The organism is Streptomyces sp. NPDC021356 (assembly GCF_040641015.1).
Taxonomy (GTDB): domain Bacteria; phylum Actinomycetota; class Actinomycetes; order Streptomycetales; family Streptomycetaceae; genus Streptomyces.
The window spans coordinates 1-115,065 of record NZ_JBFACU010000019.1 but is presented as its reverse complement, the minus strand read 5'-3'; the positions used below and the strand labels follow the sequence as shown (position 1 = coordinate 115,065).

Sequence of the window (115,065 nt, the reverse complement as noted above, 5' to 3'; positions counted from 1 at the left end):
CAGGCGGCGCTTCCCTACTGGGAGCTGCGCGGTGAGGCCGACCACCTGGCCACCGGCATCGAGGAGACCTTCCTGACCGCCTACCGCAACGGCAGCTTCCAGTACCTGCTCATCGTGGCCGACCGGGTGTGAGGTGACCGCCGAGGGCCTTCGATCGCCGAGGGCCTTCAGCGGCGTGCCAGCGCCAGCAGGCTCAGCCCGAACATCAGGACGCCCAGCGGGAGATGGACCGCCGGTATGTGAGCGATGCCGAGCACGACCTGGACCGAGGCGAGGACGAGGAAGCCGGACGCGTGCCAGACGGGCCGGGGCGAGCCGCCGCCCGGCTTCCACGCCAGCACCGCCGCGAGCACGTACAGCATCGACGCCCCGTACATGACGCGGGCGCCGACGCTGTGCAGCGTCTCCCCGTAGGACGAGGTGAGCAGCAGTCCCGCGGAGACCGCTTGCAGGAAGATGGTCAGGGTCTGCAGGGTGATCGCCATGCGCAGGAACGGGAAGCGCTGCTGTGCCGTCGCCCGGGTCGCCATGCCATGTCCTCTTTTCCGCCCGTGGGCAGTGGATCGGTAGGGTCTCACCAGCCCGACGACGCGGGCCTGCGAAAGGTAAGGCGAGGGGGCGGTCGGCAGCATGGTGGCGGCGGGGGCGGGCGTCGACGGGACGGCCGGTGAGCGGCGGCAACTGATCAATGTCGCTTACCGGTTGCTCGGTTCACTGGCCGAGTCCGAGGACGCGGTGCAGGAGGCGTACGCGCGCTGGTACGCGCTGCCGCGCAGCCGGCGGGAGGAGATCGTGTCCCCCGGCGCCTGGCTGACGAAGGTGACCGGCCGGGTCTGCCTGGACGTGCTCGGCTCGGCGCGGGCCAGGCGGGAGCGCTATGTCGGCGCCTGGTTGCCCGAGCCGCTGCCGGACCGCGCGGAGTGGGGCCGCGGCCACGGCAGCGACCCGGCCGACCAGATGGTCCTGGACGAATCGGTGAGCATGGCGTTCCTCGTCGTCCTGGAGTCGATGACACCCGCAGAGCGGGTGGCGTTCGTCCTGCACGACGTCTTCCGCTACCCCTTCGCCGAGATCGCCGACGTCCTCGGCCGGACCCCCGCGGCCTGCAAGCAGCTCGCGGCCTCCGCCCGGCGGCGCGCGCGTCTCGCGCGGGACCCGGGGGCGGCGGCCGGGCAGGCCGGCACCGTACGGCACGTCAAGGAGGCATGGCAGGCGAAGGACATCGCGGCCCTCGTCGACCTCCTCGACCCGGCCGCCGTGATGACCGCCGACGGCGGCGGCACGGCCGGCGCCGCCCTGCGCCCGATCGAGGGCGGGGCGCGCATCGCCCAGTACATGGTCGCCATCGCCGACAGGGCTGCGGGACTCGAACTCCTGGAGCGCACGGTCAACGGCACGCCGGGTCTGGTGGCCCGGCGCGCCGGCACCGTCATGACGGTGGCCTCGTTCGAGGTGACCGACGGCCGCGTCACCCGGATCTGGGCGGTCCGCAACCCGGAGAAACTGCGCCCGTGGGGCCAGGCCGAGCAGACCCGAGTCCGGCGCTGAGCACGGCCCCTACACGACCCGGTGACCGTAGCGTGCGGCCAGTGACGTGACGTCAGGCTCGCCGAACTCCGCGCGCAGGGCGTCGAAGGCGTGGACCTTCTCCGTCCCGAAGCGGGCGACGTAGCGGGCGTAGGACGGCGCCGTCAGGAACTTCGGCGGGGTGCTCTTGCTGTGGAACTTGTCGGCGTACATGACCACTCTCTCCTCGGCACTCTCCGCGAGATAGTCCCCGGGCGGCAGCGGGAGCCGTTGGGAGCGGATGTCGTGCTCGGTGAGGCCGACGCCCGTGTGGTGGGAGCAGAAACGGCCGAGCCGCTCGGGAAGCCCTTCGCCGCGCAGGATCTCGTGCCCGAGCACGCCGTGGCGGATGTAGTTGCCGCCGTCGAGGTTCCCGTCGGCGTCGTAGAGGTGATAGACGCCGATGTCGTGGAGCAGGGCGCCGGCCCGGACCAGCTCGCCGTCCCATTCCAGCGGTGCCGCCGCGAGGAGTTGGGCGCTGAGGTGCCACACGATCTCGCAGTGCGTGTACACGAGGTCGAACGCTTCCTGGGTGGGCGCGTACTTCTCGTGGAGCGCACGGATCTCTTCGATGCCGGGAAGGGTCATGCCGCGAGCCTGGTCTCCTGAGTCGGGTATGCGCCGGTGGGCGCGCGCAAGTGTGGCACAGGGGGCGTCACCGGGCTCCGGCGGCGGGGGCTCCCCCGGCCACGGAACCCCCCACGCTTTGGTCGATTTTTCACCCTGAAAATCCCAAGGGCGTGCCAAGGCTTTGAATTCAAGATCAAGCTTTTCGTATCCTCGGAGGTCACGCCGACCTCGCTCATCAGCGGTGATGCCGTTGCGTGACCCGCTGGTCACATGAGGCTGGTGAGCCTTTCCGGCCAGGGCCAGGCGTAGCCTTCAACAAGTTGTTGATCACGCAGCATCTCGCCGTGCATCAGCGGTAGTCGGTGCCTTGAGGTGTTCCCGGACAAGGAGAAGGCATGCCTGCAGAAGGGCGGGTGGTACAGCCCAGCTGGGTTCCCGCCGATCTGGGACGTATACCGCTGCGCGGCATCGCACAGGTCGCCCTCAGCCCGAGCCCCTGGACCGGACTGCTGTTCGCCGTGGCCCTGTTCGCGGGGAGCTGGCGGGTCGGGGTCTACGGAGTGCTCGGCGCGGCGGCCTCCACCGGCGCCGCGGCCGTCCTCGGCGCCGACCGCGACGGTCTGACCAAAGGGCTCGAGGGGTACTGCGGCTGCCTGACCGCCATCGCCGTCGTCGTCCGGCTCGGCGCCTCGTGGCGGACCGCGGTGCTCGCGGTCCTGGCCGCCGCGGTGTGCGCGGTGGCGTCCGCGGCGGCCGTCCGCCTGCTGGGCCGCCTCCAACTCCCGGCGCTGACCGCCCCCTTCTGCCTGGTCGCCGGAGTGCTGGCCATCGCCCTGCCCACCGCTCCCGCGGCCCCCGCGCCGCCGATCGCCGCGGACGGGTTCACCACCCTGTCGGCCGCGGAACTCGGCCGGGCCTTCTGCAACGACTTCGCCCAGGTCTTCCTCCTGGACAAGTGGTACGCCGGCCTGATCCTCCTCGCCGGCCTGCTCGTCGCGTCCCGCGCCGCCGCGCTCGCGGCGGCCTGCGGCAGCGTCGTCGCGGTCCTGGCGGCCTGCGCCATGGGGCTGCCCGCCGACCGGATCAGCGACGGACTCTACGGCTACAACGCGGTGCTCGTCGCGATCGCGCTGGGTGCCACCTTCCTGGCCCCCACCGCCTGGACCGCCGGGTACGCCACGCTCGCCGCCGTGGCCTCGGTCCCGTTCACCGCCGCCTGGCAGGCCTTCGCCCAGCCGTCCGGCGGGCCCCCCTTCACCTGGCCGTTCGTCGTGACGACCTGGCTCTTCCTCGCGGCCGTTCCAGCCCTGGACCGGCCCGGCATCTCGTTCGAGAAAGCGAAGTGACGCCATGAACCTCGCACCGCGCGAAATCGACAAGCTCCACGTCTACGTGGTGGCGGACCTGGCCCGCCGCCGCAGGGCCCGGGGCACCAAGCTCAACTACAGCGAAGCGGCGGCGCTGATCACCGAGGCGGTCCTGGAGGCGGCCCGTGACGGGCACACCGTCGCCGAGTGCATGGAGCTGGGCCGCAAGGTCGTCACCGCCGACGACGTCATGCCCGGCGTGCGCGACATGCTCACGGTCCTCCAGGTCGAGACGGCCTTCGTGGACGGGACCAAGCTGGTCACCTGCCACGACCCCATCAGCGCCTGACGCCCGCCTGATTCACCGCCTGGAAAGAGGAGACAACGATGTCGGGTGGAGCCCACTACCTCTACGGGGACGATCCCGTGGAGATCAACGCCGGCCGGGCGACGGTCGCGCTGACCGTCGCCAACACCGGTGACCGTGCCGTCCAGATCGGCTCCCACTACCACTTCTTCGAGGTCAACCGCGCGCTGCTGTTCGACCGCGAGACGGCGTACGGCATGCACCTGGACATCCCGTCCGGCACCGCCGTGCGCTTCGAGCCCGGTGACACCCGCGAGGTGGAGCTGGTCGCCTTCGGCGGCACCCGCCGTCTCGTCGGCTTCGCCGGACTCGTCAACGGCGGTCTGAACACCGACGACACCCGGCGCTCCGCCGTGCGCCGCGCCGGAGAGCTGGGATTCGCCACCACCTCGGCCACCGCCGGGGCCACCACCGCCGCCGCCGGCGACGCCGACACCGAGAACGAGGGGGCCGACCGCTGATGGCGATCATCCCGCGCAAGCAGTACACGGACCTGTTCGGCCCCACCGTGGGCGACCGGTTCCACCTCGCCGACACCAACCTGGTGGTCGAGGTCGAGTACGACCACAACGCCGGTTCGTACGGCGACGAGGCCGTCTACGGCGGCGGCAAGGCCATCCGCGACGGCATGGCCCAGGACCCGGCCGCGCTCAACCGCGAGGGCGCACTCGACCTGGTGATCACCAACGTCGTGGTCCTCGACCCGGTGCTGGGTGTCGTCAAGGGCGACATCGGGGTCCGCGACGGTCTGATCGTCGGCGTCGGCAAGGCCGGCAACCCGCACGTGCAGAACGGCGTCGACCCCAAGCTGGTCATCGGCCCGGGCACCGAGGTGATCTCCGGTGAGCACCTGATCGCCACCGCCGGCGGCGTCGACACGCACATCCACTTCATCTCGCCGCAGCAGGCCCAGGAGGGCCTGTCCAACGGCATCACCACCTTCTTCGGCGGCGGCACCGGGCCCACCGACGGCAGCAACGGCACCACCTGCACCCCCGGCCCGTGGAACATCCACCGCATGCTGGAGGCCGTCGAGGACCTGCCGGTCAACGTAGGTCTGCTCGGCAAGGGCAACGGCAGCCTGCCCGAGGCGCTGCGCGAGCAGGTCGAGGCGGGCGTGGCCGGTCTGAAGGTGCACGAGGACTGGGGCGCCACCCCCGCCACCATCGACAACGCGCTGAGCGTCGCCGACGAGTACGACGTGCAGATGGCCATCCACACCGACACCCTCAACGAGGGCGGGTTCTTCGAGGACACCCTGTCCGCGATCGACGGCCGGACGATCCACACCTTCCACACCGAGGGCGCGGGCGGCGGTCACGCCCCCGACATCATGCGGGTCGCGGGCGAGCCGAACGTGCTGCCCTCCTCCACCAACCCCACCCTGCCGTACACCATCAACTCGGTGGACGAGCTGCTGGACATGGTGATGGTCTGCCACCACCTGTCCCGCGACATCCCCGAGGACGTCTCGTTCGCCGACAGCCGGGTGCGCGCGGAGACCATCGCGGCCGAGACGGTGATGCACGACCTGGGCGTCATCAGCATCTTCTCCTCCGACTCCCAGGCCATGGGCCGGGTCGGCGAGTCCTTCTCGCGTGCCTTCCAGACCGCGCACCACTGCAAGGAGGTGCGGGGCGCGCTGGCCGAGGACAGCTCCCGCAACGACAACGCGCGCGTGCTGCGGTACCTGGCCAAGCTCACCATCAACCCGGCGATCGCGGTGGGCGCCTCCGACGTGATCGGCTCGCTGGAGCCCGGCAAGCTCGCCGACATCGTGCTCTGGCCGATCAACTCCTTCGCCGCGAAGCCCAAGCTGATCATCAAGGGCGGCATGGTGAACTGGGCGCTGATGGGCGACCCCAACGCCTCCCTGCCGACGCCCCAGCCGGTCTACTACCGGCCGATGTTCGGCAGCATGGGCCGGGCCCGGCAGCGTACCTCGGTCACCTTCATGTCGCAGGCGTCCATCGCCGCCGGCGTCCCGGGCGAGCTGGGCCTCGGCCGGCGCATCGAGCCGGTGCAGCGCTGCCGGACCGTCGGCAAGCAGCACATGGTCCGCAACGACGCGCTGCCGCGCATCGAGGTGGACCCGGAGACCTACAAGGTCACCGTCGACGGCGAGCCCGCCACCATCGAGCCGGCCGAACGCCTGCCGCTCAACCAGCTCTTCTACATCGTCTGACCCACCCCCACGACGGGCCGCAGGGCACCCCGCGTGCCCTGCGGCCCCCACGGCCGGCCCGAGGGGCGGCCATCCGGCAGGAACGGAAACCCGGCGTGAACGACCCGATGCCGATCCCGGCGCTGCTGACCGGGCTCCAGCTCACCGACTCGGCCTTCCCCAGCGGCTACTACACCCTCTCCCACGGCCTGGAGGGCTTCCAGCAGGCCCGTGCCGTCACCCCGCGCACCCTCCCCGCCCTCCTGGACGACCTGCTCCGCCACAGCGCGGGACCGGCCGACGCCACCGCCCTCGCCCTCACCCACCGCGCGGTGAGCGCTGACGACTGGGACGAGGTGGTGGCCGTGGAACGGCGGCTGCACGCGACCAAGCTGGGCCGTGAGGCACGGCAGGCCGCCGTGCGCACCGGACGGCAGCTGCTCGACCTGGCCGACGAGGTCTACGGCACGAAGCCGATCGAGCGGTACCGGACGCTGTACCGGGACGGCGCGGTGCGCGGCTGCCAGCCGGTCGTCGCCGGCGTCGTCCACGCCGGCAACGGCCTCACCGCACGGCAGGCCGTCACCTGTGAGCTGTTCGCCTTCGCCGCCAGCTTCGTCGGCGCCGCCCTGCGACTGCGGCTCACCGACCACCGGCGGGCCCAGGTCGTCCTGCACGGCGCCGCCCCGGTGATCGAGGAGACCGTCGAGGCGGCGCTGCACAGGGACCTGGCCGACATCGGCGGATGCGTGCCCGTGGCCGACGTCATGGCAGGCCGCCACGAACGCGCCGAGGCCCGGCTGTTCGCCAGCTGAGCCACGGCACCCACCCCCCACCGAGAACCACCACGTCTGACAAGGAGCACGGATCACCATGCACGACCCCACACAGGTCAAGGGCTCCCACCACCACGACCACGACGAGTTCGTCCGGCGCCCCAAGGACGGCGTGCTGCGCGTGGGCGTCGCCGGGCCGGTCGGCTCGGGCAAGACCGCGCTGATCGAGGCGCTCGTCCCGGTGCTCATCGAGCGCGGCCGGACCCCCGCCGTGATCACCAACGACATCTACACCTCCGAGGACGCCGCGCACGTGCGGCGCACCCTGGACGGGATCCTCGCCGCCGACCGCATCGTCGGCGTGGAGACGGGGGCCTGCCCGCACACGGCGGTCCGGGACGACCCGACGATGAACCAGGCCGCGGCCGACGAGATCCTGGAGCGTTTCCCCGAGGTGGACACGCTGCTCTTCGAGAGCGGCGGCGACAACCTGACGCTCACCTTCAGCCCCGCACTCGTCGACCTGTTCCTGTTCGTCCTGGACACCGCCGAGGGCGACAAGATGCCCCGCAAGCGCGGCCCGGGCATCACCGAGTGCGAGCTGCTCGTCATCAACAAGGTCGACATCGCCCAGTACGTACGGTGCGACCTGGCGCAGATGGAGTCGGACGCCCACACCGTCCGGGAGGGCCGGCCGGTGGTACTCACCAACTCCCTCACCGGTCAGGGCCTGGACACCATCGCCGACTTCGTGCTGGCCCACGAGGCCGCCCAGCCGGCCGGTACTCCGGCGGCGTCCGCATGACGCAGGCGCCCGCGCGGCTGGACCCCGCACACTACGAACCCCGGCGGGTGCCGGCCCGGATGCTCGACCTGACCGGCATCCCGGACACCCTGGCCGCCGGGCGCCCCGGCAAGGTCGGCCTGCTCGAACTGCGCTACGCCCGTGTCGGCGAGCGCACCGAGCTCGTCGACCGCTACCAGAAGTCGCCGCTGCAGATCATGCGGCCGCTGTACGTGGACCCTCAGCGGCCGGACATGCCGTTCACCTACCTGATGTCCACCGGCGGCGGCATCGTCCAGGCCGACCGCAACCGCATCGACATCGACTGCGGTCCCGGCACTGCCGTGCACCTGACGACCCAGGCGGCCACGAAGCTGCACCGGGTGGAGTTCGACCACGCCACGCAGGTCGTCCACCTCACCGCCGGAGCCGACAGCTACGTCGAGTACCTGCCCGACCCGCTGATCCCCTACCGGGACGCCCGCTTCTACCAGCAGACCCGCGTGAGTGCCGACCCCACGGCCACCGTGCTGCTGGGCGAGACGATCGCCGCCGGCCGGCTGGCCCGCGGTGAACGGCACGCCTACCGCCTGCTGTTCAGCGATCTGGAGATCACGCGCCCCGACGGCGACCTGCTGGTGCTGGACACCGTACGCCTGGACCCGCACGAGTCCGGTTCGGTCACCGGCCCGGCGGTCTTCGGCGGCCACGACCTGATGGCGACGCTGTTCGCGCTCACGCCGCTCGCCCCCGCCGCCGCGGTCGCCGACACGCTGCACGAGGCGTTGCGCACGTCCGGCGTGGTCTTCGGCGTGAGTGTGCTGCCCGACGACTGCGGGGCGTGGGTGCGCATCATGGGCAGCGACTCGCCGAAGGTGGCCCGCGCCCTGCGCACCGCCTGGGACGCGGTGCGCCGCCTGCTCATCGGCGTCCCCGCCCCCGACCTGCGCAAGACCTGATGCGCAGGACCTGACGGGCAGGACCTGACGGGCCCGCTCCGCCTCCCCGCGGCGCGCCGCCCGGGTCTGCGGGAGTCCCGTCGCCGATGGTCGGTGCGGCCCGAAGAGGTCCGTCAGGGGCTGAGCGAGCGCGACGCGGGAGCGCGCGATCCGTTGCGGCCGCGCATCGCGGTGCACGGCGGCCTCGTCGGCCACGACGGTCGGCGGCGGCGCGGACGACGGGACGGACGGCGCGGCCGTGGACGGTCGCGGACAGCCCGCGCGGCAGGGGCCTTCCGGATGCGGGAGGGCCCCGGGCGGTGGAGCCTGGGGATCATGAGGCGCGAGGACCGGCGCGGCGGCACGGGGCACGAGGTGGACTCGGCCCTCGACGGCCTCTACACCGTGCCGCCGGCCGACTTCGTCGCCCGCCGTGAGGAGCTGGCGGGTGCGGCCAGGGCCGACGGACGCGCCGAGGACGCCCGACGGATCCATGCCGCGCGGCGCCCCACCCTGGCGGCCTGGGCGGCCAACCTGCTGCTGCGCTCCCGCCCGGCGGAGAGCGAGCAGTTCCTGGAGCTGGGGCAGGCGCTGCGCGAGGCCTACCGCAGCCTGGACGCCGACGGGCTGCGGGAGTTGTCCGCCCGGCGCCGACGCGTCGTCGCCGCCCTGTCCCGGCAGGGGGCGCGGCTCGCCCGGGACGCGGGGCACCCGCTGTCCGACGCGGTGCGCCAGGAGCTGGAGTCCACCCTGCGCGCCGTGCTCAGCGACACTGAGGCCGCCGGTCAGTGGGCCGCCGGCCGGCTGCACAGCGCGCTCACCCCGCCCTCGGTGTTCCCCGGCGACAGCGGTCCGGCGTCCGGGGCGGCCCCGACGGCGCGTCGGCCGGCCGCCACGGCCGCACCGGCCGGCCCTCAGGAGAAGGACGAGCCGGCCGAGCGGCGCCGGGAACGGGAGGCGCGGCTCGCGGCGGCCAGGAAGGCGGCCGAGGAGGCCGGACAGCGGCTGAACGCCCTGCGGGCAGAACACGCCGAGGCCGACGCACGGGCCCGGCGGGCGGGCGATTCGTGCGGCCAGGCCCGGAAGCGGTTGTCTGCGGCCGAGGAGGAGGTGCGCCGGGCCGGGGAAGGGCTGCGGCGGGCCGAGCGGGAGCGGGAGGAGGCCGAGCGGCGGCTGCGGGCAGCCGCCGACGCGGTCGGCGTGGCGGAGCGGGAGGCGCGCAGGGCCGAGCGGGAGGCGGACCGGTCGGCGGCGGGCGGCCGGTAGCGGCCCCCGTCGCGGTGTGCTGCGCCGTCCCGGCCGGCCGACGGGTTCGGTCAGTCCTGGTGGCCGTCCTGTCCGCCATCCTGTCCGTGGGCCTGGTTGCGGTGGCCCAGGGCCGCGCTGCGGCCGGTCGCCAGGTGTTTCAGGACGAGCGCTTCGACCCGCTGGACGTCGCGTTCCGCGATGGCCTGGTAGAGGGCCTCGTGTTCCAGTGCCACGCCCAGCAGGTCGTCGTGCTGGCCCCGGAACCACCGCATGCGGCTGCTGAGGACGCGGTCGAGTTCGTTGAGCAGTTCGTTGGCGGCCAGGGTGGTGACGGTCTGGTGGAAGTCGGCCGCGGCCCGGCGGGCCCGTACGGCGTCGCCGGCGCGGGCCGCTTCCAGTTCGGCGTCCAGGTCCGCGCGCAGTCGCTGGAGCCCGGCGCGTGTGTGCCGGTGCGCGGCGAGCCGGAAGGACAGGGTCTCCAGGGCCGAACGGACCTCGTCGAGATCGGCGACGTCGCTCGCGGTGAACTCGCGCACCACCGCCCAGGTCCTCGGCCGTGGTGTCACCAGCCCTTCGGACACCAGTGTCTTCAGCGCCTCGCGCACCGGGAGCCGGCTCACGCCCAGCGCCTCGGCCAGTTCGCGCTCGACCAGACGGCTGCCGGGTTTCCGTACGCCGTCGAGGATCTCGTCGCGCAGTTGCCGCGTCACGCGCTCGGACTCGGGCACGTAGTCCTCTGCCACCGCCATCGTCGTCCTTCGTCTCCCGTCCCGTTCCGGCACCGTCCGTGCCGGCTCCCCTCCCGTTCCGGCACCGTCCGCGTCCGTGCTGCTCAGCGGCCGGGCGGCCCGTCAGGATACCCCGTGGCCAGGACGGGTCCCCCGGCGGGCGGGGCGGGTCAGGCGGTTCGCGGGGGCCAGTTGGCGATGTGCTTGGGCCGCGGCGGCGCGTAGGTGCGCACCTTGGAGGTGGACAGGCCGAGGCGGACCAGGGACTCGGCGATCGTCACGGCGGCGCTCACTCCGTCGACGACCGGGACCCCGGTGCGTTCCGCGACCTGTCCGGCCAGGCCGGCCATGCCGCCGCAGCCCAGGCAGATGACCTCGGCACGGTCGTCGGCCACCGCGCGCACGGCTTGTTCGGCGATGGCGTCCGCGGCGGCCCGCTCGTCCTGTTCCAGGGCGAGTACGGGGAGCCCGGTGGCGCGGACGGAGGCGCATCTGGCACTCAGCCCGGCCACCTCCAGCCGCTCCTCGATCAAGGGGACCGTACGGTCGAGGGTCGTGACGACGGAGTAGCTGCGGCCCAGGAACCGGGCCGTGCTCGCCGCCGCCTCGGTGATGTCGACGACGGGGACGTCGAGCAGTTCCTGGAGTCCTTCGCGTCCGTGTTCGCCGTACCCGGCCTGGATCACGGCGTCGTACGGGCCGGGGTGGGCGCGGACCGTCTCCATGACGGCGACGGCGGCGAGGTAGCTCTCGTAGTTGCCCTCGACGGACTCCGCGCCGAAGGAGGGGGTCAGCGGGACGATCTCCGTACCCGGTGAGGCGGCGCCGGCCGCCTGCTTGCCGATCGCGTCGGTGATGGACCGGGTGGTGTTGACGTTGACGATGAGGATGCGCATGGGAGCGGGCCTTCTGCCTTCTGCTCGGGCGGGCTATTCCGCGGCGACGGCGATGGCCTCGCCGTCCAGGTCACGGACGGGCGTGGCACGGTCGGCGAGGGCCGTGTACAGCACGGCGCCGAGGGCGGCACCGACGAACCAGGAGAATCCGGCCGCGGAGTGGAAGAGCGGCACCAGGGCGACGGTGACGGCGACCGCGGCGCTCGGGACGAAGGCGGCGATGGCGCGCGGGTTGTAGCCGCGGCGGTAGTGGTAGTCGGCGTGCGGGTCCTCGGTGTACAGGGCGGGCACGTTCACGCGGGACTTCCGCAGCATCCAGTAGTCCGCCATGATCACGCCGAAGAGGGGGCCGAGCAGGGCACCGAGGCCGCCGAGGAAGTAGTTCACGGCGACCGGGTTGTTGTACAGGTTCCAGGGTGTGATGACCAGGCCCAGGCCCGCGCTCACCAGGCCGGCCCTGCGGAAGTCGAGCCGCCGGGGGAACAGGTTGACCAGGGCGTAGATCGGCGCCACGAAGTTGGCCAGCAGGTTCACGGCGACGGTCAGCGCGATCAGCGCCAGTGAGGCGACGGCCAGCAGGAACATGTTCGGGATGGTCCTGACGATGTCCGTGGGGCTGGTGATGACGCGTCCGTCGAGCTTGAACTGGGCTCCGCTGAGAACCGCCACGATGCAGGCGAAGAAGAGCATGTTCACCGGGATACCGACGACGTTGCCGCGGACGATCGAGCCGCGGCTGCGCGCGGAGCGGGTGAAGTCGCAGAAGTTGAGCACGAACGTCCCGTAGATCACCACCCACAGGGCGGCGGCCTGCAGCACCTGGAGCCACATCGCGCCGCCGGTGAGCGGCCGTCCGTCGTCGAGGGAGACGGAGCCGCCCGCGCGGACGAACATCCACACCGCCAGGGCGCACATGGTGAGCAGGGTGGTGGGCGCGGCGAAGGCCATGTAGCGGCGGATCATCTGCATGCCGTAGCTCACGATGAGCACTTGCAGGCCCCACAGCGCCAGGAACGTGATCCAGCCCAGACTCGACTGGCCCAGCAGGGAGTTGGTGTCCAGGCGGCTCAGTCCCGGGAACATGGCGACCAGGAGGGTACTCAGGACGGCCGAGGCGAGGTAGGTCTGGATACCAAACCAGGCGACGGCCACGAGGCCGCGGACGGCGGCCGGTATCTTCGCGCCCTTGACGCCGAAGGCGATCCGGCTCATGACGGGGAAGGGGACGCCCGTCTTGTGTCCCATGAAGCCGGAGAGGGTCAGCAGGAGGAAAAGCAGGACGGAGGCGAGCGCGAAGGCGGCCAGGATGCCCCACACGTTGAGCCCGAGGGCGAACAGGCCGATGGCGAAGGCGTAGTTGCCGAGACTGTGCACGTCGTTGGCCCAGAGCGTGAAGACGTTGTAGGCGCCCCAGCGGCGCCCTTCCCGTTTCGTCGGGGCGAGGTCGTAGGTGTAGAGGGCGGAGCTGGTGGCGGTGACGTCGATCTCCACGGACGACCGGTCTTCCAGGGCAGTCATGCAGGACTCCTGGGTTTCAGGGGGGAGGGAGTACGGGATTTCCACAAACCGGAAGAGCGCTTCCGTTGGCCCAGAACGTAATGAGCACGGAAGAGCACCGTCAAGAGTTGTGCGGCAAAATGGAATACCATTTTTCGGATCGCTCGGGACCTGCCGCCCTCCGGCCGGAACTCCTCGCCGACCGCAACTGCGCCCTGCACGTCGGCCGGCTGCTGACGGCACCGGCCCGCCTCCCCCGGTGAGGGGGAGACGGGCCGGTGCGGTGCCGTGTCCGTCCCCGCGGGCATGCGGGGTGCCGTCAGGGCGGACCGGTGAAGGGCCGTGTCCGGTGTGCGGTGGCCGGTGTCCTCACGCCCGCCCGGCCGCCGAGAGCAGGCCCGAGGTGTCGACGACCTGGCGCACCGCGCGGCCCGAGGCGAGTTCCTCCAGGGCCGTGTTGATGTCGTCGAGGGCGAGGGTGTGGGTGTGCAGTTCCTCCACCGGCATCAGGCCGGCGCGCCACAGGCCGAGGAAGCGCGGGATGTCGCGGCGTGGCACCGCGTCGCCCATGTAGGAGCCGACGATGCTCTTGCCCTCGCCGGCGAACGCCAGCGCGGGGACTTCGAGGGGCCGGCCGGGTGCCGGGAGGCCGACCGGGACGACCGTGCCGCCGCGGCCCACCGTGTCCAGCCACGCGGCCATCACCCGCGGGCTGCCGACCGCCTCGATCGCCACCTCCGCTCCCCCGCCGGTCAGGTCGCGCACGGCCTCCACCGCCTCGTCCGGGGCGAAGGCGTGGGTGGCACCGAGCCTCAGGGCCAGTTCGCGCTTGGCGGGCACCGGGTCGACGGCGACGATCGGGCTCGCGCCCGCGGCGCGGGCCCCGAGCACGGCGGACAGGCCGACCCCGCCGAGGCCGTACACGACGGCGGACCGGCCGGGCCCCAGGCGTGCGGTGTTGATGGCGGCGCCGGCGCCCGTGAGCACGGCGCAGCCGAACAGGGAGGCGACGGCGAACGGCACGTCGGAGGCGATCGGCACCACCGACTCCTGGGCCACGACGGCGTGTTCGGCGAAGGCCGAGATGCCCAGGTGGTGGTGGACCGGGCCGCCTGAGGCGTCCGTGAGCAGGGACGGGCCGTGCAGCAGGGCGCCGGAGCCGTTGGCGGCGGCGGCCCGGTCGCACAGCGCGGGCCGGCCCTCGTTGCAGCGCGGGCAGTAGCCGCAGCCCGGTACGAAGACGAGCGCGACGTGGTCGCCGGGGGCGAGGCGGTCGACGCCGGGGCCCGCCTCCTCGACCACCCCGACCGCCTCGTGGCCCAGCGCCATCGGCAGCGGCCGTACCCGGTCGCCGTTGACGACGGACAGGTCGGAATGGCAGAGCGAGGCGGCGGCCGTGCGCACCCTCACCTCGCCCTCGCGCGGGGTGCCGAGGCGCAGTTCCTCGATCTCCACGGGGCGCGTGCGGTCGTAGGGGCGGCTGCGGGAGATCTCGCGGAGGACGGCGGCGCGGGTCTTCACGCGGTCACCTCCGCGCGGGGTGCGCAGCGCAGGACGTCGCGGCTCTCCAGGAGCGGGACGACCTGGGCCAGGACGATGTCCTGGAAGTGGGCGGTGCGGCAGTGGGCGGCGAAGTCCGCCTCGGCGGCGTACTCCTCGTACAGGGCGAGGACGCGGGGGTTCCTCGCTGCCCTGGTGGACGCGGTAGCCGAGGCAGCCCGCTTCCTCGCGGGAGGCGGCGGCCACCTGGTCCAGGAGGCTCAGCACGGTGTCCTGGCGGCCGGGCAGGCAGCGGTAGCGGGCGATGACGGTGAAGCTCACGGTGGGACTACTCCGGGGGTTCGGGAGGGAGGTGGTCGCGGCGCAGGTGCCACAGGCGGGGGTCGGAGGTGGCGGCGGCGACCGAGCCGAGGGAGAGGGCCAGAGCCACGTCCTCGGCTGTCTCGACGAAGCCGTGGCGACGGACGGCGACAGCGCACGCCGGGCCTCCTGGCTCATCCGGCCGGTGATCGGCGCGGGCATGATCTCGACGAGGTAGGAGTAGGCGTCGAGGAAGAGTCCGCCGAAGACCAGGTACCAGATGACCCTCGCCCGACCGGAGATCCTTCCCAGCCCGTCGATGAGAGCCACGACGTCGGCGACGCCGTAGACGCCCGGACGTTGTGCCATGAGTCCGCCTTAGGGGAAGACCCGCCGGCAGCACGCGGCACACGAAAAGCAGGCACGACGACGCCACCGACAGGTGGTCTTTGTCTGTGCCTGCCCAAGCTCCGCGGAAAGTCCGGCGGAAGCAGAGATGACGTTAAGGACCAGCGGGGGCGGCGTCAAGGGTGCGCGACGTACGGGTCCTGCAGCTGAGGCACCGCATTTTGCATGCTCTGCACTTTTGCATAACATGCACATTGTGACGGAGGAAGAGACCGCTCGGGGCGGGCTGCGGGAACGGAAGAAGCGGGCGACGCGCGCCGCTCTCACCGAGGCCGCGGTGCGCCTGGCCGCCGAGCACGGGGTGGACAAGGTCACCGTGGAGGCCATCAGCGCCGCGGCGGGCGTCTCGGTGCGTACGTTCTTCAACTACTTCGAGTCCCGGGACGACGCCTTCCTGCTCCTCGACGCGGACGCCGCCGCCCGGGTCCGGCACGCCGTGCTCGCCGCGCCGGCCGGCCTCTCCCCGCTGGAGGCCGTCCGCGACGGCGTGGCGGCCGAACTGGTGGGGGTCGAGCAGCAGCACGAGCTGTGGACCCTGCAGGCCGACGTGCTGCACGCCGCACCGCACCTCCTCGTCCGCAGCCTCGGCGCCCACATGGCGGACGAGACCCGGCTGGCCGAGGCCATCGCCGAACGGCTGACCGCCGACCCCGGCTCCCCCGGCCGCCCCTCCCCGGACACCGGGGAGCCGCCCCGGACGGTCGGCCTCTATCCGCGTCTGGTGGCCGCCATCGCGAGCACCGCCGTGCGGGTCAGCGTCGAGCACTGGTGCTCACGCCAGGAGGAGGCCGCCTTCGCGGACGTCTTCCGCGAGGTCTTCGAACTGCTCGCCGCGGGACTGCCGACGCCACCCGGGCCCGGGACCCTGTCGTAGCCGACTCCGCGGCCCGGGTCCCGCTCCGCCCCCTCACCCCTGCCGCACTGCCGCCCCACCACCGCCTCACTCCCCCCACCACTTTCTCCGTGCCGCCGCGCGGATCACCCGTCCACCACGTTCACCTGTGTCGAAAGAGCTGTCGTGACCTCACTGCAGGCGCCTGAAGAGGCGTCTCCCACCGCCATGACCAACCGTCAGATACTCCAGGCCATGTCCGGCCTGATGGCCGGCATGTTCGTGGCGATCCTGGCGGGCACCGTGGTGTCCAACGCCCTGCCCACGATCATCGCCGACCTCGGCGCCAGCCAGTCCGCGTACACCTGGGTCGTCACCGCCGAGCTGCTGTCCATGACGGCGACGGTGCCGCTGTGGGGCAAGCTGTCGGACCTGTACAACAAGAAGCTGCTGCTCCAGCTGTCGCTGAGCATGTTCGTCGTGGGGTCGCTGCTGGCCGGCTTCTCCCACGGCGTGGGACTGCTGATCTTCAGCCGGGTGGTCCAGGGCATCGGCGCGGGCGGCCTGACCGCACTGGCCCAGGTCGTCATGGCCTCCGTCATCCCGCCGCGCAGGCTGGGCAAGTACGCCGGCATGTTCGGCGCCGTCTTCGCGGTCGGCACGGTGGCCGGACCGCTGGTCGGCGGTGTCCTGGTCGACACGTCCTGGCTGGGCTGGCGCTGGTGCTTCTTCATCGGGGTGCCGTTCGCGCTGCTGGCCATCGCGCTGCTCCAGCGCACACTGAGCCTGCCCACCGTCCGGCGCGAGGTGAAGATCGACTTCCTGGGCGCCTTCCTCATCGTGGGCGGCGTCTGCGCCCTGCTCATCTGGGTCTCCCTCGCGGGCAACCAGTTCGACTGGGCCTCCTGGCAGACGGCCGCGCTCACGGGCGGCGGACTGCTGCTGCTCGTCGCCGCCGTCCTCGTCGAGGCGCGCACCGCCGAGCCGGTGATCCCGCTGAGCATCTTCCGCAACAGGACGGTGACGCTCACGACGGTCGCGAGCCTCTTCGTCGGTGTCGCCATGTTCGGCGGTACGGTCTTCCTCTCGCAGTACTTCCAGGTGTCGCTCGGCAAGTCCCCGACCGTCGCCGGCCTGATGAGCCTGCCCATGATCCTCGGCCTGCTGGTCTCCTCGACCGTGGCGGGCCAGGTCATCAGCAAGACCGGCAAGTGGAAGCGGTACCTGGTGGCGGGCGCGGTCACGATGACCGTCGGCCTGGCCCTGCTGTCCACGATCGACGCCGACACCTCCTTCGCCCTGCTCAGCCTCTACATGGCGGTGCTGGGGGTCGGCGTCGGCATGCTGATGCAGAACCTGGTGCTGGCCGCGCAGAACGACGTGCCGGCCGCCGAGCTGGGCGCCGCCACCTCCGTGCTGTCCTTCTTCCGCAGCATGGGCGGCACGGTCGGTACCAGCGTCCTCGGCGCGATCCTCGCGCACCGGGTCACCACGGAGCTGGCCAAGGGCCTGAAGGCGGCCGGTGTCACGCCCGCCGCCGGCCGGCAGCAGGGCGGCACGAGCGGGGTGCCCGACATGAAGTCCCTGCCGGGCCCGATGCGGTCCATCGTCGAGCACGCCTACGGCGTCGCCACCGCCGACCTGTTCCTCGTCGCCGCGCCCTGCGCGCTGCTGGCGCTGATCACCGTCGTCTTCCTCAAGGAGAAGCCGCTGAAGACCACCAGCGGCATGGAGCGCCTCGCCGAGGAGTCCGACACCGCCGCCGCGCCGGTCGCCTGATCCGCAGACCGCGGCCACGCAGGGGGCAGTGCGCCTGGCACTGCCCCCTGCGTCATGCGGTCCCCGTCGTGCGGTCCGCGGCATGCGGTCCGCGGCATGCGGTCCGCGGCATGCGGTCCGCGGCGGGGGCCTGCGTCATCCGGTCCGCGTCATCCGGTCCGCGGCGGGGGCCTGCGTCATGCGGTCCTGGTGGTGCGAGCCGCACGCTCCGGAGCACGGGCCGCGGCCGCTCCTCAGCACGGGACGCGGAACCCGCGCCCCGCGTTCCCCGCGCGGGCGAGTTGCGCGGCCTCGGTGCGCGAGCCGGCCGCCGCCCCCTGGGCGCCGAGGGCCGCGCGAGGCGTGCTGATCTCACCGAGGCGGGCCGCGGGAGCGGCGGCGTTGCGGACCGTCACCCGGTCACGGGCGGCCGGAGCGATCACCTTGTGCCGCCGGACGAACGCCACGAAGCTCTCGAAGTCGCGCACGTGCCGGACCGGCTCCCGGAATCCCGCGAACGCGGTGAACCCGTCGGCGCCCAGCAGCGTGTACGCGGTCGCCGCCAGCCGGTAACGGCGGGAGAGGTCCAGGCGGCGGCCGTCGACGAGGACGTCGGCCGGGTCGACGCGGTCCCCGGCGGGGCCGGTGGCGTCGAAGGCGTAGCGGACGTTGCGCGACACGGCCAGCGGCGCGAACCGCAGGCTGCCGTCGGCCGCGTGGGTCCACTGCTGCTCCAGGGCGTCGTGGAGCTGGCGGCCGGTGACGGTCACCGTCAGGACCGGGTCGCCGTAGCCGAGGGCGTTCCAGGCCTGCCCGAAGGTGACGGTCCCGCCTGATGCGGTGTCGTGCGGGAGGTCGTGGTTGATGACGCTCTGGCCGACCTGCGGTGCCGTGACGATCAGGGCGAGTTCGGCGGGGGTGTTCGGTTGGTCGTTGCCGTCGTTCATCGGGCCGAGCGGTTGCCGGCCGGCCCACAGCGCCCAGTCGGCCGCCAGGTCGCCCATGGTGCTCTCGCCGCTGTCGTCGCGCACCCGGGTGAAGGAGGCGGTCTGCCTGCCGATGGGGGTGCGGGCGCGCCGGGCGGCGTAGCCCTCCCAGTAGTCGGCCACCTGCTGCAGCTCGCGGTCCGGGGCGATGTCGCGGGTGTTGGGGTGGTTGGTGGTGGTCGTCAGGGCGCGGACGACCTTGCCGGTGCGCGGGTCGAGGCGGAGGTTGATCTCGTTCACCAACTGGCCGTGGCAGCCCGCCTCGACGAACGGCCGGGGCACCCCTTCCGGGTCCGGGACCATCATCGCGAAACGGCAGTGCCAGTGGCCGGTGACGATGGCGTCGATGTCCGGGGAGACCTTGAGCGCCAGGTCGTAGGCGGGGCCCGAGGGGTTGCTGCCGGTGGTGAAGTCGCTGCCGGCGACCGCTCCGTCGTGCATGCTCAGCACGATCGCGTTGACGCCGCGCGCCTTGAGTTCGGCGGCACGGCGGTTGGCGGTGGTGATCTCGTCGAGCGAGGAGAGTGCGGGTTGGTAGGAGGTGGACCCGGTGTCGGTGCCCACGGCGGTCAGGTGGATGAAGCCGATCGGCAGTCTGCGCCCCTTCCCGGCGTCCACCCACTCGATGTTGTACGGCGGCAGTACGGTGCGGCCGGTGCGCGACCACACCATGTTGGCGCTGTAGTAGCGGAAGTCGGCGCCGCGGAACCTCCGGCCGGTGGAGTCGGGGAAGGCGTCGTCCTCGCCGACGCGCGGGAAGGGCACGCCGTTCTCCATGTGCGCGGTCAGGAAGGCCGGGGACTTGTCGAACTCGTGGTTGCCCGCGGTCGCGAAGTCCAGGCCGAGCCGGTTGAGTGCTTCGACGGTCGGCTCGTCGGCCAGGCTCTCGGCATCGAACTCCCAGCCGGAGAAGAGGTCTCCGGGCGCGAAGAAGAGGGAGTTGCGGCGGCCGTCCCGCAACCGCTTCAGGTGCGCGGCGAGGTAGCCGACCCCGCCCACGGTGTACGTCCTGCCACCGGCTCCGGTGATGACGGCGGTGCTGCCCGGCGCCGCCTGCAAGTAGCCGTGCAGATCGGTGATGTTGAGCAGTTGTACGTCCACCAGTTCGTGCGCGGTGCCCGCGTCCCGGGCGTCGTCACTGGCGTGGGCGGGCGTCCCGACCGCGGCGGCGGTGACGGCTCCGCCGGCCGCGGTGAGGAACGTGCGCCGTGCGAACTCTCGTGCCATCTCGCCCTCCGGTTCGTGTGAACGACCCAGGAGTCAAGCGGCCGTTCGGGGCGGCAGGGCCACGGCGGGACGGATCCCGCGTGAACAGTCGGGGGACGCCGCCGCTACGTCCGTGTCCTGGTCCCTGCCCACCTGCGCACCTGGACGCCCCAGACCACGGCCGCGGCGAGGGCGATCGCCACGACGGCGGTGGACATCCCGGCCTGGACGCCGACGCGGACGGTGAGCGTCCCGGCCACCAGCGCGCCGAGCGGGACGCCCAGGCCGGAGGAGAGCATCCGGCGGGTGGTGTTGACACGGCCCTGCAGTTCGGCCGGTGTCACTTCCTGGGAGTAGGTCATCGTGTTCACCAGGACCACGAGGTACGCCGATCCCCACGCGGCCAGCGCGAGGAGGGCGATCCGCCAGTCGGAGGTGCGGACGAGGACCAGGCCGAGCACGGCCCCGACCGGCAGGACCCCGAGCAGCAGGGGGAAGGCCGCGAAGCGGCGCCGCAGCCGGGGCAGCAGCACGGACCCGCCGATGCCTCCGGCGCTCCACGCCGTGTACAGCAGCCCGATCCGCCCGTCGGAACCGTGGACGCCCAGCACCCGGTCGGCGAAGACGGCGAGCTGTCCGACGATCGCCCCGCCGGAGAACGACTGGAGGGTGCCGACCAGGGCCATCACGCGCAGTGTGGGGTGCCGGAGCAGGAAGCGGAGCCCCTCGCGGACGGACTCACCGAACGCCGGGCGGTGCCCCGCCGGTGCGCCGGGGCGTTGGGCGGTGCGCGCGACGGCCTTGATGAGCAGCGCGGACACGGCGAAGGACAGGGCGTCCAGGGCCAGGGTGCGGGCGGGCTGGAAGAGCAGGATCAGGCCGCCCGCCAGCGCGTTGCCCGCGATCCGTACGACGGTCTCGGCGCCGTAGAGGGCGCTGTTGGCCCCGGCCAGGTTGTCCTTGCCTACGATGTCGGGGACGAATCCGTACACGCCCGCGTCGAAGAAGAGCCCGAGCGCCGCCGAGGCGAGGGCGACGGCGACGAGGTGCCCGCCCGTCAGCACGCCCAGGGCCGCGGCGAGCGGGACGGAGGCGAGGCAGGCCGCGTTGAGCCAGTCGGTGGCGATCATCAGGCGCCGCCGGTCGGTCCGGTCGGCGACGGCCCCGGCGATCAGCCCGAAGACCACGTAGGGCAGGGTGCCGGCCGCCGCGACCAGGGAGACCATCAGGGGCGAGCGGGTCTCCTGGAAGGTCAGGACGGGCAGCGCCACCGCGGTCACGGCGGAGCCGAGTCCGGACGCCGCGCGCGACATCCAGAACCAGCGGAAGCCGGGAAGGCGGCGCAACGGGATGGGCGGGTCCTTCGGTTCGCTGTCGCAGATCTCCTTGTCGGTGCCGGGGGCCGGAGTTCCGTCCGGGACGGGTGCTCCGGGTGGTCGCTGCGGTGAGGTGGACGTCATGCGGGCTCCCAACAGGGGTGGGCCGCGGCCAGGCGCGGCGCAGGGGTGGTCGGCCGGGGGCGCTGTGGAGGGCGGCACCGGCTGGAGAAACAGCGAAACCCCACCGGGCTGTCGCCGGTGGGGTGTTGTGCGGGTGTCCGATCGTGGCCGCCCGCCCGTGCGGGGGGGGGGCGGTCGCTGTCGCGGATGCCGGAGGGCCGAGGAACACGCTCAGGAGGGCGGTGGTTCGTCGGACGCGAGGGGCGGAGAAGTCCGCGGCGGCTCGGTCGGGCCGAGACCGGGGGCCGTCGAGTGCGGCCCCGGGAATCGGATGGACCATATCAGGGCGTGCCGGTGGCGGGTCAAGGGGCGGTGCGGGAAGGGGGCCGCGGGAGCGGTCAGGGGTGCCTGTAGTACTTGCAGGCCAGATCCTCGATGCCCTTGTGGTCGAGGCAGACCTTGACGCGGGTGGCGCCGCCGGAGGCGTCCGCCACGACGGAGAAGGCGAACTTCGCGGACGCGTTGCACACGGACGGGCGGTAGCCGTCGGCCGCGAGGGGCTTCGTGCCGCTGTACGTCGTCAGCCAGGTCGTCCGACAGGACGTCGGGCTCACGGACTTGTGTTCGCCGGAGATGCTGACCGACCGGTTGTGCCAGGTCAGCGTGCCTTTGGTGTAGGTGTTGCCGTAGGGGACGTCGAAATGGCTGGTGGGGTCCGCGGCGGTCTGGGCTCCGGCGGCTCCGGCCTGGCCGAGAAGCGTGGCGGCGGTGAGCACCAGCGTGCCGAGACCTGCCGCGAGCTGCTTGCGCATCATGTGCTCCACAGGGGTGTCGGAGGCCATCGCACCGGATCGGATGCGGCGCGGCCTTGGCCTCGTGGGGGCTGACGCGTCGAGTATGGCGGAGGGCCCGGGTGGTCCGTGGCGATATGCCGTATTACGTCAACTGGCCGGAGGAGCCTGCCGACCGGGAGGGAGCGCTGTTCGCCCTGGCGTCCGGACGGCAGTCCGGGACACCGCGCGCACGAAGGCGCGGCGGTGTCCCGGACGGTCCGGACAGCCGGTGGCCGCGCCCGGTCAGGTGGCGGCGCGCAGCCGTTGGTCCCTCCGGCGCGGCGTGAGCATCGGCCGGGGCAGGCCGACGAGGACGGGGCCGACGTGGTTGCCGGGCGGGGCCGCGAGGCAGTGGGCCGTGTACAGGCGTACGGCGTCGTGCAGGCGGTAGCGGGCCCGTCCCTTACCGTCGGTTCCGCTGACGTGGGTGACCTGCCGGTGCAGCAGTTCGTCGAGGAGGTCCGCCGCGTGTACTTCCGACGGCGTGACGCGGGCCGTCACCTCCTCGGTGCCGAAGTCGCCCCGCAGCGCCGCGAGTCGGTTCAGGGCGGTCGTGATCTGCGGCGGGAGCCCTTGGTGGTGGGCGGCGACGCTGTCCTGCAAGGACAGGTCGCCGACACGCAGGACGCGCAGGCGTTGTTCCTCGTCGGCCAGGCGGTGCGCCAGGTCGCGCAGGGACCGGTGGGGGCGGGTGGTGAGCCACAGCCCGGCGATGTGCAGGGCCAGCGGCAGCCGCGCGCAGGCTTCCACGACGTCGGTGGCCGCCGAGCGTTCCGCCCGGATGCGCGCGGCGCCGACGAGGTCGTCCAGCAGCCGGTGGGCGTCGGGCCGGTCGAGCGCGCCGATCCGGTAGGGCAACTGACCGGGCAGCGCGAGCAGTTCGCGCCGGGCGGCGACGAGCACCGCGCTGCGCACGTCGTCGACGAGCAGGGGACGCACCTGTGCTTCGGTGTCGGCGTTGTCGAGGACGACGAGGACACGTCGTCTGCTGAGCAGGTCGCGCAGCCGGGCACCGGCTTCTTCGGGCCCGTCCGGGTCGGGGGCGGCGCCGAGGGAGCGCAGGATGCGGCGGACCAGCCGGTCGGGGGTGAGCGGGGCTGAGGCCGTGGGGTGCAGGTCCACGAAGATCTGGCCGTCGGGGAAGCGTTCGCGCACGGTGTGGGCGGCACGCAGGATCAGCGAGGTCTTCCCGGCGCCGGGTGGGCCCACCACCACCGCGAGCCGTTGGTGGCCGGGGCGGTGTTCCTGCGCGCGGAGGTGGGCGCCCATCTGGTCCAGGAGCGTCTGACGGCCGGCGAGGCGGGGGCGGGGGGCCGCTGGGAGTTCGGCCGAGGCGGAGACGGAGACGGCGGCCGAGGCGGGAAGGGCCGTGGGCCGTGGGCCCGGGCGGTGCCCGCTGCGGGGGGTGCGCAACAGGCGCCCGATGTCGCCGGGTTGCAGGCCGAGGGCCTGGGCGAGCAGCCGCAGTGACTGGGTGCGGGGCCGGGCGGTGTGGCCGGTCTCCAGGTTGCGGATGGCCCGTACGCTCAGTCCGGACCGGCGGGCCAGGTCCTCCTGGGTGAGGCAGGCGGCTTCCCGTGCGTCGACCAGGGTCTGCGCGAGGGCCTCCAGTGCGGTGGTGTCGGTCACGTCATGCCCATCTCGTCGTGCTTGTCATGACATCCCTGGATCGATGTGGTGGGGCTGTGGGGCGGGGACGGTGGCGGGAGTGGGGGGACGTGGTTCCGGCGCGCCGGGTGGTTCACCGCCGGGGACGTGTCAGGGGCACCGTGAAGGTGTGGCGGGAGCCGGGGTGGACGGAGCGGGTCCACTCCAGCGGGAGTCCGTCGTCGTCGCGGGAGTGGCGGGTGAGCAGCAGCATGGGGAGCCCCACGTCGGTGGCGAGGAGTGCGGCCTCGCGCGGGGTGGCGACGGCGGTCTCGATGGTCTCCTCGGCCTCGGCGGGGCGCACGCCGTGGTCCTCGGCGAGCGCGGTGTACAGGGAGCCGTGGGCGGCCAGGGAGCGGTGCAGGTCCGGGAAGCGGTGGGCCGGCAGATGGGTCGTCTCGATCGCCGTGGGCACGCCGTCGGCCAGCCGCAGCCGTTCCAGGCGCAGCACGCGCTCGCCGGGGCCGAGCCCGAGCAGGCGGGTGAGCCGGGCGTCCGGGTCCCTTTCGCCGATGTCCAGGATCCGCGTGGCGGGTCTGAGGCCCTGGGCGCGCAACTCCTCGGTGTAGGAGGTGAGTCGGAGAGTACGTCGGAGTTTGGGGCGGGCCACGAACGTGCCTTTCCCGTGTACGCGGTCGAGCCGGCCCTCACTGGCGAGTTCCTGGAGGGCCAGCCGGACGGTGGTACGCGAGGTGTCGAACCGGAGGGCGAGTAATCGCTCGGCGGGCATGCGGGAGCCGGGCACCAGCGCCTCCGTCAGTTCCAGAACGTGCTGCTTGACGCGGTAGTACTTGGGCACCCGCGCGCCGCGGCCCGTGGCGGGCCGCTCGTGTCGGGCGCTGCTGACAACGATGGTCAAGGCCTGCCTTCCCGGCCGTCTCACCGGCCTCCCGTTATAGCCCTCAACTCGCCATTGGTCCAGTCCAGATGAGACGGCGGCGCTCCCGCGACGTGCCCGTGGCACACCCGCGCGGGGCTTCGGCCGCGAGGGCGCGCGCCGCGGCGCGGACTGCCGCGAGGGACAGCGCCGGAAGGCAGCCGGGGCGGACGGCCGCACCGGTCGCACCGGACGGTGCGGCCGCCTTGACGTCGGACAAAAGTCTAGGCCAAGCTCCCCGGTGAAGGTCTACACCAATCGGTGCCGGATCCCGGGTTCGCGGCGCGCGGCGAGCCGGCGGGCCGGCACCGGGGGGCGTATGCCGGCGCATCACCTGAAGGAGGGGGACTGCCGCGCGTCCGCGACGAAGCCGTGCGCGCACGGCCCCCGGTGGACACCGGGCGGCTGCCGACGCCCGGGCCGCGTCCCGTCCGGGGCTCTGTTCCCGGCCCTTCATCTCACCCCGCAAGGCAAGGCTGTGCGCGCGGTCCGAGCGACGGCGCCGCGAAAGGATGACGCCCCCGATGACCATGAGTGCCACCGGCAACGAGTCCCTCGCCCGCGACGCCCTCGCGGTGCTGCAGCCGGGATTCGCCGGCACCACCGCGCCCGAGTGGGTGCACCGCCGAATCGGCGAAGGGCTGGCCGCCGTCGCCCTGTTCGGCCGCAACGTCGCCTCTTTCGAGCAGGTCGCCGAGCTGACGGCCCGGTTGCGCGCGGAGCAGGACGACCTCCTGGTCGCGATCGACGAGGAGAGCGGGGACGTGACCCGGCTGGACGTCCGCACGGGTTCCGCCTTCCCCGGCAGCCACGCGCTCGGGGCCGTCGACGACCCGGACCTCACCCGGCGCGTCGCCCGCGAGCTGGGCCGCCGCCTCGCCGAGTGCGGCGTCAACCTCAACTGGGCGCCGTCCGCCGACGTCAACGCCGACCCCGGGAACCCGGTCATCGGCGTGCGGGCCTTCGGCGCGGACACCGACCTCGTGGCCCGGCACACGGCCGCCTACGTCGAGGGCATGCAGGCCGCCGGTGTCGCCGCCTGCACCAAGCACTTCCCCGGCCACGGCGACACCAACGTCGACTCGCACCACGCGATACCGCGCATCGACGTCGACGAGGACACGCTGTACAAGCGGGAACTGGTACCGTTCCGGGCGGCCATCGAGGCCGGTACGCGTGCTGTGATGAGCGCCCACATCCTGGTCCCCGCACTGGACCCGGAGCGGCCGGGAACCCTCTCGCGGCGCATCCTCACCGAGCTGCTGCGCGGCGAACTGGGCTACGACGGCCTGATCGTGACCGACGGCATCGAGATGCAGGCGATCTCGCGGACGTACGGTCTGGAGCACGGGGTCGTGCTGGCCATCGAGGCGGGCGCCGACGCCATCTGCGTCGGCGGCGGGCTGTGCGACGAGGGCACGGTGCTGAAGATGCGCGACGCCCTGGTGGCCGCCGTCCGCTCCGGCGAACTCCCCGAGGAGCGGCTGGCGGACGCCGCCGCCCGGGTGCGGAGCCTGGCCCGGTGGACGGCCCGGGCGCGCCGGGACGCGGACGTCCCGGCCGACCCGGAGGTGGGCCTCGTCGCCGCCCGCCGCGCCCTGGCCGTCATTGGCACGGGGGCGGCACGCCCCGTCGACGCGCCCGTCTACGTCGCCACGTTCAACCCGGCGCCGAACATCGCCGTCGGGCACGAGACGCCGTGGGGCGTCGGCGCCGCACTGGAGCGGCTGCTGCCGGGCACCACGACCGGCACCTTCACCGGCCCGGACGCGGGTAGCGCGGCCCTGGCGGCGGCGGACGGGCGCCGGATCGTCGCGGTGGTGCGCGACGAGCACCGCCACGCGTGGATGGGCGCGGGCCTGGACGTACTGCTCGCCGCCCGGCCGGACACGATCGTGGTCGAGATGGGCGTGCCCCAGTCCCCCGCCCGCGGCGCCGTGCACATCGCCACGCACGGAGCGGCCCGCGTGTGCGGGGTGGCCGCCGCGGAGCGCATCGTCGCGGGCTGACGACGGAGCCGGGCGCCACGGGCACGCGGGCCGCGGACGACGGCCCAGGGTCGGTCATCGGGCGCGCCGGGAGCCCGGCGCGAAGGGCGGTACGGACTTCCGTGCCGCCCTTCGCCATGCCCGCCGACTCGGACCGTACACACGCAACGACCGGCATTTCAGCGGCACTTGCGGGCAGCTTCGGCAGACTCGCGTTGACAGCACAAGTGGTCTAGTCCAACTTGAGAGGGCCTCAGTTCGATCACCGCGCAGAGCTGAGCCCCGGCCGCTCGGCCCCTGAAGAACCACACGCCCTGGAGAGATTCCATGCCGGCATCCACCCCCTATCTGCACCGCGCTCCCTCGGCCCGCCCCTACTTCAGCTCGGACGGCGAGACGTACCTCGCCTCCACGCCGCTTCGGGACATCGAGAAGTCCCGGCCGCTGCGGGTGCTCTCCGAGGAGGACTTCGCCTTCTGGCAGACCTACGGGTACGTCGTCGTGCGCGACGCCGTCTCACCGGGCGCGGCGAAGAGCCTGCTGGAGTTCGCCTGGGAGTTCCAGGGCCTGGACCCCGACCGTCCCGACACCTGGTACCAGGAGCGCGAGTTCCGTTCGGACCTGGACCGCGACCTGCACGTGTACGGCTTCGTCGAGGCGTACCACCACCAGCTCCTGTGGGACAACCGGCAGACGCAGCGCGTCTACGACGCCTTCGTCGACGTCTGGGACTGCGAGGAGCTGTGGGTCACCCTCGACCGGCTCAACCTCAACCCGCCCAACCGGGGCAACCGTTCGCGTTCCCTGATCGCGCCCACCGACGAGGGCTTCGACATCGAGCTGCACTGGGACGTCGACACCACGCTCGGTGTGCTGCCGCAGCGGGTGCAGGGCATCCTCGCGCTCAACGACACCGACCCCGCCCTCGGCGGCTTCCAGTGCGCGCCCGAACTGTTCAAGCGGTTCGAGGAGTGGCGGATCGGCCAGCCGCGCGACCGGGACCCGATCCGGCCGGCGGTCGACCGCACCGAGTTCCCGGTGGTGCGGCCCGACCTCCGCGCCGGTGACCTGCTCATCTTCAACGGTCTGCTCGCCCATGGCGTGGCGCCCAACGTCTCCGAGCAGGGGGTGCGTGCCGCGCAGTACCTGTCCATGATGCCCGCGCTGGAGGAGCACGAGGAACTGCGGCGCTCGCGCGTGGAGTCGTGGCGCACCCTGAGCACGCCCGACTGGAACCCGACGCTGCTGGGCGACGCCGATCGGCCCGAGGCCGACCGGTACGGGCCCGCCACCCTCGACACGCTGGGCCGCAAGCTGCTCGGACTGGACTCCTGGAGCGGACGCGAGGGCGCCGCGTGACCCGGGCGACCGCACCCGAGCGCATCTGCCTGGCCCTGCCCACGAACCGGGCGTGCCAGGCCACCCTGAGGGCCGTCGCCGACGAGGCCGCCTACGCGGTGCGCCGCTTCGGGGTCGAGGTCCACCTGCTCGTCCTGGACTCCAGCGACGCGCGGACCCGCGCCGAGCACGCCCGGGTCATGGCCGCGCTCCCCGCCGTGCCGGGCGTGGTCGCGCACCACCTCGACGAGGAGCGGCAGCGCGCCTTCCTGCGGCGCGCGATCGGACGGGCCGCCCTCGCCGAGCCCGACCGGCTGCTGTCCCTGATGCTGCCGGCCGAGGTCTCCTACGGGGCCTGCACCAACCGCGCCTTCCTGATCGCCGCCGCCCTCGGCTGCCGCTCGGTGCACCGCAGGGACTCCGACAGCGCCTACCAGATGCTGGACGGTGCTCCCGTCTTCCCCGTCCACCACGAGGTGTCCGCGCTCGGCCGGCCCGCCGCGCAGGTGTCGGACGACGTGACCGAGACCCTCCTGGATCCGGCTCACGCCGGGCGTCCCGTGTCGATGGCCGGTGCCTCCTTCGTCGGTGAACTGTCCGTGGACATCGGGGAGATGGCCGAGCTGGACGAGGCCGTGTACCACGAGGTCGTGAGCCTGTGGGCGCCCGGGCACTGGTCCGCAGAACGCAAGCGGGAGCTGGTCGAGGAGTCCTTCCGCGGGGCCGGGACCGCCCCGTTCACCGCGGACCGCTCGACGCTGACCCTCGTCGACCCCATGCGGGTGGACATGTGCAACATCAGCTTCAGCCGCGAGGTGTACGAGCGGGTGCCGCTGCCCCCGGCGACCAGCACCATCGGCAGCGACTACTTCCTCATCCACCTGGTGCACGACGCGACCCTGCCGGGTGTGCTGCACAACCGGCACATCGAGAACTTCTACACGCCGGAACGGCGCACGGACGAGGGCTTCCACGACTACCAGAGACGGTTCGTGAAGTTCCTCCTGTCCATGCTCTACTTCCACGACGTCTACGACCGGATGGCCGCTGCGGGCCCGTCCCTCCTGGACGCCGACCAGCACGTCCGGGCGGACGTCGTCGCCGCTCACCTGCGCGCGAGCACCGGCCTGGACCGGGCCGAGAACCGGTGGCGCCTGGACCGTGTCGACACCGCCTACCGCAAACTCGGCGGCCGCTACGAGACGTTCGCCCAGTCACTGGAGGCGGACCGCGAGCGGCTGCTGGACGAGGCCGAGCGCGACATCGAGGAGTTCGCCCTGCTGACCGACTCGTGGGCGGCGCTGGTGCGCGCGGCCCGCGGCGACACGATCGGGAGTACGAGCGGGTGAGTACGGACGTACCGGCGCGGCTGGCCCGCGCACTGGCCGCCGCGGACACGGACCGCCTCGTCTACGATCTCGCCGGCATCAGTGGCCAGTACCGCGCCCTGCTGGACGAACTGCCCGGCATCCGCGTCCGGTTCGCGATGAAGGCATGCCCGGTCGACGAGGTGCTGCGGTGCCTGGTGGGCGAGGGCGCCGGCTTCGACGCGGCGAGCCCCGCCGAGATCACGCAGGCCCTGGCCGCGGGCGCCCCGGCGGAGCGGATCCACTACGGCAACACCGTGAAGTCCGACGCGGGCATCGCCGAGGCCCACCGCCTGGGCGTACGCACCTTCGCCACCGACAGCGAGCAGGACGTGGCGGCCGTCGCCGCGCACGCGCCCGGCTCACGCGTCTTCTGCCGCCTCGCCACCAGCGGGGAGGGCGCGTTGTGGGGGCTGAGCCGGAAGTTCGGCTGCTCCGGCGAGGACGCCGTCCGGGTGCTGGAGGCGGCGCGCGCCGCCGGGCTGGTCCCCGCGGGCCTGTCCGTGCACGTCGGTTCGCAGCAGATGACCTCCGAGGCCTGGCAGGACGCGTTCGACTCGCTCGCCGAGGTGATCGCGGCGCTCGCCGGGCGGGGCATCGCGCCGGACCACGTCAACCTCGGGGGCGGCCTGCCCGCCCAGGGCTATCTGGACCGGCACGGCCGCGAACTCGTTCCCCCGCTGGACAAGATGTTCGCCGTCATCCGGGAGGGGATGGACCAGTTGCGGCAGGTCGGCTCCCGGCCCCTCGATTTCGTCATGGAACCCGGCCGCCACCTGGTGGCCGACCACGGCGCAGTCCGCGCGCACGTGTACCGCCTGACCACGCGGCGGCAGCCCGGCGGCGACCTGGCGCGCTGGCTGTACCTCAGCTGCGGCAAGTTCAACGGGCTCTACGAGATGGACCAGCTCTGCCACCGGCTGGTCTTCCCCGGCCACGACGGCCCCCGGGTGCCGGCCGTCGTGGCGGGTCCGACCTGCGACAGCGACGACGCCTACGGCGCGCAGGGCCACCGCACGCCGGTGCCCGAGGACCTGGCCTCGGGCGATCCGGTCTGGATCCTGTCCGCCGGCGCCTACGCCACCAGTTACATGACCCAGGGGTTCAACGGGTTCAGCCCGCTGCCCTGCGCCTGGACGCGGCCGGCGCCGGACGCCGCGGCCGACTCCGTGAAAGGGGCGTGCTGACGTGGGGCACCCGCCGCGCATACGCGCCGTCGCCGACACCGACTGGCCCGCCGTCGCCGCCCTGGAGGCGGCCGCGTACGCCGGGACGGCCCTCACCGAGGGGCAGGCCGCGCTGGAGTCCCGGGGCCGGGCCTCCCCCGAGACGTGTTTCGTCCTCGACCTGGGCGACCGGATCGCGGGCTACGTCCTCGCCCTGCCCTATCCGGACTCCGCCTTCCCGGACCTGAGCACGCCGGAGCAGGCCCCCCACCGCACCCGCAACCTCCATCTGCACGACCTGGTCGTCGGCGAACGCGTCCGCGGCCGGGGCCTCGGCCGCCGGCTCGTGGACCACCTCACGGCCGTCGCGGCGCAGCGGGGCTACGAGCGGATGTCGCTGGTCGCGGTCGCGGGCCTGGAGGGCTTCTGGCGCCGGCAGGGCTACCGGCCCCGCCATGACGTCGAGGTCCCGCCCGGCTACGGCCCCGATGCACTGTACATGTCAATAAGGCTGCCCGCGGGCAGACCCTCGAACAGGAAGATGGCGGGCCGATGACGGCGCACCCCGTCCGTGACGAGTCGAACCGCGCCAAGTGGGCCGTCGCGGCACTGTTCTGCTTCCTCGGCTTCCAGTACGCCACCTGGACCTCCCGGCTCCCGGCCCTCAAGAGCAGGCTGGACCTGTCCGAACAGGAGCTGGGGCTGCTGCTGATGGCCTGCGGGGTGGGGGCCGCGGTCTCCTTCCCGCTCGTCTCCCACCTCATGCGGAGGCTGGGCTCACGGCGGCTGTCCCTGGTCTCGGGCCTGTGCCTGGCGCTCCTCCTCGTGGCCCTGTCGAAGGCGCCCGACTACCCGGTGGCCCTGCTGATCATCTGCTGCGACGGTGTGGCCGTCGGCGCGCTGAATGTGGCCATGAACGCCCAGGGAGCCGCGCTGGAGAAGCGCTACCGGCGCACCGTGATGTCCCAGCTGCACGCGACGTTCAGCGCGGGTCTGCTCGGCGCCGCGCTGCTGGCCTCCGGGGTCAGCCTCGTGACCGGCGCCGTCACGGCGCACTTCGCCGTGGCCGTCGTCCTGCTACTGCTGTTGCTCGCCTACGCCCGCCGGGGCCTGCTCGACGAGGCCGGGCAGAGCCCGCCGGGCGAGCCGAAGACGCCGTCCGGGGACAAGTCCGGGGACAAGGACGCCCGCCGCCGCAGGGGTCTGACCCTGCCCGGGCGCGCGACCCTGTGGATGGGCTGCGCCATGGTGTTCGGCACCATCACCGAGGGCGCCATGAACGACTGGTCCGCCCTCTACATGAAGGAGATCGCCAAGGCGTCGGCGAGCGTCGCGCCCATGGGCATCGCCGTCGTCTCGGTCATGATGCTGCTGGCCCGCGTCTTCGCCGACCGCTGGCGCAGCCGCTGGGGCGACGGACGTGTCGTCCGCGTCGGCAGCGCCGTGGCGGGCATCGGACTGGCGCTGGCCCTGGTGGCCGGGGGCGTCGTGCCGACACTGCTCGGGTTCGCCTGTGTGGGCCTGGGTGCCGCCGCCGTCACCCCGTGCGTCTACGTGGCCGCCGCGGCCCGCGGTTCCGACGCGCTGGCGCTGGTGGCCGCCATGGGAACCACCGGTCTCCTGATCGGGCCCGCCCTGATCGGCTTCATCGCGGGCTGGACCGGTCTCGTGCCGGGCATGGCCGCGGTGGCGGTCTCGGCCCTGATCGTCTCCCTGGCCGCCACCCGCATCCGGTGGAGCACCCTCGCGGGGACGGCCGAGGAGCCGCCGGGCGCCGCGCCGCACCCGGCGGCCACGGACCGCCCCGCCGACGCGCAGGACCCGGCGGCCCGGGAGGAGCCGGCCGGCGCGGAACACCCGGCAGCCGCGGAGTAGCGGCTGCCGTCCGTCCCGGCCGCGCGGCGTGTCACTCCTCGAACGTCCCCGCGGTCGGGCGGCGGGTGGCCGCGGTCGCCCCCCGCACGGCGGTGAGCGGACGCAGCCGGTAGGTGTAGCTGTAGTCGCGGTCGGCGAGGAGTTTGTACTCGTCGTGGGTGTGCGCACCCCAGCTGTTGTCCCCGCCCACGCCCATCTGGCGGTGGTTCAGCCGCAGGACGACCTCCTCGCGGGCGGTGAGCTGGTAGTCGTGGCGCGCGCCGACCGACAGGTCCTCCGGGGTGAAGTGCGAGGCGTTGAACTCCAGCAGCGGCTCCCCCGAGGCGAGCAGGCCGTGGCCGTCGCCGTCGGTGAGCGCGACCCAGCGGACGTCGGTCTTGTTGCCGTTCTCCTGCGGCCGGATGTAGGAGGTCCACTGGCCCGAGACGGTGCCGGAGTACAGGCCGACGTCGGTGCCGTCGTTGCGGTCCCAGTGGTTCTCCTCCGGGCCCCGTCCGTAGTAGTGCAGGTGCTCCAGGCGGCCCGGCAGGAACAGCAGCGTGCCGACCTCGGGGATGTAGGGCAGGCTCGCCGCGCCCGGGCGCAGGGTGTTGTCCACTTTGATCTCGGCGTTGCCGAACACCGTGTAGGTGGTGGTGTACGCCGACTCGACGGTGGTGGGCAGGGTGCCGCTGACCCTGATCTCGACGGCCCGGTCGCGCAGGGCCCGTACGCCGACGTCCTGCACCGTGCGGCGGCTGCCGGCGTCGCGCCAGGTCTGGTTGCGGGTGTGCTGGCCGTTGCCCCGGTCGTTGTCGGTGGGGGCGCGCCAGAAGTTGGGCGCCGGCCCCGAGGTGATCAGCCGGCGGCCCGCGGCCTCGTACGACGTGATGACCCCGCTGCGCTTGTCGACGGTGACGGAGAAGCCCCTGCCGGTGACGGTGACGGTCGTGTCGCCCTCGTGGTGGCGCAGGGCCGGGACGCTCTCCAGCGGTGCCGGGGTGAGGGCGGGGCCGCTCACGTCGAGCGGGAGCTGTTGCCTGGCCACCTCGAAGCCGGCCTCGGCCCACGGTGTGGACTCCTTGGTGGTGAAGGAGAGTTCGAGGAAGTACTCGGTGCCCGGTGCCGGGCGGGCGGGCAGCCGCAGGGGCACGGTGATGTCCTTCCGGGAGAGCGGCGCCACGTCCGTCTGGTCCCGGGTGAGCCTGCCGCGGCGCACCACCTCACCGTCCGCCACCAGCGACCAACTCGCGTCGAACTCGGAGATGTCGGTGAACAGGTACTCGTTGGTGAGCGTGATCGCCCCGGCGGCGGAGACCGCTGCTCCGCCCGAGGCCGGTGCCGCGTTGATCGCCTGGTAGACGCGCTTGATCTCGGCGGCCTTGCCGGTGTGGCCGCGGTCGGCGGTCACGATGCCGTCGGCCTGGAAGTTGCCGTCGTTGGGGTTGTCGCCCCAGTCGCCGCCGTAGGCGAGGAACGTCCGCTCCTGGGGCCGCTCGCGCCCCACGGCGGCGGTGGCGGCGTCGAACCACAGCCGCACACCCTCGTCGCCCGGGCCGCGGCCGTCGGAGGCGAGTTCGGCGGCGGTCAGCGCGCGGGCGTGCACACGTGCCCGGCGGATGGTGCCGCTGAACTGCCGGGTCGAGTTGTCGACGTCACCGCCGAGGGCCAGCGGCGCGGTGTTGCTGCTGGGCCGCACCGTCGTGGTCCGGGTCGCCTTGACCGCACCGTCGACGTGGAGCGTGAGGGTGCCCGCCTCGGCGTCGAAGACACCCGCGACGTGGTGCTCGGTGCCGGTCCAGCCGGCGGGCAGCGCCCAACCGGCGGTGACCCACTGCCCGGCCCCGTAGATGAAGAACTCCAGGTTGCCGTTGGTCTGCTTCAGGGCGTACTGGGTGTCGCCCTTGGCCACGAGGGGCTGGTGGTAGCCGGTCACGCGCGGGGTGATCCACGCCTCCAGGGTGAGGGATCCCGTGAGGTCGAGGCTGTCGTCGCGGGGGAAGACGGTGGTGCCGGAAACACCCTTGGCGCGCTCGAAGCCGGCGCTGGGGTCGATCACTTCGCCGGTGAGCGCGCGGGGGCCGGTCTCGGTGAGCGAAATACGGGCGGGGGTCGGCCAGTTCAGCGACTGGTCGACGAAGTCCCAGATCCAGCCGCCTTGCAGGACGTCGTGGCGGCGGACGATGTCCCAGTACTTCTTGAAGTTGCCGTTCGAGTTCCCCATCGCGTGGCAGTACTCGATCATGACGTACGGCCGGGTGTCGCCGGTGTCCTTCGCGCGGGCCTCGACCCGGGTGGGGCTCTCGTACATCGCGGAGCGGATGTCGCTGATGCCGGGGCGGTCGTCGCCCTCGTACTGGATGACCCGGGTGGTGTCGTAGGAGCGGATCCAGTCGTGCATGGCGACGAAGGTGCTGCCGCCGCCCGCCTCGTTGCCGAGCGACCAGATGACGACACTGGCGTGGTTCTTGTCCCGGTGGACCATGTTCTGGGCGCGGGCCACGCAGGCCCGGGTCCAGTCGGCGTGGTCGCCCGGGTACTGGCCGCGGATGCCGTGCGTCTCCAGGTTGGTCTCGCCCACCAGGTACAGGCCGTACTCGTCGGCCAGCTCCAGCCACTGCGGGTTGTTGGGGTAGTGGGAGGTGCGGACGCTGTTCATGTTCATCCGCTTGATGATCTTGATGTCCTCGATCATGTCCGCGCGGGTGAGCGCCGTGCCGCGGGCGGGGTGCATCTCGTGCCGGTTGGTGCCGCGGAAGGAGACGGGCTTGCCGTTGATCCGCATCAGCCCGTCCTTGAGCGCGAACTCGCGCAGACCCACCCGGTGCGAGAGGGTCTCGATCACCTTTCCGGCCGGGTCGCGCAGGCGCAGTACGGCGGTGTAGAGCTCGGGGTGCTCGGCCGACCACAGCCGGGGGTCGGGGACGGCCCTGGCGGCCCGTACCGTCACGTCCTGGCCCTCGGGGACGGAGCCGAGGTCCGCGCTCTGCTCCAGGGGACGCGGCCAGACGGCGTGTCCGCGCCGGTCGTAGAGCTGCGTCTCGACGGTGTACCGGCCGGCGCCCGCGCCGCCGTAGGCCCGCACGCTCGCGGTCACCGACAGGTCGGCCGCCGTGCAGTCGTCGCGCAGCGGCGTCTCCAGCTTGAAGTCGCGCAGGTGGACTTCGGGGGTGGAGTAGAGGTAGACCGAGCGGAAGATCCCGCTCAGCCGGATCATGTCCTGGTCCTCCATCCAGTCCCCGTCGGAGTAGCGGTAGACCTCCACCGCGATCTGGTTGCGGCCCGGCTGGAGGTACGGCGTGATGTCGTACTCGGCGGGCGTGTACGAGTCCTCGTGGTAGCCCGCCAGTTTTCCGTTGATCCACACGTAGTGGGCCGACTTGACCCCCTCGAAGTGCAGGAACGTCCGACGTCCCGTCCAGGTGCGCGGCACGGTGAAGGTACGGCGGTACTGGCCCACGGGGTTGTAGCGGGTGGGGGCGGCCGGCGGCTGCGGTTCCTCGCCGAGGCCGTTGGGACCCCAGTACGGGTAGGTGATGTTGACGTAGACCGGGAAGTCGTGGCCGTGCATCTGCCACACGGACGGGACGGGGATGGTGTCCCAGGAGGAGTCGTCCAGGTCGGTGCGGTAGAAGGTGTCGTCCCGTGTGCCGGGTCGGTCGGACCAGGAGAACCGCCACCTGCCGTCGAGACTCAGCCGGTACGGGGAGCGGGTGCGGTCGGCCGCCAGGGCCTGGGCGGTGTCCGCGTACGGCATGAGCGTGGTGTGCGGCGGTTCGGTCCCCAACTGGAAGACGTCGATGTGACCGTTCCACTCGGTGCCCGTGGCCGTGACGCCCGGTGCGGGGGTCGCGCCGGGGGCGGGGGCCGTCGCGTAGGCGGGCGACGGCAGCGACGCCGAGGAGACGGCGAGCGCGCCGAGGACGGCCGCTCCCGACTCGAGGAGACGGCGGCGGCTGACGACCGCCCGGGCGGGGCGGTCCGTGCCGGGCACGTGCGGGTGCTGCATGACCATGGCCTTCCTCGAGACGGACAGGGGGCCACCGCGGAAATGGCGGGGCGCCAGCCGCTGTCCGATGCTGTTGGTAAACCGAACACGAGCTTTCGTTGGCCGTCGCGTCGACGACAGGAGCAATGTCGGTATGTCGAACGGAAGTTGATGCCGGAACAGATCACTACTGCTGGTGACAGAGGTGGCGGTGGAACCAGGCACACCCTAGGACCCGCGCGCAACCGAGGCAATGATCCTGTCGGACTGTGTTTGTTCTTGATGAACGGGCGGCGCGACCCCGGGCCGGACCCGCGCGGCGTCAACGTCACGCAAGGGCAATTCACCCGCAGAGGTGAGGGATGCGCGCGACCGAGACGGGTCTTCCGGCCTGTTCCGGGCCCGCGCCCCGGCCGCCCCGGAGCCACCCCCGTCGCGGGCGTCACCCGAAGGACACCGGCCCCCCGGTGCGGGCGGCGGCGGGTCCGGTACGAGCCGCGGTTCCCTCGCACGTGCCGGTGAAACCGGCGGCGCCACATTGACCGAGACGGACACGCCGCCGCTGTTCACCCTCGGGGGGTTGGGGTTTCCTTCCCGTGGCCCGCCATTCCCCGGAATGTCCCGCCCGCGCGAACCACCCAAGGACAGGGAACGATCACCATGCGCATCCGCAAGAACCTGGCCCTCGTGGCCGGCCCGGCGATGCTGGGCAGCAGCCTGCTCCTCCTCTCCCCGGCGGGCAGCGCCGCCGCGGCCCCGGCGACCACCGCCCTCACCCCGGCCGAGCACACCTCGGCCCGGCCCGCGACCGGACTGGAGTGCGGACGCAACTGGCCGCACCACCAGTACCGCAGGGGCGGCGTGACCGGGGCGTACACCGCCTTCCACCTGTGCTGGGACAACCGGCACAACGCCCGGATCGACTACTCCTCCTCCTACGTCAAGGACACCCGCACCGACCGTCACAAGGCCTACGTCTACGTGCACTACCAGAAGGTCATCGAGCGGCACTGGTCCTGGAAGTGGTCGGGCCCCGAAGCCGGGGCCGGCCCCCAGCGGGGCAAGGTCAAGCACTTCCAGTGGGGCAACTCCTCCGTGCGCAACGTGGCGGTGGCGGTCTGCGCCGGGACCAGGGCCCCCTGGCAGTCCGGCCACCACTGCAAGCTGGTCTGAACCCGGCGGCGGCCGAGCGACAGCCGCCGGAACCCGGCGACAGCCGAGCGGCGGGTGGCGCGGACGATGGTCCGCGCCACCCGCTCACGTGCGCACGCGCGCGGCCGTCACGGCCGTCACGGAGACGTCGCCGGTGTCCGCATGCCGAGACAGCTTTGCCACATAGCGATACATGGCATTTACATGCATCTTATGCGCAGCTCAGAGACCCCGACCGCAGCCACCGGCACCGCCGCGAGCGCGGCCGGCCCCACCCCCGCGGACCGCGCCGCCCGCCGGGCCGTCACCGTCTTCCCGGTCCTCGTCATCGCCGCCGGCGTCGCCGGGCTCCTGCTCCCCGGCACCTTCGCCGGATACGGCCCCGACGTGCCCTACCTCCTCGGCGTGATCATGTTCTGCATGGGTCTGACCATGTCCCTGGAGGACTTCAAGGGCGTGGCGCGCAGGCCGTGGGTGGTCCTGCTGGGCCTCGTCGCCCACTACGTGATCATGCCGGGACTCGGCTGGCTCATCGCGCACGTGCTGCACCTGTCCCCCGCGCTCGCGGCGGGCGTCATCCTCGTGGGCTGCGCGCCCAGCGGCACGTCCTCCAACGTGGTCACCTACCTCGCCCGCGGCGACGTGGCCCTGTCGGTCTCCGTGGCGACCGTCTCGACCGTCCTCGCACCGCTGCTGACCCCGCCGCTGACGCTCCTGCTCGCGGGCCAGTACCTGCCCGTCGACGCCGGGTCGATGGTCACGGACATCCTCAAGACCGTACTGCTGCCCGTCATCGCCGGGGTCGTCGTGCGCCTGGTCGCGGGGCGGTACACAGGCCGGGTGCTCGGCGCGATGCCGTGGCTGTCCTCGCTCGCCATCGCCGCGATCGTCGCCGTGGTCGTCGCGGGCAGCGCGGACGCCCTGAAGTCCGCGGCCCTCACCGTCTTCCTCGCGGTCGTGCTCCACAACGGCTGCGGACTGGCCCTCGGCTACGGCTGCGGACGGCTCACCCGGCTCGGCCGCCCCGCCTCCTGGGCGATGGCCTTCGAGGTCGGCATGCAGAACTCCGGACTCGCCGCCTCCCTCGCCACCGCGCACTTCAGCCCGCTGGCCGCGCTGCCCGCCGCGGTCTTCTCCGTGTGGCACAACATCTCCGGCGCGCTCGTCGCCGCGTGGATGGCACGGCGCACGACCCGGCAGACGCGGGAGGCGCACGCCGCCGGCGCATGACCCTCCCGCCGCCTCGCGCGCCTCGGGGCGCCGCGTGACGGTGTCCGGATCCGGTCGTTGGACCGGCCGGACACCAGAACAGAGCAGCAGCCGGTGGCCGGGCCGCCCGCGCGAGTGAGCGGGCGCGGGACACGGGGCCCGTCCGGCCGACCGCGCTGCCGAGAGGACCTCCGTTGACGTCACGTGACCCCTCCCCCACGCCCGGGCCCCGCCGCCGTTCCCGGCTGATCGGCCTGGCCGTTCACGCGGCCGCCTGTCTGCTCGCCTGCACGGTCACCGCACCGGCCCAGGCGGCCACCGCACCGGCCGGCCGCCGCCTGCAGAACTGCGGCTGGAACGAGGCGGCCCAGGGCGAGCACGCCTACTACGAGCACTGCGCCACCGACACCGACGTGTGGATCCAGGTCACGCGCCTGTTCCGGGGCAAGTACCACCGGTGTGTCGGTCCCGGCCGCACCAACCTGGACGCCGACGCGACGGGCGCCTGGTACGACAGCACCTACCGGGGCGGGCTGTGCTCCCACCCCGGGGACACCGGCCCCTGACCCGCGGCTCGCCGCCACGCCCGGCACGGCCCGCCACGCTCGACGCGCGCGGCGGGCGTCCCGGTACCACCGTGGAGCACGAGCGGGGCCGCGCGGGACGCGCCCGGCGGTGCGGTGGCAGGCGCGGGACGGGAGTGCGGCATGGCTCGGGCGATCTGGACAGGCGTGATCACGTTCGGGCTGGTCACGGTGCCGGTCGGGCTGTTCACCGCGACCGAGGACCACACCGTCCACTTCCACCAGTTGCAGCGCGGCACCTCCGACCGGATCCGCAACCGGCGCGTCAACGAACGCACCGGCGAGGAGGTCGGCAGCGACGACATCGTCAAGGGCTTCGAAGCCGGTGAGGGAGAGTACGTCGTCGTCGAGCCGGACGAGCTGGACGACATCGCGCCGGGCCGCTCCCGGACCATCGACATCAGTGACTTCGTCGGCCTCGACGAGATCGAGCCGGTGTACTTCGCCCGCACCTACTACCTCGCCCCGCGCGGCAAGGAGTACCTGAAGGTCTACGAGCTGCTGCGGACCGCGCTGGAAAAGGCGGACAAGGCCGGCATCGCCACCTTCGTCATGCGCAGCAAGCAGTACCTGACCGCCGTGCGCGCGGAGGACAAGGTCCTGGTGCTGCAGACCCTGCACTGGGCCGACGAGGTCCGCGACCCGGAGAAGGAACTGCCGGAACTGCCCTCCGGCCGGGCCGGGCGGGGCAGGGAACTCGACATGGCGGTCCAGCTGGTGGGCGCGCTGACGAGCCCCTGGGACCCGGCCCGCTACCGCGACACCTACCAGGAGAAGGTCCGCGAGCTGGTCCGGGCGAAGGCGGAGGGCCAGGAGATCACTCCGGCCGCGGAGCCACCGCGGGCGACCAACGTGGTCGACCTGATGGACGTCCTGCGGGGCAGTGTGGAGCGGGCCCGCTCCGGATCCCGGTCAGGGTCCAGGTCCTCGCCGGAGACCGGGGACAGGCCCGCGCCGGGGACTCGAGGCAAGTCCTCGCCGGAGACCGGGGACAAGTCGGCGTCGCGGGCCGGAAGCAAGCCCGCGTCGCGGGGGCCTGCGCCGCGGACGGGGAACAGGTCCGCCTCGGGCTCCGCGTCCAGGTCGGCGCCCGGCTCAGGATCCAGGCCCCGGGGCAAGAGCGAACTGCACCGGCTGAGCAAGGCCGAGCTGTACCGGCGGGCCGCCGACGAGGGCCTTCCCGGCCGGTCGAAGATGAGCCGCGACCAGCTCGTCGACGCTCTGTCCGGCGGCGGGCGGCGGCGTAAGAAGAAGGCTGCCGCCTGATCCCAGGGCCGCCCCCGCCCTCCCTCTCCCGCCCCCTGCGGGCCGACGCCGGACCTTCCCTCTCAGGAATCGGCCAGTAGGGAGTCGTAGGCACGCGATCGCCTGCGGCCCGCCATGAAGGAGAGGAAGTCCTGCACGAACGCACCGCGCGAGTACGTCGCCTCGCCGTCGGGCACCTCGCGCCGGAAGGCGGTGCGGAACAGCGCCCGGTACTCGTCCGCGTCGATGCTCTGGTCGCCGTCGGCGTCGGTGACGTCGAAGAGGACCTCGGCGACCCGGATGAGCGCGGGGCCGGCGAGGGTGGGCACGGCGGCGGCGTACTCCTCCTTGCTGACGCGCCCGTCGCCGTCGGTGTCCAGGGCGGACTGCAACTCCCGCCACCAGGCGGCGTACGCGTCGTAGAGCCTGGTCTCCTGCGGTTCGTCCAGGTCGAGGCGGCCGGCCACCTCACGGGCCATGGCGGCGAGGTCGGGCCAGTCGAGGTAGCCGTCCCCCGTCTGGTCGAGTACGGCGTCGAAGAACTCCTCGGCACCGCGCCGGGAGCCGGTGGGCGGGGGCGGACCGGGCTGCGCGGGCACCGGGGTGACCAGCCGGATCAGGGCACCGGCCCGCTTGACCCCGTCGCGCACCGCCGCGACCGTCCGGGCCCGGGGGTCGTCGCTGTCCGGGGTGAGGGAGAGCAGTTCCGCCAGCCCGTCCGCGCGGAGCCAGCCGTCGGGCAGGAAACGTGCCAGGCCGACGGCCAGATAGGCGCCCTGGGTGAGGGTCTGGGCGCCCGGGATCTCGGGCAGGCCCGCCCGGCGGCGGAACGCTTCGGGCAGGGAGGCCACGGTGATGGTGCCGATGACCGGCCCGGCGAGGGCCCGGCCGGCCGCCCAGACGGTGGGCAGACCGTCCAGGAGCGGTGGTGCGGGCAGGTGGTCGAAGAGCTTGTACAGGATGATGCGCAGCGCTTCCGTGTTCTCCAGTTCCTCCTCCACCACGCGGTCGTAGTACTGCCAGAACTCGTGCAGCGTGGGCGGCAGTTCGCCGGCCTCGTCACCGAGGGCCGCCAGGAAGCCCTGGTACTCGGCGTACAGGCGCTCCATGGTGGTCTGTTCCAGCGGCTGGCCGCTGAGCCTGCACATGGTGACGGTGCTCTCGAACAGGGTCGCCGCCACCCACGCGCGGACATGGGGGTCCATGGCGTCGTAGGGCCGGTCGCGGGCGTCGGTGCCGCTGAGCCGCGCATGCATCCGGTTCAGCCGGGCCGCCTCCCGTAGCCGCACCTGCTCGTCGGCGCCGAACATGCGCTGCAGGCTGCGGAAGGTGTTCCACAGGCGCCGCCAGGGATGGGCCACGAACACGGAGTTGTCGATCAGGGCGGCGCCGATCTGCGGGTGGGCGGCCTCCAGCACGGTCGCCCGGATCATGGCAAGGGCCCAGCGCGGGTCGTCGAAGAACTGGTGGAACTGCGAGCCGGGACCGAAGAGCGGCGGTGTGCCGGCGTCCTGGCCCTGCCGCACGGGACCGTCCTCGCCGACAGGCGTCCTGGGGCCGGGGCTGTCCGGGGGGCGGGGGGTGGCATCGGTCACGGTCGGGGTTCTCCGTTCGCGTTCGGGGTGATGCCGCCGAAGCGGCGGTCGCGCTGCTGGTAGCTGCGCAGGCACTCCAGGAAGTGCGTCGCGCGGAAGTCCGGCCAGAGCACCTGCGGGAAGATCCACTCGGCGTAGGCGACCTGCCAGAGCATGAAGTTGGAGATGCGCTGCTCACCGGAGGTGCGGATGACGAGATCGACGTCGGGGGTGTCGGGGAAGGGCAGGTGCGCGGCGAACTCCCGCTCGTCCACGGCCTCGGCCGCCACCCCGCTGCGGATGAGTGACCGCGCCGCCGCGACGATGTCGCCGCGCCCGCCGTGGTCGAACGCCACGGTCAGCGTCATGCCCCGGTTGGCACCGGTCAGCGTCGTCAGGTCGTCGAAGTCCCGGGCCAGGGGGGACGGGATCCGGGAGTCGGCCGCGCCGAGGAACCGGCAGCGGATGCCGCGCGCGAGCAGCAGCGGCGCGTGCTTGCGCACGACGCGCCGTACGAGGTGCATGAGGAAGTCGACCTCGGTGTCCGGGCGCCGCCAGTTCTCCGTGGAGAAGGCGTACAGGCTGAGCCACTCCACCCCGGCGGACCGGGCCGCCTCGATGACCTCGATCACCGTCGTCTCGGCCGCGCGGTGCCCCGACGTGCGCGGCAGCGACCTCCGCGCCGCCCAGCGGCCGTTGCCGTCCATCACGCAGGCGACGTGCCGCGGCACGCCTCTCGTCGTCACGCGCGCACCCTCCCCCGCACGGCTTCCCCCCTGTCGTGGGGCGCCGGCGGTCCGGCCGGCCCCTCGTCCGACAGGCAGCAGGGTGGCCGACGGCGGGCACGGACACGCAGAACTCCGCGCGCATTCACCCGTTCGGGGGGCGCCGAGGCTGCGGGGCGCGCTCCGCGAACACCGCCCCGACGCCCTGTCGCCCCACCGCCGCAGGATGTTTGCTTCACCGTACACATAGATGCATAATGCGCCTATGCATAAGCGGGTTATGGAATCTTCCGGGGGCATGGAGCCTTCCCGGGATGCGGCCTCCTCCTTTGCGGAGGTGTCCGCCGAGGACCTGAACATCGCCGTGGAGCAGATGGTCCGGTACGTGCGCCAGAGCGCCACGGCCGGAGGCCTGAGCACCGCGGCCTCCTCCGCGCTCGGCCGGCTGGGCCGCGAGGGACCGCAGCGGCTGACCGAACTGGCCCGCGCCGAGAACGTCTCCCAGCCCAACATGACCCAGCTCGTCACCCGCATGGAACGCGCGGGCCTGGTCCGGCGCACCGCCGACCGTACCGACGGGCGAGGCGTCCTCGTGGAGGCCACCGACACCGGACTCGAGGTGTTCCGGCGGCGGCGGGCCGAGCGCACCGGCGCCCTGGAGCAGCTCGTCGAGGAGCTGACCGAGGCGGAACGGCACGCCGTGCGGATCGCCCTGCCCGCCCTGGCGCGCGCGATCGCCGAGACCCGCCCGACCGCCAGGACACAGAAGAGTGGAGAGATGCGGAAATGAGTGCGCCGCACGGAAAGACAGCCAGTCCGTTCCGGCAGCCGAAGGCCGTCTGGGCCGTGGCGTTCGCCTGCGTGATCTCGTTCATGGGCATCGGTCTGGTCGACCCGATCCTGCCCGCCCTGGCCGAGAGCCTGCACGCCACCCCGAGCCAGGTCTCCCTGCTGTTCAGCAGCTACCTGATCGTCACCGCGGTCGCGATGCTGTTCGTCGGCTGGTTCTCCAGCCGCTTCGGCGCCAAGCGCACCCTGCTCACCGGCCTGGCCGTCATCGTCGTCTTCGCCGCCCTGGCCGGCTGCACCGGCTCCATCGACGGCATCGTCGGCTTCCGCGCCGGCTGGGGCCTGGGCAACGCCCTGTTCATCGCCACCTCGCTGGCCGTCATCGTCGCCTCCGCCAGCGGCGGCTTCGGCGGCGCGATCATCCTCTACGAGACCGCGCTCGGCCTCGGTATCGCCGTCGGCCCGCTGCTCGGCGGCGAACTGGGCGCCGTCAGCTGGCGCGGCCCCTTCTTCGGCGTCGCCGTCCTCATGGCGATCGCCCTGGTCGCGACCCTCGCGTTCGTGCCCTCGCTGCCCAAGCCCGAGCGGCCCACCTCCCCCGTCGCCCCGCTCAAGGCGCTGCGCCACCGCGGTCTGCTGACCATGGGCATCATGGCCCTGCTCTACAACTGGGGCTTCTTCACCATGCTCGGCTACGCGCCGTACCCGATGAAGCTGAGCGCCCATCAGCTCGGGCTGGTCTTCACCGGCTGGGGCCTGCTGGTGGCCGCCTTCAGCGTCTTCTTCGCCCCGCGCCTGCAAGCCCGCTTCGGCACCGCACCGGTCCTGTACGCCAACCTGCTCGGCCTCGGCATCGTGATGGCCGTCATCGCCGCCGGCGTCAGCACGCCCACCGTCGTCATCGTCGCCGTCATCGTCAGCGGCGCGTTCATCGGCATCAACAACACCCTCACCACCCAGGCCGTCATGCTCGTCTCGCCCGTCGAGCGCCCGGTGGCCTCCTCCGCCTACGGTTTTCTCCGCTTCATCGGCGGCGGGCTGGCCCCCTTCGTCGCGGGCAAGCTCGCCGACGCCACCGACCTCAGCGTTCCCTTCTATCTCGGTGCCGCGACCTTCCTGGTCGCCATCCCCGTCCTCGCCGGCGGACACCGCCTGCTGCGCCAGGCCGAGTCGCAGACCGGTGAGGGAGAGCCGGTGACGCCGGCGCTCACCCCGGTGGGCGGCCCGGCCCCGCGCGGCACCCGGCCGGTCATCGTCGCCGTCGGCGCCCACGGGCGGGCCGCCGCCATAGTCGACGCCGCCGCCCGCATCGCCCGCGAGAGCGGCAGCCCCCTGGAGGTCGTGCACGTGGAGGAGACGGCCGTCGTCGAGGAGCAGGCCGTCGACACCGAGCCCCACGAGCAGGCCCGGGCCGCCGTCACCGCCCACCTCGACCGGCTCGCGGCCACCGGGGTGAGCGCCGCCGGGCAGATCCTCGGCAGCGTCGGTGACCACGCCGCCGCCGGTCGCGCCCTGGCCCGGCACGCCTCGGAGGTCCACGCCCGGGTGGTGGCCGTGGGGCGCTCGCCGCGCGGCCCCGTCGCCCAGTTCACCGACGGCAGCTTCACCACCGCCCTCACGCACGCCGCCGACTGCGCCGTCGTCCTCGTCGACACCGATAGCGCACCCCGCGAGCTGACCACCGCCACCCTGGCGGAGCTGCGCGACAGCGTGGTCTGACACCGCCTGCCCACTCTTCGCGGGCCGCGGTGCACGAGGGTGCGCAGCGGCCCGCGATCCGTGCCGTTCAGGCGCCCCGCCCGTACGCGGCCCGCCATCCGCGCACCGGCCCTCCGGCCGTACGCGGCCCTTTATCCGTACGCGGCCCTCCGACCCGTACGCTGCCCTCCGCCCGTACGCGGCCTGCCGACCGTGGAACGGGCGCCCCGCCCGTCCGTCAGCCCGCGCGCCGCCGTCCCTCGGTGAGTGACTCGGCCAGCGTGTCGGCGAACGCCGTCAGACGGTCGCGTGCCGGTCCGCCGCGGGCGACCCGGAAGCCGTGGCGGCGGCCCCCGAACGCGGCCTGGACGGCGTGGAACCGGGCCCGCCGCCGGACGCGTTCGCGATCGAGCCCGGCGGCCTCGGCGAAGACGCGTCCAGGACGCGGTCCGCGGCCCTGCCGAGGTCGTCGGCCTCGACGAGGACGAGCCCCCGGGACTTCAGGAGGGTCCCGCTGTCGTGGGCGGGGCCGCCCGCGTATCCCTTGGGGTCGACGGCCGGCCACGGCTCGCGCTCCCCGGACAGGATGTTCCTGGCGTGCAGGTCGCCGTGGACGAGCGTGTCGGGCTGCACGGGCCCCAGTTCGCGCAGGTTCGCGACCGCGGCGTCCGGTGCCCTCGGCGGCAGGGCGCGTGCCCACCGCACCGCGTCCTCGCGCAGGTCCGTCTCCCACTGGCCGGCGCGGTCGCGCAGCCGGGGCAGGCCGGGCGGTGCCGGGACAGGCGGCCGGCGGCTGAGCCGGCCCGCGACCGCCACCAGTTCGTCGCCGTCCGCGCGTTGCGCCGACGCGTGCCGGCCCGTTCCAGCAGCATCGCGAAGCGCTCGCCGTCGCGCTCGTGCAGCAGGACGGCACCGCGTCCGCCCCACGCGGTGAACGCGTCCGGTTCATGGACGTTGCCGGGATGCGGAAACGACACCTTGAGCACGGCGGGCTGCCCGCCGGGCCGCCGCACGGGCACGAGCACCCCGACTCCCCTGTGCAAGGCCGTGCCGTCCGGCCGGCACCCCAGCGCCGCAGCAACCCGTCGACGATCTCGGGCGGTTCCGCGATCCAGGCCGCTCCGCGCGACCCCTCGCGCTCGACGGCCCCCCGTGCGAACGCCTCCGGAACAGCGATCACCCCGGCGCCCTACCGGCCTCCTCCGCCGGTGCCGGAAACCGGCAACCGACGTGCGGGGCACCGCCCTTGCGCCGGGTCGGTCCGCACCCTGGTCAGCGGGACGACCGTGCGCTATACCTTCTTCGCGTGATTGTTTCTGCTTGTTTGAGCACGCTATCAAGCACGTTCAATCATCGTTTCCAGGCATCCGCCGACGTGTGCGAAGGGATCGACATGACCGCTCCACCCCGCAGACGCAAGGCCCACCGTTCCCCGGGGACAGCCCTGGCGGCCGCGGCCGTGCTCGCGGTGCTCGCGACCACGGCCGGACCGGCGCTGCCGGCCCGGGCCGCCGCGTCCGCGTCGACCGGGACACCGACCGTCATCGGCGCGGTCACCGGCTTCTCCCACTCCGGTGCCACGTACACCTTCACGGCGGGCACCGCCAAGGCCCGGGTCGCGTTCGTCTCCGCCGACACCTTCCGCATCGAGGTGGCCCCCGACGGCACGTTCACCGACCCCGTCGGCACCGACATCGTGCTGCCGCAGGGCAAGGCTCCGGCCACCCGCTGGCGCGACCGCGGCGACCGCTACGAGCTGTCCACGGACAAGGTGACCCTGCGCGCGTACAAGTCGCCGCTCCGGTTCGCCCTGTACCGCGCCGACGGCACCCGCCTGTGGGAGGAGAGCCGCGGCATCAGCTGGGACGGGACCGCCACCACCCAGACGCTGGCCCGCGGCGCGGACGAGCAGTTCTACGGCACGGGCGAGCAGAACGGCAGCGGCAACACCTCGCACCGCGGCAAGACGCTCAAGGTCGGCGTCGACTACAACTGGAACGAGGGCGGCCACCCCAACTCGGTGCCCTTCTACCTGTCCTCGGCGGGCTACGGCGTCTACCGCAACACCTACGCGCCCGGCACCTACGCCTTCACCGACCCGGTCACCACGACCGAGCAGGAGAACCGGTTCGACGCCTACTACTTCGCCGGTGACTCCGCGAAAGACGTCATCGGCCAGTACACCCAGCTGACCGGCCGCCCGATGCTCCCGCCGGTCTACGGCCTGGAGGTCGGCGACTCCGACTGCTACCTGCACAACGCCAACCGCGGCGAGCGCCACACCCTGGACGCCCTGAAGGTCGCCGACGGCTACGTCAAGAACGACATGCCGCTGGGCTGGATGCTCGTCAACGACGGCTACGGCTGCGGCTACGAGGACCTGGCCGAGACCGCCAAGGGCCTCAACTCCCGCAAGGTGCAGATGGGCCTGTGGACCGAGAACGGCCTGGACAAACTGGCCGACCAGGTCAAGGCGGGCCAGCGGGTGGCCAAGCTGGACGTGGCCTGGGTGGGCGACGGCTACAAGTTCGCCCTGGACGGCTGCAAGGCGGCGTACCAGGGCATCGAGGACAACAGCGACGCGCGCGGCTTCACCTGGGCACCCGAGAGCTGGTCGGGCGCGCAGCGCTGCGGTGTGCAGTGGAGCGGCGACCAGTCGGGCAGCTGGGACTACATCCGCTGGCAGATACCGACGTACGCCGGCGCCACCATGTCCGGGCTCGCCTACACCTCCGGTGACATCGACGGCATCTTCGGCGGCAGCGCCAAGACCTACACCCGTGACCTGGAGTGGAAGTCGTTCCTGCCGGCCGTGATGACCATGGACGGCTGGGCCGCCAAGGACAAGCAGCCGTACCAGTACGGGGAGCCGTACACCAGCATCAACCGCAAGTACCTCAAGCTCAAGGAGTCCCTGCTGCCGTACATGTACACGTACGCGGCCGAGGCCAACCGCACCGGTGTCGGCGCCGTCCGGCCGCTGGCCCTCGAGTACCCGGGCGACGCGAAGGCGGCGAGCGATGCCGCCAAGTACGAGTTCCTGACCGGCGAGGACTTCCTGGTCGCGCCGGTCTACAGCGACACCACGGTCCGTGACGGCATCTACCTGCCCAAGGGCGACTGGGTGGACTACTGGACGGGCCGGACCTACCACGGGCCGACCACGGTCGACGGCTACCAGGCACCGCTGGACACCCTGCCGCTGTTCGTGAAGGCGGGCGCGTCGATCCCGATGTGGCCGGGCGTCAACTCCTACCAGGACCGCACGGCCGACTCGCCGCTCGCCTGGGACGTCTACCCGCAGGGCCGCAGCACCTTCACCCTGTACGAGGACGACGGGGTGACCCGGCAGCACCGCGACGGCAAGTACGCCGAACAGCCGGTGACCGTGACCGCGCCGCGCAGCGGTGCCGGAGCGGTGCGCATCGCGGTCGGCGCGGAGAACGGTGACTTCGCCGGCAAGCAGAAGAACCGCCCGTACGCGTTCACCGTGCACACCGGTTCGTCCCCGCACCACGTCCGCCTGGACGGCCGCACCCTGCCCGGGTTCACCTCGAAGGCCGCCTTCGACGCCGCCGGCCAGGGCTGGTGGTACGACCCGTCCGACCGGGCGGGGGTCGTCCACGTAAAGACCCGCTCGCTGAGCACCGCCCACGGCTTCCGGATCGACCTGGACGGGGCGAGCGCGGTCGGCGGCAAGGTGCCCGCGGCCACGGGCACCGTCTCGGTCACCGCGCCCGGCGAGATCGGCGCCGGTGTGCCCGGCAAGGTCACGGTGGACTTCACCGCGGGCCGCACCGGCAGCTCGGCGACCCAGCTGTCCCTGAGCGCGCCCGAGGGCTGGACCGTCTCGCCCGCCCGCAGCGCAGGCCGGGCCGAGCCCGGTGAGCGGGTGAGCGCGGAGTTCACCGTGACCGCCCCCGCGAACACCGGCGCGGGCGAGGCCGTGCTGACCGGCAGCGCACGCTACCGGGCGACAGGGGAGGAACACGTCGCCACGCAGCGCACCGCGCTGCGCACCATGCCCGCCCCGCCCGAGGGCGACAGCTGGGCCGGTGACCTGCCCTGGCTGAACTCCACCAACGGCTACGGGCCGGCCGAACGCAACCTCAGCAACGGGGAGTCGGCGGCCGGTGACGGGCATCCGCTCACGCTGGACGGGACCACCTACGCCAAGGGCATCGGGGTGCACGCGGACTCCGACATCGAGTTCTGGCTCGGCGGCCAGTGCTCGTCGCTCACCGCGACCGCGGGCATCGACGACGAGATCAACGGCTACGGCGGCGTCTCCTTCTCGGTCGTCGCCGACGGCAAGAAGCTCTGGTCCTCGCCCACGGTCAGCGGCAAGTCCGACCCGCTGCCGGTGGACGTGCCCCTGACCGGAGCGCGCCACGTCCACCTGGTCGTCACCGACACGGACGGCACGAAGTCCGGCGACCACGGCGACTGGGCCGACGCGAAGTTCCACTGCGCCGGCTGACCGGCCGCGCCTCTACGGTGCCCCGGCCCCACCGGCCGGGGCACCGTGCTGTGCGGTGCTGGCCCGGATGATCAACTGCGGTTCCACCGAGGCGGGTTCCGGCACCGCCCCGGGATCGGCGATGTGCCGCAGCAGGTGGGCCACCGCGAGCGTGCCCATCTGGCTGAACGGCTGCGCGACGGTGGTCAGGGACGGCGAGCAGTACTCGGCCAGTTCGATGTCGTCGACGCCGACCACCGAGATGTCCTCGGGCACCCGGCGGCCCAGCTCGTGCAGCGCCCTGATCGCGCCGAAGGCCATCTCGTCGCTGGCGACGAACACAGCCGTGGCGTCCGGGATGCGGCCCAGGATCAGCCCGCCCCGGTAGCCGGAGGCCGGCGACCAGTCGCCCTCCAGGGGCGGCGGCACCGGCCGGCCGGCCTCCTGGAGCGTGCTGCGCCAGCCCTCGCGCCGGGCCGCGGCCTCCAGCCACTCCTCGGGTCCTGCGATGTGCCAGACGGTGTCGTGGCCGAGGTCCAGCAGGTGGCGGGTGGCCAGCCGGGCGGCGAGGCCCTGGTCGATGGCGACGACCTCGGTGGCGTCGGTGCGCGATCCGTCGATGGTGATGGTGGGCGTGGCCCGGGTGAGCTGCTCGATCCGGGGGCTGCTGTGGTTCAGCGGCACCGACAGGATGACGCCCTCGACGCCCTGGTCGGCCAGCCGGGACAGGGCGGCCTCGATGGCGGAGGTGTCCAGCGAGGTGGTGGTGGCGGTGCTCACCGCGTACCCGGCGGCCTGGGCGGCGTGCTCGATGCCCGAGGTGACGGCGGCCCGTGAGTAGAAGTTCGTCTGCAGGGTGACCACACCGATGGTGCGGCTGCGTCCCGAGGAGAGCATCCGGGCGGCGTTGTTGCGCCGGTAGCCGAGTTGTTCCACCGCGGACAGGACCTTGGCGCGGGTCTTCTCCTGCACGTTGGGGTGGCCGGACAGCACCCGGGAGACGGTCTGCGCCGACACCCCGGCGACCCGGGCCACATCCGCCATGCCCGGCGGCCGCTCCCCGCCGTCACTGTGCTTCGCCATGGGTTCCTTCCTCGTGCCGGGAGTCGATGATATCGCCCACACGCGCCGCCATCTGCCCTTTTGGCTGTCCGGCGGCCCGCCGGGGACCGCCTATTGGCATCGATAACATTCTCTGCCATAGTTTCCGCCATCAGCGCGCCGGCCCGCCATCGGGTCCGTGGCCCGTGCCGTGCGCGCGGCCTCGCGGAGGCATCTCCTCCGCCGCACCCAGCCCTTCAGGAGGAGCCGTGAAGCGATCCATTGTCCGCATTGCCGGAGTAGCGGGGGCCCTGGGGCTCGCCCTCACGGCCACGGGATGCGGCGGCTCCGGCTCCGGGTCCTCCTCCGCCGCAGGCAAGGGATCGATCACATTCTGGGGCTGGGCGCCCGGCTACGCCGACGCCGTCGCCGCGTTCAACAAGAGCCACCCGGACCTGAAGGTCACCTACCAGGCCGTCCAGCCGGGCGCCAAGGGCGGCTACCAGAAGATGCTCAACGCGGTGAAGGCGGGCAACGCGCCCTGTCTGGCCCAGGTCGGCTACGAGACCCTGCCGAGCTTCGCGGCGCAGGGCGCCCTCAAGGACGTGAGCAAGTACGCCTCCGCCGACGAGGGCGACTACCAGCCGGCGGCCTGGAAGTCGGTGACCCTGGGCGGCGCCGTCTACGGCGCGCCCGTGGACACCGGCCCGATGGCCCTCTTCTACAACAAGAAGGTCTTCGACTCGCTCGGCCTGAAGCCCCCGGCCACCTGGGACGAGTACCGGGCCGACGCCGAGAAGATCCACGCCTCCGACCCGCACCGCCACATCTCCTCGCCCTACCTGGACTACGACTACGCGGGCCTGGCCTGGCAGACCGGCGCCGGCTGGTTCGGCGTCAAGGGCGACGCCTGGCAGGTGACCATGGCCTCCGCGGCGAACAAGAAGGTCGCCGACTACTGGCAGGGCCTCGCCGACGACGGCCTGATCAGCGGCGCCCCGATGTACGACCAGGCCTGGTACACCGGCATCGGCAACGGGGACATCGCCACCGTCGTCGGCGCTGTGTGGCAGGCCGGGGTCATCAAGGGCGGCGCGAAGAGCGGCTCCGGTCAGTGGGCGGTGGCACCGCTGCCGCAGTGGACCGCGGGCGCCGCCCAGGCGGGCAACGCGGGCGGCTCCGCGACGGCCGTCCTCAAGGGCTGCGACAACACCGAGGGCGCCTGGGAGTTCGCGCACTGGCTCGGCACCGACCGCGCCGCCTTCGGCACGCTCGTCGAGAAGGCCGCGCTGTACCCGGCCGCGAAGAAGCTGCTCGACCTGCCCCAGCTCAAGGGCGGCGACCCGTACTTCGGCGGCCAGAAGATCTACGACGTGTTCGCCGCCGCCGCTCCCCAGGTCAACTCCTCCTGGACGTGGGGGCCGTTGATGACCAAGACCGCCGCCGACCTCGACGACGGCCTCGGCAAGGCCTGGGCGGGCAAGGGCACCATCGCCGGCGCACTGCGCACCTCCCAGGAGCAGACCGCGGGCGAGATGAAGAAGCAGGGCCTGAAGGTCGCCGAGTGAACGAGTCCGTGATCGATGCGGCCGGCACCGTTGCGGCCGCCCGCCCCGGCCGGCCCGCCGCGGACGCCCGCCGGTCCGGCCCCGCGCCCGCCTCCGTCCCGGCGTCCATACCCGCCCCCGCCCCGGCGTACCGCGCGCGCCGCCTGCGGCCCCTGCTGTTCTGCGCACCCTTCCTCGTCCTGTTCGCGGCGATGTACGTCGCGCCCATCGGCTACGCGGCGGTCAGCAGCCTCTTCACCGTCCACCGCTCCGGCCTCGGCCTCACCGCGCCGACCAGGGTCTTCGACCCGCTGGGCAACTACAGCCGGGCGTTCGGCGACCACGCGTTCCTGTCCTCGCTCGGCCGGGTCGCGCTGTTCGGCCTGGTCCAGGTCCCGGTGATGCTCGGGGTGGCCCTGGCACTGGCTCTGCTGATCGACTCCCGCTCCGCGCGCGGCAAGAGCTTCTTCCGGCTCGCCGGCTTCCTGCCGTACGCCATCCCCGGCGTGAGCGCCGCGCTGGTCTGGTCGTTCATGTACTCCTCGCAGTCCAGCCCGATCAACCGGCTGCTGCACCCGGTCGGTGTCTCGATCCCGTTCTTCCACAGCGAGGTGGTGCTGTGGTCGGTGGCCAACATCGTCACCTGGAGCTGGGCCGGGTACAACATGATCATCATCTACGCGGCGCTCCAGTCGATCCCGGCCGAGGTGCTGGAGGCGGCCCGGATGGACGGGGCCTCGGCCCTGCGGATCGCCTGGAGCATCAAGATCCCGGCGGTGCGCGGCGCGCTGGTGCTCACCGCGGTGTTCTCCGTCATCGGCTCCGCGCAGCTCTACAACGAGCCGACCGTGCTCCAGCCGGTCTCCGACGGCTCGGTGTCCTCGACGTTCACTCCGATCATGTCCGCGCAGAGCGCGGTCGCGGCGGGCAACTACCCGTACGCCGCCGCGCAGTCCGTCCTCCTGGCCCTCCTGGTGGGTGTCGTGTCCTTCGTGTTCTTCAAGCTGACCCACCGCGGGGAGGAGCAGGCATGAGCGCGCTGAGCACACGGCCCGCGCTGGTCCGCTCGCGCCGTGAGAGCCGTCCGGCGAGCCGGGCCACGGTCGTCGCGCTGCTGGGCCTGTCGGCCTTCTACTTCCTCTTCCCGCTGTGGTGGCTGCTGGTGTCGGCGACCAAGCCGTTCGGCGAGCAGTTCTCCGGTAGCGGCCTGTGGTTCCAGGGCTTCGGCCTGTTCGGCAACATCGCCCGGCTCAGCGGCCAGGACGGCGGGATCTTCTGGCGCTGGATGCTCAACAGCGTGCTGTACTGCGGCGTCGGCGCCGTCCTCGGCACCGCCTTCTCGGCGCTGGCCGGCTACGCGCTCGCCAAGTACGACTTCCCCGGTCGCGGCGCGGTGTTCGGCGCGGTGCTGGCGGCCGTGCTGGTGCCGAAGGTGCTGTTCACGCTGCCGCTGTACCTGATGTTCTCCGGGGTGCGCCTGATCGACAACCCGCTGGCGGTGCTGCTGCCGAGCGTGGTCAGTCCGTTCGGGGTCTACCTCTCGCGGGTGTTCGCCGCGCAGACCGTGCCCGACGAGGTCCTGGAGGCCGGACGGCTGGACGGCGCGGGCGAGTTCCGCATCTTCCGTACGATCGGGGTGCGGATGATGCTGCCCGCGCTGGTGACGATCTTCCTGTTCCAGTTCGTGGAGATCTGGAACAACTACCTGCTGCCCGCGATGGTGCTCGGCGACGACCGGCTGCAGCCCGTCACGGTCGGCCTGGTCGGCTGGAACGCGAGCCATGTCGCCGTTCCTCCCCCGCTGGTCGTCATCGGCTCCCTGGTGTCCGTCGTCCCGCTTCTGATCGCCTTCCTCGCGCTCCAGCGCTTCTGGCGCGCGGGCATGACCGCCGGAGCCGTCAAGTGACCCCTTCCGCACCGCAGACCGCCACCGCCCCCGGCACGGCGGCCGCCGCCCGCCCGGCCGTCCTGGCCTTCGCCGACGGCACCCTGCTGCGCGCGGGCCGCCCGCACCGCGTCCTGGCCGGTTCCCTGCACTACTTCCGGGTCCGTCCCGAGCAGTGGGCCGACCGGCTCGGGAGGCTGGCGGCACTCGGTCTGAACACCGTGGACACCTACGTGCCGTGGAACTTCCACGAGCGCACCGCGGGCGACGTCCGCTTCGACGGCGAGCGGGACCTGCCGCGCTTCGTGGCGCTGGCACAGGACGCGGGACTGGACGTCATCGTGCGCCCGGGGCCGTACATCTGCGCCGAATGGGACAACGGCGGGCTGCCCGCCTGGCTGACCGGCACGCCCGGCATGCGCCTGCGTACCTCCTACGGTCCGTTCCTGGACGCGGTCGGACGCTGGTTCGACGAGCTGGTCCCGCGCATCGCCGCGCTCCAGGCGGGCCGGGGCGGGCCGGTCGTGGCGGTGCAGATCGAGAACGAGTACGGCAGTTACGGCGACGACCGGGGCTACGTCCGCTGGGTGCGCGACGCGCTGGTGGAGCGAGGTGTCTGCGAGCTGTTGTACACGGCGGACGGGCCGACCGCGCTGATGCAGGACGGCGGCAGCCTGCCCGGGCACCTCGCGGCGGCCACGTTCGGTTCCCGTCCGGCCGAGGCGGCGGCGCTGCTGCGCGCCCGCCGGCCGAACGAGCCGTTCCTGTGCGCCGAGTTCTGGAACGGCTGGTTCGACCACTGGGGCGAGCCGCACCACGTGCGGTCCGCCGACAGCGCGGCCGAGGACGTGGGCGGGATCCTCGAAGCGGGCGGTTCGGTCAGCCTGTACATGGCGCACGGCGGCACCAACTTCGGGCTGTGGGCCGGTGCCAACCACGACGGTGAACGCCTTCAGCCGACCGTCACCAGCTACGACTCGGACGCGCCGATCGCCGAACACGGCGCGCTCACGCCGAAGTTCCACGCGCTGCGCAAGCGGCTGACGGCGTTCACCGGGCCCGGCCGCGAGGTCCCCGAGCCGCCCGCCGATCCGCCGCTGCTCGCGCCCCGCACGCTGGAGGTCACCCGGGGGTCGGCCCTGCTGCCCGCGCTGCGGTCGGTGGGCGAGCCGGTCCAGGCTCCGCTGCCGCTGAGCTTCGAGGAGCTGGGGCAGTCCTTTGGCCTGGTGCTGTACACCGCCGAGCCGCTGCTGCCGCCGGGCCGCCAGGAGCTGACCGTCACGGGGCTGCACGACCGCGCCCAGGTGTTCGTCGACGGCGTCCCCGTGGCCGTACTGGACCGCGAGACCGCCTCGTTCACCGTGCCGGGCGCCGGGGCGCGGGTGCGCCTGGAACTGCTGGTGGAGAACCAGGGCCGGATCAACTACGGCCCGCTGCTCGGGCAGGGCAAGGGCATCCTGGGCGGCGTCCGCGTCGACCGGCGGCTGGTCCACGGCTGGACCATGCGCCGGCTGCCGCTGGACACCTGGACGCGGCAGGACGTCGAGCGTGCCGCGGCGGCGGCGCCGCGCGAGGACCGGGCGGGTTTCGCCACCGCCCGGCTGACGGTGACCGAGCCCGCCGACACCTTCCTCGCCCTGCCCGGCTTCGGCAAGGGCTTCGTCTGGGTGGGCGACACGCTGCTGGGCCGCTACTGGGAGAGCGGACCGCAGACCACGCTCTACCTGCCCGGGCCGCTGCTGCGTGCGGGCGGGAACACCCTCACCGTCCTGGAGCTGGAACGGTTCGGCGACCACCTCGCCCTCACCGACCGCCCGGCCCTCGGACCGGCGGAGGAGTACGTCGAGACGTTCGACTGACCGCCGTGGCGCCACGGCCGCGCAGCGGGCCGGGCGTACGGGCACGGGGGCCGAGGACCGGACCGGTCCTGACACCGGTCCGCCGTCACGCACAGGAACCACACCCAGGGGGCCGCGCAGCCGGCGCGGCCCCGCCCCGAGCAAGGAGGACCTGTGTCACCTCACCGCAAGAGACTGGCCGCAGGGCTCGTCGCCGCGCTCGTCGCCACGGCGACGGCCCTGACCGGCGGCAGCGCCCTGGCCGCCCCCGCGGCACCGGCGCCCGGCGCCACCGGCCCCGCCTACACCGTCACCGTCGGCGCGAAGGGTTCCTGGACCCACCCGGACGACACTCCGGCCGCCCCCTACATCGACAAGGACGGCACCTTCCACTTCCAGCAGGCCCACTCGCTGTACGGCGCGAACGACAGCCGCGCGTGGACCTTCTTCACCGGCAAGGACTTCGATTCCGCCACCCGCGACGGCGCGCTGAGCGACGCGGTGAACCCGGCCGACTCCCGCGACCGCAACGGCGACACCACCTGGCGCTGCAACACGAGCCCCACCGGCGTGGAGTCGAGCTACGCCCCCGCCGGGTCGCACTACGCCCAGAAGAACTACTGCGACCTGGCGGGTGTGTGGGTCGACCCGGACACGGGCGACTGGTACGGCCTGGTCCACAACGAGTTCACCCCGCAACCCTTCGGGGACGGCCTGCACTACGACGCGATCGACTACGCCGTCTCCAGGGACCGGGGCAGGACGTGGACGATCGAGGACCACGTCCTCACCTCCCCGTACAGCACGAAGCGCGGCGACACGGCGGCCTTCCCGCAGCAGACGTTCGACTACGGCGACGGTGACCCGCGCCTGTTCGTGGACACCGCCTCCGGCTACTTCTACGTCTTCTACGGTTCCCGGATCGTGGACAAGGGCGGCAGCTGGAAGGCCTTCCACGCGCACGTGGCCCGGGCCCCCATCGCCGCCAAGATGGCGCCGGGCTCCTGGCGGAAGTGGTACGACGGCGCCTGGTCGCAGCCCGGGGCCGGCGGCCGGGAGAGCAACATGGTGCCTGCCGACACCGCGCACCCCACGGGCTACACCCCCGCCGCCGAGGAGTACGACCCGGCGAACAGCGGGACGACGAGCCAGCAGGTGGCGGCGGGCACCATGCCCCCGACCTCGCCCCTGTTCGTCATGGACATCACCTACGACGCCTACCTGGGGCTGTACATCGGCGAACCCCAGGGCGTGGACCAGAGCGGCAAGGCACCGCAGCAGTTCTACGCCACCGACGACCTGGCCACGCAGAAGTGGCGGCTGATCGGCGACACCGGCACGCACACCAACGCGTCCTGGTACCGCTGGTTCCTGGACACGGCGAACAAGACCAGTTCGGGCATCGTCGGCAGGTCGTTCCGCTCCTACTGCTCGTTCGGCTGCTCGGACGACTCCTCCGGCGAGTACGTCGACCTCACCATCGGCGCCTCGGCGCCCGCCCGGCCTCTCGACCCCAGCCGCACCTACCGCGTCTCCAGCGGCGGCAACCGGGTCCTCGCCCAGGTCCGCGGCGCTTCTGCCACGACCTCCCAGGCGCACCCGGACGGCTCGGCCCTGCAGTCGTGGATCTTCACCGGCAACGGTGACGGGTCCTACCGCGTCGCCAACGCGGCCACCGGCGGCCTGCTCGGCGTGGACTCCTCCGCCACCGCCCAGCGCGCCTGGGGCACCCGGCCCACCGTCACCGCGGCGGGTCCCGGCGGCGCCACCGTGGGCCAGCAGTGGTGGGTGATCCCGGGCACCTCGGCGGGGGGCGCGCCCGACGGCACGTACCGGCTGGTCAACCGCTACAGCGGCCTGGTGATCGGCCTGTCCGGCGACTCCGCTCGGGCCGCCGAGACCACACCGGCCCGGTTCTGGAACGCCACCGGCGCCGGGCCGGTCGGCGGCACGCGCACCGCGGCCGAGCAGACGCTGACGCTCACGCCCACCGGCGCGGCGCCCGTGCTCGACGGCACCCACGCCCTCACCAACGCGGGCCGGGCGCTGGAGGTCCCCGGTCGCGGCAGCGCCGCCGGGGCGCGGCTCACCGCCGGGACGGCGAACGGCGGCGCCCACCAGAAGTGGCGGTTCGCGCGGCAGGACGACGGCTCGTACGAGATCGTCAACACCGCCTCGGGGCTGTGCGCGGACGTCGACGGCGGTTCCGCCGCGGCCGGCGCCCAGGTGATCCAGTGGCCGTGCACCGGCGGCGAGAACCAGCACTGGACGCTCAGGCGCCTGACGAACGGGGCCTTCACCGTGACCTCGGTGCACAGCGGACTGCTCCTGACCGCCGCGTCGGCGGACCGGGGCGCCGCGGTGACCCAGCGCCCCGGCACCGGCTCGCCGCCCCAGCGGTGGCGGATCGGCTGACACCGCAGGCCGGGGTGTCCCCCGCCCCGGCCACCGGCGTGTTTACTCCCCCGGCGCCCGGGTCACTCATCCGTACTACGGCAAGGGAGCGGCGGGAAAGCGGCAGGGAGCAGACATGATTCGTTCGGCGGACCTCCGTGAGTGGCGCAACCGCGACGTGGTCGACCAGGAGGGCCACAAGATCGGCGCGCTGGAGGCGGTCTACGTGGACACCGGCACCGACGAGCCGTCCATGGTGACCGTCCGCGCGGGGCTGCCCACCCGGCAGCGCCTGCTGTTCGTACCGGTCGACGGCGCGGTCGTGGGGCCCGACTACCTCAAGGTCGCCCAGCCCAAGGGCCTGGTCAAGAAGGCGCCCTCCATCGGCACGGACGACGTCCTGCCCGCCGAGCAGGAGGCCGCGGTCTTCCAGCACTACGACCTGCCCTACGTTCCCGGCGCCGGCGGGGAGCGGCGTCTCGCACGCCGCTGACCGTCCGGACCTGCGCCCGGCGTCCGAGGAGGAGCAGATGGCCATCGACACCGTCGAGCGGTTCCTGGCCGCCCTCGACCCGCACCACCGCGAACACGTCCAGGGCCTGCCGCGCGCGGAGCAGGAGAAGCTGGCCGCCACCTGGGAGGACGAGCTGCGGCAGGACACCGACCTCGACACCCTCAGCGAACTCTCGCCCGCCGCGGCCGAGAGCGAGGCGGCGGCACGGGTCGCCCGCAGGGTCCTCGACCGGCCGTACCGGTGAGGGCGGCCGCATGCCGGCCGCCCGGCGGGGGTGGGCCTGAGGTGCCCCCATGCCCAAATCCCGCAAGGTACGTGAAGAGGACGCCTGGGAGGGTGTCGTGGTGGACAAGACCCGGCGGGCGACCGACGGCCTGGGCCTCTACCACTACGTCGAGGTCCGCCTGTCGGCGGGCGGCACCGGGAAGTTCCGTGTCGACAAGGCGCTGTGGAAGTCGGTCGGCCCCGGCGACCGCCTGGTGAAGGCGGCGGGCGCCGCCGCCCCGGTCAAGGCCTGAGCGGGACGGCGGCGGCCCGGAGCCCGTGGCGCTCAGGCCAGGTCGAACCGGTCGAGGTCCATGACCTTGGTCCAGGCCGCGACGAAGTCCGTCACGAACTTCTCCTTGGCGTCGTCGCCGGCGTAGACCTCGGCGACGGCGCGCAGCTCGGAGTTGGAGCCGAAGACCAGGTCGGCCCGGCTCCCCGCCCACTTGACCTCGTCGGTGGCCGGGTCGAAGCCCTCGAAGGTGGTCGCGTCGGCGGAGGTCGCCCGCCACTGTGTGCCGAGGTCGAGCAGGTTGACGAAGAAGTCGTTGGTGAGCACGCCGGGCGTCGTGGTGAACACGCCGAGCTGCGACTGCTGGTAGTTGGCCCCCAGCACGCGCAGGCCGCCCACCAGGACGGTCATCTCGGGCGCGCTGAGCGTCAGCAGGTTGGCCCGGTCCAGCAGCAGGAACTCGGCCGGGAGCCGGTTGCCCTTGCCCAGGTAGTTGCGGAAGCCGTCGGCGGCCGGTTCCAGCGCGGAGAACGACTCGACGTCCGTCTGCTCCTGCGAGGCGTCCACGCGGCCCGGCGTGAAGGGGACCTCGATCTCGAACCCGGCCTCCTTGGCGGCCCGCTCGACGCCCACCCCGCCCGCGAGGACGATCAGGTCGGCGAGGGAGACGCCCTTGCCGCCGCTGCGCCCGGCGTTGAAGGACTCCCGGACACCCTCCAGGGTGCGCAGGACGGTCGCGAGCCGGTCGGGGTCGTTGACCTCCCAGCCGCGCTGGGGCTCCAGGCGGATACGGGCGCCGTCGGCGCCGCCGCGCTTGTCGCTGCCGCGGAAGGAGGAGGCCGACGCCCATGCGGTGGAGACCAGTTCGGCCACCGAGAGGTCGGTGGCGAGGATCTTCGCCTTGAGGACGGCGACGTCCTCCGCGTCCAGGAGGTCGTACGTCCGCTCCGGCAGCGGGTCCTGCCACAGCAGGGTCTCGGTGGGGACCTCGGGGCCGAGGTAGCGGGAGACCGGGCCCATGTCGCGGTGGGTCAGCTTGAACCACGCCCGCGCGAACGCGTCCGCGAACTCGGCGGGGTTCTCCAGGAAGCGCCGCGAGATCGGCTCGTAGACCGGGTCGAAGCGGAGCGAGAGGTCGGTGGTGAGCATCGTCGGCTGGTGCCGCTTGGACGGGTCGTGCGCGTCGGGGACCGTACCGGCGCCCGCGCCGTCCTTGGGCCGCCACTGGTTCGCGCCGGCGGGGGACTTGAACAGTTCCCACTCGTAGCCGAAGAGGATCTCGAAGAAGGAGTTGTCCCACTGGGTGGGGGTCGACGTCCAGGTCACCTCCAGACCGCTGGTGATGGTGTCGCCGCCCTTGCCGGTGCCGAAGGTGTTCTTCCAGCCCAGGCCCATCTCCTCCAGGCCGGCGGCCTCGGGGTCGGCCCCGACGTTGTCCGCCGGGCCCGCGCCGTGGGTCTTGCCGAAGGTGTGGCCGCCCGCGATGAGGGCGACGGTCTCCTCGTCGTTCATCGCCATCCGGCGGAACGTCTCACGGATGTCGCGGGCCGCGGCGATCGGGTCCGGGTTGCCGTTGGGGCCCTCGGGGTTGACGTAGATGAGGCCCATCTGGACCGCGCCGAGCGGGTTCTCCAGCTCGCGGTCGCCGGTGTAGCGCTCGTCGCCGAGCCAGTTGGTCTCGGGACCCCAGTAGACGTCCTCCTCGGCCTCCCAGACGTCCTCGCGCCCGCCCGCGTAGCCGAAGGTCGTGAAGCCCATGGACTCCAGGGCGACGTTCCCGGCGAGGATCAGCAGGTCGGCCCAGGACAGGTTGCGGCCGTACTTCTTCTTGACCGGCCACAGCAGGCGGCGGGCCTTGTCGAGGTTGGCGTTGTCCGGCCAGCTGTTGAGCGGGGCGAAGCGCTGCTGTCCGGCGCCTGCGCCGCCGCGGCCGTCACTGATGCGGTACGTGCCCGCGCTGTGCCAGGCCATCCGGACGACGAGCGGGCCGTAGTGCCCGAAGTCGGCGGGCCACCAGTCCTGGGAGGTGGTCAGCACCTCGGCGATGTCCCGCTTCACGGCCGGCAGGTCGAGGCTCCGGAACGCCTCGGCGTAGTCGAAGTCCGCGCCGAAGGGGTTGGCCACCGCGGGGTTCTTGGCGAGGATCTTGAGGTTCAGCCGCTCCGGCCACCACTGGCGGTTGCCGCCGCCCTGCGTGGGATGCGGTGCGCGGCCGTGCGCGACCGGGCAGCCGCCGCCCGCCTCCTCAGTCTTCGGATCGGTGACGATGGCCTCGTGGTTCTCGGACATGGGAATCCTTCCGGACTGGGCGGATCACGGTGCTCACGTGCTGCGGACGGTGGAACAGCCGGGGCACAGGCCCCAGTAGGTGACCTCGGCCTCCTCGATGGAGAAACCGTGGTCGGCGGACGCGGTCAGGCAGGGTGCCTCGCCGGTCGCGCAGTCCACGTCGGCGACGGCACCGCACGACCGGCACACGACGTGGTGGTGGTTGTCCCCGACGCGACCCTCGAACCGGGCGGGGCTGCCCGCCGGTTCGATCCGCCGCAGGAGGCCCGCGGCGGTGAGTGCGTGCAGGGCCTCGTACACGGCCTGGAGGGAGATGTGGCCCAGCCGGGCGCGCACCTGCGCCGCGATGGCCTCCACGCCGAGGTGGTCGCCGGCGCGGACGGTCTCCAGGAGGGCTACGCGGGCGGCCGTCACCCGCAGGCCCGCACCACGCAGCTCCTCGGCGGTCGTCGGGGGCCGGGCTGCCGTCATGGCGCCGAACCTACCGCCGCAAACACGAATCGTTCAAGAAAACGAACGGTCAAAGTCTGGTACGGATGGGGTGGGAGGCGCGGGAGGGGTGCGACGGCCGCCACCGGCGGGCGGCGCGGCGGCCGGAGTGAGGCCCTGTTCCAGGTCGTCCAGGGCGTGGCGGACCGCCCTGATCCGTTCGAGCAGGTCCCGGCGGTCCTCGTCCGGCGGTGGCGTGACCGGCCCGGCGGGCGCGGCCCGCTCCGTCTCGCGGGCTTCGTCGAGGGAGGTGAGGACCACCCCGATGAGGACGTTGACCAGCACGAACGAGGCCAGCAGGACGTAGGAGGAGTAGTAGAGCAGGCTCCAGCGGGACACTTCGAGGCCGCTGTGCACCGCCTCGCCGATGCCGTCCAGGGTCATCAGCAGGAAGAGGGTCAGCACGGCGCGGCCGATGGAGCCGTAGTGCTGGGGGTCGGCGTGGCCGAAGAACACCCAGCCGACCATCGCGTACACGTACAGCAGGAGCGCGCCGACGAGCAGGAAGCTCAGGGTGCCGGGCAGGCTGCGGGCCACCGCGACCAGCACGATGCGCAGCTGGGGCAGGAAGCGGGCCGTGCGCAGCACGCGCGCCAGGCGCAGCAGCCGCAGCACGGTGGCGTTCTCCCGGACGAGCGGCAGATAGGCGCACAGCACCACGGCGAGGTCGAAGAGGTTCCACGGGTCCCTGAGGAAGCCCCGCGGGCGGTCGGCGTGCGCGGCCAGGCGCAGCACGATCTCGACGGTGAACACGGCCAGGCAGGCGTGTTCGGCCGGCCGTAACCAGTCGTGCCACCGGTCGACGAGTCCGGGATAGGTCTCCACGCCCAGCAGTGCGGCGTTGACGAGGATGACGGCGAAGACCGCGAGGGCGAACCAGCGGGCCTCGGTGACGGCGCGGCAGCGGTGCGCCAGTACCGCGCGGGTGGCGGTCGCGCCTGGTGGACTGCCGGTCTCCCGGGGGTGCTGCTGCGGCATGTGGCGCCCCTGCCCCTTCACGCGTGGGTCGCCCGCGGGACCCGTGCTGATCTTCTACAGCACTGTAGATTGCCACAGCGGGTCACCGGCCGCGGCCGGCGCCCCGGCCGGCGGGGGGGCCCGGCCGGCGGGGGGGCGCCGGCCGGGACCGGGCACGGCGGAGCGAAGCCGCTCGGGGCGGGGAGCCCGGCGGGGCGGCGGTACGGTTCAGCCGCCGAGCGCCGCCAGGACCACCTGCTTGGCCTCGTCCTGCACCTGGCGGAGGTGGTCGGGGCCGCGGAAGGACTCCGCGTAGATCTTGTAGACGTCCTCGGTGCCGGAGGGGCGGGCCGCGAACCAGGCGTTCTCGGTGGCCACCTTGATGCCGCCGATGGAGGCGCCGTTGCCGGGCGCCTCGGTGAGCACGGCGGTGACCTGCTCCCCGGCGAGGGTGTCCGCGGTGACCTGGGCCGGGGACAGCTTGGCGAGGCGGGCCTTCTCGTCGCGGGAGGCGGGCGCGTCGATGCGGGCGTAGGCGGGCTCACCGAAGCGCTCGGTGAGGGCCGCGTAGTGCTGGGAGGGCGTCTTCCCGGTGACGGCCGTGATCTCGGAGGCGAGCAGGGCCAGGATGATGCCGTCCTTGTCGGTGGTCCACACCGAGCCGTCCCGGCGCAGGAACGACGCTCCGGCGGACTCCTCGCCGCCGAAGCCGAGCGAGCCGTCGACCAGTCCGTCCACGAACCACTTGAAGCCGACCGGTACTTCGACCAGCCGCCGGCCCAGGTCGGCGGCGACCCGGTCGATCATGCCGGAGGACACCAGGGTCTTGCCCACCGCCGCCGCGGCGGGCCATTCGGAGCGGTGGGCGTACAGGTAGGAGATGGCCGTGGCGAGGTAGTGGTTGGGGTTCATCAGCCCGGCGTCCGGGGTGACGATGCCGTGCCGGTCGGCGTCGGCGTCGTTGCCCGTGGCGATCTGGAACCGGTCGCGCTGCTCGACGAGCGAGGCCATGGCGTACGGCGAGGAGCAGTCCATGCGGATCTTGCCGTCCCAGTCCAGCGTCATGAAGCGCCAGGTGGGGTCGGTGAGCGGGTTGACCACGGTCAGGTCGAGCCGGTGCTGTTCGGCGATGCGCCCCCAGTAGGCGACCGACGCGCCGCCCAGCGGGTCGGCGCCGATGCGCACGCCCGCGCCGCGGATCGCGTCCAGGTCCAGCACGCCGGGCAGATCGCAGACGTAGGCGCCGAGGAAGTCGTGGCGTGCGGTGGTGTCGGCGGCGAGCGCCCGGGTGTACGGGATGCGCCGTACGTCCTTCAGGCCGGCGGCGATGATCTCGTTGGCGCGGTCCTGGATCCAGGAGGTGGCGTCCGAGCCGGCCGGGCCGCCGCTCGGCGGGTTGTACTTGAAGCCGCCGTCGGCGGGCGGGTTGTGCGAGGGGGTGACGACGACGCCGTCGGCGAGGCCGGAGGTCCGCCCGCGGTTGTGGGTGAGGACGGCGTGCGAGACCGCGGGGGTGGGCGTGTAGCCGTCGGCCGCGTCGATGAGGACGGTGACGCCGTTGGCCGCGAACACCTCCAGCGCGGTGACCCGGGCGGGCTCGGACAGGGCGTGGGTGTCCGCGCCGAGGAAGAGCGGGCCGTCGGTGCCCTGTCCGGCGCGGTACTCGCAGATGGCCTGGCTGGTCGCGGCGATGTGGTCCTCGTTGAAGGCCGCCGCCAGGGACGAGCCGCGGTGCCCGGAGGTCCCGAAGGCGACGCGCTGTCCGGGTTCGGCCGGATCGGGGTGCAGGGCGTAGTACGCGGTCACCAGCCGGGCCACGTCGATCAGCTCCTCCGGCCGGGCCGGCTTGCCCGCTCGTTCCTGCTGCATGACACCCACTCCTCGTCTTCGGTCCTGTGTCCGCTCGCGATCTCCATCTTCCCCCGCGCGTGAACGCGAGGCGTACCGGCATCCGGGGCCGGGGGCGCGAAGCTCGCCACAGGCCGGCGCGGGAGGCCGGGCCGCGGACGCCGTCACCCCGTCACCCGGCCGCCCCGCCTCCCGCCTCACCCGGCCGCCCCGGTCGCCCGGCCCGCCCGTCACCCCCGCCGCATCGGCTGCCCGCCCCGGTTCACCGTCCGGGCACGCTGTCCGACAGTGCGGCGCCGCCCAGTTGCTCGAAGCGCTGCTGGACATTGGCGGCGAAGGCCTGCGACTCGGCTCCGCCGTAGCCCTGCCCGGTGGTGTTCATCGCCACCGTGAGGACGCCCTTGAAGGGTGCGCTGGGGGAGGTTCGGATCGGCGTGCACAGGAAGTCGAAGTCCTGCGGGGCGGCGGAGTCGTAGGTGCGCAGCGACGCCCGGGGCACCGTGGTGGGCCGGCCGGTGCGCAGGGCCTCGTCCATCGCGGCGAAGACGCCGATCCGGTCCAGGCCGGGCAGCACGTCCCGGCCCAGGCTGAACTGGGGGACCATGCCGAAGGCCTGCCCCTGCTTGCCGTTGGCGTAGCGCAGCAGGTGGTCGGGGCCCTCGGTGAGCATGATCGGGAAGGGCGCGCCGTCGAAGACCGCGAACAGCTCCTGCTGCTGGGCGAGGAGGCTGTCGCGCAGCTTGAACTCGGACAGCAGGGTCTCGGACAGCTCCTGCATGCCCTGCTTGAGCTGGCGGTCCCAGGCGCGCGGCTTGAAGTCCGCCACGCACACGGTGCCGAGGACGACGCCCGTGTTGTCGCGCAGCGGCGTGCCCAGGTAGGAGCGCACGCCGAGGTCGTTGACGAGGGGATTGCCCTTGAAACGCGGGTAGTCGAAGACGTCGTCGAGGGCGAGCTGGGAGCGCTGGGCGACCACGTGCGGGCAGAAGCCGTAGTCGCCGGGCGCCTCGCGGGCGAGGTTGCTGAGGTCGAACGGGATGCCGCCGCCCGAGACGTCCACGGGGTCCTCCGGGGTCCCCCCGGGCACGTACATGCCGCGGAACATCTGGCGCTCGTCGTTGATGAAGTTGACCATGGCGAGCGGGGCCTGGGTGAACGTGGCCGCGAGCCGCGCGATGCGGTCGAACGTGGCCTCCGCCTCGACCGTGTTGAGGCCGAGAATCCTCAGCCGGTTCGTCCGCTGCTCGCCTGCGGCACGGTGCTGTTCGGGTGACAGGGATTCCATGGGGTCAGATCAAAGCAGAGATCCGGCCGCCGTGGATCACCCCTCCAGGTCATTCCGGCCTCAGCCGTCCCACCGTCAACGGCTGTCCGGAGCAACGGACTTGTCCGGCCCTCGGCTGCCCCGCCACGGAACGGGGAGCGGGAGCCGGGCCCGGCGGCGGGCGTCAGGTGGCCATCCGGGGAGTCTGTCCAAATTTTTCAATGTTTCAACATCAAGCGATCACTTCCCGTCATTCTTGGACCACCCGTCGTTCCGAAACGATTTCACGCCTGACAATCGTGCGATGGACCCGCCGTCGAGACTGGCGCATTCGGTCCGGCACGACATCAGACACAAATATTCGAATCTTCGTTCGGAATTGGGAAGGTGAGGCGGGTGCGCGGTCCCCGGTCCGTACCCGAGGCTCGGGAAGGTCGAGACCGCCGATCCCTCTCCCTGCGGCGGGTCTTACCCCACGACCCGCGCCGTCTGCGGTGACCGAACGGTCCCAGCGAGGCGGTCGCCCGCCTGACTGAACACAGCGCCGCCCCCCCCACACGGCAAGTGCCGGCGGGCCCGCACGCGCCGGGAGCCCCACGCCCAGCCGTCCCCGGCCGCTCCGCGCCGTCCACACCCCCGGACGGTGCGCGGGGCGCCGCCGGGCACGTGTCATGCGCGTGGGAGAAGTGGCGATGGGGCAAGTTGCGATGGGGCAAGGTCTACTGCGCCGCGGCGCAGGGACCGTGCGACGTATGAACGGAGTTCTCTCATGAACAGGTCCGACGTGGACCCTCGGTCGGTCGCGGTGATCGGCATGGCCTGCCGGCTGCCCGGTGCGTCCGCGCCCGACGAGCTGTGGGCCCTGCTGCGGGACGCAGTGGACGCCACGAGCGAGACACCCCCGGATCGCTACGACGTGGACGCCCTGTACTCCCCCGAGCCCGGACGGGGACGAATAGCCGCCCGGCGCGGCGGCTACGTCGACGGGGTCGCCGAGTTCGACGCCGGGTTCTTCGGCATGTCGGCCACCGAGGCCACCGAACTCGACCCGCAGCAGCGGCTGCTGCTGATGACGGCCTGGGAGGCGCTGGAGGACGCCGGCCAGAACCCCGACCGGCTGGCGGGAAGCCGCTCCGGCGTCTTCGTCGGCAACACCCGCGCCGACCACCTTGAACTCGCCCTGCGCCGCGGCCCCGATTCGGTGACGGCCGCTCAGCTCCACAACTTCCGGTCCCTGCTGCCGGCCCGGCTGTCCCACTTCTTCGACCTCCGCGGCCCCAGCGTCGTGGTGGACACCGCCTGCTCCTCCTCGCTCGTGGCCGTCCACCAGGCCGTGCAGAGCCTGCGCTCCGGGGAGACCCCGCTGGCCCTGGCGGCCGGCGTGAACGTGCCGCTCCGCCCGGACGAGGGCCTCGTCCTCTCCCACGCGGGCGCGATGGCCCGGGACGGGCGCTGCAAGTTCGGCGACGCGGGCGCGGACGGCTACTCGCCCAGCGACGCCGTGGCCGTCGTCGTCCTCAAGCGGCTCACCGACGCGCTGGCCGACGGCGACCGGGTCCGCGCCGTCATCCGGGGAAGCGCCGTCGGCAACGACGGCCGCACCAGCGACTCGGTGCTCAATCCCTCCCTCCAGGGCCAGTTGGACGTGCTGCGCTGGGCGTACGAGGACGCGGGCGTCGATCCCGCCGACGTCGACTACGTCGAGGCCCACGGCGCGGGCTCCCCCGCCCTGGACCCGCTGGAACTGCGGGCGCTGGGCGAGGTGCTCGGCGCCGGGCGGCCCGCCGACCGGCCGCTGCTGGTCGGCTCCGTCAAGACCAACATCGGTCACGCGGAGGCCGCCGGAGGACTGGCCGGCCTCATCAAGACGGTCCTGTGCCTGGAACACGGCCAGATACCGGCAACCCTCCACCTCGACACCCCGCATCCGGGCGTCGACTGGGACGCGCTGCCGCTGACCCTGCCCGACAAACTGCAGGACCTTCCCGTCCTCGGCCGGCCCGCCGTCGCCGGAGTCGGCGGCCAGGGCTCCTCGGCCCTCAACGCCCACGTCGTCCTCGCCCAGGCCGGCCCTCGAGATCTGCCGCCCGCCGCCCCCGAGCCGGACGGGACCCCTCACCTCCTCGCCCTGTCCGCCCACAGCGCCGACGCGCTCAGGGCGCTGACCGCCGCGTACGCGCGCTACCTGCGACCGGGCGGCGCCGGCGCCTCGTACGCGCTGCGCGACATCTGCCACAGCGCGGCCGTCCGGCGCCGCCACCACGCGCACCGCCTCGCCGTCACCGGCCGCACCCACGAGGAACTGGCCGCGGCACTCACCGGCACCCCGGCGGCGGCACCGGCCGCGGACCACCCGCTGACGGCCGCCGCCGACCGCTACGCCGCGGGCGGCGACCTGGACACGGCAACGATGTCCGGCGCACCGGGCCGCTGCGTACCGCTGCCCGCCTACCCCTGGCAGACCCGGCGGTACCGGGCGGGCGAGGCGCGCCACGAGGACCGCACCCCGCAGGACGGGCCCGGCGCCGGGGACCTCGCGGACCGGGTGCTGCGCGAGCACGCCCGCACCGGTTTCGACGACACATCCACCCTCACCGACATCGGCATCGACTCGCTGGCCAAGCTGCGGATCGTCGTGGAACTGGCCCAGCGGTGCGGGCGTGAGATCGAGCCCGAGGAACTCGGTGGGCTGCGCACGGTCGGTGAGCTGCGGCAGTGGACGCTGACGCTCGAGGCGGCCGGCCGGTGACCCCCGCGCCCAACCTCTACGACTGGTTCGCCCGCACGGCCGCCGCGCATCCCGACGCGCCCGCCCTGGAGGTCGCCGGGGCCCGCCTGACCTACCGGGAGCTGCGCGAGGCCGCCGAACGCCTCGCCGCCCGGCTGGTCACGGCGGCCGGCGGCACCCCGCCACGGCGCGTCGGCCTGCTCGCGACCCGCTCGGTGACCGCCTACGCCGGGTACCTGGCCATTCTGCGGACCGGCGCCGCCGTCGTACCGCTCAACCCCGAGCACCCGGCCGCCCGCACCGCCGCCGTCGCCGCCGCGGCCGGCCTGGACCTGGTCCTGACCGGGCCGGACGACGCACCCGCCGCCGGCCTCGGCGCGCCGGTCCACGTCGCCGACCCGGGCGACACGCAGCCCGCGGACCCGGCCGACACGGACCCGGCCGTCGCGGCCCCGACCAGCCCGGCCCCGACCAGCCCGGACCCGACCGGCCCGGACCCGGCCCGCTTCGGCGCGCCCTTCCGGCAGGCGGGCCCCGACGACCTCGCGTACGTCATCTTCACCTCCGGCTCCACCGGCGCGCCCAAGGGTGTGCCCGTGCGGCACCGCAACATCTGCGCCTATCTGGAGCGGGTGGCCGGCCGGTACGGCATCGGCCCGGGCAGCCGGCTCTCGCAGAGCTTCGAGCTGACCTTCGACGGCTCCGTGCACGACCTGTTCGTCGCCTGGACGGGCGGCGGCACCCTCGTCGTACCGTCGCGCGGCCAGCTCCTGAACCCGGTGAAGACCGTCAACAGCCTGCGTCTGACCCACTGGTTCTCGGTGCCGTCGCTGATCACCTTCGCCGCCCGCCTGGGCGCCCTGGCCCCGGGCAGCATGCCGACCCTGCGGTGGAGCGTCTTCGGCGGCGAGCCGCTGCCGCTGCGGGCCGCCCGCGAGTGGCGCGCCGCCGCCCCGGCCGGCCGCCTCGAAGTCCTCTACGGGCCCACCGAGCTGACCATCTCGTGCACCGCCTACCGGTTCCCCGACGAGACGGCCGACTGGCCGGACACCCCCAACGGCACCGCCCCGATCGGGACCGGACACCCCGACGTGGACCTCCTGCTGCTCGACGAGGACGGCAGGCCCGGCCGGACCGGTGAGCTGTGCGTGCGCGGCCCGCTCCGCTTCGCCGGCTACCTGGACCCGCGCCACGACGCGGGCCGCTTCCTCACCGAGGACCTGCGGCCGGCCGGGGGATCGCCGCCCGGCCCCGGGCACTGGTACCGCACGGGCGACCGCGTCGCCCTGCGGGACGGCCTGCTCGTCCACCTCGGACGGACCGACCACCAGGTCAAGATCCGCGGGCACCGCATCGAACTCGGCGAGATCGAGGCGGCGCTGCGCGCCCAGCCCGCGGTGCGCGACGCGATCGTCGTCACCCTGCCCGCCGCCGACGGCGAACCGGAACTGCGGGCGGCGGTCAGCGGCCCCGGCTGCGTCCCCGACCGGTTGTACGCGGCGCTGGGCGAGCGCCTGCCGCCGTACATGATGCCCAGCCGGATCACCGTCCTCGACCAGCTGCCGCTCAATCCGAACGGCAAGATCGACCGCCGCGCCGTGCGCGGCGAACTCGACCGCTCCCGCTGACCGGGGGCTCCCCCCTCCCCCTTGATTCCCCGTCCCCGACGCCCGTTGTGAGGCATCCGCATGTACGACGCCATCGTGGTGGGAGCGCGCTGCGCCGGCGCCCCCGCCGCCCTGCTGCTGGCCCGCGCGGGCTACCGCGTCCTCCTGCTCGACAAGGCGGCGTACGGCACCGACACCCTGTCCACGCACCTCGTCCACCAGCCCGGCGTGGCCGCCCTCGCCCGCTGGGGCGTACTCGACCGGGTCCGTGCCTCGGGCTGCCCGCCGCTGGACCGCACGGTCTACGAAGTCGCCGACGTCCACATCGAGGGCCGGGCCCGGGGAGTGGACGGGCAGCGCGCCGGGTTCGCCCCGCGCCGCCATGTGCTCGACGCGATCCTGGTCGACGCGGCCGGCGCGGCCGGCGCCGAGTTCCGCGACCGCTGCCGGGTGACGGGTCTGCTGCGCGACGGTCTGGGCCGGGTCGTCGGTGTCGAGGGCAGCCGTGGCGGCCGTGACTTCACCGAGCGGGCCCGCCTGGTGATCGGCGCGGACGGGATGCGCTCCACCGTGGCCCGGCTGACGGCGGCCCCGTACACCGTGCGGGACACCCGGCTGTCCTGCGCCTACTACACCTACTGGCCGGACGTCCCCGCCGACCTGGAGCTGTTCGAGCGGCCGGGCGGCTGGGTGGCCGCGGTGCCCACCCACGACGCGGCGACCCTCGTCCTCGCCTACTTCCCGCAGTCCCGGTTCGAGGAGGTCCGCGCGGACGCGTACCGCGCCTACCGGGAGCAGATCCGCGCCACCGCGCCCGCGCTGCACGAACGGCTGGCCGGCCGGGAGCCGGTGGAGCGGCTGCACGGCAGCGGCGACCAGCAGAACTTCTTCCGGCGGGCGGCCGGACCCGGCTGGGTCCTCGTCGGAGACGCCGCCCACCACAAGGACTCCATCACGGCCCGCGGTATCAGTGACGCCTTCTGGCAGGTCGAGCGGCTCGTGGAGGCGGTGTCGGGCACGCTGGAGGGCGATCCGCTCCGGCTCGACGCCGCGCTGGACCGCTACGCCGAGGACTGCGCGGCGCAGCTGGCCCCCGGGTACGAGGCCACGCTCGGCGTCGCCCGGCTCGACCCGCACGAGCAGCGGCTCTCCCTGCTGCGGGCCGTGCAGTCGGACCCCGAACTGACCGCGATCTACCTCGACATGGTCGCCGGCATCACCTCGGCCGGGGCGCTGTACACACCGCGGCTGCTGGCGCTCCTGTGACCCCTGTGCGGCCGCGCCCGCACCGCCGCCCGCGACCGGCCCCGGGGCCGTCCGGACGGCGTTCCAACTGGTCTGACGCCGCTGGCCAGTTGCCGTGGACCACACATGACGCTGCGCGATGATCCTGATACGGTGCAGCTCGCGCGACTTCGATCACGGTGAGCCACCAGGCCACAGCGCGGGGGCGTCGGACGTCGCGTTCCCCTGCCCGCACCGCTGAACCGTTGCAGTACGAGGAATCAGATGCCAGGCACCCGCGACCGGCGGACACGTCACCGCGCCGGTACCCCGAGATCACTGCGATCCTCGTTCGTCCTCCCCTTCGTCATCCCCGCTGTCTGCGTCAGCGGCCTGTGGGGATACACGGCGGCCGGACTGGTGGACGACCAGGTCGGGTTGCACACCGACGCCGACCGCGTCTCCTCCGTCGCCCGGCCCGCGCAGGAACTGCTCGCGCGGCTGCAGGACGAGCGCCGGCTCACCGCCATGTGGCAGGCGAGCCGCACGGACGCCGCACGCGCCCGGCTCGACACGGCCCGTGCCAGGACCGACACCGCCCTCGCCGAGTACGGGCGGCACGCCTCGGCCGCGGACACGGCCGCGCTGCGGCGCCGGGCGGGGGCCTACGAGGGCGCGCTGAAGTCGCTGCCGGAGCGCCGGGCGGCGATCGACGCGCGCAAGCTGTCCTCTGCCGACGCCTTCGCGTACTTCACCGACGCCGCCACGCAGGGACTGGCCCTGCTCAGCGCCGCCGTGCGCGGCGACGACGCGGGGTCGGCGCGCGCCGGCTCCGCGACGGTGGCGGTGGCCCGGATCACCGAACTGCTCTCGCGTGAGGACGCCTTGCTCTCCGGGGCCCTGCCCGGGCACCGCATACCGGCCGCCGACCGTGCCGGCTTCGGTCGGTACGCCGCCGTCCAGGAGGCCGCCCGGGAGGGGCTGACCGCCACGGACCTGCCCGGTGGCTCGGCCGCCGCCTACGACCGGATCACCTCCGGGACCCAGTGGCGCACGGTGGGTTCGGTCGAACGGGCCGTCAGTGGCGGTCAGGGCACCGCGCTGCCCCAGGGCGCCACCGCGTGGCCGGCCGCCGCCGAAGGCGTCGTCGGCCAGTTCCAGTCCCTGTCCACCGCGTCCCTGGGCGCGCTGTCCTCGCATGCCACCGACCGGGCCGAGGAGTTGCTGCTGGTCACGCTGCTCGGCAGTGCGGCCACCCTGGCCGCCGTGGCCGCCGCGGCCGTCCTGGCCCTGCGCACCCGGCGTTCGGCGCTCGGGCGGCTCGCCGAGTTCGAGCGGCTGTCCGAGGAGCTGGCCGCGCTGCGGTCGGGCACCGAGCAGCTGGCGGCGTTCCGGCTTCCCGAACTGCTGGCCCGGCTGGAGAAGGGCGAACGCGTCGATCCGGCCGCCCTCGCACCGCAGCGGCAGCAGGCGGGCGACGAGGTCGGCCGGCTGTCCTCGGCGGTCGACCAGCTGGCGCGGGTCGCCGCGGACTCCGTGCTGCGCCAGTCGCAGGGCCGGGAGGGCTCGGACAAGGTCGTCGGCCAGCTCATCCGGCGCGCCCAGGTGCTGATCCACCGGCTGATCGCGCTCCTCGACGACCTGGAGCGCAAGCACGAGGACTCGGACCTGCTCAAGGACATCTTCCGCGTCGACCACCTGGCCACCCGGGTGCGGCGGCACGCGGAGAACCTGATGATCCTCAGCGGCGCCCCGCCGAGCCGCCGCATGACCCGGCCGGTGGCGATCACCGACGTGATGCGCGGCGCGGTGGCGGAGACGGAGCACTACACCCGGGTCAGGGTGCGCAACACACCGGCGGACCGGCGGGTGGCGCTGGCCGGGCGGGCGGTCGCCGACGTCACGCACCTGCTGGCCGAACTCATCGAGAACGGCACCAGTTTCTCCCCGCCGGACACCGAGGTGACGGTCGGCACGACCCGGGTGGCCAAGGGTCTGGCCGTGCACGTCGAGGACCATGGGCTCGGCATGCCCGCACAGCTGCTGGAGCGCGCCAACGAACTGCTCGCCCAGCCGCCCCGGGTCGACATGACGGTGTTCGGCGAGGATCCCCGCCTGGGACACTTCGTGGTGGCCCGGCTGGCCGAGCGGCACGGCATCAAGGTGGTGCTGCGCGAGTCCGACTACGGCGGCACGCTCGCCCTGGTGATGCTGCCCGCCGCGCTGCTGGAGGACGTGGCCTCCCCGGTCGTCGACCAGTTGCAGTCGGCGGCCGTCGCCGCTGGGCGGGCCGTGGAGAGCCCGGCCGACGCCCGGTTGACGAGCGGCGGCCAGGAGGCCGGCACCGGCCGGGAGATCCTGACCGGGGCGGGCCGGCTGGGCCCGGCCGGGGCCGACGAGGTGCTCGTCCACGCGCCGCTCCCCGACCACAACGGCTTTCCCGAGTACGGAGGTGCAGGCCTGTTGCCCCCAGCCGCAGCGGAACACCCCGCGCCGTCGCCGGACTTCGGCCCTCCCGCAGGTACGCCCGCGGACCCGCCCGGCGCGATGCCGGGCCACGTCCCGGCCGGGCAGCCTGCTCCGCCCGTCCCGCCGGCTCCCTCCGTGCCGCCCGCCTCGTACCTGCCCGCGGACCCGTACACGGTCGTGGACCCGTACACGCCCCAGCCCCCCTCCGCGCCGCCGGCCGCCGGTGCACCCGTACGGCGCGGCGCGGTGCCGCGCCAGGAGCGGCCCGTGGCCGCCGCGGATCCCTCGGGGCCGGCCGGGGCGCCGACGGCGCCGACCCCTCCCGCCGTCGCGGACGGCGTGCCGGACGCCTCCCGTCCCCTGACGACCCCCTCGGTACTGCCGCACCGCGTCAGGGGGGCCAGCCTGGCGCAGCAGTTGCGCAGGGAGGCCTCGCAGGCCGAGGACGAACCCGGAGGCGGGGGCGAGGACGACGTGATCTCGCCGGACGCGTCGGCCCGCGCGATGAGCGCCATCCACCAGGGGCTCAAGCGGGCCTGGATGTCCGAGGACGACGACACGCCGCACGGCGCGCACGGGCGGCAGAGCGATGCGGCAGGCCCCCCTGCCCATGAACTGTGAGGACAGGCAATGACTGAGCAGGTACAGACCGGACGTCAGCTGGACTGGCTCCTGGACGGCCTGGTGGACCGGATTCCGGAGATCCGCTGCGCCATCGTGCTCTCCGGGGACGGCCTTCTCATCGGCAAGTCCAAGGACATGCTCCGTGACGACGCCGAGCACCTCTCGGCGGTGGCCTCGGGCGTGCACAGTCTCGCGCGGGGCGCCGCCCGCCACTTCCACAGCGGACGGGTGCAGCAGACGGTCATTCAGATGGACAAGGCGTTCCTTTTCGTGACGGCCGCGGGCAAGGGGGCGCGGCTGGCCGCGCTGGCCTCGGAGGAAGTGGATGTCGGCATGATGGCGTACGAGATGGGCACGCTCGTCAAGCAGGTGGGCCAGTACCTCACGGCCGCCCCGCGCGTGCAGTCCCCGGCCGGCGGCTCCGTCCGGAATGCCTGAACCGCGCCGGCACGACGAAGGGGAGGCCGGGCGCTACTTACGGCCGTACGCCATCACCGGTGGCCGTACCCAGCACAGCCAGCACGCGTTCACCCTCATCACGCTGGTCGTCGCGCGGTCCGCGCGGGAGTCGGGCGCCGCCCATCTGGAGCCGGAGGCGGCCCACATCCTGGATGTGTGCCGCGACCGTGCGCTGGCGGTGGCCGAGATCGCCGCCCTGCTGGACCTGCCGGTGAGCGTGGTCAAGGTGCTGTGCGGCGATCTGCTCGACGCCTCGCTGATCCTGGTGCAGTCGCCACCGGGGCGGGAGAGCCGGCCGAGCGTGGAACTCATCGAAAGGGTGATGGATGGTATCCGTCAGCTCTGACCCCGTCATGCCCACCGCGCTGAAGATACTCATCGCGGGCGGTTTCGGCGTGGGCAAGACCACGATGGTGGCCGCGGTGAGCGAGGTCCCTCCGCTGGAGACGGAGGAGCGGATGACCGAGGTGAGCCTCGGCGTCGACGACCTGTCCGGGGTGGAGGGCAAGGCCTCGACGACGGTGGCGATGGACTTCGGCCGCATCACGATCGGTCCCGAACTGGTGCTGTACCTGTTCGGCACGCCCGGCCAGGACCGGTTCTGGTTCATGTGGGACGACCTGGCCACGGGCGCGCTGGGTGCGGTCGTCCTCGCCGACACGCGCCGGCTGGAGGCCTCGTTCGCCTCGATCGACTTCTTCGAGGAGCGCGGGATCCCGTTCGCCGTGGGCATCAACTGCTTCCACGGACAGCGCGACTGCACGGCCGAGCAGGTCCGGGCGGCCCTCGACCTCGATCCGGCGACGCCCGTCGTCCTGTGCGACGTGCGCGACCGTGCCTCCAGCAAGCAGGTCCTCCTCGGCGTGCTGGAGGCGGCCCGCGCCGCCGCGGCCGCCCGCCTCCACCACCCCTCGGACCGGACGCTGACCGTATGAGGGCGCCGGGCCGGGGGTGACCACGGCGCCCGGGAGCACGGCGCCGGGCCACGCTCAGTGCCGCGCGGCCACGAGGTCCGCGAGGGCGATGTTGAGCCGCAGCACGTTCACCCGGGGCTCGCCCATGAAGCCCAGGGTGCGGCCCTCGGTGTGGTCCGCGACCAGCCGCTCGACCGGGGCGAGGGGCAGTGCGTTGCGTACGGCGACCCGGTGGGCCTGGAGCCGCGCGTACTGCGGGGAGATGTCGGGGTCCAGGCCGGAGCCGGAGGAGGTCACCGCGTCGGCCGGGACGTCGGAGGGATCGACCGTGTAGCCGGGCACCGAGTTGTCCCTGACGACGGCCGCCCGCGCGTCCCGGACCTGCGCGGCCAGCGCCTTGTTGTCGGCGGCCAGGTTGGTGGCACCGGAGACGAGCAGGTGGTACCGGGTGTTGACGCTGTTGGCGGCCAGGCCGTTCGCGGGGCGCCCCTGGAACCACTTCAGGTCGGCCTGCGGGGTCTGCTGCCCCTTCCTCGGGGGAAGGTCGTAGGACTGCCCGATGAGCGCGGAGCCGACGACCCTGCCGTCCGACCTGACCTCGGAGCCGTCGGCCTTGCCGGGGAACAGGCCCTGGGCGATGCCGGTGACGACGAGCGGGTAGACGACGCCGGTCAGCAGGGTCAGGACGAGCAGGGCGCGCAGGCCTGCCCCGAGCAACCGGGCGGTGTTCGTGAAGGAGTTGTTCATGGCGGTCAGCCGATTCCGGGTATGAGGGACAGGAGCAGGTCGATCAGCTTGATGCCGGCGAAGGGGGCGATCAGGCCGCCGATGCCGTAGATGCCGAGGTTGCGGCGGAGCATCCGGTCCGCGCTCATGGGCCGGTAGCGCACGCCCTTCAGGGCGAGCGGCACCAGCGCGACGATGATCAGCGCGTTGAAGACGACGGCGGACAGGATCGCCGAGCTGGGCGAGGACAGGTGCATGATGTTGAGCTTGTCCAGGCCCGGGTAGACCGCGGCGAACAGCGCCGGGATGATCGCGAAGTACTTGGCGACGTCGTTGGCGATGGAGAACGTGGTGAGCGCGCCCCGGGTGATGAGGAGCTGCTTGCCGATCTCGACGATCTCGATGAGCTTGGTCGGGTTGGAGTCGAGGTCGACCATGTTGCCGGCCTCCTTGGCGGCCGACGTGCCCGTGTTCATCGCCACGCCGACGTCCGCCTGGGCGAGGGCGGGTGCGTCGTTGGTGCCGTCGCCGGTCATCGCGACCAGCTTGCCGCCGGCCTGCTCCCGCTTGATGAGGGCCATCTTGTCCTCGGGGGTGGCCTCGGCGAGGAAGTCGTCGACGCCTGCCTCCTCGGCGATCGCCTTGGCCGTGAGCGGGTTGTCGCCGGTGATCATGACGGTCCTGATGCCCATGCGGCGCAGTTCGGCGAACCGTTCGCGCATGCCGTCCTTGACGACGTCCTTGAGGTGGATGACGCCGAGCACGCGGGCGCCGTGCCCGTCCTCGACGGCGACCAGCAGCGGGGTGCCCCCGGCCGCGGAGATGCCGTCCACGAGGGCCCCGGCGTCCGCTCCGACCGTGCCGCCGCGCTCCTCGACCCAGGCGACGACCGAGCCGGCCGCTCCCTTGCGGATCCGGCGGCCGTCGACGTCCACGCCGGACATCCGGGTCTGGGCGGTGAACGTGATCCACTCGGCGCCGGCCAGTTCCCCCTGGTGCCGTTCCCTGAGCCCGTACGCCTCCTTCGCCAGGACGACGACCGAGCGGCCCTCGGGTGTCTCGTCGGCCAGCGACGAGAGCTGGGCCGCGTCGGCGAGTTCGGCCGCGGTGGTGTCGCGCACGGGCACGAACTCGCCGGCCTGCCGGTTGCCCAGGGTGATGGTGCCGGTCTTGTCCAGCAGCAGCGTGGAGACGTCCCCGGCGGCCTCCACGGCCCGTCCGGACATGGCGAGCACGTTGCGCTGCACCAGCCGGTCCATGCCCGCGATGCCGATGGCCGACAGGAGCGCGCCGATCGTGGTCGGGATGAGGCAGACGAGGAGCGCCACCAGCACGACCAGCGTCAGGTGTGTGCCGGCGTGACCGGCGAAGGCCGGCAGGGTGGCGCAGGCCAGCAGGAACACGATGGTCAGGGAGGCCAGCAGGATGTTCAGCGCGATCTCGTTGGGCGTCTTCTGCCGTGCGGCGCCCTCCACCAGGTTGATCATCCGGTCGATGAAGGTCTCGCCCGGCCTGGTGGTGATCTTGACGACGACGCGGTCGGAGAGGACCTTGGTCCCGCCGGTCACCGCGCAGCGGTCGCCGCCGGACTCCCGGATGACCGGTGCGGACTCGCCGGTGATCGCCGACTCGTCGACGCTCGCCACGCCCTCGACGACGTCGCCGTCCCCGGGGATGACCTCCCCGGCCTCGCAGACCACCAGGTCACCGATCCGCAGTTCGGTCCCGGGGACCCGCTCCTCTCCCCCGGCGGCCAGCCGGCGGGCCACGGTGCCCGTCTTGGCCTGGCGCAGCGTGTCGGCCTGGGCCTTGCCCCGCCCCTCGGCGACGGCCTCGGCCAGGCCCGCGAAGAGGACCGTCAGCCACAGCCAGGCGCTGATCGTCCAGCCGAACCAGTCACCGGGGTCCGTGCAGGAGAAGACGGTGGTCAGCACCGAGCCGATCCAGACCACGAACATGACCGGCGACTTGGCCTGCACCCGCGGGTCGAGTTTGCGCAGGGCGTCCGGCAGCGACCTGAGCAGTTGCGCGGGGTCGAACAGGCCCGCGCCGACGCGGCCCGGGGCCTGGGGATGCCCGGTGGGTGCGTCGCGGTGCGGCGCCCGGGTGGGGGTTGCTGTGGACATGGAGTCCTCTTGGCTCTCGGTACGGGTCGTCATCACGCCAGCCCTTCGGCGAGCGGGCCCAGCGCCAGCGCCGGGAAGTAGGTCAGACCGGTGACGATCAGGATCGCGCCCACGAGCAGCCCGGCGAACAGGGGCTTCTCGGTGCGCAGGGTGCCGGCGCTCACCGGCACCGGCCGCTGCTCGGCCAGCGAGCCTGCCAGCGCCAGGACGAACACCATCGGCAGGAACCGGCCGAGCAGCATGGCGAGCCCGGTGGTGGTGTTGAACCAGTCCGTGTTCGCGTTCAGGCCGGCGAACGCCGAGCCGTTGTTGTTCGCGGCGGACGTGTAGGCGTAGAGGATCTCGGAGAAGCCGTGCGCGCCGGGGTTGAGGGCGGAGTGCGGCGGGGTCGGCAGCGCCGTCGACAGGGCGGTGAAGACCAGGACGAGGGCCGGGGTGACGAGGATGTAGCAGGCCGCGAGCTTGATCTGCCGGGAGCCGATCTTCCGGCCCAGGTACTCGGGGGTGCGGCCGACCATGAGGCCCGCGATGAACACCGCGATCACGGCCATGATCAGCATGCCGTAGAGGCCGGATCCGGTGCCGCCGGGCGCGATCTCGCCGAGCATCATGCCCAGCAGGGTGATGCCGCCGCCGAGCCCGGTGAAGGAGGAGTGGAAGGAGTCCACCGCGCCGGTCGAGGTGAGCGTCGTGGCCACGGCGAAGATCGAGGAGGCGCCGACCCCGAACCGGTTCTCCTTGCCCTCCATGGCCCCGCCCGCGAGCTGCAGGGCGCCCTCGTGGTGGGCGAACTCGGTCCACATCATCAGGGCCGTGAAGCCGAGCCAGACGGTGACCATGGCGGCCAGGACGGCACGGCCCTGGCGCACCGAGCCGACCATCAGTCCGAACGTGCGGGTCAGCGCGAACGGAATGACGAGGATCAGGAAGATCTCGAAGAGGTCGGTGAACGGCGTCGGGTTCTCGAAGGGGTGGGCGCTGTTGGCGTTGAAGTAGCCGCCGCCGTTGGTGCCCAGCTCCTTGATGGCCTCCTGGGAGGCGACCGCGCCGCCGTTCCACTGCTGCGAGCCGCCCAGGAACTGGCCGACCTCGTGGATCCCGGAGAAGTTCTGGATCGCGCCGCACGCGACGAGGACGACGGCGGCGAGGGCGGCGACCGGCACGAGGACGCGGACGGTGCCGCGCACCAGGTCGGCCCAGAAGTTGCCCAGTTCACCGGTGCGGGACCGTGTGAAGCCGCGGACCAGCGCGACGGCCACCGCGATGCCCACCGCGGCCGAGACGAAGTTCTGCACGGCCAGACCGGCGGTCTGGACGAGGTGCCCCATGGTCTGCTCGCCGGCGTAGGACTGCCAGTTGGTGTTGGTGACGAAGGACGCCGCCGTGCCGAACGCCTGAGCGGGATCGACGGACCGGAAGCCGAGGGAGAGCGGCAGCACGCCCTGGACGCGCTGGAGCAGGTACAGGAAGAGGACACCGGCCGCGGAGAAGGCGAGGACGGCGCGCAGATACGCGGGCCAGCGCATCTGCGTGTCCGGGTCGGCGCCGATCCCCCGGTAGATCCACCGCTCCACGCGCCAGTGCCGGTCGCAGGAGTAGACCCGGGCCAGGTAGGAGCCGAGGGGGACGTGGGCGAGCGCCAGTGCGGCCACCAGGGCGAGCAACTGGAGCACACCGGCAAGTACGGGACTCATGGCGGGGCTCAGAACCTCTCCGGGAAGATCAGGGCGAGGACGAGGTATCCCAGCAGGGCGACGGCCACGACCAGGCCGACGACGTTCTCGGCGGTCACAGCTTCGTCACCCCCTTGGCGACGAGGGCCACCAGCGCGAAGACCGCGAGTGTGGTGACGACGAAGGCCAGATCGGCCATCGTGAGCTCCTGGAATGAGTGCGGATGCTTCGGACGAGTAGAGGAAATCCCCTCTTCGACCGGATCCCGCCCCCCGTTGACGTCTCTCTTACGGCGCTCACCTCGGCCTTGACGCAGTCCTGACGCCGTCGCCGCCCCGGCGTTTCCTGGGGGAGCCCTCGGGTACGCGGCGGACGTGACCGGCACCGACGCGGACTCCGAGCGGGCCGCCACCGTCACCGTCCGGCCGTACGGCAACCCCCTGCCGCTCGGCTTCTTCGCCTTCGGCATCGGCATGGTCCTGCTCGCCGGGATCGGCCTGGGGCTGGTCACCGGTGACCAGGTGCGGCCGACGGGCATCCTGCTCGCGGTCTTCGTCTTCCCGCTGGAGTTCCTGGCCGCGGTGATGGCCTTCCTGAGCCGTGACACCGCCGCCGCGGCGGCGCTCGGCCTGTTCGCCACCTCGTGGGCCGCGCTGGGGGTGCTGCACGTCGTCGCGCCGGCGCAGGACAGATCTGTCGCCGTCGGCATGTACCTGAGCGCGTTCGCACTCATGCTCGTGCCACTGGCCGTGACCGGCTTCCTGGGCAAGACGCTGCTCGGCGCCGTCCTCACCGTGTCGGCGCTGCGTGCCGCACTGGCGGCGGCCTACCAGCTCGGCGCGCCGCGCGCGGTCGAACTCGCCGACGCCGCCGCGGCACTGCTTCTGGTGGCGCTCGCCCTCTACGCCGGCACCGCCTTCCTCCTGGAGGATCTGCACCGGCGTACGGTCCTGCCGATCCGGCGCCGCGGCGCGGCCCGGCGTGCCATGGAGGAGGGCGCGGACGGGGACAGGCCGCCGCGGCCGCCGCGCGAACCCGGTGTCCGCGGGCAGTTGTGAGCACGCCGGGGCCGGGGGGCCGGGGCCGGTGCGGTCAGGTCCGGGTGACGGCCACCACCACGAGCATGGCGGCGGCGACCACGGTCAGAGCGGCGATCCAGAAGGCGAGGCAGCGGGCGCGCAGCCGCCGGTAGCGCTCCTCGTACTCGCCGCGCAGCGCCCGGCAGCGGTCGGCGACGCGTTGCAGGTCCGCCCGGGCCCGGGTCAGGCAGTCGCGGACGTAGTGGTCCTCGATCTCCTCCCGCTGCGCGGTGGTCAGCCACTGCAGCGGCTCGGTGAAGGCGCGGGCCCGTTCCTCCGCCTCGGCGACGCGGGCCTGCCACAGCAGGTAGCCTTCCACCTGGTCGGCCAGGCGGGCGGGGGTGAACGGCTCCCCGCCGGTGCGTCCCGCCGCGTCCGTCATGCCGGCAGGCCCAGGTTCTCCTGCCGGTCCGCCAGCGACACCTCCGGGTGGTTCAGGTCGAACGCCGGGGACTCGCTGCGGATCATGGGCAGGGTGACGAAGTTGTGCCGCGGCGGCGGGCAGGACGTCGCCCACTCCAGCGAGCGGCCGAAGCCCCACGGGTCGTCGATCTCGACCTTCCGGCCGTACTTGGCCGTCTTCCAGATGTTGTAGAGGAACGGCAGCATCGACAGGCCCAGCAGGAAGGAGCCGATGGTGGAGACCATGTTCAGTCCGGTGAAGCCGTCGGCCGCCAGGTAGTCGGCGTAGCGGCGGGGCATGCCCTCCGCGCCCAGCCAGTGCTGCACCAGGAACGTGGTGTGGAAGCCGATGAAGAGCATCCAGAAGGTCATCTTGCCCAGCCGCTCGTCGAGCATCTTGCCGGTCCACTTCGGCCACCAGAAGTGGAACCCGGCGAACATCGCGAAGACGACCGTGCCGAAGACGACGTAGTGGAAGTGCGCGACCACGAAGTAGCTGTCGGTCACGTGGAAGTCCAGCGGCGGCGAGGCCAGGAGGACACCGGTGAGCCCACCGAAGAGGAAGGTCACCAGGAAGCCGGTCGCCCACAGCATCGGTGTCTCGAAGGACAGCGACCCCTTCCACATGGTGCCGATCCAGTTGAAGAATTTCACCCCGGTCGGCACCGCGATCAGGAAGCTCATGAAGGAGAAGAAGGGCAGGAGCACCGCGCCGGTGGGGAACATGTGGTGCGCCCACACCGTCACCGAGAGACCCGCGATCGAGATCGTCGCACCGACCAGGCCCATGTAGCCGAAGATGGGCTTGCGGGCGAAGACCGGGATGATCTCGGTGACGATGCCGAAGAACGGCAGCGCGATGATGTACACCTCTGGATGGCCGAAGAACCAGAAGAGGTGCTGCCACAGGATCGCACCACCATTGGCCGGATCGAACACATGGGCGCCGAACTTCCGATCCGCTTCCAGCACCAGCAGAGCGGCCGCCAGGACAGGGAAGGCGAACAGCACCAGGACGCTGGTGAGCATCACGTTCCAGGTGAAGATCGGCATGCGGAACATGGTCATGCCCGGGGCGCGCATGGTGACGATCGTGGTGATGAAGTTGACCGCGCCGAGGATCGTGCCGAAGCCCGACAGGGCCAGACCCATGATCCACAGATCACCGCCGACGTTGGGCGAGTGGTGCGAGTCGTTCAGGGGCGAGTACGCGAACCATCCGAAGTCGGCCGCGCCGTCCGGGGTGAGGAAGCCGCTCACCGCGATCAGCGAGCCCAGCAGATACAGCCAGTAGGCGAGCATGTTCAGCCGGGGGAAGGCCACGTCGGGAGCGCCGATCTGCAACGGCATGATCCAGTTTGTGAAGCCCGAGAACAGCGGCGTCGCGAACATCAGCAGCATGACCGTGCCGTGCATCGTGAAGGCCTGGTTGAACTGCTCGGTGGAGACGATCTGCAGGCCCGGGCGGGCCAGCTCGGCGCGCATCACCAGCGCCAGGATGCCGCCGAACAGGAAGAACGCGAACGAGGTGATCAGGTACAGCGATCCGATCGTCTTGTGATCGGTCGTCGTCACCCACTTCACCACCACGGCTCCGGGTCGCAGGCGACGACGGGGACCGGTGGTTTCCGGTGTGATGTGCTGAACGTCTGTCATGCGGCCCGTAACACGCTTTCTCTCAAGACATGGATGCGTGAGTTCCGCGGGACTGTCCGCAGGGCTCTTCACAATCCTGGCGTCCTGGGGGGCGCGAAGCGTCTTCTGCCGTCGCCGGGATGGCCCAATACCGGCCGGAATGCACCCGGTCGGCCCACGCCTCGGCCGACTCCGTCGGGGTGTCCACCCGGTGCCCTCCGGCGCCGGGCCGGTCGAGGTCGCCGCGGCGCGGTTGCCGTTCCGCGTCGTCCACGTCGAGCGGCCGGACGGTGGGCGGGGTCCCTCACATCGATCGACTCCGCAGCGGCGGTCCGGAACGTGTGTGGGCGTCCCTGCCGGGCCGTGGCCTGGCGTGCGGTGCGTCACTTGCGAAAGGAACAGCCGGTGTCCTCCGTTCGTCGTGTCTCCCACGAGTTCCTGAAGCGCCAGGGGCTCACCACCGTGTTCGGCAACCCCGGTTCGGACGAACTGCCGTTCCTCGCCCACCTGCCCGCCGGGTTCCGCTACGTCCTCGGTCTGCACGAGGGCGCCGTCGTGGGCATGGCGGAGGGCTACGCGCAGGCCACCGGGCGCCCGGTGCTGGTCAACCTGCACGCCGCCGCCGGCTCCGGGCCGCCCTCGCAGAGCGCCCGGAGGGGCCGCGGCTGATCCAGGTGGACACGGTGCTCACGACGCCTTCCTGACCCGGAACACGACGATCGCGAGCACTGTGCTGCTCTTCTCCGTCTTCGCGTTGCTGGTGTCGCCGGCCGGCGCGGTGACGGTGTTCGCGCTGCTGCGTCCGGTCGCCGGAATCGGCCTGGGCGCCTGTATGCCGGTGTCGCCGACCATGACGGCCGAGCACATGCCGGCCGCCCGGCGGGCGGGCGCGTCCGGGCGACGGCCGCGACGACGAGACCGGCGGCGCCGAGGCCGTAGGAGAGGATTTGCACCGCGAACCAGCCGAGCACGGTGCCCTTGCTGCCCCGGCGGCCGGCGACGAATCCGCCGACGACACCGCCGCCCTGCCCCGCGCCACGGCGAGCACCGGGTGAGCCGTCTCGGGGCGACCCCTGACTCGGCGTCAGGGGCCGGTCAGGGAAGGGCCGGGGATGTCACGGATGGTGGCGGCCCGGTGCGGCTCGGCAGTCTGGGGTCATGCCGAAGATCACCGCACACGCCCCTCGCCCCCCGCGCACCGGAACGGCCGGCCCCTTCCGGTCCGGCCGCACCGGGCGCCCTGTCCGACGCGTCCTCCGCCTCGCTCCGACCGTGGCCGGAGCGGCCCTGGCCGGTGCGATCGCTCTGACGGGCCTGGCGAGCGCGCCTGTCGCGAGCGCCGCCGAGGCCCTGCCGGACTTCGCCGACTGCCCCGCTCTCCCGGCCGGCGTGGACCCGGGCAGCTGGCGGTGCGAAGTGCACTCCGCCGCGCCCCGGTTGACGATGGGGAACGTCACCGTGACGCTCGCGCCGATCACGATGACCCACGCCGAGGGACCGATGCCCGACGGATCGCAGGGACAGGTGTGGGGTGCGATGCACACCGCGGCGACCCCCGTGCCCGGCGGGCTCACCGGCACCGCGGCAGCCGGACAGCCGCCACTGCCCGGCCTCGCGATACACCCCGAGTACGGCGGCCGGTCCGACTTCTACACGGGACGGTTCAGCCTCCGCTTCCGGCTGGTGGGTCCGCTGCTGCCCCGGGCCTGCGTGATCGGCTCGGCGGAGCCGGTCGACTTCGCCCTGAAGCGGCCCAGCCCCTCGGAATGGGTGTCGACGAACCCGCCCGTGATCAAGTTCTCGGCGTACGACGACACCTTCGCCGCCCCGGCCGCCGAGCACTGCGGTCCGCTGACGAGGGCCCTGGACCGGCGGCTCGGTCTGCCGGCGCCGAGCGGCAACCTGATGAGCTACGACGCGACCTACACGTTCCGGACCTACGACCGGTTGCCCACCCGCTGAGACGTCCCCGAACGAGTGGCGCCGGAGATCGAACGGCGCCCGGCGACCCGCAACCCCTCGTGCCCGTACGCAGTTGCTTCCCTGTACCCCCTCTGCAACGGAGGCTTGCCTTGCGTATGACCGACATCCAGCGCTGCGAGGTCCGGCCGGGACGGCTGGTCGAGTGGACACTCGATCCGGCGGCCGTCGAGGCCGCGTCCGCTCTGCCGGACGATTCCCGTCCGCCGGCGTACATCCAGGAGTCGCACATCAGGACGGCCAGGTCCGTTCGCGAGGGCGGGCTGTTCGTGCCGACCTGGCTGGGCACCGCGTTCGACGTCCCCGGCAGAGTCGATCTGGACGCCCTCGGTGAGGCCCTGCGCGGCTGGATGCTCCGGCACGAGACGCTGCGCAGCGGCTTCCGCTGGTCCGGTGACGACATGCGGCGGTTCACTCTCGATGCCGGGGACGTGGCACTGCGGCGCGAGTCGGTCGGTGACTTCTCCGACGCGGACGCGCTGGCGGGGCACCTGCAGGACCGTTTCGACGTGACGGCGGACGCGTTGCGCTGGCCGAACTTCCTCTTCTCGGCGGTCGTCAGGGACGACGGCGCGAGTGTGTACATGGCGTTCGACCACAGCAACGTGGACTCCTACTCGGTCCAGCGTATCCCCGCAGAGATCCATGAGCTGTACTCGGCGGGCGTCGCGGGCGACCGTCCGCAGCCGCGTCCGGTCAGCAGCTATGTCGACTTCTGCCGGACCGAACGGGCCAGCGCGGACGAACTGGACCGCGCCGACGCCGTCGTGGAGCGCTGGCGGGAGTTCATCGGCCGGTGCGACGGCCGGCTGCCGAACTTCCCCCTCGATCTCGGCCTGGATCCCGGCGGCCCGCTGCCCCGCCAGAAACTCATGCGCGAGATGCTCGTGGACGCCGACGACGCGGCCGGTTTCGAGGCGTACTGCCGTCCCTTCGGCGGGAGCCTGGTCGGTGTCCTGGCGGCCACGAGTCTCATCGTCCACGAGATCGGCGGTCAGCCGGTCTACCGGACCGTCGTCCCCTTCCACACGAGGAGGAAGTCGCAGTGGATGGACTCCGTGGGCTGGTACGTCGGCGGCGCGCCGATCGAGATCGACACCGCCCTGGCGGCGGACTTCCCCGCCCTGCTGCGGATGGTGAGCACGCGGCTGCGCGCCGGCAGGTCCCTGGCCCGCATGCCCCTGGCCCGGGTGCTGCGGCTGCTCGGGTCCGACTTCCGCCCGACCTCCCCCGATCTCTATTCGATCGTCTCGTTCGTCGACGCCCGGGGCATCCCGGGGTCCGAACGCTGGGCCGAGCTGAAGGCCTACGGCCTGATCAGGGTGTCCTACGGGGACCAGGTGTGCGCGTGGGTCAACCGGCTGCACGAGGGGCTGCAGTTCGCGAGCCGCTATCCGGACACCGACGTCGCGTACAAGAACATGCGGTTGTACGTCGAGCAGTTGCGGGAGGTGATCGTCTCGGTGGCGCGTTCTCAGGGGGCCTGAGTGTTCTACGGCTCCGGCGGCCCGTCCGGCAGGGCCAGTTCCGCCCAGATCACCTTGCCCCCCGGGGTGTACCGGGTGCCCCAGCGTTCGGTCGTCCGTGCCACGAGGAACAGGCCCCGGCCGCCCTCCTCGGTGGTCGCCGCGTGGCGCAGGTGCGGGGAGGCGCTGGTGCCGTCGGAGACCTCGCAGATCAGGGTGCGGTCGTGGATCAGGCGGACGTGGATCGGCGCGGAACCGTAGCGGATGGCGTTGGTGACGAGTTCGCTGAGGACGAGTTCCAGGCCGAAACCCAGCTCGGCGAGGCCCCATTCGTCCAGCTTGGCGCAGGCGGCGACGCGGGTCTTGGCGACGGCGGCCGGGTCGGGCGGCACGTCCCAGTCGGCGATCCGCGCGGCCGGCAGGGCGCGGGTGCGGGCGACGAGCAGGGCGACGTCGTCCTTGGGCCGGGCGGGCAGCAGCGCCTCCAGCGCGGCCTGGCAGCTCTGTTCCGGCGTCCGCTCGGGGTGGCCTGCGAGGGCTTCGCGCAGCAGTTCCATGCCCTCGTCGAGGTCGCGGTGACGGTCCTCGATGAGACCGTCGGTGTACAGGACGATCTGGGTGCCCTCCTCCAGGTCCAGTTCGGCCGTGCGGAAGGGCATGCCGCCCAGCCCGAGCGGCGGCCCGGACGGCAGGTCGGGGAAGTCGACGCTGCCGTCGGGGCGGACCAGCGCGGGGGCGAGGTGGCCGGCGCGCGCCATGGCGCAGCGGCGGCCGACGGGGTCGTAGATCGCGTACAGGCAGGTGGCGCCGACGATGTCCGCGGCGGTCTCCGGGCAGGCCTCGTCCTGGTCGATGCGGCCGACCAGGTCGTCGAGGTGGCTCAGCAGTTCGTCGGGGGGCAGGTCGAGCGTGGCGAAGTTGTGCACCGCTGTGCGCAGGCGGCCCATGGTGGCGGCGGCGTGCAGACCGTGGCCGACCACGTCTCCGACGACGAGTGCCACCCGGCCGCCCGGCAGGGGGATCACGTCGAACCAGTCTCCGCTGACGCCGGACTGGGCGGGCAGGTAGCGGTATCCGGCGTCGACGGCGCTGTGGTCCGGGAGCGCCCGGGGCAGCAGACTGCGCTGGAGGGTGACGGCCAGGGCGTGCTCGCGGGCGAAGCGGCGGGCGTTGTCGATGCTGACGGCGGCGCGGGCCACGAGTTCCTCGGCCAGGGACAGTTCCTCCTCCTCGAAGGGGCCGTGTTCCTTGGCGCGCCAGAAGTTGGCCACGCCGAGGACGGCGCCGCGGGCCCGGATCGGGGCCGTGAGAAGCGAGTTGATGCCGTAGTCGACGATCCGCCCGGCGCGTTCGGGGTCCTGTGCCTGCCAGTCGGCGGCCGACGACAGGTCGGGCACCAGTTCGGGCCGGCCGCTGCCGCAGCCGCGGGCCTGGGGCGTGGAGGGCAGGAAGTCGATCAGCCGGCCCTTCTCGTAGAGCGGGTGGTCGTCCCGTACGCCGCGCACGGCGACGCGGCGCATCCCGGTGGCCGCGGGGTCCGGTTCCTCGCCGCGCAGTACGGCGTCGTCGAGGTCCACGGTGACGAAGTCGGCGAAGCGGTCGACGGTGACCTGGGCGAGTTCGTCGGCGGTGCGGGCGACGTCGAGGGTGGTGCCGATGCCCAGGCCGGCGTCGTAGAGGAGTTCGAGCCGTTCCCGGGCGGCCTCGGCGCGGCCGGACAGTGCCTGCAGTTCGGTGGAGTCGCGCAGCGTGACGACGGTGCCGGCGGGTCCCCCGTCACGGTCGGTGGGCCGCTGGTTGACGGCGAGCAGCAGTCCCCCGGCGAGGTGGACCTCGTCCGTGGCCTCCCGGCCGGACGCGAGCAGTGCGACGGTCTCGGGCTGGAGTTTCGGCAGGTGTGTCACGTGTCTGCCCTCGGCGTCCGGCGGAAGGTCGAGGAGCCTTCGGGCCTCGTCGTTGGCGAGCAGCAACCGCCCGTCACCGCCGACGATGAGCACTCCTTCGCGCACGGAGTGCAGGACGGCGTCGTGGTGGTCGTACATGCGGGTCATCTCGGCGGGGCCGAGGCTGTGGGTCTGGCGGCGCAGCCGCCGGCCCACCAGCGCCGTCACGGCCGTGGCCAGGCCGAGTGCCACGGCTCCGGCGGTGAGGATGATCGGGATCTGCCGGTACACCTGCCCGGTGACGTTCTTGACCTTCAGCCCGGCGGAGACCAGGGCGACCACGTGGCCCGCGCGGTCCTCGACGGGGACGGTGGCCTGCACCTCGTGCCCGAGCGGTCCGTGCACGCTCTCCGTGCGGACCTTCCCCGCCAGGGAGGGGCCGATACTGCCGACGAAGCGCTTGCCGATGCGGTCGGGCAGGGGGTGGGTGTACCGGATGCCGTGGGTGTCCATGACGACGATGAAGTCGACGCCCGCCGCGGTGCGTCCGGCCTCCGTCAGGGGCTGGAGCACGGTCGAGGGGGCGGGTGCGCGCAGCGCGGCGAGGACGCCCGGGGCGTGGGCGAAGGTCTGGGCGACGGCCACGGACCGGCGTTCGGCCTCGGCACCGGTGTCCCGCTCGGACTGCAGGACGAGGGCGACGACGGCGCCGATCACCAGCAGCACCACGAGGGCCACCTGAAGGACGAACACCTGTCCGGCAACGCTTCGTGGACTCTTTCCCACCAGCGACCGCCCCGGTATACGTCGAAGACGGGCAAAACGGTCTGCCATCCGGCCTTTCTAGCATCGACCCACCCAAGTCGTCACGACTTGGGCGCATGATCCTTGCCGGATACCGCTCTGTGAGACGCGCCGGAGAGCACGGCGGGGTCGCGCAGCAGGGCGTCGAGGCGGTCGAGGACCCAGGCCCAGGTCTCCTCGGAGTCGGGGGCGCTGTGGCTGAAGCCGCCGGCGAGCTCCAGGCTCACGTAGCCGTGGAAGACGCTGCCGAGCAGCCGGACGGCGTGGGTCTCCTCCGGTTCCGCCAGGTGGTAGCCGCGCAGGATCGCCCGGGTCATCTGGGCGTGCCGCACTCCCGCACTGGCGGCCGCCGTCTGCGCGTCGAGGGGGAGCCGGGCGGCGGCGTAGCGGCCGGGGTGCTCACGGGCGTAGGTGCGCTGCACGTCGGCGTAGGCGGCCAGCGCCTCCTGGCCGGCCCGGCCGGCCAGGGCGTCGGCCGCCCGGTCGGCCAGCTCCTCCAGGGCCAGCAGGGCGATCCGGGTCTTGAGGTCCTGCGAGTTCTTCAGGTGCGAGTACAGGCTCGCGACCTTCACGTCGAACCGTCTGGCGAGCGCCGAGACGGTCACCTGTTCGAAGCCGACCTCGTCGGCCAGCTCCGCTCCGGCCCGGACCAGTCGTTCGGTGGTGAGTCCAGCGCGTGGCACAGTGATCCCTTCGGTTCCCTGAAGGGATTGTGCACTTCCCTAAATTCCTTAGGCAAGTGAGCACGGGACTGCCCGCACGGCACGGTCCGCCGTGCGCGGCCGGCTCCGCGGGCCCCCGGCGCGTCGCGCCCCACAGCAGACTCCACACCGGCACCGGCACCGGCACCAGCGGCACCAGCGGCACCAGCGGCACCAGCGGCACCAGCGGCACCAGCGGCACCAGCGGCACCAGCGGAGGGTGTCCGGGGCCGGCAGCCTCAACCGCCGCGCAACGGAAGGGGCCTGCCCGACGGAAAGACCTCCCCGTCGAACAGGCCACTGCCGCACGGACCGGCTACTGCTCCGTGCCGGCGGGAGAGCTGACGGCCGGTGGAGCGGTCATCAGCTTCCCGAACAAGGCCATGCACGTGGAACAGTGACCGGCCCGCTGCGCGCTCGCCCCGTCGACGCGCCGGCCGAGCCGCCTGCCGCAGAGCGTGGTCACCGTGTTCTTGGCCATGACATGCCACACCAGCGCGCCGCCCGGTTTCTCGGCTCCTGCACACATCTCATACATGATCGGCTCCCTTGATGGACGCCTCTCTCACCTCAGGAGACACCCGATCAGCCCTGGGGGCGCTGCCACGGAGGGCCATTCGGGTGACGGACACCACCTGTGGGCGGGGCCCGAACCGCGCGGCCCCGATGGAATCATGGGCGCCATGCGAAACGGCGGTGCCCTGCGACAAGGCGGTGCGATACGGACGATGGTCGCGGTGGCGGCCTGCGGAGCGCTGGCGATGTCCCTGACCGCCTGCGGCGGTTCGGGCCACGCGCGCGCGGACGGAGATACGGGCGGACCGGACGGAGAGACGGCCGGAACCGGCGCCGGTGCGCCGCCCGGTACGGCGCCGACCCGCGTGCCCGGCATCGGCGACCGGCTGTGGCGGCGTGTCCCGGCCGGTACCCGCCAGGTGGTCGCCGTCTACGGCGCGGGCCCCGACTCCCCCGACTCGACGGTACGGGTCTTCACCAAAAGTGGCTCCTCCTGGAAGCAACTGCGTTCCTGGGCAGCGCACAACGGCAGGAAGGGCTGGACGTCCGACCACCACGAAGGCGACCAGCGCACTCCCGTGGGCGTGTTCACCCTGAGCGACGCGGGCGGTGTGCTGGCGGACCCCGGGACCCGGCTGCCGTACACCCGGTCGGCCTCGTTCCAGGCGCCCCACTACTGGAACAAGAACTCCTGGCACGACTTCGACTACGTCATCGCGATCGACTACAACCGCGTCCGGGGCACCTCACCCAATGACCCCACCAGGCCCCAGGGAGAGCACAAGGGCGGCAGCGTCTGGCTGCACATGGACCACGGCAGCGGTACGTCCGCGTGCGTGAGCCAGTCCGAGGAGGACATGCGCTACCTGCTGCGCACGCTCGACCCGCGCCTGCACCCGGTCGTCGTCATGGGGGACTCCCGCGACCTCGCGGCCTGACCCGGCGCGCACCCGACGCGCCCGGCAGCGGCCGGCCACGCCCCCTGCGGCGTCCACGAACCGGACGGGCCGACGACAAGGTGCCGGATGCATCTAACGTCTGCCGTGCCGATGAGACGGGGGCCGAACGCGTCGAGGGGAGCCCTGGGATGGCCGAGGAGACAACGGAAGGCAGGCCCGCGGAGGACCGCGGACCCGCGGGTCCGGGAGCGGTCGTGGCGCTCCGGGAGGTGGGCGTGCGCCGGTTCACGACCGACCAGGTGATCCTCGACGGCATCGACTGGACGATCCGGCCCGGGGAGCACTGGGCGCTGCTCGGCGCCAACGGCGCGGGCAAGACCACGCTGCTGCGGCTGCTCGGCGCGCTGATGCACCCCACGACCGGCACCGTCGAGGTGCTGGGCGCCCGCCTCGGCCGGGTCGACGTGCGCGAACTGCGGGCCCTCATCGGGCACGTCACCTCCGCGCAGCGTGTCCCCCAGGACCTCGACGCGCACACGGTCGTGCTGACCGGTCACAGCGGCACGGTGCAGCCGCTGTGGCGCTCCTACGACGACGAGGTGCGCGAGCGGGCTCACGAACTCCTCGCCGAACTGGAGATCAAGGACCTGGCGAACCGGCCGTACGGCGTCTGCTCCGGCGGACAGCGAGCCCGCGTCCTCATCGCGCGGGCGCTGATGGCCGAGCCCGCGCTGCTCCTCCTGGACGAGCCGTTCAACGCCCTCGACCTGCCCTCCCGCGAGGACCTCGTGGAGGCCATGCACCGGCTGGCGCAGGGGCGCCCGCGGCTCGCGACCGTGACGGTCACCCACCACCTGGAGGAGCTGTCCCCTGCCGTCAGCCACGCCCTGCTGCTGCGCGAGGGCAGGATCCTGGCCGGCGGGCCCGTGGCGGAGGTGCTCACCGGCCCCGGGCTGACCTCCTGCTTCGGCCGGCCGATCGCCGTGAACCGGCACGAGGGCCGCTGGTGGGCATATTCCGGACGACAGGCCGGATGACCTGGGGCGCATGACCCTGTGTGACGGAACGGGCCGGGACGGTCAGTGGCTCAGCGTGGCCGGATGCCGCTTTCCACTACCGGGAGTAACGTGATCAACTTTGGCCTCAGGTGCTCCGTACAACCAAGTTGAGCGCTCTTCTCCGTCCGACCCCGTGCGAGGATCCTCATGCCGTCCCAGGGCGATGCTCTGCAGCAAGCGCATTCTGAACACCAACAGCACCTGCGGACGTGCCGCCAGTGCCATGCGGACGGCGTGCCGTGCGCCGTGGCCAAGCACCTGATGCGCCTGTACAACAACGCCCGGAGGGCGGCGGCCCGGGCCAACTGACCCGGCGGCAGACGGCGGCAGGAACCGGAATCCCGGCGCCTGCCGCCATTTTGTTGCGCCTGTGCGGCGCCTGAGGGGGCGAGTTTCGGCCAAGTCGCCCTGCACGCAGGCGCGTTCCGCCCCGCCCCGGCCGGCCCGGCCGATGCCGGATCGCCTCGACGGCGACACCGGACGCCGCCGCACCGGGAACCGGAGCACGAATGGCACGCGGAGCGGCACGGTCGGGCGAACCCGGAACCGTGCGGTCCGGCAGCCCCGGAGGGGTACGGTCCGGCAGCCCCGGAGGGGTACGGTCCGGCAGACCCGGAGGGGTACGGTCCGGCCGCCCGCCCCCGCTTCGGCCGACCGGGGGACCCTCCCCGGCTGCCGGGCGCGGCCGCACGGAAATTGACCGCCAGGATCACCGGACGCGCCGCCCCAGTTCTCCCACATATCGCCATAAAACGTGTGTTATTCATTCATGCACACACCTACGCGGCGCACCCTGCTCAGTGCCTCGATCTTGGCTGCCGGCTCGGGTCTCCTGGGAGCCTGTTCCGGGTCCGGAACCCCCTCGGAGGCGGGCCCGCACCCGGGAACCGAGCGTGGTTCGGGATCCGCACCGGGCTCCGGCGACGCGGACGGCGGACGCCGGCCCTTCGTGCCCAAGGGGCCCAAGGGGTACGTGAACCCGTCCGACCCCGAGGTGCTGGCCGCCGAGCGCGAGCGCGGCACGGGGCCGGTGCGCACCTTCCGGCTGACCGCCGCCGAGACCACGTTCGACCTGGGCGGACGCTCCGTCAGGACGTGGGCGTACAGCAACGCGGTGCCCGGCGGGGTGATCCGGGTGACCAGGGGCGACATCCTGGACCTCACGCTGGCCAACCGCCTGCCGGTGGCGACGACGCTGCACTCGCACGGGGTGCGCCTGCGCTGTGACATGGACGGTGTGCCGGGGCTCACCCAGAAGGGGATCAAACCGGGTGAGGAGTTCCGCTACCGCTTCGCCGTGGCCTACCCGGGCACCTACCTCCTCCACTCCCACGAGGGCATGCAGCTCGACCGGGGCCTGTACGCGCCGCTGATCGTGGACGACCCCGAGGAACCGCTCTCCTACGACAAGGAGTGGGTCGTCGTCCTGGACGACTGGGTGGACGGGGTGGACGGCTCCACCCCGGACGGCGTGCTGGCGCAGTTGCACAAGGGCAAGCGTTCGCCGATGAGCATGGACATGGAAGAAACGGGGGGAGGAGGCGAGCAGGAAGGTTCCGCCGCCTCGCACGCCTCCGCCGGGCGGAGCGCGCCGTACCACCCCTCGGCCGGCGGGCCCTCCCGTCTCCTGCGGCACTCCCACAGCCGCCTCCTGGACGGCATGGGCGGCAACGTCGACTTCCCGTACTACCTGATCAACGGGCATCTGCCGCGGTCCGCCCAGGTGTTCAGGGCCAAGCCCGGGGACCGGGTCCGGCTGCGGCTCATCAACGCGGGCGCCGACACCGCCTTCCGGGTCGCCCTGGGCGGTCACCGGATGACGGTGACGCACACCGACGGCTATCCGGTCGAGCACCAGGACACGGACGCGCTGCTCATCGGCATGGCCGAGCGCTACGACGTGGTCGTCACCGTCAAGGACGGCATGTTCCCGCTGCTCGCGCTGGCCGAGGGCAAGGGCAGCAAGGCCAGGGCGCTGGCCGTGCTGCGCACCGACAAGGGCAAGGGGCTCCCCGCGGCCTCCGTCCACCCGGACGAGCTGGACGGCCGCATCCTGCCGGCCCGGAGCCTGCGGCCGCAGGAGTCGGTGGCCTTCCGCGACGGAGAACCGGACCGGCACATCCGGATCCGGCTGACCGGCAGCATGAAGAACTACGACTGGGCCTTCGACCACCGGCCGTACACCACCGAGCACCGCCATCCCATCCGCCAGGACGAACGGGTCCGGCTCACCCTGATCAACGCCACCGACATGTGGCACCCGCTGCACCTGCACGGCCACACGTTCGCGCTGACCGGCATCAACGACACCGGCACGCGCAAGGACACGGCGATCGTGCTGCCGCACCGCAAGCTCGTCGCCGACTTCTACGCCGACAACCCGGGCCTGTGGATGCTGCACTGCCACAACCAGTACCACTCCGAGTCCGGCATGATGACCATCCTCGGTTACCGTAAGTGACGAACACCCCGGCCGCACCTGCCCGGCAGGCGCTGCGCACCCCGCGGGCCGCGGGGCTGGCGGGGGTCCTGTTCGCGCTGCTGCTCGCGGCGGCCGTCGTGCTGATCCGGCTGGCCATCCCCGAGGGCGCGGCCGCGGTCTCCGTCCCGGGCCTCACCGACTCCACGCGGCGTGAGGCGGTCCGTGCCGCGCTCGGTCTCGTACCGCTGGCCGGGATCTTCTTCCTGTGGTTCGTCGGCGTGATCCGCACCCGTGTGGGGGCGGCCGAGGACAAGTTCCTGGCGACCGTCTTCCTGGGCAGCGGACTGGTCTTCGTGGCCACGATGTTCGGGGCGGCCGCCGCGGCCGCCGCCGTACTCGCCACCGCGCGCTCCTCCGGCCCCGCGCCCTCCCCCGTGGCCTGGGACTTCGGCCGCCACCTGGCGTACGAGCTGATGACCGGGTACGCGATGCGGATGGCAGCCGTCTTCACCTGCTCACTGTCCGTGATGGGACACCGGCTGCGGATCCTGCCGCGGTGGCTGACGGTGCTGGGGCTGCTCGCCACCCTGACGCTGCTGTTCGTCGCCTCCAACGTGCCCTGGGCCGAGCTGGCCTTCCCGGGCTGGGCGCTGCTCCTGAGCGTCCACATCCTCACCGTGCCCAACCGCCATGTCCGCCCCGGCACCGCCGGCCCGGCGACCTGAGAGCGGCGGACGGCCGCGCACGCTCGTCCCCTGCCGCCTCTCTCCCACCCCCCTGTGGCCCAACGCCCCTTCTTCCGTTCCCGCGTCGTCCCGTTCTCCCGTTCTCGCGCTGTCCCGTTGTCCCGTCACTCCGACGGCGGGCTCCGGCGCGCGACGTGCCCCGTGCGCTGTGGATCCTGTCGTGGGGGAGATGACCGCCGTCCGAGGGCGCCCGCCGAGAGGGTGGATCCCGAAGACCAGGCCGCCGGAAGGGCGGGTCGCCAATGAGGCTTGTCGTCGATCTCAACAAGTGCCAGGGCTATGCCCAGTGCGCCTTCCTCGCACCGGACGTGTTCACGATGCATGGCGAGGAGTCGCTCGTGTACAGCCCGTGGGCCGACAGCGAGCAGCGGGAGAAGGTGGCCCGCGCCGTCGCCGCCTGCCCGGTGGGGGCGATCACGGCGGACGGTCTGCGCGAGAGGGACGAGCGGTCCGCCGCGGCCGGGCAGGGGGCCTTCGATGCCCGCTGAGCAGTTCCACGAGTGGCTGCGCCGCGAGGGCCGCATCGTCGTCGTCGGTGCCTCGCTGGCCGGGCTGCGCGCCGCCGAGACCCTGCGCGCGGAGGGTTTCGCCGGATCACTGACCATGATCGGGGACGAGCCCCACCGGCCCTACGACCGGCCGCCGTTGTCCAAGGCGGTCCTGCTCGACAAGGCGGCGCCGGACCGCACGGACCTTCCCCGGCGCCGCGAGATCGACGCGACGTGGCGCCTGGGCGTGGCCGCGAGCGGTCTCGACCTCGCGGGACAGCGGGTGCTGCTCGCCGACGGCGACGAGGTGCCCTACGACCGGTTGCTGATCGCGACCGGGGTCCGCGCCCGGCCCTGGCCGAAGGAGGAGGAGGCCCAGCTCGACGGGGTCTTCGTGCTGCGTACCCGGGACGACGCCGTACGGCTGCACCGGCGGCTGAAGGCCGCGCCGCGCCGGGTGTTCGTGATCGGAGCCGGGTTCACCGGGTCGGAGATCGCCTCCGCCTGCCGCGACCGGGGTATCGCCGTCACCGTGGCCGAGCGGGCCGACGCTCCGCTGGTGGGCGCGCTCGGCGGGGTGGTCGGTGCGGTCGCCGCGGACCTGCACCACGACAACGGGGTCGACCTGCGCACCGGTGTCATGGTCACCGGGCTGGAGGGCAACTCGGTCGGCCGGGTGCGGGCCGCCCACCTGTCCGACGGCAGCGTCGTGGAGACGGACGTCGTGGTGGTGTGCCTGGGCGCGACCCGCAACACCGACTGGCTGGCCGGTTCCGGGCTCGGCGCGGGACCGCGCGGCATCGCCTGCGACGCGGGCTGCCGGGCGTTCGACTTCCGGGGCATCGTCACCGACGACGTGTACGTGGCCGGTGACGTGGCCCGCTCCCCGCACCCGCTGTTCGGCTACCAGTTCCTCTCCCTGGAGCACTGGGGCAATGCCGTGGCGCAGGCGGAGGTGGCCGCGCACAACATGATCAGCGCCAGTTCCGAGCGGCGTCCGCACATGTGGGTACCGGCCTTCTGGTCGTCGCAGTTCGGCGTGAACATCAAGTCCGTGGGCGTGCCGTCCATGGGCGAGGAGATCATGATCACGCAGGGGTCGCTCGCCGAGCGCCGCTTCGTCGGGGTCTACGGCTACCAGGGCCGGGTCATCGCGGCCGTGAGCTTCGACAACACGCGGTGGCTCGAGTTCTACGAGCGGCAGATCGAGAGCGGCGCGCCGTTCCCGGTGGAGTACCCGACGGTGGACCGGCGGCCGGAGGGCCGCAAGCCGGTCCCGGCCGACTTCCCCGACCCGTCCCTGCCGACGCACGGCCCGACGGTGACCCTCAGCGGATACTCGCCCGCCGACCGGCGCATGGTCTTCACCCCGGCCCGCCACTGACCGCCGCGCCGCCCGGCCGGCGACCCGCCCCTCCCCCACCAGAGGACCCCTCCATGACGCAACCGTCGCTCATGCGCCGGATCACCGACTTCTCCAGCCGCGCCGACCCGTACCCGCTCTACGCGGAACTCCGCAGGACACCGGTGCTGCACGAGGAGGAGGGCGGCCCGTACGTCATCAGCTCCTACTACGACATCCAGGCCCTGCTGCACGATCCCCGGATCAGCTCGGACGCCCGCAACCTCAGCGCGCCGGGCGCCGACGAGCTGTCCGAGCCGGAGGCGACGGGCCTGCCGCCGAGCTTCATCCGGCTCGACCCGCCCGAGCACGACCGGCTGCGCCGGATCGCCAACAGCTCGTTCGGGCCGCCGCACCGGCCCCACCGGATCGACTCGATGCGCGACGAACTCGGCCGCATCGTCGCCGAACTCCTCGACGGGCTCGGTGACGCCGGGCAGATCGACCTCGTCGACCAGTTCGCGTACCCCTTCCCGGTGACCGTGATCTGCCGGCTCCTCGGCGTGCCCCGCGAGGACGAGCCGCGCTTCCGTTCCTGGGTGGACCCGATCGTCGCCGGCCTGGACCCGGACTCGCGCGACAACCCCGAGGCCCCGGTCCAGCGCGCCGCGCAGGAGGCGCGGATCCAGCTCGGCATGTACCTGGCGGGGCTGGTGGAGCAGCGGTCCAAGGAGCCCCGCGACGACATGCTGTCCGACCTGACGGCCGGTCACGGGCCCGACGGCTCCATGTCGATGATGGAGGTGCTCAGCACGGCGGTACTGCTGCTGATCGCGGGACACGAGACGACGGTCAACCTCATCACCAACGGCATGCTCACCCTGCTGCGCCACCCGGAGTACCTGCGGCGGCTGCGCGAGGACCCCGGGTTCTGCGTCGACATCGTCGAGGAGCTGCTGCGCTACGAGCCCCCGGTCCAGCTCGTGCCCTCGCGCACCTGCATCACGGACATCGAGGTGCGCGGGGTGACGATCCCCAAGGGGTCGCGGATCTGGCTGGTGCTGGGCGCGGGCAACCGGGATCCGGAGCGCTTCGGGGACGCCGACCGGTTCGACCCGGACCGCGGGGACATCCAGCACCTCGGGTTCGGCAGCGGTGTGCACGTCTGCTTCGGCGCGCCGCTGGCCCGGCTGGAGACGCAGGTCGCGCTCACCGAGCTGGCCCGGCGCCTGGACAACCCCCGGCTCGTCGAGGACCCCCCGCCCTACCGGCAGAACGCGGTGCTGCGCGGACCGCGCCATCTGAACATCGCGATCGACGGCGTGCTGGCCTGAGTGGTCCGCTCCGGTCGGCCGACCGGAAATTGCTTCTGGACAAGACAGAAAAATCAGACAAAATGGTGTGCATCCGCATCGCGACTTCGAGGAGCCGCCCCCGCATGGCGTACGGAGCCCACCACAGCCCCACCCCGCCTCCGCACCCCGACCTGGGTCTCGCCCGCGACTGCGAGCACTGCCTGGGCTGGGGAACCGTCGTCACCCATGACGGGCAGCACGAACTGTGCGAGACGTGTCAGCCGGGACCGGACGACGGCGACCCACCGCTCGGCGTGCCCGCACGCGGGCAGCCCCCCGGCTGAGTCGGCACCCCATCCCCCGGCTCCCTCGGGGCGGGGGCGGCGCTGCTCCGTCCGAGTGGTGCAACCTCCGGCCCCGTCGTAGCGTCGTGGAAGAGTTTCTGACGTCGTCGGCCGGGAGCGGACATGGGCGAACACACAGTGAGGACAGCGGTCACACTCGGTGCAGCCGTCATGCTCACCGCGGGCCTGGGAACGGCCTCCGCCGCATCCGCGGCGCAGGCGCCACCGACAGCGGCCGCGCACACGACGCATCGGCAGCCCGTCTTCGTCGACTGCTTCTGGAAGCCGCAGACGCGCCCCGACGCGTTCATCCTGGCCTGCGGCGACGCGAACAGCCGCCTGTCCTCGCTGCACTGGAAGAAGTGGAACGGCCGGTCGGCGGTGGCCGAGGGCGTCAACCTCGTCAACGACTGCAAGCCGTACTGCGCGGCGGGCACCTTCCACTCGTACCCGGTCGTCGTGCGGCTCGACCGCGCACAGCCGTGGAAGAAGCACCCGCAGGTCCAGCACTTCACCCGGCTCAGCCTCGCCTTCCCCGGCCACCGGCCGGCCGGGTACGAGCGCGTGGTGACCTACTCCCTGTGGAACTGACCCGGTTCCGGTCGAGGCAGAGGGAGCCCGGGATGCACGCGATCACCAAAGGCCTGCTGGCGGGCGCCGCGGGCACGCTGGCCCTGGACATGGTCACCTACGGCGACATGCTGCTGCGCGGGCGGCCGTCCAGCAGTATCCCGGCGCAGGCCGCGGAACGTCTCGCGGGCCGCGCCCGGATACCGCTCGGGGACGGTGAGGAGAAGGAGAACCGCACCCAGGCGGCCGGCGCGCTCATGGGGTACGCCACGGGTGTGGGCGCCGGGGTCGTCTACGGTCTGCTCCGGCACCACCGCCCGCCCCTGCCGGACTGGGCGGCCGGACCGCTGCTGGGCGCCGCCGTCATGGTGGGCGCCAACACGCCCTCGATCGCCCTGCGGCTGACCGACCCCGCCTCCTGGGACCTGGCGTCCTGGGTGTCCGACGCCGTACCGCACCTGGTGTACGGCCTGACGACCGCGGCGGCGTACCGGGTCATGCGCTGACCGGTACGGCGGCGGCGCCGGGCGGGCACCCGGCCCACGAGAGCGGGGATGCACCGTGACGTTGCGCATCGGGGCCGAGGAGGAGTTCCACCTCGTGGAGGCGGAGAGCGGCCGGCTGGTGCCCCGGGCCGGCGCGGTGCTGGGACGGCTGGCGGAGCCCGGGTTCGCGCCCGAGCTGCAGCGGTCGGTCGTGGAGAGGAACAGCGGGGTGCACGACACCCTCGACGGCCTCTTCGCCGACCTGGTCGCGTCCCGGCAGCGCCTCGCCGCGGCGGCCTCCTCGCTCGGAGTGGCGGTGGTGGCCGCGGGGACCGTGCCCCTGGTCGCCCTCACTCCGGGCGACGTCACCGACGACCCGCGCTACCGCCGCATGGCCGAGCAGTACCGGCGGGTCGCCGACGAACAGCTGATCTGCAGCGCCCAGGTCCATGTGGACGTCCCCGACCGGGACACCGCCGTGCGCGCCATGTGCCTGGTCGCGCCCTGGCTCGCACCGCTGCTGGCGCTCTCCGCCAGCTCCCCGTTCTGGCTGGGCGCCGACACCGGCTACGCCAGCTGGCGGACGATGCTGTGGCAGCGCTGGCCCACGGCCGGACCGGCCGGCTGCCACTCCGGTGCCGCCTCCTACGACGCCCTGCTCGGCGACCTGATCCGCTCGGGGGTGATCAGTGACGCAGGCATGATCTACTACGACGTCCGGCCCTCCGCGCACCAGCGCACACTGGAGCTGCGCATCTGCGACGCCTGCCCGCGCGTGACGACGGTGGTCCTGGTGGCCGGGCTCTTCCGGGCGCTCGTCCACGACGCCTGCGTCCGGCTCGCCCGGCGGGAGCACTCCGGGTGCGACGGCCACCACGAGTGGCTGCGGGCGGCCACCTGGCAGGCGGCGCGCTCGGGTCTGGAAGGCCCCCTGGTCGATCCGGTCACGCGCCGGTCCGCCGCCGCCCGTACGGTCCTGCTCGGCATGGTGGGCCGGCTCCGCCCGGCACTGGAGGCGACCGGCGACTGGGACACCGTGGGCGAGCTGCTGGAGAGGGCCCTGGCCGAGGGCAGCGCGGCGCGGCGGCTGCGGCGCGCGGCCGAGCACGGCGGGCCTGCGGCCGCCGTCGCTCTCCTGGCCGCCGAGACCCGTGGCGCGGCCCAGGCTTCCCCCGTCCGCCCCGCCGGGCCGGCCGTGGAGCGCGAGGGCGGCGTGAGCCCCGGCGAGAGCCGGGGAGCGTGAGCCGCGGGCTTCGGGCGGGCGTTCGGCCGCGCCACCGGGGCGTTTCGCGTTTCGGAGTCCGCCCGACGGGCAACTCCTTGTGTCGAGCGCGCTGTACCCGGGGAGTCGCCATGTGGAAGCGCAGGAAGCGCGTACGGCCCGTCGCACCCGTACCGCTGGAGCTGTGCGACCTGTGCGCCCTGGCGTTCCCCGCGGACGAGGCGGTGAGCGGGTACGTGGCCGACTCCTCCGCCGTCCATCCCACCCAGGACTGGTGCGACGGGATGCGCCTCGTCACCGCGTGCGGTGAGGCCCATTTCGCTGCGGTACAGGAGCAGTACCGGCACCGCCCCTTCGTCCAGGAGGAACTCTGGGCGGCGAAGATCGACCGTGCCCTGAGCGGCGGCACACCGGTGCTCACGCTGGTGCAGCTCGGCTGCCGCACCGGCCTGCACGAACCGGAGATCCGCCGGGCCATCGCCTGGCACAACGCGCACCTGCCGCCGGACACCGGGCCCTGACCCGTCCCGTCCGGCACGGTTTCGCCCAGGCCCCCCGAGGGAACCCGTGCCGGGCTCTCGCACGCGCTCCCGCCCGGGCGGCGCCGCGTGCCGGGCGGGACCCGAACGAGGAGGCCGGAGCATGAGCGAGGGCGACACGGCGGCGGGCCGGGCGGACGGCAGGCCCCCGTCCGCTTCCCGCAACCTGCTGCACGGGCCGCAGCCGAACGTTGCCGAGGCCGCCGGTTACCCCGACGCCCCGCCGCGCATGGGCTTCTTCACCGACACCTCCGTCTGCATCGGCTGCAAGGCGTGCGAGGTGGCGTGCAAGGAGTGGAACTCCGTGCCCGCGGACGGGCTGGAGCTGACCGGCATGTCCTACGACAACACGCGCGGCCTGGGCGCGAACACCTGGCGGCACGTCGCCTTCATCGAACAGACCCGGCCGGCCGCCGGACCGGAGCCCGGGACCGGTCCCGGCGGGTTCGACGTGTTCGAGGCCGCTCGCGGCCTCGCCGACCCGAAGGCCGCCCCCACCGCCCCCACCGCACCGCCCGCCCCGCCCACGCCCGACGGTCGCACCGAGCTGCGCTGGCTGATGTCCTCCGACGTCTGCAAGCACTGCACGCACGCGGCCTGCCTGGACGTCTGCCCCACCGGAGCGCTGTTCCGCACCGAGTTCGGCACCGTCGTGGTCCAGGAGGACGTGTGCAACGGCTGTGGGTACTGCGTGCCGGCCTGCCCCTACGGTGTCATCGACCAGCGTGAGGGGGACGGCCGGGTCTGGAAGTGCACGCTGTGCTACGACCGGCTCGGCGTCGGGATGGAACCGGCGTGCGCGAAGGCGTGCCCGACCGAGTCCATCCAGTTCGGCCCGCTGGAGGAGCTGCGGGAGCGGGCCGCCGCCCGCGTGACGGGGTTGCACGCGGCGGGCGTCACCGGGGCCCGGCTCTACGGGGAGAACCCGGAGGACGGGGTCGGCGGCGACGGCGCGTTCTTCCTGCTGCTCGACGAGCCCGAGGTCTACGGCCTGCCGCCCGACCCGGTGGTCACCACCCGGGACCTGCCCGCGATGTGGAAACACGCGGCCATGGCCGCCGCGTCGCTCGCCGCACTGGGCGTCGCCAGTTTCCTCAGGAGGCCCCGATGAACGGACCGGACGGCGCAGCGGACGGCGCGACGGGCGGAGCGGCGAACCCGGGAGCGGGCGGGACGGCGGGCGGCGGATCGGACGTCACACGCGAGGGTGTGCGGGGCGCGCGGCCCGGCCGGGACGCACCGGCGCCCGGGCCCGCCGGCCGGCACGGTCGCGGTCGGCGCGGACGCCGGGAGCAGCCGATGGTCCCCGACGCCGCGTTCTCGTCGTACTACGGCGAACCGGTCCTGAACAGACCCACGTGGAAGCCGGTCGACATCGCCGGGTACCTCTACCTCGGCGGGCTGGCCGGCGGGTCGTCCGTGCTGGCGGCCGGCGGGCAGGTCACCGGGCGGCCCGCGCTGACGCGGGTGGCGAAGCTGGGCGCGGCCGGTGCCATCACCCTGTCGCTGGGCGCGCTGGTGCACGATCTGGGCCGGCCCGCCCGCTTCCTCAACATGCTCCGCGTGTTCAAGCCCACCTCGCCGATGAACACCGGCTCGTGGCTGCTGGCCGGGTACGCGCCGCTGACCCTGGCCGCCGCTGCCGCCGACGTCACGGGCCGGTGGCGGCTCGTCGGCGCGGGAGCCACCGCCGCGGCGGCCGTCCTGGGGCCGGCCGTCGCCACGTACACGGCCGTCCTGCTCTCCGACACGGCGGTGCCCGCCTGGCACGAGGGCTACCGCGCGCTGCCGTTCGTCTTCGCGGGGTCCGGGGCGAGCGCGGCGGCCGGTCTGACGCTGGCCTGCGCGCCGCCCCGGCAGACAGGCCCGGCACGCCGGACGGCGGTGCTGGGTGCCGCGCTGGAGCTGGGCGCCTTCCGTCTGATGAAGCGGGGTATGGGGCTGGCGGCCGAGCCGTTCGAGCAGGGCCGGCCGCACCGGCTGCTGCGGGCCGCGGAGGCGCTGACCGCGGGCGGTGCCGCACTGGCGGCGTGCGCGGGCCCGGGGCACGGGGGACGCGGCCGGGCGCTGGGGGTGGTGGCGGGGGCGGCGCTGCTGACGGGGTCGGCGGCGCTGCGCTTCGGCGTCTTCCACGCGGGCGTGGCCTCCGCCGAGGATCCGCGCTACACGGTCGTACCGCAGCGCGAACGGCTGCGGGCCCGCGCCGGCTGACGGGCCGGGTGCCCGCGGCCGGGCCGGTTTCGCCGGGTGCGTCCGGGGTACTCCGCAGCGACCGCGCCGCACCGCGGAGCGCCGTGCCGGAAGGAGGACGACGTCATGGGTGTACGCACCTGGATCGACTCCTGGCCGGTCTACCGCCAGCTCAAGGGCACCGACCCCCTGGGCCGCGGCGCCGCCGCCAAGAGCGGGCCGGGCGCGCGGCTCACGCCCCGGGTCGCCTCGGCCGACCGGGTGGTGAAGTCGGTCTGCCCCTACTGCGCCGTGGGCTGCGGCCAGAACGTGTACGTCGAGGACGAGCGGGTCACGCAGATCGAGGGCGACCCCGACTCCCCGATCTCCCGCGGGCGGCTGTGCCCCAAGGGCTCGGCCAGCCTCCAGCTGACCACCGGAAGCGCCCGCGAGCACTACGTGCTGTACCGGCGTCCGCACGGCGCCGCGTGGGAACGCCTGGACCTGGACACGGCGATGGACATGATCGCCGACCGGGTGATCGAGGCGCGGCGCGCGGGCTGGCAATGGGAGGTCGACGGCACGCGCACCCGGCGCACGCTCGGCGTGGCCAGTCTGGGCGGCGCGACGCTGGACAACGAAGAGAACTACCTGATCAAGAAGCTCTTCACGGCGCTCGGAGCGATCCAGATCGAGAACCAGGCGCGTGTTTGACACTCCTCCACCGTTCCCGGTCTGGGAACCTCGTTCGGGCGCGGCGGCGCGACCACCTTCCAGCAGGACCTGCAGAACTCCGACTGCATCGTCATCCAGGGCTCGAACATGGCCGAGTGCCATCCGGTCGGGTTCCAGTGGGTGATGGAGGCCAAGGCGCGCGGCGCGAAGGTGGTGCACGTGGACCCGCGGTTCACCCGCACCAGCGCGCTCGCGGACGTCCACGTGCCGCTGCGCGCGGGCTCGGACATCGCCTTCCTCGGCGGCATCATCAACCACGTGCTGAGCACGGACGCGTACTTCCGTGACTACGTCGTCGCCTACACCAACGCGCCGGTGGTGCTGCGGGAGGACTTCCGCGACACCGAGGACCTGGACGGGGTGTTCTCCGGGCTGGACGCCGACGGCCGCAGCTACGACAACAGCAGCTGGCAGTACGAGGGGACGGAGATGCAGGCGGCCTCCGGGCAGCGCGACGAGGAGTACGAGAAGCGCACCGGTGGCGGCCGTTCGGTGACCGAGGCGGCGGGAGGCGAGTCCCACGGCTCGGGCGGCCCCGACGTCGGGGAGGGCGAGCCCGAACGGGACGAGACACTCAGCCACCCGCGCTGCGTGTTCCAGGTGCTCAAGCGGCACTACGCCCGCTACACACCCGAGCTGGTGGAGCGGATCTGCGGGGTGCCGCAGGACCAGTTCCGGCAGGTGTGCGAGCTGGTCACGGAGAACTCCGGGCGCGAGCGGACCACCGCCTTCGCGTACGCGGTGGGCTGGACCCAGCACACGGTGGGGGTGCAGTACATCCGGGCCGCCGCCGTGCTGCAGAGCCTCCTCGGCAACATCGGCCGGCCGGGCGGCGGCATCATGGCGCTGCGCGGACACGCCTCCATCCAGGGGTCCACGGACATCCCGACCCTGTTCAACCTGCTGCCCGGGTACATCCCGATGCCGCACGCCCACCGCGACGAGGACCTGGGCGCCTTCGTGCGCGGCGAGGCCGCCCGCAAGGGCTACTGGGGCAACATGCGCGCCTACCTGGTCAGCCTGCTCAAGGCGTACTGGGGTGACGCGGCCACGGAGGACAACGACTTCTGCTTCGACTACCTGCCGCGCCTGACCGGCTCGCACTCCACGTACGAAACCGTGGTGGCCCAGCTGGAGGGGGTCTGCAAGGGCTACTTCCTCATGGGTGAGAACCCGGCGGTGGGTTCCGCGAACTCCAAGCTCCAGCGGCTGGGCATGGCCAACCTGGACTGGCTGGTCGTGCGGGACTTCTCGCTGATCGAGTCGGCCACCTGGTGGAAGGACGGCCCGGAGATCGAGACGGGCGAGCTGCGTACGGAGGACATCGGCACGGAGGTGTTCTTCCTGCCGGCCGCCGCGCACACCGAGAAGGACGGCAGCTTCACCAACACGCAGCGGCTGCTCCAGTGGCACCACCAGGCCGTGGAGCCGGCCGGCGAGGCGCGCAGCGACCTGTGGTTCACCTACCACCTCGGGCGGATCATCCGCGAGAAGCTGGCCGGGTCGGCCGATCCGATGGACCGGCCGGTGCTGGACCTGACGTGGGACTACGCGACCAAGGGCGAGCGGGCCGAGCCGGACGCGGAAGAGGTCCTCGCGGAGATCAACGGGCGCGACGCCGAGGGCCGTCCCCTGGCCTCCTACGAGCAGCTCGCGGCCGACGGCTCCACCGTCTGCGGCTGCTGGATCTACTGCGGGGTCTACGCCGACGGGGTGAACCAGGCCGCGCGGCGCAAGCCCGGTACGGAACAGGACTGGGTGGCGTCCCAGTGGGGCTGGGCGTGGCCCGCCAACCGCCGCATCCTGTACAACCGTGCGTCGGCGGACCCGGAGGGCAGGCCGTGGAGCGAGCGCAAGGCCCTGGTGTGGTGGGACGCCGAGGAGGGCGAGTGGACCGGTCACGACATCCCCGACTTCAAGAAGGACAAGGCGCCCGGTCACCGGCCGCCGCCGGACGCCACCGGCCCCGAGGCACTCTCGGGCATCGACCCGTTCGTCATGCAGGCCGACGGCAAGGCGTGGTTGTACGTGCCCTCCGGGCTCACCGACGGGCCGCTGCCGACCCACTACGAGCCGCAGGACTCGCCCTTCCCGAACCTGCTGTACGGCAGGCAGCGCAACCCGGTGCGGCAGGTCATGCCGTCCCTCCCGGACAACCGCTACCAGCCCAGCGGTGACGAGCCCGGCTCGGAGGTGTTCCCGTACGTGGCCACCACCTACCGGCTCACCGAGCACCACACCGCGGGCGGCATGTCCCGCTGGCAGCCGTACCTGGCGGAGTTGCAGCCGGAGTTCTTCTGCGAGGTCTCGCCCGCTCTCGCCGCCGAGCGCGGGCTCGAACACACCGGGTGGGCGACGATCGTCAGCGCCCGCGGCGTCGTGGAGGCGCGGGTCCTGGTGACCGACCGCATGCCGCCGCTGAGGGTGCACGGCCGCACCCTGCACCAGGTGGGACTGCCGTACCACTGGGGCCCGAACGGCCGCAGCACGGGCGACGCGGCCAACGAACTGGTGCACCTGTCCCTGGACCCCAACACCCACATCCAGGAGACCAAGGCGTTCGCCGTCGACATCCGCCCGGGGCGCCGCCCCCGCGGCCCGGCCGCCCCGGCGCTGGTGCGTGCCTACCGGCGGCGGGCCGGCATCGACGACCGCACCGGGACGGAACCGTGAGGGGCGTCCGTGCGGTCGGTGCCCCGTCCCGCCGCCGGACCGTGTCCTCTCACCTGAGGACGAGCGAGTGCGGGCCGCGCGGGACCAGTTCGCCGATCACGGGGGCCCCGGGGACCTCCCCGGCGACGAGCAGGCCGCCGGAGGTCTGCGCGTCGGCCAGCAGCAGCCGGGTGTCGGGGTCGGTGCCGCCGAAGTCGGTGAACGGCGCCACCCACTCCAGGTTGCGCCGCGTGCCCCCGCTGACGTACCCGGCGCGCACGGCTTCGCGGGCGCCCTCCAGGTAGGGCACGGCGGCGGTGTCGACCACCGCGGTGACCCCCGAGGCGCGGGCCAGTTTGTGCAGGTGGCCGAGGAGACCGAAGCCCGTCACGTCGGTGGCGCAGCGGGCGCCCTCGGCGAGGGCGGCGGCTGCCGCGTCCCGGTTGAGGGCCACCATCGTGGCCACCGCCTGCGCGAACCGCTCCCCGGTGGCCTTGTGACGGTTGTTCAGCACGCCCAGGCCGAGGGGCTTGGTCAGGGACAGCGGCAGGCCGGGGCGGCCGGCGTCGTTGCGCAGCAGCCGGGCCGGGTCCGCGAGACCGGTGACGGCCATGCCGTACTTGGGTTCCGGGTCGTCCACGCTGTGCCCGCCGCCGACGTGGCAGCCGGCCTCGGCGGCGATCTCGAGGCCGCCGCGCAGCACCTCGCGGGCCAGCTCGAAGGGCAGTACCTCGCGGGGCCAGGCCAGGAGGTTCACGGCGAGGAGCGGGCGGCCGCCCATGGCGTACACGTCGGACAGGGCGTTGGCCGCGGCGATGCGGCCCCAGTCGTAGGGGTCGTCGACGACCGGGGTGAAGAAGTCGGCGGTGGACACGAGCGCCGGCGCGGCGGTCCCCTGCGGTGCGGGCAGGGCGACGACCGCCGCGTCGTCGCCGGTGGCCGGGCCGACCAGCATCGGGGCGTCGGCCGGCGGCGGCAGCGGCGCCGTCAGCCCGCCGAGCAGGTCCTCCAGCTCACCGGGCGGGATCTTGCAGGCGCAGCCCCCGCCGTGGGCGAACTGCGTGAGCCGTACGGGTGCTTCTCGGCTGGCGGTCATGCCGGGTCCTTCCGGTAGCCTGGCGGGCGGTGGAGGCGTGTGGGTGCCTGGTGGCCCTCCCGGTCTTCAAAACCGAGGTGCCCGAGGATCTCGGGCAGGCGGGTTCGATTCCCGTCCGCCTCCGTCCCCCTTCAGCTGTCGCCCGCTTCACGTGCCGCCCTCGTGCTTCACGTGTTCGTGGGTTTTCGAGGGTCCTGCGGGCGGCAGCGCCGGTGCAGGTCGTCGACGCGTTCGGTGTGTCCGCGGGCGTCGAGGAGCTCCAGGAGCGGCACGGCGACCCGGCGGGTGGTGTCGAGGGCCCTGCGCGCCTCGCTCAGGGTGAAGGGCTGCGGGAGCCGGCGCAGCACCGCGGCGGCCTCGGCGTCCGCCCCCGGCAGCAGGACGACGGTGTCGCTCACGCGCAGCAGCGCGCCCGCCCGGACGGCGGCGGCCAACGCCTTGCGGTGCAGGCCGAGTTCGGCGAGCCGGTCGGCCTCGGGTGCCCGGAAGGGCGTCTTCTCCAGGTCCTGGCGTACGGCGTCCACGGCGGCCCGCAGGGGCGGTGGCAGGGCGGGGCGGACGCTGCCGGGGCCGTACAACCGCCCTTCCCTGCTGTGCAGCGCGGTGGCGCCGGGGGCGCGGGCGAGGGCGTCCACCAGGGCGCGGTCGGGCAGGTCGAGCAGCCGCCGGGCGGCTTCGGCGGGCAGGCCCGGCTCCATGGGGTGTTCCTCGGCGTACCGTTCCACCTCGGCGGCCAGCCGCGTCCGCAGTCCGGCCCAGTGGTGCTCGTCGGCGAGCCAGTCGCCGGTGACCGGCTCGGCGGGCGCCGGCACGCCCATGGCCAGCAGCTCCGTACGGCGGACGAGCCGGCGGCGGCGCAGTTCGGCCGCGCCGTCGGGCCGGCCGGTCAGCGTGGCGAGTTCCGCGGCGCGGGCCCGGCCCGCGCCCCGCCGGTCCAGGCGCGGCGGCCGGACGTCGAGGACGGTCGCCGCGCAGGGCGTGCGGCCGCCGCCCGGTTCGCGCAGGACCGCCCGGTCCCCGACGCGCAGCGGCAGCGGCCGACTCAGGGTGAGCCGGGCGGTGTCCTCGCCCAGCGGTCGGACGGTCACCGCGACGGCGGCCGTGCCCAGGTGCAGGCGTACCGTCCGCGGCAGTTCACCGGCCGGTTCACCGGCCACGCGGACGTCGATCAGGTCGGTGAGCAGCCAGCGGTCCGGGGTCAGCAGCACGTCCCCGCGGCGCAGCGCTCCGTCCAGGGAGCCGTGCACGTTGACCGCGACGCGCGCCACCCCGCTGACGGCCGTCCGCTCCCGCTGGAGGCTCTGCAGCGCCCGCACCCGCAGCGCGGTCGTGCCGTCGGAGGCCACCAGCCGGTCGCCGACCCTCAGGGTGCCCGCGCCGAGTGTGCCGGTCACGACGGTGCCGTGGCCGCGCACCGTGAAGGCGCGGTCCAGCCACAGCCGTACGTCGGCGTCGGCGGGCGGTACGGGCAGGGCGTCGGCGAGGCGGGCCAGCTCGGTGCGCAGGGCGTCCAGTCCGGCGCCGGTCACGGCGCTGACCGCGACGGACGGTACGGTGCCCAGCGAGGTGGCGGCCAGCCGCCGGACCGCGTCCGCGCGCACCGGCTCAGGGTCGGCGAGGTCGCTGCGGGTCACGGCGAGCACGGCGTGGCGCACGCCGAGCGCGTCGAGGATCACGAGGTGCTCCTGCGACTGCGGCTGCCAGCCCTGGTCGGCGGCGACCACGAACAGCACCGCGGGCACGGGGCCTGCCCCGGCCAGCATGGTGGCGACGAACCTCTCGTGCCCCGGCACGTCGACGAAGGCCAGGTACTCGCCGTCCGGTTCGGTCCGCGTCCACACGAAGCCGAGGTCGAGGGTGAGCCCGCGGCGCCGTTCCTCCTCGTAGCGGTCGGGCTCCATCCCGGTCAGGGCCCGCACCAGGGCGGACTTGCCGTGGTCGACGTGGCCGGCGGTGGTCAGGACCCGCATGGCGCCCGCCTACCCTTCCGCGGCCCGTCGCACGGCCCCGGCCAGCCGTTCGTCGTCCTCGGCCGGGACCGCCCGCAGGTCGAGCAGGCACCGCCCGGCCTCGACCCGTCCGACGACGGGGAGCGGTCCGGTGCGCAGGGCCGCGACGTACCGTTCGGGGAGGGACAGGGCCGCGCTGGGCAGCGTCACGCCGGGTGCGCCCCCGCCGCCGACCGTGGCGGCGCTTCCGACGGCCCGTACGTCGATGCCTGCGTCGCCGAGCGCGGCGGCGAGCCGTTCGGCGCGGCGCGTCAGCTCCCCGGGGTCGGCGGTCAGGGCGGTGGCGGTCGGGGTCGCAGGGCCGGTCAGGGTGGCCTCCAGCGCGGCGAGGGTGAGTTTGTCGACGCGCAGGGCGCGGGCCAGGGGGTGCCTGGCGAGGCGGTGGACGAGTTCGGCGTCGCCGAGGAGGAGTCCGCACTGGGGTCCGCCGAGCAGTTTGTCCCCACTGGCGGTCACCAGTGCCGCACCGGCCCGCAGTTCGGTCTCGGCGTCGGGCTCGTCCGGCAGCAGCGGGTGGGGGGCGAGCAGCCCGGAGCCGATGTCGACGACGACCGGCACGCCCAGTGCCACGAGGTCGCGGGTCGCGGCGGCGCGGGTGAAGCCGGTGACGCGGAAGTTGGACGGGTGGACCTTCAGGACGAAGCCGGTCCGCGGGCCGACGGCCTCGGCGTAGTCCGTGACGTCCGTACGGTTGGTGGTGCCGACCTCGCGGAGCCGGGCGCCGGTGGAGACCAGCAGGTCGGGCAGGCGGAAACCGTCGCCGATCTCCACCATCTCCCCGCGGCTGATGACGATCTCCCGGTCGGCGGCGAGCGCGGTCGCGGCGAGGACCAGAGCGGCGGCGCCGTTGTTGACGACGTGCGCTGCGGGCGCGACCGGCACCCGGGCGCGCAGCGCCGCCAGGGCGCTGCGGCCGCGGCGGGCCCGGACGCCGGTGGCGAGGTCCAGTTCGACGTCGGTGGGGCCGGCGGCGTCCCGCACCGCCTGCCGGGCCGCCGCCGACAGCGGCGCCCGGCCGAGGTTGGTGTGCAGGAGGACGCCGGTGGCGTTGATCACCGGGCGCAGTCCCCCGGCCGTGGGCGGCAGCAGCGCGAGGGCCGTGTCCACCACGTCCTCGGGCGCGACGCTGCCGTGGCGTGCCTGTTCCTGCGCCTGCCGCACGGCCGCCTTGACGGAGCCCGGGCCGAGCCGCCGCGCCGCCTGGAGCAGTCGTGGGTCCCGCAGGACGGCGTCGGTGCGCGGGATGCGCCGCCGGGCGTCCCCCGCCGGCCTGTTCTGATCGGTGCCGGGGGCGCCGGCGCCGGGCGCTCCCGCCGGGGAGCCGTCCCGCTCCCGCTGCCCCGCGACCCGCTGGTCCACCGCAGCCCCTCCGTTCCCAGCCCGCCCTCCTGACCGTCCGGGCAGGCCCATCGTCCCTCAGCCACAGGTGTCCTCCGCACGACACGCCGGTACCCCGGCGGCGGCGGAGGACACCTGTGGACGGGCGGGCTGTCAGGTGCTGAGGAGACGGTTGAAGAAGGACCGGTAGCGGCGCAGCGCCTTGCGCAGTTCCTCCGTGTCCACCTGTTCGCCCTGGCTCCACTGGCCTTCCAGCTCCTGCTTGTGCCGGGCGAAGGTCGCGGCCAGGGTCTGCATGACGTCGGCGACGAGGGTGTCGGCGGTGTGCACGGCCTCCCGGGGGTCGTCGACGAACTGGCTCTGGGTCTCGCCCCAGCGCTCGCGGAACCCCTGCTCGTCCTTCTCGCTCAGCAGCCGCGGGGCGCCCTCGGCGTCGTCCGTGGACGTGGTGGGCGTTCCCCGGGTCCCGGCCGCTTCCGGAGTTCCTGCCGGGCCGGCAGGCGCCGCCGTGTCGGCGGTCCCGGACATGTCCGAAGTCCTGACCGTGTCCGAAGTCCCCGGCGTGTCCGATGTCGTGGCCGTGTCGGACGTCGTGGCCGTGTCGGACGCTCTGTCCGTGTCGGGTGTTCCGGCCGTGTCGGGTGTTGCGGCCGTGTCCGCCGCCGTGTCACCGCGGTCCGCCGACGGCGTGCCGGTGGTGCCGGGGCGCCTGCCCGGGGCCTGCTCCCTCGTCGTCCCGCCGGTGCTCTCGCCGGGGAAGACGGGGGGCCTGCGGGCGGCCGTCCCTTGTTCGGCGTCGGTGGGTGCCGGTGCACCGGAGGGCTGCTGTGCCAGGTCCTCGGTGGACAGGCCGCCGCTGAAGCGGCTCGGCTGGTCTTTGTCTCTGTGCATGGTGTTCCTCCCTGCCGGGCGGCACCGTCACAGGCGCCGGCCGGGGTGGCAGGCCGGGTCAGGACCGGGCGGGTTGGGCCCGGCCGCCGTCGGAGAGCAGTTCGTCGAAGAGCGCCCGGTAGTGCACCATGGCGCCGCGCAACTGCTCGGTGGTGGCCTTGCTGCTGGTGCTGAGCGCTTCGACCTCGTGGGCGGCCCGGTAGTGCTCGAGCGTCCTGCCGTGTTCGACGGAGAGGTCCGCGGCCTGCTGCTCGAACCCGCCGGTCGGGTAGCCCCGCTCGTGCATCAGCGAGGTCACCAGCCGGTCCGCGTCGTGCACCGCGTCCTCGGGCCGGTCCACGAACTCCTGCTGGACGCTGCTCCACTCGCGCGTGTAGCGGTCGCGTGAGACGGCGGGCAGCGGCTTGATGTCCAGCGAGTCGTGCCGCTTTTCACGGGCCTTGAGTTCGCGCTCGCCCGCCCTGCGGCTCTCGGCGCCTTCGACGGTCCGCTCGTACTCGGGGCCGAAGCGCTCGCGCAGGTGGCGGCGGCGGTTCAGCAAGGAGACCGCGACGGCGATCAGGGCCAGCACGACGACGATCGGGATGATGATGGCGAGAAGTGTTCCCGTGGACATGTGATGCACCCCCTTGGGCACTGCTCCGCGTGCCCGGCATCCGCCGTGTTATGCGCGCGGGCGCCCCGCCTTCCTCCTTCCGGCTCTTCCGGGCCCGCCCCCGCCGCTCAAGATGCCATCACCCGAGTGGGCGACTAGCGTCTACTCATGAGAGCCGCAACCGGAGGCACGCCCCTCCGGCGAGGTCTCCACCGCGGGGCCCGTCGGACGTGTCGTGCGCATCCGGCTGTGACGCCGACGACCGCGCCGCACATCCTCTTCAGGCGGGCGCGGCCATCATTCTCGCGCGGTCCTCATGCGCGAGACGATGGAAGGAAAGGTACAACCCATGCGAGCACAGCGCGTCAAGCGCCTCTTCGCCGTGTCCGCGGCCGGCATCATGATGGCCGGCGGCGCCGCGATCGGGGCGGCCGGGACCGCATCGGCCCATGACTCGAACTACAACTCCCACGACCACTCCGGTTACAGCCGCGACTGCTCGGACTACGGTTGGTGGGACAGCTGCGGCGGCGGCTACGGCGACCATGGTGGACGCGGTGGCGACCACGGCGGCGACTTCGGCGGACGTGGCGGTGACCACGGCGGACGTGGCGGTGACCACGGCGGCGACTTCGGCGGACGTGGCGGTGACCACGGCGGTGGCGGCGACCACGGCGGTGGCGGCGATCACGGCGGCGGTGGCGATCACGGCGGCGGTGGCGGAGGCCACGGCGGCGGTGGTGGACGCTGACCGAACGGATCCAGTCGAGCCGCGGGGGGGGGGGGCGGCCCCGGCGGCGGCCCACCCCCGCCCCGCCCCCCCCCCCCA

The 115,065-nt window shown here is 73.0% G+C and carries 93 protein-coding genes, 1 tRNA gene and 4 pseudogenes (1 of these 98 only partly in view); 62 read left to right on the top strand and 36 right to left on the bottom strand.

The genetic code is table 11. The features are described from left to right. Nucleotides 1-132 carry the end of a geranyl diphosphate 2-C-methyltransferase gene (locus AB0G56_RS25320; RefSeq protein ID WP_360973025.1) on the top strand. It extends 744 nt beyond the left edge of the window, so only the last 132 of its 876 coding nucleotides appear in the window; its start codon lies off the left edge, out of view; its stop codon occupies nt 130-132. A gap of 35 nt (nt 133-167) precedes the next feature. Here AB0G56_RS25320 and AB0G56_RS25315 read toward each other — a convergent pair whose 3' ends face one another. Next, on the bottom strand, nt 168-530 hold the full coding sequence (locus AB0G56_RS25315; RefSeq protein WP_360973023.1) for a hypothetical protein: 363 nt from the start codon (nt 528-530) through the stop codon (nt 168-170). Nucleotides 531-630: 100 nt separating this feature from the next. Between AB0G56_RS25315 and sigJ the strand changes: the two genes are divergently transcribed. Next, nucleotides 631-1,548, top strand: coding sequence for an RNA polymerase sigma factor SigJ (gene sigJ, locus AB0G56_RS25310; RefSeq protein WP_360973021.1), 918 nt, complete (start codon nt 631-633; stop codon nt 1,546-1,548). Between the two features lie 9 nt (nt 1,549-1,557). Here sigJ and AB0G56_RS25305 read toward each other — a convergent pair whose 3' ends face one another. Continuing rightward, entirely contained in the window at nt 1,558-2,154 is a 597-nt protein-coding gene (locus AB0G56_RS25305; protein ID WP_360973019.1) for an HD domain-containing protein, read from the bottom strand. A gap of 377 nt (nt 2,155-2,531) precedes the next feature. Here AB0G56_RS25305 and AB0G56_RS25300 point away from each other — a divergent pair, with 377 nt between their 5' ends. The 8 genes from AB0G56_RS25300 (at nt 2,532) to AB0G56_RS25265 (ending at nt 9,738) form a co-directional block, all read left to right on the top strand. Continuing rightward, nucleotides 2,532-3,482: an urea transporter gene (locus AB0G56_RS25300; RefSeq protein ID WP_360973017.1), complete on the top strand. Its 951-nt coding sequence runs from the start codon at nt 2,532-2,534 to the stop codon at nt 3,480-3,482. Between the two features lie 4 nt (nt 3,483-3,486). After that, entirely contained in the window at nt 3,487-3,792 is a 306-nt protein-coding gene (locus tag AB0G56_RS25295; protein ID WP_360973015.1) for an urease subunit gamma, read from the top strand. Between the two features lie 38 nt (nt 3,793-3,830). After that, complete coding sequence (locus AB0G56_RS25290) at nt 3,831-4,271, top strand: urease subunit beta (RefSeq protein ID WP_360973013.1); 441 nt, start codon at nt 3,831-3,833, stop codon at nt 4,269-4,271. Further along, nucleotides 4,271-5,995 (top strand): urease subunit alpha, encoded by a 1,725-nt coding sequence (gene ureC, locus AB0G56_RS25285; protein ID WP_360973011.1) that lies wholly within the window; start codon nt 4,271-4,273, stop codon nt 5,993-5,995. Before AB0G56_RS25290 ends, ureC begins: the two co-directional genes overlap by 1 nt. 107 nt (nt 5,996-6,102) lie before the next feature. Continuing rightward, a complete protein-coding gene (locus tag AB0G56_RS25280) occupies nt 6,103-6,789 on the top strand; it encodes an urease accessory UreF family protein (RefSeq protein WP_360973103.1) in 687 nt (228 codons plus the stop codon). A gap of 58 nt (nt 6,790-6,847) precedes the next feature. Next, nucleotides 6,848-7,555, top strand: coding sequence for an urease accessory protein UreG (ureG, locus tag AB0G56_RS25275; protein WP_360973009.1), 708 nt, complete (start codon nt 6,848-6,850; stop codon nt 7,553-7,555). A 59-nt stretch (nt 7,556-7,614) separates the two neighbouring features. Further along, nucleotides 7,615-8,493 carry an urease accessory protein UreD gene (locus AB0G56_RS25270; protein WP_360973101.1) on the top strand — a complete coding sequence of 293 codons (879 nt, stop codon included), beginning with the start codon at nt 7,615-7,617 and terminating at the stop codon, nt 8,491-8,493. A gap of 315 nt (nt 8,494-8,808) precedes the next feature. Next, complete coding sequence (locus tag AB0G56_RS25265) at nt 8,809-9,738, top strand: hypothetical protein (protein WP_360973007.1); 930 nt, start codon at nt 8,809-8,811, stop codon at nt 9,736-9,738. A gap of 50 nt (nt 9,739-9,788) precedes the next feature. Here the strand turns inward: AB0G56_RS25265 and AB0G56_RS25260 are convergent, their stop codons facing one another. The 5 genes and pseudogenes from AB0G56_RS25260 to AB0G56_RS25240 form a co-directional block, all read right to left on the bottom strand. Further along, nucleotides 9,789-10,469, bottom strand: a complete 681-nt coding sequence (locus tag AB0G56_RS25260; RefSeq protein ID WP_360973005.1) for a GntR family transcriptional regulator — start codon at nt 10,467-10,469, stop codon at nt 9,789-9,791. A 149-nt stretch (nt 10,470-10,618) separates the two neighbouring features. After that, entirely contained in the window at nt 10,619-11,344 is a 726-nt protein-coding gene (locus tag AB0G56_RS25255; RefSeq protein WP_360973003.1) for an aspartate/glutamate racemase family protein, read from the bottom strand. A 33-nt stretch (nt 11,345-11,377) separates the two neighbouring features. Next, nucleotides 11,378-12,862, bottom strand: a complete 1,485-nt coding sequence (locus AB0G56_RS25250; RefSeq protein ID WP_360973001.1) for an NCS1 family nucleobase:cation symporter-1 — start codon at nt 12,860-12,862, stop codon at nt 11,378-11,380. A gap of 348 nt (nt 12,863-13,210) precedes the next feature. Further along, a complete protein-coding gene (locus AB0G56_RS25245) occupies nt 13,211-14,362 on the bottom strand; it encodes a zinc-binding dehydrogenase (protein ID WP_360972999.1) in 1,152 nt (383 codons plus the stop codon). After that, nucleotides 14,359-14,662, bottom strand: a pseudogene (locus AB0G56_RS25240) (putative quinol monooxygenase). The gene AB0G56_RS25245 and the pseudogene AB0G56_RS25240 overlap by 4 nt, the downstream one beginning before the upstream one ends. A 574-nt stretch (nt 14,663-15,236) precedes the next feature. Between AB0G56_RS25240 and AB0G56_RS25235 the strand changes: the two are divergent. Together AB0G56_RS25235 and AB0G56_RS25230 are read left to right on the top strand one after the other, a co-directional pair. Further along, nucleotides 15,237-15,923, top strand: a complete 687-nt coding sequence (locus AB0G56_RS25235) for a TetR/AcrR family transcriptional regulator (RefSeq protein ID WP_360972997.1) — start codon at nt 15,237-15,239, stop codon at nt 15,921-15,923. Between the two features lie 186 nt (nt 15,924-16,109). Further along, nucleotides 16,110-17,660, top strand: a complete 1,551-nt coding sequence (locus tag AB0G56_RS25230; RefSeq protein ID WP_360973099.1) for an MDR family MFS transporter — start codon at nt 16,110-16,112, stop codon at nt 17,658-17,660. Nucleotides 17,661-17,893: 233 nt separating this feature from the next. Here the strand turns inward: AB0G56_RS25230 and AB0G56_RS25225 are convergent, their stop codons facing one another. The 5 genes from AB0G56_RS25225 to AB0G56_RS25205 form a co-directional block, all read right to left on the bottom strand. After that, complete coding sequence (locus AB0G56_RS25225) at nt 17,894-19,852, bottom strand: bifunctional metallophosphatase/5'-nucleotidase (protein ID WP_360972995.1); 1,959 nt, start codon at nt 19,850-19,852, stop codon at nt 17,894-17,896. 104 nt (nt 19,853-19,956) lie between these two features. After that, complete coding sequence (locus AB0G56_RS25220; protein ID WP_360972993.1) at nt 19,957-21,291, bottom strand: MFS transporter; 1,335 nt, start codon at nt 21,289-21,291, stop codon at nt 19,957-19,959. A 377-nt stretch (nt 21,292-21,668) separates the two neighbouring features. After that, complete coding sequence (locus tag AB0G56_RS25215) at nt 21,669-22,112, bottom strand: hypothetical protein (protein WP_360972991.1); 444 nt, start codon at nt 22,110-22,112, stop codon at nt 21,669-21,671. A 234-nt stretch (nt 22,113-22,346) separates the two neighbouring features. After that, nucleotides 22,347-23,732, bottom strand: a complete 1,386-nt coding sequence (locus tag AB0G56_RS25210; protein WP_360972989.1) for an AAA family ATPase — start codon at nt 23,730-23,732, stop codon at nt 22,347-22,349. A gap of 112 nt (nt 23,733-23,844) precedes the next feature. Continuing rightward, nucleotides 23,845-24,609: a GntR family transcriptional regulator gene (locus AB0G56_RS25205; protein WP_360972987.1), complete on the bottom strand. Its 765-nt coding sequence runs from the start codon at nt 24,607-24,609 to the stop codon at nt 23,845-23,847. Between the two features lie 542 nt (nt 24,610-25,151). On the opposite strand from AB0G56_RS25205, the gene AB0G56_RS25200 reads away from it, so the two are divergent. The 6 genes from AB0G56_RS25200 to AB0G56_RS25175 all read left to right on the top strand — a co-directional run bounded on the left by AB0G56_RS25200 (nt 25,152) and on the right by AB0G56_RS25175 (nt 32,361). Continuing rightward, the gene (locus AB0G56_RS25200; protein ID WP_360972985.1) at nt 25,152-26,636 is read left to right on the top strand and encodes a glycoside hydrolase family 3 protein; all 1,485 of its coding nucleotides are present in this window, start codon (nt 25,152-25,154) and stop codon (nt 26,634-26,636) included. A 306-nt stretch (nt 26,637-26,942) separates the two neighbouring features. Continuing rightward, nucleotides 26,943-27,974, top strand: a complete 1,032-nt coding sequence (locus tag AB0G56_RS25195; protein ID WP_360972983.1) for a phytanoyl-CoA dioxygenase family protein — start codon at nt 26,943-26,945, stop codon at nt 27,972-27,974. After that, the gene (locus tag AB0G56_RS25190) at nt 27,971-29,302 is read left to right on the top strand and encodes a DUF6271 family protein (protein WP_360972981.1); all 1,332 of its coding nucleotides are present in this window, start codon (nt 27,971-27,973) and stop codon (nt 29,300-29,302) included. The genes AB0G56_RS25195 and AB0G56_RS25190 overlap by 4 nt, the downstream gene beginning before the upstream one ends. Continuing rightward, entirely contained in the window at nt 29,299-30,507 is a 1,209-nt protein-coding gene (locus AB0G56_RS25185; protein ID WP_360972979.1) for a type III PLP-dependent enzyme, read from the top strand. Before AB0G56_RS25190 ends, AB0G56_RS25185 begins: the two co-directional genes overlap by 4 nt. A gap of 1 nt (nt 30,508) precedes the next feature. Continuing rightward, nucleotides 30,509-31,042: a GNAT family N-acetyltransferase gene (locus tag AB0G56_RS25180; protein ID WP_360972977.1), complete on the top strand. Its 534-nt coding sequence runs from the start codon at nt 30,509-30,511 to the stop codon at nt 31,040-31,042. Further along, nucleotides 31,039-32,361: an MFS transporter gene (locus AB0G56_RS25175; protein ID WP_360972975.1), complete on the top strand. Its 1,323-nt coding sequence runs from the start codon at nt 31,039-31,041 to the stop codon at nt 32,359-32,361. Before AB0G56_RS25180 ends, AB0G56_RS25175 begins: the two co-directional genes overlap by 4 nt. A 31-nt stretch (nt 32,362-32,392) precedes the next feature. On the opposite strand, the gene AB0G56_RS25170 is transcribed toward AB0G56_RS25175, so the two are convergent. Next, nucleotides 32,393-36,349: a glycoside hydrolase family 2 TIM barrel-domain containing protein gene (locus tag AB0G56_RS25170; protein WP_360972973.1), complete on the bottom strand. Its 3,957-nt coding sequence runs from the start codon at nt 36,347-36,349 to the stop codon at nt 32,393-32,395. A gap of 639 nt (nt 36,350-36,988) precedes the next feature. On the opposite strand from AB0G56_RS25170, the gene AB0G56_RS25165 reads away from it, so the two are divergent. The 4 genes from AB0G56_RS25165 to AB0G56_RS25150 all read left to right on the top strand — a co-directional run bounded on the left by AB0G56_RS25165 (nt 36,989) and on the right by AB0G56_RS25150 (nt 40,539). Beyond that, a complete protein-coding gene (locus tag AB0G56_RS25165; RefSeq protein ID WP_360972971.1) occupies nt 36,989-37,501 on the top strand; it encodes a hypothetical protein in 513 nt (170 codons plus the stop codon). 192 nt (nt 37,502-37,693) lie between these two features. After that, nucleotides 37,694-38,710, top strand: a complete 1,017-nt coding sequence (locus tag AB0G56_RS25160; RefSeq protein WP_360972969.1) for a bile acid:sodium symporter family protein — start codon at nt 37,694-37,696, stop codon at nt 38,708-38,710. Between the two features lie 173 nt (nt 38,711-38,883). After that, nucleotides 38,884-39,255, top strand: a complete 372-nt coding sequence (locus AB0G56_RS25155; protein WP_360972967.1) for a DUF6355 family natural product biosynthesis protein — start codon at nt 38,884-38,886, stop codon at nt 39,253-39,255. A gap of 141 nt (nt 39,256-39,396) precedes the next feature. Then, nucleotides 39,397-40,539 carry a Ku protein gene (locus tag AB0G56_RS25150; protein ID WP_360972965.1) on the top strand — a complete coding sequence of 381 codons (1,143 nt, stop codon included), beginning with the start codon at nt 39,397-39,399 and terminating at the stop codon, nt 40,537-40,539. A 62-nt stretch (nt 40,540-40,601) separates the two neighbouring features. Here the strand turns inward: AB0G56_RS25150 and AB0G56_RS25145 are convergent, their stop codons facing one another. Then, on the bottom strand, nt 40,602-42,044 hold the full coding sequence (locus AB0G56_RS25145; RefSeq protein ID WP_360973097.1) for an oxygenase MpaB family protein: 1,443 nt from the start codon (nt 42,042-42,044) through the stop codon (nt 40,602-40,604). 65 nt (nt 42,045-42,109) lie between these two features. Further along, the gene (gene uppS / locus AB0G56_RS25140) at nt 42,110-42,838 is read right to left on the bottom strand and encodes a polyprenyl diphosphate synthase (RefSeq protein ID WP_360972963.1); all 729 of its coding nucleotides are present in this window, start codon (nt 42,836-42,838) and stop codon (nt 42,110-42,112) included. A 277-nt stretch (nt 42,839-43,115) separates the two neighbouring features. Here uppS and AB0G56_RS25135 point away from each other — a divergent pair, with 277 nt between their 5' ends. Next, the gene (locus tag AB0G56_RS25135) at nt 43,116-43,607 is read left to right on the top strand and encodes a MarR family transcriptional regulator (RefSeq protein WP_360972961.1); all 492 of its coding nucleotides are present in this window, start codon (nt 43,116-43,118) and stop codon (nt 43,605-43,607) included. Further along, the gene (locus tag AB0G56_RS25130) at nt 43,604-45,325 is read left to right on the top strand and encodes an MFS transporter (protein ID WP_360972960.1); all 1,722 of its coding nucleotides are present in this window, start codon (nt 43,604-43,606) and stop codon (nt 45,323-45,325) included. Before AB0G56_RS25135 ends, AB0G56_RS25130 begins: the two co-directional genes overlap by 4 nt. Nucleotides 45,326-45,542: 217 nt before the next feature. On the opposite strand, the pseudogene AB0G56_RS25125 reads toward AB0G56_RS25130, so the two are convergent. Beyond that, nucleotides 45,543-46,484, bottom strand: a pseudogene (locus AB0G56_RS25125) (aminoglycoside phosphotransferase family protein). Between the two features lie 213 nt (nt 46,485-46,697). Here AB0G56_RS25125 and AB0G56_RS25120 point away from each other — a divergent pair. Further along, nucleotides 46,698-49,784, top strand: coding sequence for an NPCBM/NEW2 domain-containing protein (locus AB0G56_RS25120; RefSeq protein ID WP_360972958.1), 3,087 nt, complete (start codon nt 46,698-46,700; stop codon nt 49,782-49,784). Between the two features lie 12 nt (nt 49,785-49,796). Here AB0G56_RS25120 and AB0G56_RS25115 read toward each other — a convergent pair whose 3' ends face one another. Then, on the bottom strand, nt 49,797-50,846 hold the full coding sequence (locus AB0G56_RS25115; protein WP_360972956.1) for a LacI family DNA-binding transcriptional regulator: 1,050 nt from the start codon (nt 50,844-50,846) through the stop codon (nt 49,797-49,799). A 227-nt stretch (nt 50,847-51,073) separates the two neighbouring features. Between AB0G56_RS25115 and AB0G56_RS25110 the strand changes: the two genes are divergently transcribed. The 8 genes from AB0G56_RS25110 to AB0G56_RS25075 all read left to right on the top strand — a co-directional run bounded on the left by AB0G56_RS25110 (nt 51,074) and on the right by AB0G56_RS25075 (nt 59,500). Then, on the top strand, nt 51,074-52,372 hold the full coding sequence (locus tag AB0G56_RS25110) for an extracellular solute-binding protein (RefSeq protein WP_360972954.1): 1,299 nt from the start codon (nt 51,074-51,076) through the stop codon (nt 52,370-52,372). Next, nucleotides 52,369-53,385, top strand: a complete 1,017-nt coding sequence (locus AB0G56_RS25105; RefSeq protein ID WP_360972952.1) for a sugar ABC transporter permease — start codon at nt 52,369-52,371, stop codon at nt 53,383-53,385. Before AB0G56_RS25110 ends, AB0G56_RS25105 begins: the two co-directional genes overlap by 4 nt. Then, a complete protein-coding gene (locus tag AB0G56_RS25100; protein WP_360972950.1) occupies nt 53,382-54,257 on the top strand; it encodes a carbohydrate ABC transporter permease in 876 nt (291 codons plus the stop codon). Before AB0G56_RS25105 ends, AB0G56_RS25100 begins: the two co-directional genes overlap by 4 nt. Continuing rightward, nucleotides 54,254-56,095, top strand: a complete 1,842-nt coding sequence (locus AB0G56_RS25095; protein WP_360972948.1) for a beta-galactosidase family protein — start codon at nt 54,254-54,256, stop codon at nt 56,093-56,095. The genes AB0G56_RS25100 and AB0G56_RS25095 overlap by 4 nt, the downstream gene beginning before the upstream one ends. A gap of 153 nt (nt 56,096-56,248) precedes the next feature. After that, nucleotides 56,249-58,489 carry an RICIN domain-containing protein gene (locus AB0G56_RS25090; protein WP_360972946.1) on the top strand — a complete coding sequence of 747 codons (2,241 nt, stop codon included), beginning with the start codon at nt 56,249-56,251 and terminating at the stop codon, nt 58,487-58,489. A 115-nt stretch (nt 58,490-58,604) separates the two neighbouring features. After that, nucleotides 58,605-58,961, top strand: a complete 357-nt coding sequence (locus tag AB0G56_RS25085; RefSeq protein ID WP_360972944.1) for a PRC-barrel domain-containing protein — start codon at nt 58,605-58,607, stop codon at nt 58,959-58,961. Between the two features lie 37 nt (nt 58,962-58,998). After that, nucleotides 58,999-59,226, top strand: coding sequence for a hypothetical protein (locus tag AB0G56_RS25080; RefSeq protein ID WP_360972942.1), 228 nt, complete (start codon nt 58,999-59,001; stop codon nt 59,224-59,226). A gap of 49 nt (nt 59,227-59,275) precedes the next feature. Beyond that, a complete protein-coding gene (locus AB0G56_RS25075) occupies nt 59,276-59,500 on the top strand; it encodes a hypothetical protein (protein WP_360972940.1) in 225 nt (74 codons plus the stop codon). Between the two features lie 32 nt (nt 59,501-59,532). Here AB0G56_RS25075 and katG read toward each other — a convergent pair whose 3' ends face one another. From katG to AB0G56_RS25050, 5 genes are all read right to left on the bottom strand, one after another. Next, nucleotides 59,533-61,767 carry a catalase/peroxidase HPI gene (gene katG / locus AB0G56_RS25070; protein WP_360972938.1) on the bottom strand — a complete coding sequence of 745 codons (2,235 nt, stop codon included), beginning with the start codon at nt 61,765-61,767 and terminating at the stop codon, nt 59,533-59,535. A gap of 33 nt (nt 61,768-61,800) precedes the next feature. After that, entirely contained in the window at nt 61,801-62,238 is a 438-nt protein-coding gene (locus AB0G56_RS25065; protein ID WP_360972936.1) for a Fur family transcriptional regulator, read from the bottom strand. 33 nt (nt 62,239-62,271) lie between these two features. Then, entirely contained in the window at nt 62,272-63,234 is a 963-nt protein-coding gene (locus tag AB0G56_RS25060; RefSeq protein WP_360972934.1) for an ion transporter, read from the bottom strand. Between the two features lie 207 nt (nt 63,235-63,441). Next, nucleotides 63,442-65,082, bottom strand: coding sequence for a phosphoglucomutase (alpha-D-glucose-1,6-bisphosphate-dependent) (pgm, locus tag AB0G56_RS25055; RefSeq protein ID WP_360972932.1), 1,641 nt, complete (start codon nt 65,080-65,082; stop codon nt 63,442-63,444). A gap of 241 nt (nt 65,083-65,323) precedes the next feature. Next, nucleotides 65,324-66,346, bottom strand: a complete 1,023-nt coding sequence (locus AB0G56_RS25050) for a GAF domain-containing protein (RefSeq protein WP_360972930.1) — start codon at nt 66,344-66,346, stop codon at nt 65,324-65,326. 748 nt (nt 66,347-67,094) lie between these two features. Here AB0G56_RS25050 and AB0G56_RS25045 point away from each other — a divergent pair. The 7 genes from AB0G56_RS25045 to AB0G56_RS25015 all read left to right on the top strand — a co-directional run bounded on the left by AB0G56_RS25045 (nt 67,095) and on the right by AB0G56_RS25015 (nt 76,371). Next, nucleotides 67,095-69,074: a beta-ketoacyl synthase N-terminal-like domain-containing protein gene (locus AB0G56_RS25045; protein WP_360972928.1), complete on the top strand. Its 1,980-nt coding sequence runs from the start codon at nt 67,095-67,097 to the stop codon at nt 69,072-69,074. Then, a complete protein-coding gene (locus AB0G56_RS25040) occupies nt 69,071-70,681 on the top strand; it encodes an amino acid adenylation domain-containing protein (RefSeq protein ID WP_360972926.1) in 1,611 nt (536 codons plus the stop codon). Before AB0G56_RS25045 ends, AB0G56_RS25040 begins: the two co-directional genes overlap by 4 nt. 60 nt (nt 70,682-70,741) lie before the next feature. Then, on the top strand, nt 70,742-71,926 hold the full coding sequence (locus AB0G56_RS25035; protein ID WP_360972924.1) for an FAD-dependent monooxygenase: 1,185 nt from the start codon (nt 70,742-70,744) through the stop codon (nt 71,924-71,926). 243 nt (nt 71,927-72,169) lie between these two features. Then, a complete protein-coding gene (locus AB0G56_RS25030; RefSeq protein ID WP_360972922.1) occupies nt 72,170-74,974 on the top strand; it encodes a nitrate- and nitrite sensing domain-containing protein in 2,805 nt (934 codons plus the stop codon). 9 nt (nt 74,975-74,983) lie between these two features. Further along, nucleotides 74,984-75,415, top strand: coding sequence for a roadblock/LC7 domain-containing protein (locus tag AB0G56_RS25025; RefSeq protein WP_360972920.1), 432 nt, complete (start codon nt 74,984-74,986; stop codon nt 75,413-75,415). Then, nucleotides 75,408-75,782, top strand: coding sequence for a DUF742 domain-containing protein (locus AB0G56_RS25020; protein WP_360972918.1), 375 nt, complete (start codon nt 75,408-75,410; stop codon nt 75,780-75,782). Before AB0G56_RS25025 ends, AB0G56_RS25020 begins: the two co-directional genes overlap by 8 nt. Then, nucleotides 75,763-76,371: an ATP/GTP-binding protein gene (locus AB0G56_RS25015; protein ID WP_360972916.1), complete on the top strand. Its 609-nt coding sequence runs from the start codon at nt 75,763-75,765 to the stop codon at nt 76,369-76,371. Before AB0G56_RS25020 ends, AB0G56_RS25015 begins: the two co-directional genes overlap by 20 nt. 54 nt (nt 76,372-76,425) lie before the next feature. On the opposite strand, the gene AB0G56_RS25010 is transcribed toward AB0G56_RS25015, so the two are convergent. From AB0G56_RS25010 to kdpF, 4 genes are read right to left on the bottom strand one after another with little or no spacing between them, the layout of a single operon-like run. Beyond that, a complete protein-coding gene (locus AB0G56_RS25010) occupies nt 76,426-77,097 on the bottom strand; it encodes a potassium-transporting ATPase subunit C (RefSeq protein ID WP_360972914.1) in 672 nt (223 codons plus the stop codon). Nucleotides 77,098-77,102: 5 nt separating this feature from the next. Then, nucleotides 77,103-79,202, bottom strand: a complete 2,100-nt coding sequence (gene kdpB / locus AB0G56_RS25005) for a potassium-transporting ATPase subunit KdpB (protein ID WP_360972912.1) — start codon at nt 79,200-79,202, stop codon at nt 77,103-77,105. Between the two features lie 32 nt (nt 79,203-79,234). Continuing rightward, on the bottom strand, nt 79,235-80,896 hold the full coding sequence (gene kdpA / locus AB0G56_RS25000; RefSeq protein WP_360972910.1) for a potassium-transporting ATPase subunit KdpA: 1,662 nt from the start codon (nt 80,894-80,896) through the stop codon (nt 79,235-79,237). 8 nt (nt 80,897-80,904) lie between these two features. Further along, entirely contained in the window at nt 80,905-80,994 is a 90-nt protein-coding gene (kdpF, locus tag AB0G56_RS24995; protein ID WP_009326374.1) for a K(+)-transporting ATPase subunit F, read from the bottom strand. A 255-nt stretch (nt 80,995-81,249) separates the two neighbouring features. On the opposite strand from kdpF, the gene AB0G56_RS24990 reads away from it, so the two are divergent. Continuing rightward, nucleotides 81,250-81,933, top strand: coding sequence for a hypothetical protein (locus AB0G56_RS24990; RefSeq protein ID WP_360972908.1), 684 nt, complete (start codon nt 81,250-81,252; stop codon nt 81,931-81,933). A 34-nt stretch (nt 81,934-81,967) separates the two neighbouring features. Here AB0G56_RS24990 and AB0G56_RS24985 read toward each other — a convergent pair whose 3' ends face one another. Continuing rightward, nucleotides 81,968-82,336: a cytochrome C oxidase subunit I gene (locus AB0G56_RS24985; RefSeq protein ID WP_360972906.1), complete on the bottom strand. Its 369-nt coding sequence runs from the start codon at nt 82,334-82,336 to the stop codon at nt 81,968-81,970. Beyond that, nucleotides 82,333-84,012: a cytochrome c oxidase subunit I gene (ctaD, locus tag AB0G56_RS24980; protein ID WP_360972904.1), complete on the bottom strand. Its 1,680-nt coding sequence runs from the start codon at nt 84,010-84,012 to the stop codon at nt 82,333-82,335. The genes AB0G56_RS24985 and ctaD overlap by 4 nt, the downstream gene beginning before the upstream one ends. 384 nt (nt 84,013-84,396) lie before the next feature. On the opposite strand from ctaD, the pseudogene AB0G56_RS24975 reads away from it, so the two are divergent. The 4 genes and pseudogenes from AB0G56_RS24975 to AB0G56_RS24960 form a co-directional block, all read left to right on the top strand. Further along, nucleotides 84,397-84,624, top strand: a pseudogene (locus tag AB0G56_RS24975) (thiamine pyrophosphate-binding protein); the annotation flags it as partial. Between the two features lie 94 nt (nt 84,625-84,718). Next, nucleotides 84,719-84,886, top strand: a pseudogene (locus AB0G56_RS24970) (MFS transporter); the annotation flags it as partial. Between the two features lie 377 nt (nt 84,887-85,263). After that, nucleotides 85,264-85,953 (top strand): hypothetical protein, encoded by a 690-nt coding sequence (locus AB0G56_RS24965; protein WP_360972902.1) that lies wholly within the window; start codon nt 85,264-85,266, stop codon nt 85,951-85,953. 116 nt (nt 85,954-86,069) lie between these two features. After that, the gene (locus AB0G56_RS24960) at nt 86,070-87,458 is read left to right on the top strand and encodes a condensation domain-containing protein (RefSeq protein ID WP_360972900.1); all 1,389 of its coding nucleotides are present in this window, start codon (nt 86,070-86,072) and stop codon (nt 87,456-87,458) included. Nucleotides 87,459-87,463: 5 nt separating this feature from the next. Here AB0G56_RS24960 and AB0G56_RS24955 read toward each other — a convergent pair whose 3' ends face one another. The 3 genes from AB0G56_RS24955 to AB0G56_RS24945 form a co-directional block, all read right to left on the bottom strand. Beyond that, the gene (locus AB0G56_RS24955; RefSeq protein ID WP_360972899.1) at nt 87,464-90,154 is read right to left on the bottom strand and encodes a SpoIIE family protein phosphatase; all 2,691 of its coding nucleotides are present in this window, start codon (nt 90,152-90,154) and stop codon (nt 87,464-87,466) included. Between the two features lie 32 nt (nt 90,155-90,186). Continuing rightward, entirely contained in the window at nt 90,187-90,807 is a 621-nt protein-coding gene (locus AB0G56_RS24950) for a TetR/AcrR family transcriptional regulator (RefSeq protein ID WP_360972897.1), read from the bottom strand. A gap of 334 nt (nt 90,808-91,141) precedes the next feature. Then, nucleotides 91,142-91,363 (bottom strand): hypothetical protein, encoded by a 222-nt coding sequence (locus AB0G56_RS24945; RefSeq protein WP_360972895.1) that lies wholly within the window; start codon nt 91,361-91,363, stop codon nt 91,142-91,144. Nucleotides 91,364-91,586: 223 nt separating this feature from the next. Between AB0G56_RS24945 and AB0G56_RS24940 the strand changes: the two genes are divergently transcribed. The 15 genes from AB0G56_RS24940 (at nt 91,587) to fdh (ending at nt 108,328) form a co-directional block, all read left to right on the top strand. Further along, entirely contained in the window at nt 91,587-92,279 is a 693-nt protein-coding gene (locus AB0G56_RS24940; RefSeq protein WP_360973095.1) for a L,D-transpeptidase family protein, read from the top strand. A gap of 149 nt (nt 92,280-92,428) precedes the next feature. After that, nucleotides 92,429-93,277: an ATP-binding cassette domain-containing protein gene (locus AB0G56_RS24935; RefSeq protein WP_360972893.1), complete on the top strand. Its 849-nt coding sequence runs from the start codon at nt 92,429-92,431 to the stop codon at nt 93,275-93,277. A 790-nt stretch (nt 93,278-94,067) separates the two neighbouring features. Further along, nucleotides 94,068-95,759 (top strand): multicopper oxidase family protein, encoded by a 1,692-nt coding sequence (locus AB0G56_RS24930; protein ID WP_360972891.1) that lies wholly within the window; start codon nt 94,068-94,070, stop codon nt 95,757-95,759. Further along, nucleotides 95,756-96,445: a hypothetical protein gene (locus tag AB0G56_RS24925; RefSeq protein WP_360972890.1), complete on the top strand. Its 690-nt coding sequence runs from the start codon at nt 95,756-95,758 to the stop codon at nt 96,443-96,445. Before AB0G56_RS24930 ends, AB0G56_RS24925 begins: the two co-directional genes overlap by 4 nt. 263 nt (nt 96,446-96,708) lie before the next feature. After that, the gene (locus AB0G56_RS24920; RefSeq protein ID WP_360972889.1) at nt 96,709-96,954 is read left to right on the top strand and encodes a ferredoxin; all 246 of its coding nucleotides are present in this window, start codon (nt 96,709-96,711) and stop codon (nt 96,952-96,954) included. After that, complete coding sequence (locus tag AB0G56_RS24915; RefSeq protein WP_360972888.1) at nt 96,944-98,338, top strand: FAD-dependent oxidoreductase; 1,395 nt, start codon at nt 96,944-96,946, stop codon at nt 98,336-98,338. The genes AB0G56_RS24920 and AB0G56_RS24915 overlap by 11 nt, the downstream gene beginning before the upstream one ends. Nucleotides 98,339-98,391: 53 nt before the next feature. Then, entirely contained in the window at nt 98,392-99,630 is a 1,239-nt protein-coding gene (locus AB0G56_RS24910; RefSeq protein ID WP_360972886.1) for a cytochrome P450, read from the top strand. Between the two features lie 104 nt (nt 99,631-99,734). After that, entirely contained in the window at nt 99,735-99,935 is a 201-nt protein-coding gene (locus AB0G56_RS24905; RefSeq protein ID WP_360972884.1) for a hypothetical protein, read from the top strand. A 123-nt stretch (nt 99,936-100,058) separates the two neighbouring features. Continuing rightward, nucleotides 100,059-100,526: a hypothetical protein gene (locus AB0G56_RS24900; protein ID WP_360972882.1), complete on the top strand. Its 468-nt coding sequence runs from the start codon at nt 100,059-100,061 to the stop codon at nt 100,524-100,526. A 32-nt stretch (nt 100,527-100,558) separates the two neighbouring features. Beyond that, nucleotides 100,559-101,011, top strand: coding sequence for a hypothetical protein (locus AB0G56_RS24895; RefSeq protein ID WP_360972880.1), 453 nt, complete (start codon nt 100,559-100,561; stop codon nt 101,009-101,011). 55 nt (nt 101,012-101,066) lie between these two features. After that, on the top strand, nt 101,067-102,233 hold the full coding sequence (locus AB0G56_RS24890; RefSeq protein ID WP_360972878.1) for a YbdK family carboxylate-amine ligase: 1,167 nt from the start codon (nt 101,067-101,069) through the stop codon (nt 102,231-102,233). Between the two features lie 110 nt (nt 102,234-102,343). After that, on the top strand, nt 102,344-102,733 hold the full coding sequence (locus AB0G56_RS24885) for a hypothetical protein (RefSeq protein ID WP_360972876.1): 390 nt from the start codon (nt 102,344-102,346) through the stop codon (nt 102,731-102,733). 121 nt (nt 102,734-102,854) lie between these two features. Continuing rightward, a complete protein-coding gene (locus AB0G56_RS24880) occupies nt 102,855-103,862 on the top strand; it encodes a 4Fe-4S dicluster domain-containing protein (RefSeq protein ID WP_360972874.1) in 1,008 nt (335 codons plus the stop codon). 188 nt (nt 103,863-104,050) lie between these two features. Then, nucleotides 104,051-104,962: an NrfD/PsrC family molybdoenzyme membrane anchor subunit gene (gene nrfD, locus AB0G56_RS24875; RefSeq protein WP_360972872.1), complete on the top strand. Its 912-nt coding sequence runs from the start codon at nt 104,051-104,053 to the stop codon at nt 104,960-104,962. A gap of 105 nt (nt 104,963-105,067) precedes the next feature. Further along, a complete protein-coding gene (fdh, locus tag AB0G56_RS24870; RefSeq protein WP_360972870.1) occupies nt 105,068-108,328 on the top strand; it encodes a formate dehydrogenase in 3,261 nt (1,086 codons plus the stop codon). A gap of 49 nt (nt 108,329-108,377) precedes the next feature. Here fdh and selD read toward each other — a convergent pair whose 3' ends face one another. Then, nucleotides 108,378-109,403, bottom strand: coding sequence for a selenide, water dikinase SelD (gene selD / locus AB0G56_RS24865; protein WP_360972868.1), 1,026 nt, complete (start codon nt 109,401-109,403; stop codon nt 108,378-108,380). A gap of 31 nt (nt 109,404-109,434) precedes the next feature. Between selD and AB0G56_RS24860 the strand changes: the two genes are divergently transcribed. Further along, nucleotides 109,435-109,527, top strand: a tRNA-Sec gene (locus AB0G56_RS24860). Nucleotides 109,528-109,570: 43 nt separating this feature from the next. Here the strand turns inward: AB0G56_RS24860 and AB0G56_RS24855 are convergent. The 4 genes from AB0G56_RS24855 to AB0G56_RS24840 form a co-directional block, all read right to left on the bottom strand. Next, the gene (locus tag AB0G56_RS24855; RefSeq protein ID WP_360972866.1) at nt 109,571-111,373 is read right to left on the bottom strand and encodes a SelB C-terminal domain-containing protein; all 1,803 of its coding nucleotides are present in this window, start codon (nt 111,371-111,373) and stop codon (nt 109,571-109,573) included. Nucleotides 111,374-111,382: 9 nt separating this feature from the next. After that, nucleotides 111,383-112,657, bottom strand: a complete 1,275-nt coding sequence (gene selA / locus AB0G56_RS24850; protein ID WP_360973093.1) for an L-seryl-tRNA(Sec) selenium transferase — start codon at nt 112,655-112,657, stop codon at nt 111,383-111,385. A gap of 246 nt (nt 112,658-112,903) precedes the next feature. Next, on the bottom strand, nt 112,904-113,641 hold the full coding sequence (locus AB0G56_RS24845) for a hypothetical protein (protein WP_360972864.1): 738 nt from the start codon (nt 113,639-113,641) through the stop codon (nt 112,904-112,906). Between the two features lie 58 nt (nt 113,642-113,699). Next, nucleotides 113,700-114,257 carry a hypothetical protein gene (locus AB0G56_RS24840; RefSeq protein ID WP_360972862.1) on the bottom strand — a complete coding sequence of 186 codons (558 nt, stop codon included), beginning with the start codon at nt 114,255-114,257 and terminating at the stop codon, nt 113,700-113,702. 328 nt (nt 114,258-114,585) lie between these two features. Here AB0G56_RS24840 and AB0G56_RS24835 point away from each other — a divergent pair, with 328 nt between their 5' ends. Continuing rightward, nucleotides 114,586-114,987 carry a hypothetical protein gene (locus AB0G56_RS24835; RefSeq protein WP_360972860.1) on the top strand — a complete coding sequence of 134 codons (402 nt, stop codon included), beginning with the start codon at nt 114,586-114,588 and terminating at the stop codon, nt 114,985-114,987. Nucleotides 114,988-115,065: the final 78 nt, after the last annotated feature.

Bases quoted from the DNA above. Each gene is read 5' to 3' on its own strand.
- AB0G56_RS24955 (WP_360972899.1), bottom strand. From the start codon at position 90,154: ATGGCAGACCGTTTTGCCCGTCTTCGACGTATACCGGGGCGGTCGCTG.
- AB0G56_RS24915 (WP_360972888.1), top strand. From the start codon at position 96,944: ATGCCCGCTGAGCAGTTCCACGAGTGGCTGCGCCGCGAGGGCCGCATC.
- AB0G56_RS24935 (WP_360972893.1), top strand. From the start codon at position 92,429: ATGGCCGAGGAGACAACGGAAGGCAGGCCCGCGGAGGACCGCGGACCC.
- AB0G56_RS25225 (WP_360972995.1), bottom strand. From the start codon at position 19,852: ATGGCACGAGAGTTCGCACGGCGCACGTTCCTCACCGCGGCCGGCGGA.
- AB0G56_RS25015 (WP_360972916.1), top strand. From the start codon at position 75,763: ATGGTATCCGTCAGCTCTGACCCCGTCATGCCCACCGCGCTGAAGATA.
- AB0G56_RS25080 (WP_360972942.1), top strand. From the start codon at position 58,999: ATGGCCATCGACACCGTCGAGCGGTTCCTGGCCGCCCTCGACCCGCAC.
- AB0G56_RS25290 (WP_360973013.1), top strand. From the start codon at position 3,831: ATGTCGGGTGGAGCCCACTACCTCTACGGGGACGATCCCGTGGAGATC.
- AB0G56_RS24985 (WP_360972906.1), bottom strand. From the start codon at position 82,336: ATGACGGACGCGGCGGGACGCACCGGCGGGGAGCCGTTCACCCCCGCC.
- AB0G56_RS24960 (WP_360972900.1), top strand. From the start codon at position 86,070: ATGACCGACATCCAGCGCTGCGAGGTCCGGCCGGGACGGCTGGTCGAG.
- AB0G56_RS25045 (WP_360972928.1), top strand. From the start codon at position 67,095: ATGAACAGGTCCGACGTGGACCCTCGGTCGGTCGCGGTGATCGGCATG.
- AB0G56_RS24945 (WP_360972895.1), bottom strand. From the start codon at position 91,363: ATGTATGAGATGTGTGCAGGAGCCGAGAAACCGGGCGGCGCGCTGGTG.
- AB0G56_RS25195 (WP_360972983.1), top strand. From the start codon at position 26,943: ATGCCGGCATCCACCCCCTATCTGCACCGCGCTCCCTCGGCCCGCCCC.
- kdpA (WP_360972910.1), bottom strand. From the start codon at position 80,896: ATGAGTCCCGTACTTGCCGGTGTGCTCCAGTTGCTCGCCCTGGTGGCC.
- AB0G56_RS25170 (WP_360972973.1), bottom strand. From the start codon at position 36,349: ATGCAGCACCCGCACGTGCCCGGCACGGACCGCCCCGCCCGGGCGGTC.
- pgm (WP_360972932.1), bottom strand. From the start codon at position 65,082: ATGCAGCAGGAACGAGCGGGCAAGCCGGCCCGGCCGGAGGAGCTGATC.
- AB0G56_RS25200 (WP_360972985.1), top strand. From the start codon at position 25,152: ATGACCATGAGTGCCACCGGCAACGAGTCCCTCGCCCGCGACGCCCTC.
- AB0G56_RS24835 (WP_360972860.1), top strand. From the start codon at position 114,586: ATGCGAGCACAGCGCGTCAAGCGCCTCTTCGCCGTGTCCGCGGCCGGC.
- AB0G56_RS25075 (WP_360972940.1), top strand. From the start codon at position 59,276: ATGCCCAAATCCCGCAAGGTACGTGAAGAGGACGCCTGGGAGGGTGTC.
- AB0G56_RS25050 (WP_360972930.1), bottom strand. From the start codon at position 66,346: ATGGAATCCCTGTCACCCGAACAGCACCGTGCCGCAGGCGAGCAGCGG.
- AB0G56_RS24900 (WP_360972882.1), top strand. From the start codon at position 100,059: ATGGGCGAACACACAGTGAGGACAGCGGTCACACTCGGTGCAGCCGTC.
- AB0G56_RS25035 (WP_360972924.1), top strand. From the start codon at position 70,742: ATGTACGACGCCATCGTGGTGGGAGCGCGCTGCGCCGGCGCCCCCGCC.
- AB0G56_RS24910 (WP_360972886.1), top strand. From the start codon at position 98,392: ATGACGCAACCGTCGCTCATGCGCCGGATCACCGACTTCTCCAGCCGC.
- AB0G56_RS25100 (WP_360972950.1), top strand. From the start codon at position 53,382: ATGAGCGCGCTGAGCACACGGCCCGCGCTGGTCCGCTCGCGCCGTGAG.
- selD (WP_360972868.1), bottom strand. From the start codon at position 109,403: ATGACCGCCAGCCGAGAAGCACCCGTACGGCTCACGCAGTTCGCCCAC.
- nrfD (WP_360972872.1), top strand. From the start codon at position 104,051: ATGGTCCCCGACGCCGCGTTCTCGTCGTACTACGGCGAACCGGTCCTG.
- AB0G56_RS24855 (WP_360972866.1), bottom strand. From the start codon at position 111,373: ATGCGGGTCCTGACCACCGCCGGCCACGTCGACCACGGCAAGTCCGCC.
- AB0G56_RS25010 (WP_360972914.1), bottom strand. From the start codon at position 77,097: ATGAACAACTCCTTCACGAACACCGCCCGGTTGCTCGGGGCAGGCCTG.
- sigJ (WP_360973021.1), top strand. From the start codon at position 631: ATGGTGGCGGCGGGGGCGGGCGTCGACGGGACGGCCGGTGAGCGGCGG.
- AB0G56_RS25120 (WP_360972958.1), top strand. From the start codon at position 46,698: ATGACCGCTCCACCCCGCAGACGCAAGGCCCACCGTTCCCCGGGGACA.
- AB0G56_RS25315 (WP_360973023.1), bottom strand. From the start codon at position 530: ATGGCGACCCGGGCGACGGCACAGCAGCGCTTCCCGTTCCTGCGCATG.
- AB0G56_RS25235 (WP_360972997.1), top strand. From the start codon at position 15,237: ATGCACATTGTGACGGAGGAAGAGACCGCTCGGGGCGGGCTGCGGGAA.
- AB0G56_RS24930 (WP_360972891.1), top strand. From the start codon at position 94,068: ATGCACACACCTACGCGGCGCACCCTGCTCAGTGCCTCGATCTTGGCT.
- ureG (WP_360973009.1), top strand. From the start codon at position 6,848: ATGCACGACCCCACACAGGTCAAGGGCTCCCACCACCACGACCACGAC.
- AB0G56_RS25280 (WP_360973103.1), top strand. From the start codon at position 6,103: ATGCCGATCCCGGCGCTGCTGACCGGGCTCCAGCTCACCGACTCGGCC.
- AB0G56_RS25305 (WP_360973019.1), bottom strand. From the start codon at position 2,154: ATGACCCTTCCCGGCATCGAAGAGATCCGTGCGCTCCACGAGAAGTAC.
- AB0G56_RS25030 (WP_360972922.1), top strand. From the start codon at position 72,170: ATGCCAGGCACCCGCGACCGGCGGACACGTCACCGCGCCGGTACCCCG.
- AB0G56_RS24940 (WP_360973095.1), top strand. From the start codon at position 91,587: ATGTCCCTGACCGCCTGCGGCGGTTCGGGCCACGCGCGCGCGGACGGA.
- AB0G56_RS24880 (WP_360972874.1), top strand. From the start codon at position 102,855: ATGAGCGAGGGCGACACGGCGGCGGGCCGGGCGGACGGCAGGCCCCCG.
- AB0G56_RS24920 (WP_360972889.1), top strand. From the start codon at position 96,709: ATGAGGCTTGTCGTCGATCTCAACAAGTGCCAGGGCTATGCCCAGTGC.
- AB0G56_RS25065 (WP_360972936.1), bottom strand. From the start codon at position 62,238: ATGACGGCAGCCCGGCCCCCGACGACCGCCGAGGAGCTGCGTGGTGCG.
- ureC (WP_360973011.1), top strand. From the start codon at position 4,271: ATGGCGATCATCCCGCGCAAGCAGTACACGGACCTGTTCGGCCCCACC.
- katG (WP_360972938.1), bottom strand. From the start codon at position 61,767: ATGTCCGAGAACCACGAGGCCATCGTCACCGATCCGAAGACTGAGGAG.
- AB0G56_RS25270 (WP_360973101.1), top strand. From the start codon at position 7,615: ATGCTCGACCTGACCGGCATCCCGGACACCCTGGCCGCCGGGCGCCCC.
- AB0G56_RS25295 (WP_360973015.1), top strand. From the start codon at position 3,487: ATGAACCTCGCACCGCGCGAAATCGACAAGCTCCACGTCTACGTGGTG.
- AB0G56_RS25230 (WP_360973099.1), top strand. From the start codon at position 16,110: ATGACCAACCGTCAGATACTCCAGGCCATGTCCGGCCTGATGGCCGGC.
- AB0G56_RS25135 (WP_360972961.1), top strand. From the start codon at position 43,116: ATGGAGCCTTCCCGGGATGCGGCCTCCTCCTTTGCGGAGGTGTCCGCC.
- AB0G56_RS25060 (WP_360972934.1), bottom strand. From the start codon at position 63,234: ATGCCGCAGCAGCACCCCCGGGAGACCGGCAGTCCACCAGGCGCGACC.
- AB0G56_RS25130 (WP_360972960.1), top strand. From the start codon at position 43,604: ATGAGTGCGCCGCACGGAAAGACAGCCAGTCCGTTCCGGCAGCCGAAG.
- AB0G56_RS25220 (WP_360972993.1), bottom strand. From the start codon at position 21,291: ATGACGTCCACCTCACCGCAGCGACCACCCGGAGCACCCGTCCCGGAC.
- AB0G56_RS25160 (WP_360972969.1), top strand. From the start codon at position 37,694: ATGCGCAGCTCAGAGACCCCGACCGCAGCCACCGGCACCGCCGCGAGC.
- AB0G56_RS24885 (WP_360972876.1), top strand. From the start codon at position 102,344: ATGTGGAAGCGCAGGAAGCGCGTACGGCCCGTCGCACCCGTACCGCTG.
- AB0G56_RS25165 (WP_360972971.1), top strand. From the start codon at position 36,989: ATGCGCATCCGCAAGAACCTGGCCCTCGTGGCCGGCCCGGCGATGCTG.
- AB0G56_RS25150 (WP_360972965.1), top strand. From the start codon at position 39,397: ATGGCTCGGGCGATCTGGACAGGCGTGATCACGTTCGGGCTGGTCACG.
- AB0G56_RS24895 (WP_360972880.1), top strand. From the start codon at position 100,559: ATGCACGCGATCACCAAAGGCCTGCTGGCGGGCGCCGCGGGCACGCTG.
- AB0G56_RS25115 (WP_360972956.1), bottom strand. From the start codon at position 50,846: ATGGCGAAGCACAGTGACGGCGGGGAGCGGCCGCCGGGCATGGCGGAT.
- ctaD (WP_360972904.1), bottom strand. From the start codon at position 84,012: ATGACAGACGTTCAGCACATCACACCGGAAACCACCGGTCCCCGTCGT.
- AB0G56_RS25175 (WP_360972975.1), top strand. From the start codon at position 31,039: ATGACGGCGCACCCCGTCCGTGACGAGTCGAACCGCGCCAAGTGGGCC.
- AB0G56_RS24840 (WP_360972862.1), bottom strand. From the start codon at position 114,257: ATGTCCACGGGAACACTTCTCGCCATCATCATCCCGATCGTCGTCGTG.
- AB0G56_RS25265 (WP_360973007.1), top strand. From the start codon at position 8,809: ATGAGGCGCGAGGACCGGCGCGGCGGCACGGGGCACGAGGTGGACTCG.
- AB0G56_RS25250 (WP_360973001.1), bottom strand. From the start codon at position 12,862: ATGACTGCCCTGGAAGACCGGTCGTCCGTGGAGATCGACGTCACCGCC.
- AB0G56_RS25300 (WP_360973017.1), top strand. From the start codon at position 2,532: ATGCCTGCAGAAGGGCGGGTGGTACAGCCCAGCTGGGTTCCCGCCGAT.
- AB0G56_RS25215 (WP_360972991.1), bottom strand. From the start codon at position 22,112: ATGGCCTCCGACACCCCTGTGGAGCACATGATGCGCAAGCAGCTCGCG.
- AB0G56_RS25085 (WP_360972944.1), top strand. From the start codon at position 58,605: ATGATTCGTTCGGCGGACCTCCGTGAGTGGCGCAACCGCGACGTGGTC.
- AB0G56_RS25255 (WP_360973003.1), bottom strand. From the start codon at position 11,344: ATGCGCATCCTCATCGTCAACGTCAACACCACCCGGTCCATCACCGAC.
- kdpB (WP_360972912.1), bottom strand. From the start codon at position 79,202: ATGTCCACAGCAACCCCCACCCGGGCGCCGCACCGCGACGCACCCACC.
- AB0G56_RS25025 (WP_360972920.1), top strand. From the start codon at position 74,984: ATGACTGAGCAGGTACAGACCGGACGTCAGCTGGACTGGCTCCTGGAC.
- AB0G56_RS25020 (WP_360972918.1), top strand. From the start codon at position 75,408: ATGCCTGAACCGCGCCGGCACGACGAAGGGGAGGCCGGGCGCTACTTA.
- AB0G56_RS24905 (WP_360972884.1), top strand. From the start codon at position 99,735: ATGGCGTACGGAGCCCACCACAGCCCCACCCCGCCTCCGCACCCCGAC.
- AB0G56_RS24845 (WP_360972864.1), bottom strand. From the start codon at position 113,641: ATGCACAGAGACAAAGACCAGCCGAGCCGCTTCAGCGGCGGCCTGTCC.
- AB0G56_RS25260 (WP_360973005.1), bottom strand. From the start codon at position 10,469: ATGGCGGTGGCAGAGGACTACGTGCCCGAGTCCGAGCGCGTGACGCGG.